This is a genomic window from Wenzhouxiangella sp. 15190 (assembly GCF_003417465.1).
GTDB lineage: Bacteria > Pseudomonadota > Gammaproteobacteria > Xanthomonadales > Wenzhouxiangellaceae > Wenzhouxiangella.
Map to the genome: position 1 here is coordinate 57,375 of NZ_QVMV01000027.1, position 111,476 is coordinate 168,850.

A 111,476-nucleotide genomic window follows, 5' to 3' on the forward strand; every position below is an offset into this window, starting at 1 on the left:
ATTCATAATGCTGGTGTCGGTGGTTCAAGTCCACCCGTAGCCACCATTCGTTTCCGGTTATTTTTCAAGCAATTACGCAACTCCCAGCGCTGCAAGCCCAGGTGGCATTTGGGCACCCGTGCCCATTCTGGGCCCAAATTGTGCCCACCCTGGACGCCCGGCTCTAAACCCAACCTTGAGAGTGACCCCAGCACGGGGTCATGCACCGCGCCCCTTCCAACGCTCGGGGTTTCGACTGACATGCATCACCGCAAACACCAGAATGCGATCTTGTATGATCCGGTAATGAACGCCGAACGGGAACCGGCGAACCAGCGAACGTCGGGTTCCACGATATACCGCGGAGAATGCTTCGGGATTGCTCTGAATGAGATCCAGAGTTCGCTCGACCTCCGAAAGAAACTCACCACCCAGCCCTGATCGCTGCCGTTCATACCAGCCTGCAGCGTCCTCGAGGTCGGCTTCGGCCTCAGCACGAAGGTAAACAGGCAGCCTCACAGGCGCTTGCGTATATCAGAAATGCCTTCAGCAACGGGTCGACCAACATCACCATCGAGCTCAAACTGGTCCAGGCGACGATCCAGCAGTGCCTTGTGATTCGGGCTGAGCTCAAGCTTTGCCTGATCTTCCGAAATGCTATCCCAGAGATCCTCGACCAGTTGGATCTTGTCCTCCACGCTCAATTCCGAGAGTCTCACATTCATGGTTTGCCGCTCCACCTTCTAATCACGACGATTTCCAGAATAAACGAACCGTCTCTGACTCAACAAGCCAGTAATCAATCGGTTTCTACCCCGATTCATACAAACGGTTTCGCCTTGCATTGGATTTTGGTCGTAAAATCCTACAATGCTCTCGCTCGATAGCTGCCCTCGTTTCCAGTCTGAACCAGAGCGTCGGCGCCCAGAATCTCTCGCCGCCAAAAGCCTGCCATGAATCCCCACTCGCTCTTCATTACGGCCCTACGGCCCTTCGAGGCGGCGCGGTATCTGCCCAGCACAGGCCCCGAGAAATCGCTTCACGGCCATGGATTCCGGGCACGCATCGTCGTGCCGCGCTCGGCCTGTCGGCCCCGATTCCCGGGAATCGAAACACAATGGCTGAATGACTGCCTCGGGAAAACCACGACCGTACTCGACTACAGTCTGCTCAACGACCGGATCCCGGAGCCCTGTGACGCAAGCGTTGCCGAGTGGCTGCTGGATCGATCCGGGCTGTCGGGCACGGCCGGACTGGCATTACAAAGCGCGCCGGATCGCGGCGCGATCGTACGGCCTGAAGGGTCGCGCCTTGCCTGGCAGCGCTTCCGGCTGGAAGCCGCCCACCGATTGCCCAACGTGCCCGCCGGCCACAAGTGCGGCCGCATGCACGGGCACGGTTTCGAGGTCGTCCTGTTCTCCGCCCTGGATCCAGAAGCCGACAGCCGGACTGCGCAGCGGGACATTGCAGATGCCTGGGATCCGCTGCACCGCCAACTGCACCTCACATGCCTCAACGACCTGCCCGGCCTGGAAAATCCGACCAGTGAAGTGCTGGCCCAATGGATCTGGCAAAGCATAACGGATGTGCTGCCCGGCCTTGCCGGCGTGACCGTCATGGAAACGGACTTGGCTGGCTGCCACTTCGACGGCCAGGGCTGGCGTATCTGGAAGTCGATGTCCTTTGACAGCGCGGTCCGGCTCACCCGGGCGCCGGAAGGCGATCCGCGGCGGATGATTCACGGCCACACGTTCACCACGCGCCTGCATCTTTCGGGCGGCCTCGACGAGGTCATGGGCTGGGTCTACGACTACGGCGACGTCAAACGCCGCTTCGACCCGGTCTTTCGCGCGCTCGACCACCGGCCGCTTTACGAAAATCCCCAACTGACCGATAACGATGCGGCATCGATTGCCGCCTATATCGATGCGGAGATGTCCGCTGACCTGCCGGGCCTGAGTCGGATCGACGTACTGTCCACGCCCGGCTGCGGTGCGCTACTGTGTCGCCAACCGGACGACCGCGGACTGCTCGTGCCATGACCTACACCGTGCGCGAAATCTTTCATACGCTACAGGGCGAGGGGCTCAACGCCGGCCACCCGGCGGTGTTCCTGCGCTTTGCCGGCTGCAACCTGTGGTCGGGCCGGGAGGCGCATCGTGCCTCGGCCATCTGCCAGTTCTGCGATACCGAGTTCGTCGGCACGGGCGGACCGGGCGGCGGCAAGTTCGCGGATGGCCAGTCGCTGGCGACGGCTGTCGCCCGAAGGTGGCCCCGTGAAGCGCAGGGGCCGAAGCTGGTGGTCTGCACCGGCGGTGAGCCGTTGCTTCAGCTCGACGAAGCTGCAATCGACGCCTTGCATGGTCAGGGCTTCGAAGTGGCGGTCGAAACCAACGGCACCCTGGCGGCACCGGCCGGAATCGACTGGCTTTGCGTCAGCCCCAAGGCGGGTGCCGATCTGGTGCTCAGGCAAGGGGATGAACTCAAGCTGGTCTTCCCGCAAGCCGGCATCGAACCCGCGAATCTGGAGGGACTCGGGTTCCGGCATTTCCTGCTACAGCCCATGGACGGCCCGGAGTTGAAAGAGAATACGCGCCGGGCCATCGACTACTGCATGCAACACCCGCGCTGGCGACTGAGCGTGCAGACCCACAAGCTCCTCGGGCTCCCCTGAGACGCAAGCGGTCCGACAGGCCTTTCACCCAGTCCACCTTGGCAGTACCGGAACAGCATTGAGCTCTGTCTAATTTAGCTGTATAGTAAGCAAGTAGTTACTCACTTATGACAGGTCCATGCGCAAAACCGGCGAACAGCGACGCGAGGAAATCGTACAGGCCGTGATCCACCTGGCCGCGGAGAACGACGGCGGCCAGATCACGGCCCAGGCCATTGCCGAACGTGTCGGCATTGCCCAGCCGACGGTCTTTCGACACTTCAAGACCCGCGATCGCATTCTCCAGGCGGTGATCGAATGGATCGCGCGCCACCTGCTGGGCGTGGTCGGTTCGGTTGCCGCCGGTTCGGGACCGGCCGACGAGCGCCTGCGCCAGTTGCTCGAGCAGCAGCTTCGCTTCATCTCCAAGCACCGGGGGCTGCCGCGGCTGCTGTTCTCCGAACGCCTGCATCAGGAAAACACCCAACTCAAGGGAGCCGTAAGCAGGATCATGGATGCCTACACCAACACCGTTGCCGGACTGCTTCGCGAAGGGATCGATGATGGCGTGTTTCGTGCCGATCTCGACGCCGACGATACCGCGCGCCTGATCCTGGCCATGATCCAGGGTTTGGTGATGCGCTGGTCCATCCACGAATTCCACTTCGAGCTCCCGAACGAGGCCGAGACCATGTGGCGGCTGCTGGAACCAGCACTGCTCAACCGGTAAAAATTTTTACGATCAAGCAAGTAAGTACTTACTTGTGGATATGAATACGATGCAACTGCATTCGCAATCGGCGCACAGCCCGCCCCAGTGCGAGGCCCGGAGACAGACATGAAACTTTCCGCCAGACCTTCGCCCAAAACGCTGATCGGCCTCACCGTGGGGCTCGCCCTTGTGGTCTGGATCGGCTGGGTCACCGTGGTCAAATATCGCGAGACGGTGGATCCGGAGCCGGCCCGAGCTGCCCCGCCGATTCCGGTGCAGGTAGCAAGCGTGACGCCACAATCGTTTTCCGTGCACCGAAGCTGGCGTGGCAGCATCGACGTGGACGAACGCGCCACGCTCTCGGCCCAGCTCACGGCCACGGTGCTGGCATTGCCTTACCGGGAAGGCCGGCGCGTCGCCGCCGGAGACACGGTCTTTCGTCTGGACGATGCCGAGCTGCAGGCCGAACGCGCACGCCTCGAGGCGGTGATCGAACGCGCAGGCGGCGAGCTCGAGAACGCACGCCGCAATCTCGAACGCCAGCGCGACCTGTTCGCCCGCGAACTCACCCCCGAGAAACTGCTCGACGACGCCGCCCAGCGCGTCGACTCCCTGGCCGCGCAAAAGCGCGAGGCCGAGGCCAATCTGACGCTGGTCGAGACCCGGCTGGAATACGCCACCGGCCGCGCGCCATTTGCAGGCACCGTGCAACGCCTGCACGTCCAGCGCGGAGAACTGGCGCGCGCGGGCAGCCCGGTGCTCGAGCTGGTCGCCGACGATACGCTCAAGGCAGTGGTGCGCGTGGCCCAGACCGATATCGGTCATGTCCGCGAGGGACTGCCGGTGACGGTGGCGATACCCGCACTCGAGCGGGAACTGCAGGGGCACGTCGACCGCATCTACCCTGCGCTGGACGATGCCACGCGCAATGCCACCATCGCCGTCATGCTGCCCGAACAAGCCGCCGGCATGAATGTGGGCATGGCCGCCGTGGTTCATGCCCGCCTCGGAGCCTGGGAAAACGCCCTGACGTTGCCGGCCCAGGCCATTCACAGCGAACACGGGGCCAACTGGGTCTATGTTCCCGACGGCGAAAAGGCGCGGCGACGCACGGTGCGGACCGGGCCCGGCGAAGACGGCCGCATTCTCATCGAAGAAGGGCTTGAAGCCGGTGAGCCTGTCATTCTGACCGCCGATCCGCGCCTGACCGACGGGGCGCGCATCCGCGTTGAAAACGGCGAGCGCAAATCATGAACCGCTGGCCGCAATGGGTGCTTGATCACCGTCACACGGTGATCGCACTGATCATTGCCGCCCTGGTGCTGGGGCTGCAGGCACGCTACGAACTGCCGGTGCGCCTGTTTCCCGACACCGATCCGCCGACGGTCACCGTCATCACGCAGTTTCCCGGCATGGCCGCGGCCGACGTGGACAATGACCTGACCCGGCTGCTGGAAGAAGAGTTCGCCAGCCTCGACGGAATCACCAGCATCAGTTCCAGCAGCCAGATCGGCCTGTCGGTAGTGCGTGCGGAGTTCGACTTCGAAACCACCTCGGCCCTGGCCGCCGTCGATGTACAAAACGCCATCGGACGCGTTCGCCAGGCGTTGCCAGGCGGCATCGAAGAACCGCAGGTGCTGGAATTCTCCACCGCCGACAAACCGATCGTGACCCTGGCGCTGGTCTCCGGGGCACTGCCCGTCGAGCAGGTACGCGAGCTGGCCGACAACGCGGTGCGCGATCGGCTCGAGCGCGTGGCGGGCGTGGCCGCGGTCGACATCTTCGGGGGGCACAAGCTCGAACTGCACGTGGCCATCGACCGCGATCGGCTCGATGCCGCCGGCCTCGACACCGACCGGGTGATGGCCGCCCTCGATGACTGGAACCTGAGCGCGCCCGGCGGGCGCATCAACGAGGGCCGGCGCGAGGCGGTGGTGCGCTTTGACGCGCCCCTGGCTTCGGCCGAGGACGCCGAGAACATCGTGCTCAAGGCCACCGACAGCCGTTTCGTGCGCCTGGGCGATGTTGCCGAAGTGGAACTCACGCCCGGCGAGCAACGCTCGGCGTATCGTCACAACGGACGCCAGGCCATCGCCGTGCAGATCCTCAGACGCGACGATGCCAATACCGTCGAGGTAGCCGCCGGCGTGCGCGAGGCGGTCGACGAACTCGCCAGGGAGCTGCCCGAGATCGAGCTCGTGATTGCCGACGACGATTCGGTCTTCACCGAAAAGGTCATCGACGACATGACCAGCACGGTGATGGTGGCCGTCGCCCTGACCATGATCGTCGTACTGTTGTTTCTGACCAATTGGCGCCAGGCGCTGATCATCGCGCTGTCGATACCCGCCGCTTTCCTGAGCACCTTCATGCTGATGCAGATGGCGGGCCTGGATCTCAACATGGTCAGCATGTCGGCACTGATCCTGGCCATCGGCCTGCTGGTCGACGACGGCATCGTCATCCTCGAGAACATTCACCGTCACTTGAGCGAGCGCGATGTCGGCAGCACCCGCGCGGCCATGGACGGCACCGGCGAGATTCTCGGCGCCAAGCTCGGCGGCTCGCTCACGACCCTGGGCGTACTCGTGCCGTTGATCTTCATGGGCGGGTTCATCGGTGAGCTGTTCCGGCCACTGGCGATGACGCTGGCCTTCGCCCTGGCTTCGTCGTTCGTCATGGCCGTCACCCTCATTCCGCTGCTGGCGGTGTGGTGGCTCAAGCCCGCCGACCCCGAGGCATCGCCGGGACGCATCGCCGGCGCCCTGGACCGGGCCATGCGGGCCACCCGTCATGGCTATCTGTCGGCCCTGTGGACCGCGCTGCGCCACCCCGTCATCACGCTGAGCCTGGCCGCCGTACTGCTGGTGGCGAGTTTCGGCATGCTGCGCCTGATCGGCAGCGAGATGCTGCCGCGCTTCGACTCGGGCAGCTTCCAGGTTCTTGTCGACACGGTGCCGGGCACCCCGGTCGAGGAGACGATGGCGACCCTCGGCGTGGTCGAGGACACGCTGGTCGGCCGCGAAGAGGTGCTCGACGTCGGCATCCGTGTCGGCCACGAACCGGGTGCCCGTTCGATGGGCCAGCGCGGGGCGATGAACCCCAACCAGGCCGAGGTGACCGTGAGCCTGGTGCCGCGCACCGAGCGCGAGCCCAGCCAGTGGGAAATCATGGACGAGGTCCGCCGTGTCCTCGAACAGACCCCGGGCGTGATGCTGGGCGTGCCCCAGGAAATGGGCGGCACGGCGCGCAGCAGCACCGCCGCGCCCGTGGTGGTGCGCATCTCCGGCTACGACCCGGCCAGGCTCGACGAAACCGGCACCCGAGTGCTCGATCACCTGGCCGGCATTCCGGGCATGACCGACCTGTACAAGGACTGGTCACTGGACACCCCGGAAGTACGGGTTCATCTCAACGAGGACCGCGTCAGCGAACTGGGACTGAGCGCGCGTCGCACGGCCGCGGCGGTGCATCGTGCCATCGACGGTCATGTCGCCACCCGCTACCGACAGCCGCCGCGACGTGACCTGGACGTGGTGGTGCGCTACCGCCCCGAGCAGCGGGAGCAGATCGACGATCTCGAAAACATCGTCATTCGAACACCGGCCGGCAGCGTGCCGCTGCGCGAGATCGCCTCGCTGGAAACGGCCAGGGGGCCGCGCATTCTCACCCGCGAGGACGGCCTGCGTACACTCGAGATTCTCGGCTACCACGCCGGGCGGCCGTTGTCGGCGGTCGTTGCCGACGTGGGTGAACGCCTGGCCACCTTCGACCCGCCGTCCGGTCTCGAAGTCGCGCTGGTCGGCGAGCAGGAAGACTTCGGCGAGGCTCGTGCGCGCATGATGAACGCGCTGATGCTTTCGGCGTTGGCCGTCTACCTGCTGCTGGTGGTGCAGTTCTCCAGCTTCGCCCACCCGATCACCATCATGGTGGCAGTCCCCCTGCAATTCATCGGCGCGGCATCGGCCCTGCTGATTGCCGGAAAGTATGTCTCCATGTCGGCGCTGCTGGGCATGATTCTGCTGGTCGGCATCGTGGTCAACAACTCGATCATCCTGCTCGACCTGGCACGGCAGCGAGTGGCATCCGGCGCAAGCCCGGCACGGGCCGTCGGCGTGGCCGTGGCCACCCGCCTGCGCCCGATCCTGATGACCGCGTTGTCGACCATCGCCGGCATGCTGCCGCTGGCACTGGAGATGGCCGTCGGGGCGGAGCGCTTCTCGCCGATTGCCACGGTGATCATCGGCGGCATCATTACCGCCACCGTGCTGACCATGGTGGTGGTGCCGACCCTGTTCGTGTTGGTGCAACGATTCACGTAGGTCCGAAGCCCCCGTACGGCCTTGTCGGGGCGCCTTTCCGGCGAATCTTGACACCGTCGTGATACCGGCTTCGTATGCTAAAGTGAATCCATTGCAACGACCGCGTTTCCGGGGACTCAATGCCAGTGACCAATACAGCCGTCGACCTGGAACAGGTTCGGCGTCAATGTGCCCGATGCGATCTTCGTGAACTCTGTCTCCCGGCAGGCCTGGAGAGTGCCGATGTCGACCGTGTCGATCAGATGGTGGCCGACCGTACCAACCTGGCCGCCGGCGACACGCTCTACCATGCCGGCTCACCGTTTCGGGCGCTGTACGTGATCAAGACGGGTGCCTTCAAGGCGCAGACTGTCTCCGAGGGCGGCGAGCTGCAGATACTCGGGTTTCATCTACCCGGCGAAATCATGGGCTTCGACGCGCTGGCCGGCGAACGCCACCAGTGCAGCGCGGAGGCGCTCGAGGTCTCCAGCGTCTGCCGCCTGCCTTATGCCGAGCTCGAGCGGATCTGTGCGACCGTCCCCGGCCTGCAGCGACAATTCATGCGCCTGGTCAGCCGCGAGATCGGTGACGACCACGACCATATGGCCATGATGGGTCGCAACCAGGCCATCAGCCGGCTGGCGCTTTTCCTGCACAACCTGAGCAAGCGCCAGAGTCGTCTGGGACGCAGTTCCGATCATTTGACGCTGAGCATGTCCCGCGCCGACCTCGCCAATTATCTCGGCCTCGTCCTCGAAACCGTCAGCCGCCTCTTCGGCCGGTTGCAGGAGATGGGACTTATCGAAGTGCGCAGGCGCGAGGTCAAGATTCTCGACATGGCCAGTCTCAAGGAGCTCGGCGACAACTGAACGCCACTTTGATGCGGGTCAAATACAACTTTTGGAACAGCGGACATACTGGCTCCAGTCTTGATGCACTCGGGAGCCAGCCATGCATTCGCCGATCCGCTACAGCCTTGTATTCGTCCTGGCGCTGTCCGGCGCCACGGCAGCCGCCGAAACCGATGATTGGCGACCCTCACTCGACCTCCGCTACAGGCTCGAACTGGTTGATGACGACCGCTTTGTCGAAGACGCCACCGCCTCGACGCTGCGCGCACGCATCGGGCTGATCAGCCCCGACTGGTCGGGCTGGCAATTCGGCATCACGGGCCACGCCAACCAGCATGTCGGCAGCGAGGACTTCAACTCCACCGCCAATGGCCGTACTGCTTATCCGGTCGTCGCCGACCCCGATGATGAAAACATCTCCGAGGCCTGGGTCGGTTATGCGCGGCCGGAAGGCTTTGCAATCAGGGCCGGCCGGCAGCGGCTGATCGAAGACAATGTGCGTTTTCTGGGCAACGTCGGTTTCCGCCAGCTCGAACAGACCTTCGATGCCGTGACCGTGGGCCTGGAACCCGGCGACTGGCGCGTGGATCTGCGCTGGATCGACAAGGCCCATCGCGTCTTCGGTCCCTCCAACCCCAACGACCTGCTGGCCGAGGCGGATCTCAACACCTGGATGGGCACCCTCGCCCGTCCGCTGGGTGAAAACACGCTCGCGCTCTACGCCCACCGTATCGCCTACGACGACCGCGCGGCTTCGCACCGCAACCTGGGCCTGCGCCTGACCGGCCCGCTACCCGGCACGCAGGATTTCAGCTATCGCCTCGAATTCGCCCGCCAGGACGGCATCCGCGAACTCGACGACGTCGACGGCCAGAACTACCTCCATGCTCGTTTGGGCCAGAAACTGGACGGCTGGCACTGGTTCGCCGGCCACGAACGCCTCGGCGGCGACGGCGAATACGCTTTCCAGACGCCACTGGCCACCCTGCACGCCCACAACGGCTGGACGGATCAGTTCCTTGCCACCCCGACCGATGGCCTGATCGACACCTACGTGGCGGCGGGAACGCAACTGGGGCAGTGGACCGGCCTGGTCAAGCTGCACGACTTCCGCAGCGATCGGCGCTCACGGCAGTACGGCCGCGAGTACGGCCTGATGATCAAACGCCCACTGGTCGACTGGCTCTCGTTCGAACTCAAGGCCGCAAAGTTCGACGGCGACGACAACCGCGCCGACGTGCAAAAGGTGTGGTTCACCCTCAACGGAAACTGGTAAGGAGCGTCCTTAGGCACCACACCCGTTTCGAACATTCAAATTTCGGTCATTAGAATTTGTTTGGTACTTGGTGCTTGGAATTTCGAATTTTTAAATCCGCCTATAGCCACCACTCCGAAACTACATCATTCGGACTGCCATGGTAGGCAACCTGCGCCTGGAACAACTCGGCGGTCGCCAGTGCATCGGTCAGCGCGTGATGCGGTGAATACGCCGGCAGCCGGTAGCGGTGCCGCGCATCGGCCAGCCTCAGCGACACCCGGCGGCCGCCGAACCAGGTCATCGGGTTGAGCGTCGGGCGCTGCGTGACGATCTTTTCGATCTGCAGCGTGTCGACGAGCGGGAACATGAGACCTTCCCCGAAGCGGCGCAGGAAGGCGTTATAGAGAAAGCGCCGCTCGATGGCGTGATAGTGCACCACGGCCACCCGGCCGGAAAGCGCCTCGAGCAGTTCGTCGGCGACGTCTTCCAGGTCCGGGGCATCGGTGATTTCGTGGTGCGTGATGTGGTGAATGGTGATCGAGTGCGCGTCGATCTCGCGACGCGGCCTGAGCACCCGGTAGTAGCCTTGGGCCGGGCGGATACGCCGGAGTGAAAACGGCACCATACCGATACTGACAATCCCGTGGCGCTTCGGGTCGAGTCCGGTCGTCTCGAGATCGAGCGCAACCATCGGCACGTCGGCAAGCGTTGTATCGGCTGCGAGCGCCCCGCGGCGATAATAATCGCGAATCAGCGCCACGCCACTCTGCCCGGCCAGCTCGCCGAAACGCGCCTGCCAGTCAACCGGAGACCGCGAGGCCTTCCTGCGCGGAAACATCACTAGCGCGTCCGCACCGGCCGGTAGCGGAAGCGGATGAACTTCTGGGCATTGGCCAGCACCTTGAAAGCATCCTTGAGGCTGCGCCGCTCGAAGGCCGACAGGGTTTCGGGATCGATGTTGTTGTTGGCCTCGCCGCCGCGTTCGGCATCCCAGGCCTGGTGGCGCGCCCGCACCATGGCGATGAACTCCAGCGAATCGCGCAGATCCGCGGCCATGCTCGCGGTCAGGTAACCGGCGGCCACCGTGTCTTCGAGCCGGCGGAACGAGTTCTGCGACTGTGAGCCGGCCGCCAGGGCATGCACCCGGATGACGTCGACCAGCGGTGCGGTGCCCCGACGCTTGAGGTTGATCGAGTTCTCGTGACGCCCGCCTTGTTCGAGCACAAAGTCGCGGAAAAACCCCAGCGGCGGCGTGCGATTGTTGGCGTTGATCGCCAGGCAACCCAGAAACGCCGGCTCGGCGCTGGCCTCCCTGGAAATCAATGCGTTGAGCTCGTCGGCCATGCTGGTCACGCCGGCCACACCGTCGAGGTCGAAAAAGATCGAGCTGTGCAGCAAGCGCTCGGCGTTGGGACGATGGATCCACTCCATGAACTGCTTCTTCCACACCGACAGTGGCTGCCGCCATTTCTTGTTGGTGGCCATGATGTCGCCCGTGCAGTAGACGTAACCGGCCCGATGCAGGCCGTCGCTGACGAACTGGGCCAACTCCTGGAAATATTCGTCATGGGCGCCGGGGTCGAAGTCGTCGTCCAGGACCATGGCATTGTCCTGGTCGGTGTAGAGAAACTGCTCGTCACGGGCCATCGATCCCAGCGCGAGAAAGCAGTAAGGCACCGGCGGCGGCCCGAGCTTTTCCTCGCCCAGCTCGAGCAGGCGCTGCTTGAAGGTTCTGCCGATGGTGGCCATGGCCGAGCCGATCATGTGGGAATTGGCATCCTCGTTGACCATGCGGATGAAGGTCGCCGCCACCGAAGGCTTCAGTTCCTCGAGTTCCTCGTGCGAGTTGCAGTGGAAGATGTTGCGAACCACGAACAGACTGTTCTGTGTTTCGTGGTGAATGATGTCGGCCAGATCGAGCACGCCGACGGGCCGGTGATGATCGAGCACGGGCAGGTGATGCACGTTCTCGCGCAGCATCACCAGCAAGGCATCGAACAGGAACTGGTCGCGCTGCACGCTGGCGACGTTGCCCGACATCGCCTCACCCACCGCCGTGGACGGCGGTAGCCCCTCGGCCACGATGCGCCTTCGCAGATCGCTGTCGGTGAGAATGCCGGCAAGCACCAGGTTGTCGTCTTCACCCTCGACAGTATCTTCGACCACGAGAACCGAGGTAACCCGCTCTTCGGTCATCAATCGCGCCGCGTCCTCGACGCTTGCCGAGACACTGACCGTCACGGGAGGGTGGCGGATCAGCTTGCCGGTGCGCAGGGTCAGCAGGGGGTTGTCGCCGGCCTGCTGCTGCGCGGCCTGCCTGAGCCGGGTGCGATCCTCCACTTCGACGTAGTCGGCGAAGGCGACGTTGCTGTCGAAAAGCCGGCGAAACAGATCGCCGGGAATGAAATAGATGAGCGTGTCCTCGAGCGCTCGCGCGGGAAACCGGGCGGGCTTGTCACTGAGCAGCCCGAGCTGGCCGAAGATGTCACCCTCGCCCAGGCGATTGTAGAGTTCGCCGCTGCGGCGGAACAACTCCACCGATCCGCTGCGAATGTAGTGCAGATCGTGGATTTCGTCGCCCAGGCTGACGATGTCGGTGCCGGCGCGGTAATAGTTCACCTCGATCGAGCAGGCCACCTCTTCGAGTTCTTCCTCCGTCAGGAAACTGAAGGGCTCGCGCCCTTTCAGATGCTCGCGAAACTCGACCTGCTCGATTTCCATCCCGTATTGCCCCGCGTCGATGAACGCTTTCATGGTACCGCGCTGCGTTGAGTGGTCGCGTTCACCCGGCGATAATGCTGGCATGAATGATTCGACAACTGATTTGTGGTCCCTTACGGGTTGTCGCGCTCTGGTTACGGGTGCGAGCCGCGGCATCGGCCTGGCGGTTGCCCGCTCGCTGTGCGAGCGCGGTGCGGAGGTGTGGATGACGGCGCGCGGCCGGGAACGGCTGAATGCGGCCGCGGATGCGTTGACGTCGGAAGGCTGGAAGGTCCACGCCCTGGCCGCCGACGTGACCGATGCCGGGGCGCGCGAGGCATTGCTGGACGACCTCGACGAACCGCTGCATATCCTCGTCAACAACGCCGGCTACAACATCCGCAAGCCGGCGCTGGACTACACCGAAGATGAACTGCGCGGCATTCTCGACACCAACCTGGTGGCCAGCTTCGAGCTCGCCCGCGCCGCCCATTCCAGGCTGAAGGCAGCCGGGTCGGCCAGCGTGGTGAATCTATCGTCGGTAGCCGGCCTGAAGCATCTTCGCACCGGCGCACCCTATGCCATGAGCAAGGCGGCCATGAACCAGATGACGCGCAATCTCGCCGCCGAATGGGCCGGCGACGGCATCCGCGTCAACGCCGTCGCGCCCTGGTACATCGACACACCGCTAGCGAAGCAGGTGCTCGACGATCCCGATTTCCTGGCCGACGTACTCTCGCGCACCCCGCTCAAGCGCATCGGCCGCCCCGAAGAGGTTGCGGCAACGGTCGCCTTCCTGTGCATGCCGGCGGCCGGCTACATCACCGGCCAGACACTGCCGGTCGACGGCGGCTTCAGCATCTACGGGTTCTGAGCGACGCAGCGCGAGCCCTCGGCCGGTGCACATGATCGGGTGAACGGTCCGCTACAATGCCAGGCCCATTCAATGATCGGGGCGGTATGGCCTTACTGGCGTTCTACCTGTTTCTTGCCGTCGGCGTCTCCTTCCTCTGCTCGATTCTGGAAGCGGCTCTATTGAGCATTACGCCGGCCCATATTGCCGTACTCAACGAACGCGGCAGCCGCGCGGGCAAGCGGCTCAGACGGCTCAAGCGCGACATCGACCAGCCACTGTCGGCCATCCTCAGCCTCAACACGGTGGCGCACACATTCGGGGCCGCCGGCGTCGGCGCCCAGGCGCAGGTGGTCTTCGGCCAGGCGTGGCTGAGCCTCGCCTCGGCCGTCGTCACCCTGCTGATCCTGGTCTTTTCCGAGATCATTCCCAAGACCCTGGGGGCGACCCATGCCAAGGCCCTCGCCGGCTTCACCGCGGCCACCTGCATCGTGCTGATCTACCTCACCTGGCCGCTGGTGCAGCTTTCGAAGCTGATCACCCGCTGGCTGGCGAAAGACAAGTCGGCCCCGACAGTCAGCCGCGAAGAATTCCGCGTACTAGCACAGACGGGTTCGCGCGAGGGCGTGTTCGAAGAAGAAGAGTCGAACATCTTCGCCAACCTGATCCGCTTCAGCGCCATCCGCGTCGAGGACATCATGACACCGCGCATGGCCGTGTTGATGCTGCGCTGCGACCAGACGGTCAGCGAGATCATGGATTCGTCGACGGCCATGAGCTTCTCGCGTTTTCCCGTCTACGGCGAATCCGACGAGGACATCCGCGGCTACGTGCTCAAGACCGATATCATGCTGACACAGGCTCAGGGGCACGGCGACACACCCCTGGAAGAACTCAAGCGCGAAGTTCTTTTCGTGCCCGAGTTCGTGTCGCTGCAGAACCTCTTCAGCCAACTGCTGGCCCGCCAGGAGCACTTTGCCGTGGTGGTCGACGAGTACGGTGGCCTGGCCGGCGTGGTTACCATGGAAGACGTCCTCGAAACCCTGCTGGGCATGGAGATCGTCGACGAGAGCGACACCGTCGAAGACCTGCGCCATGCCGCGCGGGAAAAATGGAAAGCCCGGGCCCGCAAGCTGGGCATGGACTGGCCGCCGCCGGAGGAAGACGGCGACCGGGAATCACCGAAACCCGGACAAGAGGAGCGAAGCGATGAAGACTAAGATTGTCAGCCTGTTGGGTGTGTTGTTACTGCTCGGCGCCTGCGCGACGACGCAGGAGACCGTGCGCTGGCCCGAAATCGACGGGGCACACACACCCGCTTCCAACCGCATGATCATCGGCCAGCCGACCCCCGCCGAATTGGTGGCGGCTGAAAGAGCCGGGGTACAGCACGTGGTCAACGCCCGTGATATCGGCGAATTCGAGGCCTGGGACGAAGGCGAACTGGTCGATTCCCTGGCCATGACCTACCACCGCGTACCGATCGGCAGCGCCGACGACCTCGACCGCGAAGCCGTGGCCGCTTTCGACCGCATCCTGGCCGAGATCGGCGACGCTCCGGCCCTGCTGCACTGCGCCTCGGGCAACCGCATCGGGGCTCTTTACGCCCTGCGCGCGGCCTGGATCCAGGGTGAAGACGCGGAATCGGCCATCGAGATCGGCAAAGCCCGCGGCCTGACCAGCCTGGAAGCGCCGGTGCGCGAAAAGCTCGCCGACGAGTGACTCAGTTCATGCCCGCTTTTCCCTGCCAGTAACCGCTGACCGAAGCAGGCTGGGGCTGGACCGGTTCGCCCGCCAGGGCTGCTCGAAAGCGTTCGATCACCGCGGACATTTCCAGTTGCTGCGGCGACAGGCGCAGGATATCGATACCGTCCGCTGCGAGGGCTTCGGCGTGCGGACTCAGATCCTGGACGGCGCCCGACTGCACCTGGATACCGTTCATGTTGAGGAAAGGCTGGTCCTCACGGGTTCTGACCATCTGCCCCTCGGGATGGTCGATGCAGACGAAGCCGCACTGGTCCTTGCCGCGGCCGACCGAGCGAGCGGTGAAGCAGCGCGCCGAATGAGACAGGGGAATCCGGCCGTAGGCAAGCAACTCGATTTCAGGACGATTGGTTGCATCGCCGCGAAGCGAGGCGAGGTGCGCACGATCCAGCTCCACCGGCGCAACCATGCGAAACAGCCCGGCTTCTTGCAGCAGGGCCAATGCTCGGTGGTTGTAGATGTTCACACCCTGACCGGCGACGAAGGGTACGCCGAGTTCGCGGCACAACTCGATCGCCGACAGATCGCCGGCCTCGACGGCAAACTCGCCGTTTTCCACGATGCGCTTGCACATCGACAGTTCGGAGGCCGCTTCGATCAGCGTCAGGGTCGACAGCACCACTTCGTGACCGGCTTCGGCGAGCTCCCGACCCAGCGCCATCCAGTCGTCGAGCCGCAGTTCACGACGTTTTGAACACACCGTCTCGCCCAGGTAGATAATGTCGACCGGCTCCCCGGCCATCGACTCGTAGAAAGCGAGCGTCTTATCCCGCGGCCAGAAGTACTGTAGTGGTCCCAGGGAAAGCTTCATCGATGTCGATTCACTCATGATCGGCTTGTCCATTCAAGATGCAACCACTGAAAGCACGGAAGCGCACGGAAGTTTTTGCTTGACCGTTTCGGTCGTCGCACTGCCTTACCCGTAATGGTGTTTCCGTGCCTTCAGTGTCTTCCGTGGTTCCAGGAATTTGGATTCTCACTGCCAGGCGCGCTGGTAAGGTCCCAGAGTGACCTGGCTGCCTTCGGACAGGCGCGTCAGTTCGCTCTGCCATTCGGGCTCGGTGGCAAAGGCTTCCGGATCGGCTTCGAGCCGGTCGATCGCTTCGCGCCAGATGCGCGCGACCGTACCGACGTAGGCCGGGCTGCGTTGGCGACCCTCGATCTTGACGGCCGATATGCCGGCCGCCTTCAACCGCGGCAGCAGTTCGAGGGTATTGAGGCTGGTCGGTTCCTCGAGCGCATGGACGATCTCGTCGCTGACCTGGTAGCGGCCCTTGCAAAGCACCGGATAGCCCGCGGGTTCGTCGTCGGAAAAACGGTCGATCAGCACGCCATTGAGCCGCGCGGTCTTGCCTTCGGGCGTGTCTTCCCAGGCGACGAACTCGGCCGGCGAGCAGACCCCCGCCAGGTTGGGCGACTTGCCCGTGACATAGCTGGAGAGCTGGCAGCGGCCCTCGACCATGATGCACAGGCTGCCGAAGGCGAAGACTTCGAGTTCAACCGGCGTTTTGCGCGCCAGCTGTTCGACCTGCTGGATGGCCAGAACACGCGGCAGCACGGCGCGGGAAATGCCGAATTGCTCGTGAAAGAACTTCAGCGCGGCCGCCGTCGTCGCCGAACCCTGCACGGACAGGTGCCGGCGGATACCGGGGTGTTTGCGCGCGGCGTAGTCCATCACCGCCATCTCGGCGATGATCAGCGCGTCCACCCCCAGATCGGCCGCCCGGTCAACGGCCGAGTACCACTGCGACAGCCGATCGGAAGTCGGATAGGTATTGAGTGCGACATAGACCTGGCAGCCGCGCGAGCGTGCATGCGTCAGCGCCTTGTCGATGTCGCGATCGGAGAAGTTCAGTCCCGGAAATGCGCGCGCATTGGTGGCGTCACGGAATCCCAGGTAGACGGCGTCGGTGCCGTTGTTCACCGCCTCGGTCAAGGCCGGCAGGGAACCGGCCGGGCAGACGAGCTTGATGGGCATTGCAATCAGGCCGTGCGAATGTTGAAGACGCAACAGGATGACTCGCAGGCCACCGATTGTCCTTGATGGCCGTCAACCCGGCCCACCGGCATCCCGGATGGCGTCGACCGCTTCCAGGATGCGCCCGGGTTCATCGAGGGAATTGGGCCAGTGCGGCGAGAAGCGGATCCAGCCGTCGGGACTGGCGCAGGCAATGCCGTGGTCAGCCAGCGCCTGTACCCAGGCGGGCGCCTGTGCGGCATCCTCGGGACGAACGCTCAGAATGCCGGAACGCCCGTCAGCCCGGTTCATTCGCGCCGACTCGAAACCGCGCTCGACCAGTCCCGGCTCGAGCGCGTCGTGCCAGGCCTGTACATGCTCGAAGATGCGCTCGATGCCGATCGTCTCGAGCACAGCGAGACCGGCTTCCAGGCCGGCGGCACCGAGCGTGTTGGGGGTACCGGCCTCGGCCATCAGGGCACCGGCGCGAAACGGCCGGTCGTAGCGAAGTTCGCCGGGCGCACGGGACAGGAAAGCGAAGGCGTCTTCGTGGCTGAGCCAGCCGGCCATGTTCGGCTCCAGCGCCGATGCACGCGCCGGCGCGACATGGAGAAAACCGACCCCCTCCGGCGCCATCAGCCACTTGTGACTGCCGCAGGCGAGGTAGTCGATGCCCAGCGTCTCGACATCCAGCGGCACGATGCCGGCCGCCTGGATCGCGTCGACGAACAATTCCGTCTGGTAACGCCTGCACAACTCGCCCATGGGCTCGAGCGGCATGCGCTGGCCGGTGGTGAACTGCACCGCGCTGACCGCTACCAGGCGCACACCACGCTTCAACTCGGCTTCGAAACGCTCGAGCGCCGCATCCCGGTCGACGCGGAAATCGTCGGCCTTGAGCCAGACCAGTTCGAGCCCGTAACGCCGAGCCGCCTGCTGCCAGGGCGTGATATTGGTGGGAAACTCGCCGTCGAAGACCAGCACCCGATCGCCCGCTTGCCAGGGCAACCCCTGCGCGATGGCGATGATCCCCGCCGAGGTATTGGCCGTCAGCGCCACGCTGTCGGCGGGCGCACCGATCAGCCGGGCGAGGGATTCGCGCAGGCGTTCGCGCCGCGCCACCTCCTCGACATACCAGGCCATGCCCTGCTCGGCATAACCGGCCAGCACGGCATCGACCGCTGCACGCACGAGCTCCGACGGCGGCGACAGCGAGGCGTGGTTGGCATAGACGTCCGTTCGCAGCGACGGGAAAAGCGCCCGACTGCCGGGTCTGGGCTTTGGGTTCACTTGTGATTGCCTCCACTCGTGTTCGGTAATCCTCCGGCGACCACCACTTTACCGGACGGACGTCACCTTTCGGGCCCCACCAGCTTCAGCGATCATCCGATCCCGGCAAGGCCCGGGATCGACTGCATCAGGGCTTCGACGCGCTTTTCCACCTCGGGGTCGGGCACGATCGCGTCCGGCCAGGCGCGCGTCGTCTCGGCCGGCCATTTGCGGGTGGCATCCAGACCCAGCTTCGAACCCAGGCCCGGTTCAGGGCCGGCGAAGTCAAGCGCATCGACCGGTGTACGCTCGACCAGCATCGAGTCGCGCCCCGGATCGACATGGTTGGCAATGGCCCAGAGCACCTCGTTGCCGTCGCGGATGTCGATATCGGCATCGAACACGATGACGAACTTGGTATAGGTGAACTGCCGCAGATACGACCAGACGCCCATCATCATCCGGCGCGCATGGCCTGGATAGCGCTTGTCGATCGAGACCAGGGCGATGCGATAGGAACAGGCGGCCGGCGGCAGGTAGAAATCCCGCACCTCGGGAAAGATGCCGCGCAGGATCGGCACGAAGAGGTCGTTGAGTGCCGAAGCAAGAATCGACGGCTCGTCGTGCGGCGACTGGCCCATGAAGCTGCCCTGGTAGATGGCGCCATCACGCAGCGAAACCCGCTCGACGGTAAAAACGGGATAGCGGCCCCGGGCGTTGTAGTGGCCGGTATGGTCGCCGAACGGGCCCTCGATCGCCGTGTCGCCGGGATGGATGTGCCCCTCGAGCAGTATTTCGGTACCGGCCGGTACCTCGAGTCCGCTCAGCGATGCACGCACGACCTCGCTTCGCGCACCTCGCAGCAGGCCGGCAAACTGCATCTCCGAGAGGGTATCCGGCACCGGCGAGACGGCCGCCAGGGTGGTGGCCGGGTCGGCGCCGATGGCGACTGCCAGCGGAAAGGGTTTGTCCGGGTGGTTTTGCTGCCACTCGGCGAAGTCCTGGGCGCCGCCGCGGTGGGCGAGCCAGCGCATGATCACCCGGTTGCGGCCGATCAGCTGTTGCCGGTAGATACCAATGTTCTGGCGCCCCAGGCGGGCGTTGTGCGTAATGACCAGACCGAGCGTGATCAGCCGCCCGGCGTCGCCCGGCCAGCACTGCTGGATGGGCAGCTGTTCCAGATCGATGTCGCCGTCCTTCAGCACGTTGTCCCGAAATACGCCATGCTCGACGCGCTTCGGCGCCATCAACGCGATCTGGCCCAGCTCGGGCCAGTCCGACAGCGCCGACTTCAGCGAACGCGGCAAGCGCGGCTGCTGCAGGCGGGCCAGCAATTCGCCGAGTTCCTCGAGCCGGCTGATCGGCCGTCCGCCCAGCACCGCCTCGATGCGGCGTCGGTGCCCGAACAGGTTGAGCAACAGGGGATGCCCGCTGCCGGCAGGATTGTTCATCAACAGCGCCGGCCCCTTCGCCGCCTGCACGCGCCGCGCCAGCGCCGTGACCTCGAGGATGGGATCGACCGGCTCGTCGACCTCGACCAGATCCTCCCGGGCAGTCAGATCGGACAGAAATCCACGCAGATCGCGATAGGGCATGTCACAGCTCCAGCCTGAACCGCACAAGCCTACTGCGCCCGGCCCCGGGCTTCCTTGTTGGCCGTCAAGTCGGCCGAATGCTCGCAGCAAGCCCGATAGAATCCCCCGCTCTTGCGCAGGGTCAAAGCGGGGTTCGACACGGGGTCTAAACTGACCGTGTATCGCAATCGTTCAAAAGGGGAATTCGCGATGGACTCGACCAGGTCGGCCGCCGAAAGCCTGCCGGAAACGCACAGTGAGCAGCGGAACATTGCGCACACCATGGCGCTGGCGGTAGCCGGCCTCGCGCTTTTGATCGTTCCCTCTTACCAGTTCGTGGAATGGCAGCTCGATCAGGCCAGTGCGGAACATCTGTGGCTGCACGCCCAATGGCGCTCACTGGTGGTCGTCGCGGCGCTCGCGACCCTTGCGTGGTGCTTCACACATCCGGACGGTCGCGGCGCGCCAGTCGTGCTCAGGCTGCTCAGCCTGAGCATCATGTGCATGATGTTCGGCATGTTCGCCAGTGACTACCTGCATGAAGCAGACTCACTCGGGCGAATGGTGCAAGGGCTGATCATGACCACGTTCGCGGTCTCCCTGGTCTCACTGCGCGGCGGGCGCGAGCTGCTCGTGCTGTTCGGCCTGCCGTTTGCGGGCACGATGATCGGACTCTACGCACTGGGCGCTTCGCTGCACGACGTTGTCGTGACCCTGTTCGACCCGCTGATGATGGCCGTGATCGCCCTGACCATTTCGGAAATCTTCTATCGGACGAGGATTCGCATACTGGTTCTCGATGAGCAACTGAGACAACTGGCAACGACCGACGCCCTGACCGGACTGGGCAACCGACGGCAAGTCGAGAACCAGATCGCCGTGGAGATGGCCCGAGCCAGGCGTCACGACTCGACGTTCGCTTTGATCCTGGGCGACCTCGACCACTTCAAGAACGTCAACGACCGCTTCGGTCACAGCACGGGGGACGCCGTACTGTCCGAGATCGGCCGAATCCTGCGTTCGAATATCCGTGTGGAGGACCGTGCGGTGCGCTGGGGCGGCGAGGAATTCCTGATCCTGCTGCCTGCCACCGGGCGCGACGAAGCGATGGCGGTCGCCGAGAAGATTCGCTCGATCATTGCCGAATCGCCGCTGCACTGCGACGGCCATGAAGTCCCGGTGACCATCAGCTTCGGTGTGGCTGCCTTCAACGGCGAAAGCGATGTCGCCGACCTGATCAAGCGCGCCGACGCGGCCATGTATCGCGCCAAGCGCAAAGGCCGAAACCGCGTGTGCGCGGCCAATGGCGACACCAATGCCGATGCGGACCGGCCGCTGATCGCATAGCAGGCAGCCGCGTATCAATATCGACAGCCGGCCAGGGTCTCGCTGTTGGCCTGCCTTGTGCTGGGGGGTGCGCTAGACTGGTCATTCGTTTGGCATGTAGCAGGCATCCCCATGAAACACCTCGTCTCCGCATTGATCCTCGCAACCGCCCTGTCGCTGGCATCGACCGCCCAGGCGGCCCTGCCCGGCGGCATCAGCGGCCACTGGTACAACCCCGACCAATCCGGACACGGCCTTTCGGTCACCCTTGCCAATCCGGAACTCGCCATCGTCGTCTGGCATGTTTTCGACACAGACGGCAATCCGATGACGCTCTACATCGAGGGCGAAGTCTCCGGCCGTACGATCGAGGGAACGGCCTACGCGCCAAAGGGCATGCGTTTCGGCATGTTCGATCCCGCGGATTTCGAAGCGCCGCAATGGGGCGAAGTCGATCTCGAGTTCGACAATTGCGTGGAGGCGACCCTGCGCTGGGACTCATCGGATCCTGCCTTCGGCAGCGGCTCGATGCCAGTGGAGCGGCTGGCCTTTACCCACGGCCTGGACTGCAAGCCGCCATCAACCGGTGATGTACCGGCCGGCCTGTACAACGGAAGAACCCAAGCCGAAGACCGCATCGACGAGGACTTCCAGGCCGTGGTCGATCTCGAGGGTCGGCTCTGGGGCATGGACCGCGGCAGGAATCCCATCCCCAGCCCGATGTGGGTCGGCGGCCGCCTGCCCTGGGTGGTGCTGGGCCGGCCGGTCGATGCGAACTCGTCATTCGAATACGAAGGCCGGGCCAGCAAGATGTACTGGACCTTTCCCTGGTCCGAAGTCCGCGACCACTTCGCCGCAAGCGGAGAGTGGTTCGGCCCGACTGGTGGTGGCGAGCTGCGGTGGCTGGACGGCGACAGCCGTGAATGGACGCTGACCTGGTCGCCGGCCACCGAAACCGACAAGTCGCTGGTCGCGCCGCTGACGCTTTCGGCACTGGCCGGTCGCTACGAGGTGCCGATGAGCGACCAGACCCCGGGCGGCGCCACGGGCTGGCTTGAAATCGGCGCCGACGGCAGTCTGTGCATCGAAATGCCGGCCTCCTACGGCAACACGGACAAGGCGTGTCACTTCACCGGCCAAGTTCGCCTGCCCGACGGCGATGCGGGCCTGGTGGATTTCGAGACGGGCACTTACCACGGCCGCGGATACATGGCTGACGGTCCCGATGGCCTTGAACTTGTGCTTGTCGGCGATGATCACCTCGGCAACAAAGGCGGCTTCGGCCTGGTGGCTTATCCGGAATCCTGACCCCGCTCAGGGTCAACAACCCTCAAACATCAGCGGGAAGGATCGTAGGGCAACAAATCGATTTCCGGCGTGCGCCCTGCGATGCGGTCAGCCAGGGCACAAGCACTGCCGCAGGCCATGGTCCAGCCCATCGGGCCGTGCCCGGCATTGAGGTACAGGCCCTCGATGCGCGTGGCCCCCAGCAGCGGGCGACCATCGGGGGTGACCGGGCGCAACCCGGCCCATAACCGACCCGCGGCCGGCGTGAAGTGATCGGCCAGCGCCGGCAGCAAGTTGCGCGCATTGTCCAGCAGGACGTCCATTCTCGCCGGCGGAATGGCGCGGTGATGACCGGCGAAATCAGCCAGCCCGGCGATTCTCAGGCCGCGCTCGCCCAGGCGCAGCGTCACGAAACGACGCGCGGTATCGAGCAGGGGCAGCGCCGGCAAGGACTCGGCATCTTCCAGTTCGAAGGTCGCCGAGTAGCCGCGCACGGGCTGGATGGGTACCCGGATGCCGAGCGGGCGGAGCAATTCCGTCGTTTCCGGGCCGGCGGCGATCACACAGGCGTCCGCCGGAATCGTCTCGTGATCGGTTTCGACCGCCGTCAATTGTTGCTTGTCACAGACGATCCGGCGAATGGATTCGCCAAGCCGCATTTGCGCGCCCTGCCGCTCGGCCTCTTCGGCGACACCTTGCGCGAAGAACGCCGCGTCACCCGACTCGTGTGTTGGGTAAAACAGCCCGCCCGCCAGCTGATCGGCCACGGGTGCCAGTGCCGGTTCGCGCGCGACGACGGCTTCGGCATCGAGCGGCTCGACCTCGCCCAGGCCGGCAATCAGTTCACGGCGCATCGCCAGGGCCCGATCGAAGGCCGGACGGGAGAAGTAGAGCTGCATGGACCCGGCCGTGGTTTGCGCGTAGTCGATGGCATAGCGTTCCCGCCAGTCGCGCAACCGATCCAGCGAGTACAGGCCCAGGCGGATGTTGGCGCGCGCGTTGGCCACGAAGCGCGCGCGGCGCGACTGCGCCAGAAAACGAATACCCCAGCGGCCGAGCCCCGGCAGCCGCTGCGGTGGTAGCTGCCACGGCGCATCGGCCCGCCCCATGTATTTCAGCAGGCTGCCCGCCAGGCCGGGGCCATTCCACGGCTCGGAATGCAGCGGCGTGATACCGCCGCCGTTGGCGTGGCTGCTCGCCTCGGCCACCCGTTCGCGCTGATCGATCAGCGTCACCTCGAATCCGCGCTCGACCAGCGCCAGCGCCGTGCAGGCCCCGACCACGCCGGCACCGATGACCGTTACCCGCATGACGAGTTGCCGTGGCCGCCTTTGGTGAGGATCTTGCCGGGATTGAGCAACCCCTCGGGGTCGAAGGCGGATTTGAGCCGCCGCATCAAGCCGAGCCGCACGGTGTCTCCGCGCAAGGCCAGTTCTTCGGCACGCAGCTGGCCGATACCGTGCTCGGCGGCAATCGAACCACGGTGGCGCATCACGGCATCGAACACGATGCGGTTGCAGTCGGCTTCCAGGGCCCTGAACACCTCGGGATCCATGCCTTCGGGCTGGCTGAGATTGAAGTGCAGGTTGCCGTCGCCGACGTGTCCGAACACGCAGGCTCGGATGCCGGGAACGCGCTCGGCCAGGGCGCTACAAGTCTCGTCGACAAACTCGGGGATGGCGGCCACCGGCACCGAGATGTCGTGCTTGAGGCTGACCCCGCCGATCTTCTGCGCCGGCGAAACGGACTCGCGCAGACGCCACAGGCTGTCTGCCTGGATGTCGTTGCCGGCGACCACGGTGTCGGCCGCAACGCCTTCGTCGGCGGCGCGTTCGAGTGAACGGGCACAGGCGTCGCGCAACCAATCACCGGCGACGGCCGTGTCGGCCTGCAGTAGCAGGTACCAGGGATGCTCACGCACAAGCGGGTCGTGCGCGTCGGGCAGGTAGTCGAGCACGAAGTCCATCGCCAGGCGCGGCATCAGTTCCAGCGCCGAGATGGTTTCGCCAAGGTGTCGCCGCAACAGGCGCAACAGGGTCAATGTGGATGGTAGATCGGCAACACCCATCAGCGCGGTCATGCTCTGCCTTGGGGCGGAAACCAGGTTGAGCGAGGCGGCGGTGATGATGCCCAGGGTCCCCTCCGAGCCGATGAAAAGCTGGTTGAGATCATAGCCGCTGTTGTCCTTTCTCAAACCCTTGAGCCCGTCGAGTATCCGGCCGTCGGCGAGCACGACCTCGAGGCCCAGAACCTGCTGGCGCATGTTGCCGTAGCGAATGGTGAGGTGACCGCCGGCATTGGTGGCGATATTGCCGCCAATGGTCGCCGTGCCCTCCGAGGCGAGGCTCATGGGGAAAAGCAGTCCGGCCGCGGCGGCGGCCTCCTGGACCCGGGCGAGCGGACAGCCGGCCTCGGCGATCAGGCTGGCGCCGTCGGCGTCGACGCGGCGGATTTCGCGCATGCGTTCGAGGCTGATGACCACCTCTTCGTGCGGACTGCGCACGCACTGACCGCCCACCAACCCCGTATTGCCACCACGCGGCACGATGACCAGACCGGCTTCGTGACACAGCGTCAGCGCAGCCGACACCTGCTGGGTGGTTGCCGGACGCAGGTAGGCCAGCGGCAGGTCGCGATAGCGCCCACGGGGCTCACCCACCCGTTCGGCCAGGTCGGCCGGATCGCTGATGACGGCCTCGTCGCCCAGAAGACGACGCAAACGCCCGATTACCGCCGCCGAGTCCTGACCATTCATGTCGCTATTATCCCAGATCGACAAAACATGTATTTTGCATGCATGATATGCTGCACGCCAACACCGGAACGATTGGAGGTGCAACCGTGACCTTCGTTGTCACCGAAAACTGCATCAAATGCAAGTACACCGACTGCGTGGAAGTCTGTCCCGTGGACTGTTTTCACGAGGGGCCGAACTTTCTTGTGATCGATCCGGAAGAATGCATCGACTGTACCCTGTGCGAACCCGAGTGTCCGGTCGATGCAATCTACCCCGAAGACGACGTTCCGGCCGATCAGCGGCAGTTTCTCGAGATCAACGCCGAGCTCTCGCGCGAGTGGCCGGTCATCACGGAGATGAAGCCCGCGCCGGACGACGCCGAAGAATGGGAGGATGTACCGGGCAAGCTGAAGCACCTCGAACGCTGAGGGGCCAGTACCGTGCGAACCCCCGACCGAATCGGTAGTCTGTAACACTCAGGCCCCGCAAGGAAACACCATAGATGATGCGAGCGATACTGGGCGCCGCAACGGTGCTGTGGCTGGCCGGATGTACCTGGACGGTCGACATGCGATCGAACGAGGAAGACGCTGAAGATGACGCGCCCGATTCCTTTTTCGTCGAGGCCGAGCTATTCCATCCCGAACGTCTCGCCCTGCCGGCTGATGCCGAAATGCTCGTCGCCGTCGATGCCGTCGGTCGCGAAGGCCGCACTACCCTGACGCGTTTCAGCACGCACCTGGAGGGCCATCAGGTTCCGATCCCACTCGGGTTTTCGGTCGAACCCGAAAGTGACTCTCCCGTGCTCTACGAATTGAGCGCGGCCATCCTTTCCGATGAGCGGCTGTTGCGACTGACCGGACCGACACTCGTCCTGCCGCGGGAAGGCACGGCGCGGATGGGAAGGATTCACCTGCACCATCCGATCGAGATGGGCTTCGGACAGGGCTGGCAGTGCGACTCGGCGACGCTGATGTTCGGCGCGGTCGGCGAGCGGATCTTTCTGGCGGTCGACCACCAGCTCCATCCCCTCGAACCGGTACCGGCCGCTTCCGGCGTGCGCTACGAGTCGCAGGACGACGATGAAATCGGTATTCACGAAAAGGGCGGCGAGGTCGTGTTCATTCGCGGCGAAGAAACCCTGTCCGACTGCCACCGTGTCACGGCCCTCGAGCCGCCGCTGTCCGGCGGAGGCAACGAGCCCGGCTGGCGGATCGAGCTCGACGAAGAGCGCATCGAACTGACCAGCGACTACGGCGAAACCTTTACGACGGCGAGCATGATCCAGACCGGTTCGAGCGCGATGACGACACGCTTTCGGGGCATGGGCGAGCACGGCCCGATACTGGCGGCTTTCCGCCGCGCCGTCTGCCGCGACTCGGCGACCGGGATGCCGCACCCCTATTCAGTCGAGGTGCAATTCGAGGGCGGCCGGCTGGACGGCTGCGGGGGGCGGCCGCGGGACTTGCTGGTTGACACGGACTGGCGCGTCACCCGACTCGGTGAACAAGCAGTTCCCGAAACAGGGGAAGACGAAGAGGAAATCGCAATGACGATCGAGTTCGACGCCGAGGGTCGTGTCAGCGGCCATGCGGCCTGCAATCAGTACACGGCGGGATATGAACTGAGTGGGGAGGGTCTTTCGATCGACACGGTGGCGGCGACCAGGATGGCCTGCGCCGAGCCGCGCATGTCCCTGGAGCATCGTTTCCTGAACATGCTGGCCCAGGTGCAACGCTTCGATATCGGCCAGCAAGGCGAGCTCGTACTGATCGGCCCGGACGGGCAAATGACGGCAGTGCAACGAGACCCGTAGTTCGCCCTGGCCGCCACTGCCCGGCCGGCTCTTCGCCTTCAGGCGCCCTTTCGGCCCAGCGATTCGAGCCGCTTCAGCCAGCGTTTGCGGCCGCGATCGTTCTTGCCCGCCACGCCGCCGACGAAGCAACGACGAACCGGCCTGATACCGCAGAAATGCAGGATGTTGCGCTTGAGGTTGCGGTAGCCATGGGCGCCGAAAAACCAGCGATAGACCGGACCGGGCATGCCCATGGTGATCACCACGCGTGCCGACTTGCCCTTGAGATAGCGCTCGCCGATCCCTTCGCGTGCCTCCGCGGCAAACGCGAAGCCGGGACGCATTACCTGCTCCAGGAAGGCCTTGACCCGTGCCGGCAAGGTACCCAGCCAGAGCGGGAAGAAGAACACCAGGTGGTCGGCGTCCCGGATCTTCGCCTGGGCCGGTTGCAACGACTCGGGGATCTCGCCGTCGGTCCACTCTTTCTCGCTGGAGAGCATGGGGTAATCGAGATCGGCCAGGCGCACTTCCTCGACGCGATGGCCTGCGGACTCGGCCCCCTTTCGGTAGGCATCGGCCAGGGCATGGCCGAAATGCCCGCCGGCCGGGTCGGGGTGACCCTGGATGATCAGGATGCGCCGGCTCATTGCCCGCTGCCCCGCACTAAAGCCAGCGGCCCTGGAAAACCGCCTTTTCCGGTCAGTTGACGAGCCACGGCCTGGCGGAAGGGGGCGACGCGGTTGGCAACCCGCAACGCCGACCGGCGCAGGATCCGGGCCGGCAGTCGATCGTCGGTGTAGAGACCAACGACCGAAGCGGTCGCCAGGTACAGCGGCAGGCTGGCCAATCGGTGACGGCGTTGGTAGGCCTTCAATACCGCGAGTTGCGAAACCGGCTGCCCGCGGCCGGCCGCACGTTGCATCTCACCCGAGAGAATGTCGATTCCGGTCAGGCCGAGATTGAATCCGTGTGCGGTCACCGGGTGCATGCCCACGGCGGCGTCGCCAACGGCCGCCAGGCGCTCGGCCACCAGCCGGTCGGGCCACACGCCCACCAGCGGATAGAGGTGGCGCTGGCCTTCGAGGCGCATCGCACCGAGGCGATCCCGGTACATGCCCGTTACTTCACGATTGAAGTCGGCCTCGTCGACTTGGGACAGCCTTCGCGCCTGTTCGTGGGGCAGCGTGATCACCGCCGATGCACGCCGGCCGTTGAGCGGCAGAAGGGCGAGGGTGCGGTCGTAGCCGAACCACTCCCAGGCAACGTGCTCGTGATCCTGTTCCAGCGCGACCCGCGCCAGCAGCATGCTACGGCCGAAGTCGCGCATGCGCGCGCCGATGCCGGCCGCCCGCCGCAGACCCGAGAAACGCGAATCGGCGGCGATGACCAGGCCGGCCTCGACCGACCGTCCATCCGAAAGGCCCAGCCGCCGCCCCGCTGCCGAGAGCTCGGTGGTGTCCACGGTCACGCCCGTGTCGACTTCGACGCCTTTCTGGTCGGCGACCGCCTCCCAGGCGGCTCGGCGAATGTGGTGATTGGACACCAGGGTGCCGAGTCGCTCATGCCCGCCGTCGGCATGGGTGATGCGCATGGGACGGGCCGATTCGCCGTCGAAGACCGCCGCGTCGCGCAACTCGCTGAGCGATTCCGGATCCAGCCGTTGCCAGACTCCAATTCGCTCGAGTACCGCCTGCGAGGCGTGGGTCAGGGCGATTTCGCGTCCGTCCTCGGCCGGGCAGGCCAGTGATTCCTGCGGGCTGGCGTCAAACAGGCGGATATCCAGGCCCATTCCATCGAGGGCACGGGCAAGACACAGGCCGGCGGGTCCGGCGCCGACAATCGCCACATCACACTTCATTGTCGAGAGTCTCAGGGCTGGGTTGGCAAATGAGACTAGCACGCCGCAAGGGGCGTGAAATTGACATCAATCAGGCAAGCCGATGGGCCCTGAAAAGACGCACGAAGCACCACCAGGGAGCGCAAACGGGTACCATATCGCCTTTGAACCGTATCGATTTCGGAGAGCACTCGATGGTCGCCAAGCGCAAGGAAGGTGAACTCGAACCGGCCTGCCGGCAGGAAGAGTACGAGGTTGGCTGGGAAGATCTGCCGCTTTCGTGCCCGACCCCGGCAATGAAGGTCTGGAACGCCCACCCACGTGTCTACGTACCGGTCCACCGCTCCGGACGCGAGATGTGCGAGTACTGCGGCGCGGTCTTCGTGCTGCACGACCCCGAGCCCGATCAGCCCATGCCGATGTTCGACAACGTGGAAATCGAGGACGCTTTCCGGCACGCCCAGCAGCGCGTTCGCGACGAGCGCGGTCAATCCGACTAAGAGATCACACGCCAACGAGCACCGGCTAAAGCCGATGGCTTGCTGTTACTGCTCAAAGCCGGATCGATCGGCCATACGGCCGACTGGTTGAAGCACCAAATCACAAGCACCAATTTTCAAACAATTCTCAATGAACGAAATTCCAATGACCCAAACCGCGAGGGGGGCAGATCACGCCACTTGCCGCAATCTAGGGCCGGCTCGGCTCTTACCGACCTTGCAATTGGGTGCCTGCACCTGCCCATGCACACAAGCCTGGCACTTCGGCTCCATGCCCGTTTCGGTCATTAAAAATTCGGTCCTTCGAGATTTGTTTGGCAATTGCTGATTGGGATTTGGAATTTTTTAAGCTCGATCCATCGCCTAAAAGCGAGGGGGTTTTAGGATCCCCTATCGGGGACTTTAAAGCATCTCTTCCAGTATTTCGCGGAGTACGACTGCCTGGTTGTGCTCCGGATCCTTCGCACCGAACAGCAGCGTGACGGGACCTGACGCGGCCAGCTCGGCCAGCTCCTTGAGCTTGTCACGCTGGTCGTCTCCCTCGAGCTCCTTGCGGTATTTCTGCTTGAACGCGGCCCACAGTTTCGGGTCGTGGCCGAACCACTTTCTCAGTTCGGTCGAGGGCGCCAGCTCCTTGAACCAGTAGTCGAGACCGGCCTGGTCCTTCGAAATCCCACGCGGCCAGATGCGGTCGACGAGCACGCGCGTACCTTCGGTTTCGCCCGGTTCATCATAAATCCGACGCAAGCGGATCTCCGGATGGGTCACGGGACACCTCCTGTTGGCGTATTCACTCATGCAGCCAGGACACGTGCGCTCAGGCCCTGTTCCCGCAAACGTTCAAGCAACTGCTGCTGATGTTGCGAATCGCGGGTTTCCAACTCGAGTGTAATTTCCGTCAAGCCGACCGGCACATGCGTTTCACCGCGGCGGTGGCGCACCTCGCGCACGTTCATGCCCAGTTCGGCCACCTGCGCGATCAGGCCAGAGAGGCTGCCCGGACGATCCGGGAGGGTCACGGCGATACTCAGCAGCCGGCCACTGGCGCTGAGACCGAAATCGATCGAGCGCCCGACCAGGGACATGTCGATATTGCCGCCTGAGATAACGCAGGCGACCCGTTCGTCGACACCCAGTTCGATGCGGCCGTCGAGCAGCGCGGCCAGGCCGACCACGCCGGCGCCTTCGCCGATGGTGCGGGTCGTCTCCAGCAGGGTGACGATGGCCCGTGCGATGGCGTTGTCGTCGACGGTCACGATTTCATCGACGTACTCGCCGATCACCTGGCGGGTGAGCTTGCCCGGCGCCTTGACGCTGATGCCGTCGGCGATGGTGCGCGAGCCCGGCTGGACCGCTTCGAACTCGCCGTCGTCGAGAAAGTGCCGCCAGGGGGCAACGGCCTCAGCCTGTACACCGACGAGACGAATGTCCGGGCGCTGCAGCTTGAGCGCCAGGGCGATGCCCGACAGCAGGCCACCGCCGCCGAGGCACACGACCGCCGTCGTCATCTCCGGCATGGACTCGAGCATTTCCAGGCCGCAACTCGCCTGGCCGGCGATGATGTCCCAGTCGTCGTAGGGCGATATGAAGGCCAGTCCCTGCGCTTCGGCCAGTTCGTGTGCGCGCTCGGTGGCTTCTTCCAGCGTGGTGCCGATCTGCTCGATGCGCGCACCCAGCGAGCGGCAGGCCGCCACCTTGGTCATCGGCGCAGTCTCGGGCATGACCACGGTGGCCGGAATTTCGCGGCTGCGCGCGGCCCGCGCGACGGCCTGGGCATGGTTGCCCGCCGAAGCCGCCACCACGCCAGCGGGGCGTTGACCGCCTGTGTCGAGTCGGGCCAGCTTGTGGCTGGCGCCGCGAAACTTGAACGATCCGGTGAGCTGCAGGTTTTCGTGCTTGAGTCGCAACTCGGCGCCCAGGCGCGAGGACAGGGCTTCGCTGTGTTCCAGCGGTGTGTGTGTGACCTGGTCGCGAATGCGATCGCGCGCCGCGATCAGGTCTTCAAGGTCGAGTTCGACGGCCATGGGCGGATTGCTGCGTAAGGAACTTCGCCTATTCTGACACCGACCCAGGAGGTTCATGGCGGTCGAGGCGCTCCAGCAACTCGGCGGCGCGCGCCTGCAAAGCCCGGTAGCCGCTCTCCCACGCGCCTTCGCGCGGGCTGGTACGCGCCAGGCGCAGGATCAGATCGCGCATTTTCGCGTTGTCGGCCTGAAGTTGCCGATAGGCTTCGGCATGGACCAGCTCGACGGCACGGTCCTGGCAGATGCCCAGACACGGCTGCGGCGCCTCGATGCGGCCGCAGCCCGTGCATTCCCAAGCCTTGAACGGGGCTTCGATCGGGTTCGACATGGCTTGCTGCTCCCGGCGCCGCTTGTGACGCCCGCGCTTGGAGGTGACTAGATGTATGTAGAATACATATTATGCCAGATTCCTCGCATGTCCAGTCCGGGCCGGCCGCCGGGTCGACCCGGGTCGTTACCGAGACCCGGCTCTTTCCGCTGGCGGCGCTCTACGGGGCGCTCAGCGTACCGGCGTTCGTGCTCGGCTGGACCGGCTTGTTGCCGACGCTGCCCGGCTTGCGCACGCCGGCCGGCCATGCCCACGAGTTGCTCTTCGGCTATGCGCTGGCGGTGGTGGCGGGATTTCTGATCAACCGGGTATCCGCACCGCGTCTCGCCCTGATGATGGTCCTGTGGCTGGGCGCGCGCCTGGCTTTCCTGTTCATGCCGGGCAGTCTGCCGGCCATTGCGCTCAACCTCGGCTTCGCCGCGCTGGTCGCGGCGACCGCCGCGCCACGCTTCATGAAGGCGGCCAAGAAGTGGCGCAACCGCCTCACCGGTCCACTGGTTCTGGCAATCTGCGCGGCGGCGGCCGGCTTTCAGCTGCTGTCGTTCCACGGCGGGGGCCTTCTCAGCTACCTGCTGCTGGGCGAAGCGGTGGTGCTGTTCGCGATGCTGATGCTGTTCTTCGGGGGCCGACTGATCGCCCCGGCCGCGGCGGGTGTTATCGAAGGTGCGGGGGGAACGCTGACCGCGCGTGTGCAGCCGAATATCGAAGGCGCCATCCTGCTGGCGATGATTGCCGCGGCCGGGACCGCGTTCATTCCCGCTGCGGGGCCGGTCCACGGCCTTTTACTCGTTGTCACCGGCACGCTGGCCCTGGTGCGCCTGGGCCGCTGGCAATTGTGGCTGTGCCGGCGGCGGGCCGACCTGCTCTGCCTCGGCGTCGGCTATGCCTGGCTTGGTATCGGGCTGTTGCTGCTGGGCGCGGAGCGGGGTTTCGGCATCGGCCTGCCCGCCAATGCCGCCACCCATGCCATCACCGTCGGCGCGCTGGGTACCCTGACGACCAGCGTGATGTTGCGCACACGCTTGCTGCGCCTGCGTATTCCGCTCGACCAGGTCGGCGGATACTTTGCCGTTATGACCGTGCTGGTCTCGCTGGCCGCGCTGGCGCGCCTGCTCGGGGGTGCGAGCCACGCCGGCCTGCTGCTGGCAGCGGTCGCCTGGTCGTCAGCGCTGCTGGTGCTGTTCGCCCTGCTGCAGCGCTTTCGTCAGCGAGTCCAGCCCGGCTGATCGAAGAACTCGGGGTAGGCCTGCAAAACCCGGTGCAATTCCTCGTGGCGGCCATCGGGCTGGCCAGGGCCAGGCTGACGCTCGCGATCGGGGTGCCCGGTTTGTACATGATGATTCGTCCTTTTCGGCGAATGATTCATCCCGGCTGATCACGCATGGCCTGCCGCACCAGTTCGGCCAGGTGGCGGCAATAGCGGTCGAGATAGTTCATCCCTTCATCGTGGCCGGACAGCCAGGGATTCATCAGCGTGTGGCGCAGCAGGAAAATGCTGTCGGCCTGCTCGCCGGAGTCGTCCGGTTCGTCGACGAAGGTGGACGGGTCCAGGTCGAGTTCGGCCATGAGTCGTTCGGCGGCGCGCTCGCCCAGCTTGTGACGATGAACCACGGTGCGCGAGCCGAAGAACTCGCGTGAGTGGATATCGACTTCCTCGCCCACGCTCAGGTGCTCGTATAACCGCCGGCCGAAGGCATTCATGCGCGCCAGCGAGCGGTTTCCGCTCGGGTTGATGGCCAGGCAGACCAGGTTGGTGTCGGGCTCGAAGGGCAGAACGACACGGGCGACGCCGGCAAGCTCGTCGCGCAACTGGTCGATGTGCTCGAAAAAGTACTCGCAGTTGCGAATAGTCTCGGCGCACAGCCGACCGAAGTTATCCGCATCGAGCGGCAGCACCCGATGGCTCAACCAGGCCCCGGCGGCGGCCGCGCCGGGCTTGGAGCCTTCGAGAATGTACTGGCCGAGGTTGCGGAAGCGGCGCTCGTACTCGGAATCGGGGACCGTCTCGGCATCATCGAAGACATAGGCCGCCTTCTGGCTGATGAAGTCGGTCATGCCGCGGTTGCGCGCGACATAGGCGCCGCAACCGAAGGGCACGTAGCCGAGCTTGTGCGGGTCGACGGTGACCGAGTCGACATGCCTGAGCGCGGCGAACGCCTTGTAAACCGGCTCGGAAGGAAACAGGTGGAAGCGTCGCCGCATCTCGGCGTGGTCAAGCAGGGTCCCGTCCGGGCGATGGAACATGCTGGCCAGGTAGCCGCCCCAGGCGGCGTCGACGTGGATGGCGAACTCCATTCCCTCGCGGCGCCAGCGCTGGCGGGCGGCGACGATCTCGTGGACGGGGTCGATGGAACCGAACTCGGTGGTGCCGAGAATGCCGACGACGGCCAGGACCGGGCGGCGCTCGTCGGCCAGGCGCGCCAGCGCATCGTCGAGCGCCTTCGAATCCAGTCGCATGCGCTCGTTGACGGCCACGGGCTCGAGGTTGGCCGCGCCCAGGCCCAGCAGCTTGAGCGCCTTCTCCCAGGAGTAGTGCGCGGTATCGGCGACCAGCACGACGGGCGTTCCCAGCTCCGGGTGGCGAAGATGGAACTCGGCCATGCCCAGATACTCGACCCGCTCGGACTCGATCCGGCGCGCCAGGTCCCGCGCCTGGCGTCGATCAAGCTGGTGATCGATGCTCGCCAGCACTTCGCGCCGCAATCGAATGACGTGGTCGACCGAAAGATTGAAGAGCACGTGATCGGGGGCGTGAACGAAATCCTCGGGCCCATGCTTGAGCGCACCGGGGTCGAACCCGGCCTCGCGCAGGGCGATCGCGGCCGCCAGGGGCCAATAGCGCACGGCCCGGAAGTACCACAGCGATTCGTCGTTGGCGATGGTGCCGCCGGAGGTGGCATGGCCCCAGGCGCAGGGCTCCTGCTCGGGATCGGTGTTGAAACCGAACATCGCGGCCAGTTGCCGGCCCAGCTCCAGCTCCAGCGGTAGCGTCACCGGCGAGGCCTCGTCGGTGACGTGATTGGGGTTGTAGAGCGTGGTCACCAGCTGCGCGATCAGGCCCGGCAGCAGCAGGTCGGAGGCCATGTGCCCGATATAGCGCGGGTTGAAAAAGGGCGCGGAATTTTTCAGCCGGGCGGTCAATCCATGAAGCTCGGTCTTCATGCGGCCGACGAAGCGCCGGTATTCCGGGCCGGTATCGGCCAGCACCGGGATCTGCGGCCGGTCTTCGGGATGGATATTGCGGCGCCAATAGACATGGTCGCGCAACAACTCGACGAGCACCTTCTCCAGCAACTCGTTGTTCTCGGCGTAGGAACCGAGAAACAGCGGGCTGAGCCAGTCGACCAGCTCGTCTTCTTCCTGCCTTCTCATGTTCATCGATGATCCGGTTTATTGATTTTGATCAAAAAGAAGTATCCTAGATACTGTTTTACTGGCTATACGTCAATTTCGGCTCGCCGGGCGGGCCGTTCAAGGAAATCCTGCCATGAACAACATCCGCCATCCCACCCGGGATGAATTGCACCAGTTTCCGCTGCTGTCGGGGCTCGACGAGACCGAATCGCAACGTGTATTGACCAAGGCACGTGTGGTCACCGTAGCCCGCGGTGAGCACTTGTTCCACCACGGCGACCCCGCCCGGCGCATCTGGTTGTGTCGTACGGGGCAACTCAAGCTCTTCCGACTGTCCGATGCGGGGCAGGAGAAGATCATCGCCATTATCAACCCGGGGCGCAGCTTTGCCGAGGCCACGCTTTTCATGCCCCAGCGAGTGTATCCGGTGCACTGCGCCGCAATTAAACCCAGCGAACTGGTCGGATTCGACGCCGACGACCTGGTCAAGACCTTCCACAACGACGCGGAAGCCTGCTTCCGCCTGCTCGGCACGCTGAGCCGACGCATGCACGAGAAGATCAACCAGATCGAATCGCTGGCACTGCAGAACGCTCATTTGCGCGTGGCTCATTACCTACTCGATGAGTACCGGCGCCGGGACGAACCGAAGACCTTCCGCCTGGAGTCGAGCAAGAAGCATATCGCCGGGCTGCTGGCCGTCCAGCCGGAGACGCTGTCACGCAGCCTTACCGCGCTGCAGCGCGAGGGCGTGCTCGACATGGACACGCGCTACATCACCATCAACGACCCCGAAAGACTCGAAAGTATCGCTCGCGGTGCTCTCGCAACGCCGCACTGACTGAAAGCAGGAATCAGTCGGCAGCCGCCAGGCGCCCGGAGTGGGCGGCATCGTGAACGCGCGGGTGACTGACGCGGTAGTCGACGGCGATCACCGCCCCCAGCACCAGCACGGCCACGCCCTGGTGCAATGTACCCAGCACCACCGGCACATAGAGCATCAGGGTGGCAATGCCCAGCAGCACCTGAATGCCGACAATGCCCACCAGGATGTGAAAGGCGCGCCGAGCGCCGGCATCGAGGGCATACCTGCGCTGTTGCCACCAGGCGGCAAATGCCACGGTCATGGTGGACAGGGCCAGCACACGGTGCATGAACTGCACCATCGCCGGGTTCTCGAAGAAATTGCGCCACAGCGGTTCCAGCCCGAGAATCCCGTCGGGAATCCACTGACCGGCCATGAGCGGGAAGTCGTTGTAGACAAAGCCGGCGCGCAGGCCGGCGACGAAGGCGCCGACGAATACCGTCAACGCGGTCATCACCAACAGCACGATGGTCCAACGCCGCATGGAGTGCGGCCGATGCGCGGCCGGCATCAGCAGGCCCAGGGCCAGGCGGAACATGAAGGCGAAGATGATCAGGGCCAGGCTCAGATGCGCGGCCAGACGGTAGGGACTGACCCGGGGAATGTCGATTAGGCCGCTTTGGACCATGTACCAGCCCATCCAGCCCTGCAGGGCGCCCAGACCGAGGATGCCGAGTAGCGGCCAGCGAAGCCGCCGCGGAATCCACCCGCGCCACCAGAACCAGGCCAGCGGCAGGGCGAAAACCAGGCCGAGTGAGCGCGCCAGCAGGCGATGACCGAATTCGAACCAGTAGATCACCTTGAAGTCGTCGAGCGACATGCCACGGTTGACCTTCTGGTATTCGGGGCTGGCGCGGTAGGCGTCGAACTCGCGCATCCAGCGCTCTTCGGTGGTCGGCGGAATCACGCCGGTGACCGGCTGCCATTCGACCATGGAAAGGCCCGAGCCGGTCAGTCGCGTGGCCCCGCCGAGCATGACCAGGGAAAACAGCACCAGGCAGCAGACCAGAAGCCAGATGCCGATGCGACGCTGATGATGTCGTTCGATGAGGTTCATGATCTAGTTCGTTTCAGTGGCCTGTGCATGGTTTCTGACCAGGCGAACCGCCTTGGCCTCGGACTTGAGGTCGGCCCGATCCAGGCCGTTGCCGAAGTCCACTGCCCAGGCGCTTTGCGGGTAAAGGCGGAAAGTCTCGCCGGTCCAGTATTCTCCCGCATTCGCTCCGGGGAAGTATGCCGGATCCACGATCAGGCCGGTCTCGCGCCGTTCGGCTTCACCCAGCGACATCAGTTCCTCACGACTCGGCAGCCGCCAGTCGGTGAAACCGCACAGGCTTTGCTCGTTGACGGCCGCGACCAGCGACTGCGTGTCGCAGCTCGATCTCCGGCACTCCCCGCCGTCTGCCAGTCCCGGTTCGCTCATGTGCCGCTGACGGTCGGTGCTGTACCAGGTGTAGCGATTGTCCCGATCGTGCAAACCATTGTCGTCGTGAACCTGCCACATCAGGCCAACGGCTGGATCGAGCACGCAGCGATGCGGACCCGGATCATCGGGCGAGAGTATATTTCCGGACGCATCAATACGTTGCCAGTTTTCGGACGGCAACGGCTGCTCGACGCGCTCGTCGCAACCGGCGATCAACCCCAACAGGAGCGCCAGCGCGGCGGGCGGGTAAACGTATCGTGACATGCCAATTTCTCCTTGATCAGGCTGGGACCGGCGAGATTAGCCGCCGGCTGGACAACGCGGGCTGACCTGGATCAATTGCCGTCGGTGACACGAAAAGCTTGACGGTCATCAATGAACCTGTCTGCAGCCCGGCTCTAAACTTTGCGGCCAGGACATCATCCGCGCTAAAACATGCATTTAATATACCTTATTTGTGGCTTGCAAGAGGAGGGCGCGCCATGAGCGATTCACAAAACGACCGGGACACCGAAGCTCGTGAACCGGAAGAAGAGCAGGAACGGCTGCCGACCATGCAGCGCATTCTCGACAACCCGTTTCTGCTGCTGTTTCTCGGCGTCACGATTCCGACCGTGACTTACATCATCTGGGGCGTGATGAACATCGTCACCGTCCCCATCGGCTGATCGAGGGAGCAAGCCATGAGTGCCATTCAACCGCCTGCCAAACGCGTGTGGTGGAAGCAGCCGGTCGATCGTGTCGAGATCGTCTGGATCGCCATCGCGCTCGTCTGGTGCCTGATCATGTTCCTGTTCATGCCCTACTGGCATGTCTACGGCGAGCAGAACTACTCCGGCGAAGCCTACCGCGTCAATCCGCAGGATTACGTCGCAAAGGTCAACGAGTTCGTCGAGGAGTACACGGTCCGGCGCGAGACCGACCAGCAGATTCCGGTGGTTCGCCCGCCGGCCGGCGGCGATGTCTACCTGCTCGCCCGACTCTGGCAGTGGTACCCGATCCTCGAACTCGAGGCCGGTGAAACCTATCGCTTCCACGTCTCCTCGGCCGACTGGCAACACGGCCTGTCGATCCAGCCGATCAACATCAACTTCCAGGTCCTGCCCGGCTACGACATGGTGCTCAACGTCACCCCGACCGAGCCCGGCGAGTACGCGGTGGTGTGCAACGAGTACTGCGGCGTGATGCATCACACGATGATGAGCCGCATCTACGTCGTCGACAACTGATTCAAGCGAGGGATCCCGTCATGCAACCCCAATTCCGTACCTGTCCCGATACCGGGCTCGTGTTTCACCGGCCGGCCGAGAACCTGATCAAGGCCAATGCCGTCGCCGCGGTGGTCTTCCTGGCCGTCGGCGGCCTGCTCGGCCTGCTGGTCGCGCTGACACGCTGGCCAGCGGTGCAGATCCTCAACGCCGAAGACTTCTATACCGTGCTCACCGGCCACGGTGTGGTCATGCTGTTGGTCTGGATCCTGTTCTTCGAGGTGGCGCTGCTGTATTTCTGCTCCTCGGTGCTGCTCAGATGCCGCATCGCAACGCCGAGGCTGGGCTGGGTGGCCTTCGCGCTCATGATCATCGGCGCGGCCATTACCTCCTGGGCCATCATCGACGGCTCCTCGAGCGTGATGATGACCTCCTACGTCCCCATGCCGGCCGCACCGAGCTTCTACTTCGGGCTGATCCTGTTCGCCGTCGGCGCCCTGATCGGGGTGTTCATGTTCTTCGGGACGCTCGCCATCGCCCGCGACGAGAAGACCTACGAAGGCTCGATCCCGCTGGTGACATTCGGCGCGCTGACCGCGGCCATCCTGGCGGTGTTCACCATCGCCTGCGGCGCCATCATCCTGATTCCGACCTGGCTGTGGTCGATCGGCTACATCAGCGAGATCGATCCACTCATGTACCGCCTGGTCTGGTGGGGGCTGGGCCATACCTCTCAGCAGATCAACGTCGCCGCGCACGTGTCCGTCTGGTATGCCGTGGCCGCCATCGTCTTCAACGCCAAGCCGATGTCGGAGAAGGTCAGCCGCGGCGCCTTCTTCCTCTACATCCTGTTCATCTCGGTCGCCTCGGCCCACCATTTGCTCGGCGACCCGGGCCTGAGCACGGAATGGAAGATCTTCAACACCAGCTACGTGATGTACCTGGCGGTGCTCGCCAGCCTGGTTCACGGCCTGACCGTGCCCGGCTCGATCGAGGTCGCCCAGCGTGAGAAGGGCCACAACAAGGGCCTGTTCGAATGGCTCAGAAAGGCGCCCTGGGGCAACCCGGTGTTCTCCGGCATGTTCCTGTCGCTGGTGGGTTTCGGCTTCATCGGCGGCATTTCCGGTGTGGTGATGGGCAGCGAGCAGGTCAACTTCCTGATCCACAACACCATCTACGTGCCCGGTCACTTCCACGCCACGGTCGTGCTCGGCACCACGCTCGCCTTCATGGCCATGAGCCTGTGGCTGGTGCCGGTGCTGTTCCGGCGCAAGCTGTTCATGCCCGGCCTGGCCAAATGGCAGCCCTGGCTGTTCGGCATCGGAACCGCACTGCAGACCTTCTTCATGATGGGCGCGGGCACCCTGGGCGTGTCGCGCCGCCACTGGGACATGGCCTTTACCGGTTCGGCCTTCGAATGGACCTACCCGGGCATGGCCTACACCATGATGGCACTCAACGGCATCAGCGCGATCATCGCCGTGCTCGGCGGCATCGCCTTCGTGGTCGTCATCGTCGGTACAGTACTGTTCGGCCAGAAGACCAGCCCGGCCGAATACTCGGCCACTCGCCCGGGCATCCTGCTTGGACCGGCCGAGTCGCTTTCCGGTCACAGCCACGTCGGCCTGGGCGTGAAGGGCTTCCCGGCACCGGGCACTTTCGTGCTGGCGATGTTCCTGCTGCTCATCTTCGTCGTCTACTTCTTCGTCAACTACGGCTACCTGGCCTCGGTCTGGCGGTTCAGCTAAACCATGGCGCGCCAGCACGCACAAACGCAGACCCTGCCGGCGGTCGCCCCCGACGTGGCGCGACCCCGGCCGGGCCTGCTGTCCATCGCGCTGACCCTGTTCAAGGTCCGCATCGGGTCGGCGATCACGCTCTCGGCCCTTGGCGGCGCCGTGCTGGCCGGCGGCGGCTGGCCAGCGGCGGCCGATACCATCATCCTCGCCCTGTCGGTCCTGCTGGCGGCTTCGGGGGCCGGCGCCTTCAACCATTACTGGGATCGGGACATCGACGCAGTCATGGGCCGAACGCGCAAGCGCCCCTTCGTCAACGGCACGCTCGAGGCACACACCGGCTGGCCGGTGGCCTTCCTGGCGATGATCGCGGCCGGCTCGATCCTCGGCGGTTGGTGGTTCAACCCGGCCTCCGGCCTGTTCGTGGCCGCCGGTGCGCTCACCTACGCGCTGGTCTATACCGTATGGCTCAAGCGCCGCAACGATTGGAACATCGTCATTGGCGGCGCGGCCGGAAGCTGGGCGGTACTCGCCGGCGCGGCCGCCACCGGCCGGATCGCCGATCCGGACGTGATGCTGCTCGCCGCCGTCCTGTTTCTCTGGACGCCCTCGCATTTCTGGTCGCTGGCGATCGTCATCGCCGAAGACTACCGGCGTGCCGGCGTGCCGATGCTGCCGGTCACTCGCGGCATCAACACGGCGGTGCGCTGGAACCTGATCAACACCGCGATGCTGGTTACCGCCACACTATGGCTGACCGCACGCAGCGGCTCGATGCTGGTCTGGCTGCTGGCCGGAACCGGCGCGGCCTGGCTGGCCTGGACCACCCTGCTGATGGCGCGCGAGCCGTCCGCACCTCGTGCGATGACAGCATTCAAGGCCTCCCTCATCCAGCTCGGCCTGCTGCTGGCCGGCTTGTTTGCCATGCACGCGGTGCCATGAATGAACTGGGCTGCCCCCGGAAGACTCGCCCCGGCGCTGCTGGCGTTCGGGCTCCTGCTGCCGACCGCCGGCGTCTTCGCCGCCCGCGGTGATGCGCTCGAGATCAGCCAGGAAGCCATCGGCAACCGCGTTTCCGACCTGACCCTGATCGACAGCAACGGCGAGCGGCTGAAGCTGCACGATCTGCTCGAGCGGCCGCTGGGCATCAGCCTGATCTACACCGGCTGCGCGCATTCGTGCAGCGTCACCACGCGCTATCTCGACCGGGTTGTCCAGACCGCACGCGAGGCGATGGGCGAGGACAGCTTCGGCATGCTCACCATCGGCTTCGATCACGGCGTCGACACGCCCGAGTCGATGGCCAATCACGCCCGGCGTCACGGCGTTAACGATCCCGACTGGCAGTTCGTCGTCGCCGAACGAAGCGATGAACTCGAGCGGCTGATCGAACAACTGGGTTTCGTGTACACGCCGAGCCCACGCGGCTTCGACCACACCGTGCAGGTCAGCCTCCTCGATCGCGACGGCACGCTCTACCGGCAGATCTACGGCGAGACCTTCGAGGCACCGAAGCTGGTCGAGCCACTCAAGGACCTGGTCTGGCGCCGGCCGAAAAGCGAACAGGGACTGCTGGCCGGCATCGGCGAACGGATTCGCCTGTTCTGTACCGTCTACGATGCGCGCGGCGACCGCTACTACTTCGACTACTCGATGTTCATCGGCCTGGGCCTGGGTGGCCTCTTCCTGCTGCTCGTCGGCGGCTGGACCGGCCGGGAAGTGCTCAAGCGCCGGGGGTCAGAATGAGTTCCGCGCAAGCCCGACCGAGACCCGTCTGGCCGGCGCGCGCTCTGGCCCGTGGCGAATCGGTGCTGTCGAATGCCTTTGGAGGCGCCGCCAATCCTTTCCACCATCTCGGCGCACTGGCCATCTATTGCCTGTACATCGCGCTGGTCACCGGCATCTACCTGTTCGTTTTCTACAGCACCAACCTCGAAGGCGCCTGGCGCTCGGTCGAAGCCATCACCCACGAGCAGTGGATCATCGGCGGCGTCATGCGCAGCCTGCACCGCTACAGCTCGGATGCTGCCGTGCTGCTGCTGGCGCTGCACATGCTGCGCGAGTTAGTGCGATTGCGCCACACCGGGGCGCGCTGGTTCTCCTGGCTGACGGGCATGCCGCTGATCTGGATCGTGCTCATCTTCGGCATTTCCGGCTACTGGATGGTCTGGGACCAGCTTGCCGCCTGGGTCGCCACGGCCAGCGCGCGACTGCTCGACTGGCTGCCGATCTTCAGCGATCCGATGGGCAGCAGTTTCGTCAGCAACAAAACCGTCAGCGGCCGGCTTTTCACCCTGATCGGCTTCATTCATCTGGTCGGTCTACCGATCATCCTGGTTCTGGGCATCTGGTTTCACTTGCTGCGCGTGCGCTACCCCCGCATTCACCCGACGCGCAAGCTCATGCTCGGCAGCCTCGCCGGCCTGCTGGTGCTGTCGCTGGTCGTGCCGGTGACCAGCCATGCCCCGGCCGACCTGGAGGCCGTGCCCGGCGTACTGGCCATCGACTGGTTCTACCTGGCCGTTTTTCCATTGCAGTCGCTGTCCTCACCCGGCACGATCTGGCTGGCCGGCACCGGGGGCACCCTGCTGCTGGCCGCGCTGCCGTGGATCCTGCCGCGCCGGCGCCAGCCGGTTGCCGAGGTTCACCTTCCGGACTGCACGGGCTGTGGCTTCTGCGCCGAGGACTGCCCCTACGGCGCGATCGACATGGTGCCGCGCACGGACGGTCGCAACTTCGAACTCGAGGCCAGGGTCAACGCCTCGCTGTGCGTGTCATGCGGTATCTGCACCGGTTCCTGCCCCTCATCGTCGCCGTTTCGCCAGCGCACACCGCTGACGACCGGCATCGAGATGCCGCACTTCACCATGGACGACTTCCGGAACGAGCTCGACCGTGCCCGCGACTCGGAACTCACCGGTGACCGGATCCTGGTCTTCGGCTGCGACCACGGCGTGGACGTGGAAAAGGCCGAGATCGGGACCGCCCACAGCATGGTGCTGCCTTGTGTCGGCCTGCTGCCGCCGCCCGGCATCGATTACGCGCTGCGCAACAGCGGCTACGCCGGCGTGGCCGTGGCCGGCTGCGCCGACTGCGACTGTCATCACCGACTGGGTGAGCGCTGGACGCAGGAGCGCATCGAGCGGGAACGCCAGCCCGGCCTGCGCAAGCGCGTGCCGCGGGAACGCCTGTTCACGTTCTGGGCCAAACCCGGGCAGGAGAAGGATCTGAGCCTGCGTCTTGAGGCGTTTTCGGCGGGCCTGGACAAGGCCTCGGCACCGGAAGCACCGCGGCTGGCCATTCGGAGGACCGGCACATGAAAGCGCTCGCACTCAGCGGACAGGGTCTGACCTGGGCGGTGCTGGCCGCGCTCGTCGGCCTGTTCGGACAGGGGCCGTCGTTTACGCCATACGAGCCCGGACAGGCACTGATCAAGCTGTCGATGGCGCATTTGCCCGAGCGGCTCGAGCCCTGCCGGCAACTGAGCGAAGCCGAGCGCGAGGCGCTGCCCCCGACACGGCGCGTCGAGGAAGTGTGCGGACGCGAGCGGGCGCCGACCCGCTTCGAACTGCGTCTCGACGGCGAGCTGTTGGTCGCCGAGACGGTTGAACCGGCCGGGTTGTCCAGCGGTGGCCGCTCCTACTACCTCGAGTATCTGCCGGTCGATCCGGGTCGCTACACGGTCACGGTCCGGCTGGCCGATACCCCTCGCACGACGGGCTTCGACCTCGAGCGTGAAATGAATCTGGACCTGAATGCCGGCGAGTCGGCGCTGATCGAGATCGGCGACGACGGCGTGTCGCTCGGCGGTGTTGAAACGGAGGAATCGTCATGAACTCATCGAACTGGAACCTGGCCGTCCCCTCGGATTTCCGCGGCCGGCTGGCGCGCGCCTGGCTGCTGACGGCCGTCGGCGCGCTGCTGATTTCCGGGCTGTTCGTCATCCTGATCGTTGCTTCGCGCACGCCCGGAGTAGAGCAGCTGTTTCCGCTCAAGAACTTCTTTCACCTGGCCATCGTCGTGCACGTGGACTTCTCCGTGCTGGTGTGGTTCGCCGCCTTCGGGGCGGTGATGTGGACCCTGGTCAGTACACCAGCGGCTCGCCGCAGTGCCTGGCTCGGCCTGGGCCTGGTCATCGCCGGCTCGGTCTTGCTGGCCGCCTCGCCGTTCAGGCCGGGCGAGGCGATCATGAGCAACTACGTGCCGGTACTCGACAACACCCTGTTCCTTTCGGGTCTCTCGGTACTCGGCATCGGCGTGCTGGTGAGCAGTCTGCGCACGCTGTTCAACCCCCTGCCGGGCAGCATCCAGCCGGCCGAAGCCGGCGTCATGCGCTTCGGCGTGCAAACCGGCGTGATCGCCCTGGTACTGGCCGGCGGACTGCTGCTGTGGTCGCTGTTCGCGCTGCCGCCCTGGCTTGACGGTGCCCAGTACTACGAGGTGCTGTTCTGGGGCGGCGGGCACGTGCTGCAGTTCGCGTGGGTACAGTTCATGCTGGTCGCCTGGTTGTGGCTGGCGGCCGCCGCCGGCCTGCGCTTTCTCGTCGGACCGCGCCTGGTGCTGGGCCTGCTGCTGGCCGGGGTGTTGCCGGCGTTTCTGGCCGTCTGGGGCTATCTGTACTTCGAGGTCGGCGGTCCCGGCCATCGCACGTTCTTCATCTGGCTGATGGCCGCCGGCGGCGGCCTGGCGGCGGGCCCACTGGGCCTGGCGCTGGTGCTCGGCTGGATGCGCAGCCAATCCACGGCCGACTCGCGCCAGCGTGGCCTGCGCACGGCTCTGCTGTTCTCCATCGGCCTGTTCGGCCTCGGCGGCGCGCTGGGTTTCCTGATCGACGAGTCCAACACCATCGTGCCGGCCCACTACCACGGCTGCATCGTCGCCATCACCCTGACTTTCATGGCGCTTTCGCTGCATCTGCTGCCTCGTTTCGGCTTTGCCCCGGCAGGCGAACGCCTGACCCGGCTGATGCCCTGGGTCTACGGCGGCGGCCAGGTGCTGCACGTCTTCGGCCTGGCATTGGCCGGGGGCCACGGCGTGCAGCGCAAGACCGCGGGTGCCGCCCAGGGCCTCGAGGGCCTGGCGCAAGTGGGCGGCATGGCGGTGATGGGCGCCGGCGGGCTGATCGCCATCATCGGCGGCATCCTGTTCCTGATCGCCTTCGCTCGCGCGCTGATTTCGCGTGCTCCCGGTATTGACGTCCACATCGACAAGGCGCCGCACCATGCTTGAGGTCCTGCTCTTCGGCGTGTTCGTCCTGCTCGCCTATTTCGTGGCTCACCATGCCGTCATGGCCCTGGAGCGGCGCCACGGCCGGCCGCTGGGATTGTGGCGGACGCTGTGGTTTTTCCTGATCTTTCTTGCGCTGCTGCTGGCAGCCCAATGGCTCACCCCGTATCTGCTGAACCTGGGAGGCACGAACCCGTGATCGACGACCTGGAACGATTCCTGCGCCTGGCGGCGAAGCTCGAAGCCGACGCCGCCGACGGCTATGCCCGGCTGGCCGAAATCATGCGACCCGACGGGCACCATGAAGTGGCCGACATGTTCGCCAAGTTCGGCGAGTTCTCACGGCTGCACCTGGCCGAAGTCCGCGAACTGCAAAAGGACGAGCTCGACCGCGAGTTCGACCCGCGCGTCGACGAGCCGGAGTGGCCGGACGCCCACAGCCCCGAAAACCCCTTGGCACTGGCGCCGCTGACCGACATCACGCCGAAAGGCGCCATCGACATGGCGCTCGAGACCGAGCGGCGGGCCTGCGACTTCTATTCGGCCGTGGCCGGCCAGACCCGCTCGGATCGCGTCCAGGAGCTGGCTCAGATGTTCGCTGAGGAAGAAGGTGAGCACGTCGAGCACCTGCAGCGCTGGCTCGGGCGCCTGGACAGCCCGCAATAGGTGTATAATGGATTCATGTTTATCGGCGGGTTCAGGATGCGTTCATGGTAACCGTCCCGTCGAGCATTAGAATGTAGCAACGCACAACCTAATGACCTGACTTAAGGAGAGTCGAAATGCGTGTTCTGATTACCGCCCTGGTTCTTTCCGCCGGCAGCCTGCTGGCCCATTCCGCCCTGGCGGCCGATGCCGCCGCGGGCGAGGCCAAGTTCAAGCAGCTCTGCTCCACCTGCCACGGCCAGTCCGGCCAGGGCGACGGCCCGGCTTCTGCCAGCCTCAACCCGCAACCGCGCGACATGAGCGACAGCGAGTGGCAGGAATCGGTGGACGATGACCACATTCGCACCGTCATCAAGGACGGCGGAGCGGCTGTCGGCCTGGCAGCGACCATGGCCCCGTTCGGCCATTCTCTGAACGATGAGGACCTGGACAACCTGGTCGCCTACATCCGCAGTCTCGACGACTGAAACCTTAGACGGTCTCCGTGTTTGGCAAGGGCATGAAGATCCGACGCATCCGACTGATCGTCGCGCTCGTCCTGCTTATGGCCGTGACCCTGGCGACCGGGCTGCTGGTCGGGCGGACGCCGCCCGCCGGCACGGGCTGGGGTTCGGCCGAGCCGGACGTCCGTGCCGTGATGTGGCCCGAACCACTGCCCCTGGCCGACGTCGAGCTCGAAACCCAGCACGGCGCGCCCTTCACCCGGTCCGACCTGGAAGGGCAGTGGAGCCTGATGTTCTTCGGCTATCTGCAGTGTCCGGACGTTTGCCCCACCAGCCTGTCGGCGATGCGCGAAATGCGCCAGCTGCTCGCCCAGCGCGACGGCAACGATGACTTGCAGTATTACTTCGTCTCGGTCGATCCGATCAACGACGATCCGGCCGAAATGGTCGACTACCTTGCAGGCTTCGACCCGGGCTTCATCGGGCTGCATGGCCCGAAGCAGCAGATCCGCAGCCTGGCCGACAGCATGGCCGTCAAGTTCGAGCGTTTCGAGAACGACAGCGGCTATGTCAGCATCGATCACACCAGTTCGGTGATGATGATCGACCCCAGTGGCCGGATGGTCGGCGCTCTGCCGCCACCGCTGGTGCCCGAACAGATGGTCCGGCGCTACCTGGACCTTAGAAATTACCTGGAGAACGCGCCATGAACCCTGCCGGCTCGCTTCCCCATCCGCTCGATGGCATCGCCCGCCGCATGCCGCCGCCGGGTTTGGTCGCCCTGCCGCTGAGGATTTGCCCGCCGCCGATCCAGCGACATATGCTCGAGCGGATTCTCAACCGGGTTCTGGCCGCAATGATCGCCGACGGCGAATTCGACTTCCTGGCCGGGCGGCGACTGGCCATCGAGGTCAGCGACATGCGATTGCGCTGGGTCGTCACCGCCGGCGAAGATCGGCTCGAGACGGTCGGCGGCCAGGAAGCGGCGGACAGCACGATCCGCGGACGGGCGCTGGAATTCGTGTTGCTGGCCTCCAGGCTGGAAGACCCCGACACCTTGTTCTTCCAGCGCCGTCTGGAAGTGACCGGGGATACCAGCATCGGCCTGACCACCCGCAACCTGCTGGACCGAATGCCGATCGAGGACATGCCCCTGCCGCTGCGCATCGTACTCAACCGTGCCGGTCGGTTCGCGCAGCGAATCCGTCGCCAGAAGGCCGAACGCACAGCCTGACGCCTCCGGACGTTCCTCAAGCCTCCGTCAACCGACCCTCCCTGTATTCCTCCACCGCGCGCTCGATCTCCTCGCGCGTGTTCATCACGAAGGGTCCGTACTGGGCCACCGGCTCGCCGAGGGGCCGGGCCGCCAGAAGAAGCAGGCGCGCACCTTTGTCTCCCGCAGCAATCCGTACGCGCTCGCCGTCGCCCAGAATGCCGGCGGCCCGATGCGGCAGTGATCGGCCGGCGATCTCGGCCGCTCCGTCGTACAGATAGGCAAAGGCGCTGTGACCCGGTGTCACCGGCAGCTCGATCTCGGTCGAGGGCTCGAGGTGCACGTCGAGATAGAGCGGATCGGTTGCCATGCGGCCGTCCTCGCCGTTGACCGGCCCCGCGATGGTTCGTCCGTCCAGCGCCAGGCGCCCGGCGATGACGCGAACCGCCCCGGCGGGCAACTCGATCGTCGGAATCGCATCGGACGGAATGTCGCGATAGTCTGCCGGCTTCATTTTCTCGGCCGCCGGCAGGTTGATCCACAGCTGAAAACCGCGCATGCGTCCCTCCGACTGTTGCGGCATCTCGGAGTGAATCACGCCGCGGCCGGCCGTCATCCACTGCACGCCGCCGGGCCCGAGATCGCCGGTGTTGCCCAGGTGATCGCGGTGCTGCATACGCCCTTCGAGCATGTAGGTGACCGTCTCGAAGCCGCGGTGCGGGTGCGGTGGGAAGCCGGCGAGATAGTCGTCCGGATTGTCGGAATAGAATTCGTCGAGCATCAGAAACGGATCGAGCCGGACATCGTCATTGGCCTGCTGGCCGAGGCTTCGCCGCAGTTTGACGCCGGCGCCGTCGGAAGTGGGCAGCGATTCGATGATGCGTTCGAGTGTTCGGGTGGTGGTCATGATGGCTTCTCCTCGACGGCCTTTCAGGCCGTCAGTTGTTCAATGGCTTCGGCCGCTTGCATTCGGGACTGTTCGGCCTGCTCGGGGCCCATCGCCAGGCCCTCGGCATAGGTGAAGCGGATATCGCGAATGCCCAGCATGTTGAAGAACATGCGTACCAGCGGTGTCTGGGTATCCTTTTCCGTACCCTGGTAATGGCCGCCCCGGGCGGCGAGGACATATAGCGGCTTGTCGTCGATCAGACCCTTGGGCCCGTTCTCGGAATAGCGGAAAGTCACCCCGGCACGGGCGACATGATCCATCCAGGCCTTGAGCGTCGACGGCACCGAGAAGTTGTACATGGGCAGGCCTAGCACGACTTCGTCGGCCGATTTCAACTCGGCAATCAGGGAATCCGAGACTGCCGTGGCGCCGTGCTGTTCGGGCGTGCGCTCGGCCGAGTCGACCTGGAAGCCCTTGAAGGCCTCCGCGCTCAGGTGCGCAATGGGCTCAAGCGCCAGGTCGCGGCACAAGACCTGGCCATCGGGATTGTTCTTGCGCCAGCGCGCGGTGAAGGCGTCAGCGAGTTGGCTGGACTGACCCTGACCGTTGAACAGGCTCGACTTGATGACGAGTAGTGTTTTCATGTGTTCTATCTCCCGTTGAGTGAGGGACAAGAAGTCAGGCATCAGGGTCGGCCTGACTTCTCTGATTAACTGGCCTCAGGTTACATTTGATGGAGTCGACTAAAAAGCGCAAAATATTGGCTATATCATTCGAGTTATTCGAACATGGAGCATACGAAGATCTCGCTGGAGCAGTGGCGCGCACTGGTGGCGGTGGTCGAGGCCGGCAGCTATGCGGCGGCGGCCGAGGCCGTCAACAAGTCGGCGTCAACGCTCAACTATGCCATCGACCGGATCGAGACCCTGCTGGGCCTGGAACTGTTTCACATCGAGGGGCGACGGGCCGTGCTTACGGCGTCCGGCCGGACCCTGTATCGGCGCGCAAAAGCGCTGCTGGACGAATCCGGCCAACTCGAACGACTGGCCGGACGGCTGGCCGCCGGCGAAGAGGCCGAACTGCGACTGGCCGCCGAGATCATTTTTCCCACCTGGCTGCTGCTGGAATGCCTGGATGCGCTGTCGGCGGATTTCCCGAACATGCGCATTCAGCTCCACGAGTCGGTGCTCGGCGGCACCAGCGAGTTGCTCACCCGCGGCGCGGTGGACCTGGCCATCGCTTCGTCGGTTCCGCCGGGCTTCGTCGGCGATCCCCTGATGCGCCTGCGTTTCATCGCCGCAGCCGCGCCGCATCACCCACTTCACCAGCTCGATCGAAGCCTCACCCTGGATGACCTCCGACAGCATCGGCACCTGGTGATTCGCGACAGCGGTAGCCAGCCGGCTTCGAGCGCGGCCTGGGAAGTGAGCGAAAAACGCTGGACAGTGACCAGCAAGGCGACCTCCATCCGGGCCGCCTGCATGGGCCTGGGATTCGCGTGGTATGCCGAGGACATCATCCGGCAAGAACTCGACAGCGGCCAGCTCCAGCCGTTGCCGCTGGAGAAGGGCCGAGAGCGTGACGCCACGCTCTATCTGGTGTTCGCCGACGCCGACGGCGCCGGACCGGGTACCCGCCGCCTGGCCGAACTGCTCCAGCAGCAGCCGAGGAGCCGGAAAATGTAAACTGTGCAACGGATTGAGTACGCCTTCACCTTCATAGCCCGTAAAGCGAGAACACCATGGCAAGAACCGAATCCTCCATGCTGCCGCTGGGTACGCCGGCACCCGACTTCAAACTCCCCGACACCATCAGCGGCGAAACGCTGAGCTTCGAGGAGATCGCCGGGTCGCACGCCACGCTGGTGATGTTCATCTGCAACCACTGCCCGTTCGTCAAGCACGTGCTCGACGAACTGGTTCGCCTGGGCAACGACTACGATCGGGACCGGGTGGGCATGGTCGCCATCAGCAGCAACGACGTCACGGGTTATCCGCAGGACCGTCCCGAACGGATGACGGAGCTGGCTCGCTCGAAGCACTTCCCGTTTCCGTATCTATTCGACCAGTCCCAGAACGTCGCGCGCGCCTTCAACGCCGCCTGCACACCGGACTTCTACATCTTCGACGCCGATCGCCGCCTGGTCTATCGCGGCCAGCTCGACGACTCCCGACCCGGCAACGACAAGCCCGTCACGGGCAAGGACGTGCGCACGGCGCTCGACGCACTGCTGGCCGGTCAGCCGGTAGCGGAAGAGCAGAAGCCCTCGATCGGGTGCAATATCAAGTGGCGCGAATGAAGGGTTTCCGGTTTAGGGTTTACGGTTTCCGGGTCATCGTTGCGTCAAGGGTGGATCCCCTCCGTTAACCGTAACCCGTAAACCGTAAACCCAATCCCACTCATGCTCCCCATCGACGCCGTCCTTCCGGAACTGCTCGACACTCTGGAGCAAGGCAACACGGCGCTCCTGCAAGCGCCGACCGGCAGTGGCAAGACCACCCGGGTGCCGCTGGCATTGCTGGAGGCGGTCTGGCGGAAAGACCGGCGCATTCTCCTGCTCGAGCCTCGACGGCTGGCCGCCCGATCAGCGGCGCGCTTCATGGCCGGCCGGCTGGGCGAATCCGCCGGCGACACCGTCGGCTACCGCACTCGGCTGGATACCCGCGTGTCGGCCGCAACCCGCATCGAGGTCGTGACCGAAGGCATCCTCACGCGCATGATCCAGTCCGACCCGGCCCTGTCGGACTACGCCGCCGTGATCTTCGACGAATTTCACGAGCGCTCACTCCATGCCGACCTTGGGCTGGCCCTGGTGCGCGAATCGCAACAAGCGCTTCGCGACGACCTGCGCCTTCTCGTGATGTCGGCCACCCTGGCCAGTGAGCGGCTCTCCACGCTGCTGGGCGACTGTCCGGCCGTCGTCGCCGAAGGGCGCAGCTTTCCGGTCGAGCTGAGCTACCGGCCGCCACTTAGGCGCCAGGCCAGCATGGAGGCGCACGCCGCTGCCGTCGTGCGCGAAGCCCTCGACAACGAGACCGGATCGATCCTCGTATTCCTGCCGGGGATGCGCGAGATTCGTCGGGTGGCCGAGCGCCTGGAGGACGGCCTGCCCGAGAATGCACAACTCCACCTGCTGCACGGGCAACTGAGCCCGGGTGAACAGGACGAGGCCATTCGACCGGCGGCACCCGGCGCACGCAAGATCGTTCTGGCCAGCGCCATCGCCGAATCCAGCCTGACCATCGAGGGCATCCGTGTCGTGATCGACGCCGGCTGGCAACGCCGGGCGCGCTTCGATCCCAACAGCGGCATGACGCGGTTGGTCACCGAACGGGTCTCGAAGGCTTCGGCCGAGCAGCGACGCGGGCGCGCCGGGCGTCTGGAACCCGGTCACTGCTACCGGCTCTGGAGTGAATCGGAGCAGGACCGGCTGCAGCCGCAGGCATCCCCGGAGATCGTCTCCGCCGACCTGGCACCGCTGGTGCTCGAGCTGGCGCAGTGGGGCGTGAGCGATCCGGCCGGCATGGACTGGCTGGACCCGCCGCCAGCGGCATCGTGGAACCAGGCCGTGGAACTGCTGCAGGCCCTCGACGCGCTTGACGAAGAAGCCCGCATCACCGCAGAAGGGCGCGCCATGCTCGAGCTGGGTCTGCACCCGCGGCTGGCGCACATGGTTCTGTCGGGGCGCCGACTCGGCCTGGCGCGTACCGCAGCCGAATTGGCGGCCCTGCTCAGCGAGCGCGACATCGGGGGATTCGACGAGGTGGACATCGCCCTGCGCCTGACCCGCCTGCGCAAGGCCGGCAGACGGGCCCGCGGCATGCTGGCGCGAATCCGGCAGGCAGCCGATCGGCTGGCCGGCAAGCACCGCGACGAAGCTGCAGCGGACTACGGCATCGGCACCCTGCTGGCCTGCGCCTGGCCGGACCGCATCGGGCAGGCGCGCGAAGGACAACGCGGGCGCTTTCTGCTCAGTAACGGCCGCGGCGCCTTCGTCGATGCCGCCGACCCGCTGGCCGGCAGCGAATTCCTGGTTGCCTGTGATCTCGACGGACAGGCGCGCGAGGCGCGCGTTTACCTCGCCGCCGGAGTCACACGCGATGAAATCGAAGCAGTCCTCGGAGACCATGTCCGGACCCTCGAGTCGGCCGACTGGGACGAGCGGCGGGGAACCGTGGTGGCGAGACGCGAGCGCCGATTGGGCGCCCTGGTACTCGAGTCGACCGAGCTGCAACGACCTGACCCCGAAACCCTCCAGCTCGGCCTGCTGGCCGCGGTTCGAACAAAGGGGCTGGCGGCACTGCCCTGGACCGATTCAGCAAGGCAACTCCAGGCCCGGGTGAGCTTGCTGCGCTCATTGTGGCCCGGTGACTGGCCGGATTTGGGCGACGAAGCCCTGGCCGACACGCTCGAGCAGTGGCTTGCACCCTGGCTGGCCGGAATGAGCCGCTGGCAGGATATCCAGGCCCTCGACCTTGTTGCCGTTCTATCCAGCCTGATCGGACACGATCGGCTACGGCAACTCGACGAACTGGCACCGAAGCGCCTGACACTGCCCGACGGCCGCCAGGCGAAGCTGGATTACCGCTCGGACAACCCGCCGTCGCTGCGGGTCAAGCTGCAGGCGATGCTCGGCTGCCGGGACACACCGACCGTGGCCCGGGGCCGCGTTCCGGTGCAACTGCACCTGCTCTCCCCGGCGGACCGACCGCTGGCGGTCACCGCGGACCTGGCAAGCTTCTGGGACAATGTCTACCCCGACGTCCGCAAGGACATGCGCGGTCGCTATCCCAAGCACCACTGGCCGGAGAAACCCTGAACCCGATGCCGGCATCGCCCCGGCCCGGCACCCCATCACGAACCCCGGAGCGGCGAAACCGCCGAGTTGCGCCGCGCGTGAGTCGAGACGAGCTCTTCGAGGGGTAGCGGCCGGCCGTGCACGTAGCCCTGTGCGAAATCGACTCCGATTTCACGCAGCAGTTTGAGCGTTTCAGTGTCCTCCACGAACTCCGCCACGGTCTTCATGTCCAGCTCGTGAGCGATGTCGTTGATGGCGCTTACCATCGCGAGGTCGGCCGAATCCCGGGCCATGTCGCGCACGAAGATACCGTCGATCTTGACCAGGTCGACGGGCAGTCGTTTGAGGTAGCCGAAGGATGAAAGCCCCGTGCCGAAATCATCCAGTGCAAAGCGGCACCCCATCGCCCGGAGTCGATTGATGAAGACACGAGCCTGCGCGAGATTCTGCACGGCCGCGGTCTCGGTCACTTCAAAGCACAGGGCAGAAGCAGGAATGGAGTGTCCCCGGTCCAGCCAGTTGGAAACCTGCGCGATCAATTCCTCGTCGCCGAGGCTCAGCCCCGACAGGTTGATCGCACACGACGAAACGATATCGGCCAGGCCCGCATCGGCCTCGAGCCAGTCAAGCGTGTGTTTCACCACCCAGCGATCAATGCGATGCACCAGGTTGTATCTTTCGGCCGCCTCCAGGAATTCTCCCGGCGGCAGGATGCGGCCTCGCTCATCGAGCATGCGAACGAGAATCTCGAAATGAAGGCCCTCTTTTTCACCGGCGCCCAAAGGCACGATCGGCTGGGCGTACAGTTGCAGTCGATCCTGATCGAGCGCGGCCTGGATGCGGCTCACCCACTGCATGTCGCCGCGAACTTGCTCGCTTGCGAAGCGATCCACGCTGCCAATGTAGTAGCTGCCCCTGCCCTTGTCCTTCGCCCGATAGCAGGCAGCATCGGCGATTCCGAGGGCATCCGAGGCGCTCTGCAATTCCGCGGAAAGCTCGACCAGCCCCATACTGACCTGAACCCCGAAGCGTTCGCCACCGGAATCGAAACGCACCGTCGTCATTTCGTCCTGCAGTCGGGCGGCGATCGACTCAAGCGTCTCGTCGCCGGCCAATTCGAACAGCACGGCGAACTCGTCACCACCGACGCGGGCTGCGCAGACGATCTCCGGCAAGGCATCGCCTACCCGGTCGGCAACAATGCCCAGCAGTTCATCCCCGGCAAGATGGCCCTGCGTGTCGTTGATCACGCGCAGGCTGTCGACGTCGAGCAGCGCGACGGCGTACCTTCCGCCGCGCCGGCGAATGGCACGCAACGCCCTTTTCAACTCCACTTCGAAGCCGTGGCGGTTCAACAGGCCGGTCAATGCGTCATGGTCGGACAGGAAGGCGAGACGTTCGGAGTGTTCACGCAGTCGATGGGTCATCGCCTCCATTTCCCGACCCAGCTCGGCCAGTTCGTCCCGGCCGCGGATGTGCAGGGGCTGTTCGAAGTTCCCCTTGGCGACCTCCCGGACCGCACCGATCAGCGCATCGATTCTCCGAAGCAACAGCGAACGCAAGAGGGCCCAGAAAGCGAGGGCGATCATCGACACGATGGCAGCCCAGCCCAGCATCCTCGAGGCCAGGTTGCTGCGCCCGCGTGCCAGTTCGTGAGACAGGTCGGTCACGACGAAAAGGCTTCCGACGCGATTGGGTATGAGCTCCCCGGCCGACATGCGCATGTGCAATGGAAAGCGTCCGGTCAAGCGGCTACTGCCGACCAGGCGGATCAGAATCTCGCCCGGTCGATCCGCCTCCGGCAGGATATCGCGGAGATCCTGCGTTCGATCCCAGTCGCCAAAGGCTTGCCCAACGGCCCTCGCGTCGGAGGCATAGCGGATGGTTCCGTCAGGCGCCACGACGTAGACGGCGGCGACAACCGGGCTGGACGCGGATCGCTCGATGGCGGCCCGGACCTCGGCGGTATTGCGGTCCCTCAACGCCGCCTCGATTCCGGCAGCCGCGAAATTGGCCGTCGATCGCAGCTGGATTTCGGCAAGACGCAGGACATTGCTCTGCAGTTGCCGGTACTCGAAAAACCAACCGGTGGCGACGATCAGCAGACCTGCTGCCAGAATCAACAGGGGAACCACGTATCTCAGCGGCCAGCGCGAATTCATTGCCGGGCCGCCTGCTCCACGATCGACGATTCGATCATTGGTGTCAGGTCCGGAGCGCTGACCAGCATGCCCGCTTCCGTCATGATTCGGCACTGTTTCTCGAGTGCATCGAGCAGCTTGCGGGTGTCACCGGTCATCATGTCGAGGTTGGCCGTCAGATCGAATACTTCGACGCCGGCCATCGCCAGGCTGAAGTGCTCCGCTGAAATGGCCTGGCGCCGCGCCATGGTCCGGATGGTAGCCGCAGGATCGCTGCGGTACATCGAGATGGCTCGGTCGAGTCCGCGAACCAGTTTCACGAGGGCGGTGCGGTGCGCATCGATCGTGCGCTCATTGACCACGACCACGTCCAGGATTTCGTAGGGAATGGACTTGCTGTTGAACAACTCGATTGCCCCCTGATCCAACAGTTGGCTGCGGGTGGGTTCGTAGGTCACGACCGCATCGATCTCCCGGTCGCTCCAGGCGTTGAATTGACCCGCCGTATCGATATTGACGATTTCGACTTCGTCGCGCTCGAGACCGAGTTCATCGAGCGCCCTGACCAGCGTGTACATGCCGAGCGGGGCGACTTCGACGCCGATGCGAGCGCCCTTCAGGTCTTCGGCGTCGACACCCGGCCGGGCGAGCAAGGCATCCCCGCCAAGGCTTACATCGATGAAATAGATGATCCGGGTGTCGCCAACTTCGTTCAGTGTGCTCACGGCGAAGTGGCTGGTGATGAACATGACATCGACCAGGCCGTAACGGAAGCTGCGAACCAGCTCCGACGGCGTCTGGAAACCGACCAGACGGAAATCCTCGGGATCGAGCAGGTCTTCCTCGAGGGCCAGGTAGGCCAGGTCGTAGGGCGGCCACGCCAGAACCCCCACCCGAAGCGGCTCCTCGGGCGCCTTGCACGCCGTCGCCGCCAGGCCGCAGGCGGCGATCAGGCCTGCAATCAGCAAGCGGGCTACGGCGGTGCATAGCACGGGAAGTGCGTAAGTGGTGATGGCGTCTCACCTCGGTCGGACGATCCAATCAGTCTAGCGCAAGCAGCTCATGCTCGACGAATATGCCCCATCCCTCGAGGCCCGGCAAGACAGTCGATCTGCGCAGTCATTCCGGCTGCGGCGCCTGCGCCGCATGGCCGACTTCGCAGCTGCAGCGGTGCCCCGGCGGCCACCGTCAGCCGCGCACTCGCTACGTTTTGTAGAGGTTCCTTCATCCGATCACTGAAGGACCGGGTTGATTGTGACTCCGGCCCACGACCGGATGGGTGTCCTGGGCCAGGGTTACAATAGGCGTGAGTACCACGCAGGTTGGCACAATTGCGTGGCTGATCACGTTAAGTGCTGACAGATTCGTCAGTTGAGACATATCGATTGAATGCACCGGGCGCGGCCCGGCTTCCCCAAACCCGAGGAGTTACACATGATTGCACGCACGCTTGCCGCGGCCCTGGCACTTGGCCTGGCCACCATCGCCATGGCCGAGACGCCCAACATCGAGCCCGGCCTGTGGAAATATGAAAACAACATGACTTTCTCCGGCGATGTACCGATCCCGGATCAAAACCAGACCAGCGAAGAATGCGTCACCACCGAGGACATCGCCGAGGGCGATGCCTTTCTCGACGACGTCGACGAGTGCGAGATCACGCACAAGGATCTTCGCCGCGACGGCATGGACTACTCGATGGTCTGCACCCAGCCCGATGGCACGCAGATGACCATGGACGCCGAAATGCAGTTCAACGGCGATTCCGCCAGCGGCACCATCGACGGCAACATGGAAACGCCGATGGGCGCCATGCAGATGACCATCAATGTCTCCGGACAACGCATCGGGGATTGTCCGGCCAACTAAACCGGCACAGTCCACTCATTGACGAAAGAGCCGGGCACTGCCCGGCTCTTTGCTTTTTGGATTGTCCACAGATGAACACAGATACACACAGATGGAGAAAATTAAGTAACAGGCCATCGGTGGATCCGCCAGGCACAACGGCATCCCGAAACGCTGCTGCTCAGTGATCAACAGGCGATACCGGTTCCACGGAATATTTATCGTTGCCTGTTTGCAGAATTTCGCAATCTGCGGACCTGAGAACAACCAATCTGGGAATGGCTATCCGGCCGACTATCGCCCCCGACCGCCTACCGATGACCCTTGTTTTTATCTGTGTGTATCTGTGTTCATCTGTGGACAATTCAGGGTTTTAAAGCTCAAGGCAACTGCGTCGCCAGTGCCCCCACGTGCACGCCGGGGTTGAAATAGCGCGTGGCGATGCCGGCCGCTTCGAAGCGCTCGGGGCTGACCGGTTCGATCTCGCCACCCTTGCGCGCCTGGGTGACCGACCACCAGCCCGAGGGGTAGCAGGGCTGCGGAAAGCCCAGGGTGCGGATGGTGGTGAAGCCGGCCTTTTCCATGTTGTCGCGGATGCCGCCGATGAGCTTCTGGTGCAGCAAGGGCGATTCGCTCTGCTGCAGGAACAGGCCGCCGTCGGCCAGGGCTGAATAACAGTCGGCAACGAACTCCGGGCCGAACAGGCCCTCGGCCGGCCCGATGGGATCGGTGGAGTCGACGATGATGACGTCCACGCTGCCGGGTTCGAGATGCTTGACGTGCGCCAGGCCGTCATCGAAGCGCAGCTCGGCGCGCGGGTCACCATTGCGCTCGCACAATTCGGGAAAATGCTTTTCGGACAGGCGCGTGACCTGCTCATCGATTTCCACCTGGGTGCAGCGCTCGACATTGTCATGGGCCAGCACTTCCCTGAGCGTGCCGCAGTCGCCGCCGCCGATAATCAGCACGCGCTTCGGGTCGGGGTGCGAGAACAGGGCGGGATGACTCATCATCTCGTGGTAGAGGAAATTGTCGCGCGTGGTCAGCATGACGAAACCGTCGATGACCATCAGGTTGCCCCAGTGCGTCGTGCGATAGACATCGATGGTCTGATAGTCGGTGATTTCACGCGCCAGGTGCGCCTCGATGGACCAGGACTCGGCACTGCCGGCCTCGGAGTTCGTCTCGGTAAACCACTTGCGGTCGGTCGGAAGCGTCATGTTTCGGTCGCGGTGATTGGATCAGCCCAGATGTTAACCCGTATGCCGCCCACGTTCGCCCGTTACAATCGCCCTCATGAATAATGACGCGAATGCCCGCGCCCGCCGCCGCTACGCCGTCGATCGCTGGTCGGAGGGCTACTTCGATCTCGACGATCAAGGTCGGCTGCTCGCCCTTCCCGACCGGGAACATCGGCTCGTCCTGACCGAGATTGTCGAGCGCGCCCGCCGTGATGGCCTGCGCCTGCCCATGCTGCTGCGCTTTCCCGACATCCTGCGCGCCCGCGCCGGGCAACTGCGCACGGCTTTCGATACAGCCATCGCCGAACACGACTACGAAGGCGGTTACTCGCCGGTCTACCCGATCAAGGTCAACCAGCAGGCCAGCGTGGTCCGTACGCTCGCCGAAATCGAAGGCCTGGGCCTGGAAGTCGGCAGCAAACCCGAACTGATCACGGCCCTGGCCGTCAGTCGCCCGGGGACGCTTATCATCTGCAACGGCTACAAGGACGCCGCCTACATCCGCCTGGCCCTGAGCGGGGTCAAGATCGGTCTAAAGCCGCTGATCGTCATCGAAAAGCCCGGCGAGTGGCCGGTGATCCAGCGCGAGGCAAAACGCCTGGGCGTCACGCCGGAAGTCGGTGTGCGGCTTCGCCTGTCCTCGCTGGGCACCGGCAACTGGCAGAACACCGGCGGCGAACGCGCCAAGTTCGGCCTGGCCGCCAGTCAGCTCCTGGGGCTGGCCGAATCGATGCGCGAAACCGGCTGCCTGGACTGGCTGACGCTGCTGCATTTCCACATGGGCTCACAGATTTCCAACCTGCGCGATATCCAGCGCGGGGTGCGGGAAGCCGGACGTTACTTCACCGAACTGGTGGCAGCCGGCGTCGACATCCGGCGGCTCGATATCGGGGGCGGACTCGGCGTGGATTACGAGGGGGGCGGGACGCGCAGCTTCTGCTCGATGAACTACTCCGTGGGCCAGTACGCCCAGGCCATCGTCGGCGGCATCGCGGAGCTGTGTCGCGAACACGAACTGGCGATGCCCGACCTGGTGTCCGAATCCGGCCGGGCGCTGACCGCCCACCATGCCGTGCTGGTGACCAATGTCACCGCCACCGAAACCCTGCCACGGGACGCCGACGCCGGCAGCGACGACGAGTCGGCCGTCATCCGCGGCCTGGCCGAGGTACTGTCCCAGGTCGACGAGCGCGAGCCCGAAGAGAGCTTCCTGGAAGCCGAGCACCTGCTCGAGGAAGGCCGCAACCTGTTTCTCTACGGTGACCTGCCGCTGGCCGAGCGCGCACGACTCGAGCCGATGTACAACGCCATTCTCGATCGCGTGGTCGCCCACCTCGACCCCGAGCATCGCCGCCACCGAGAGCTGGGCGAACGCATCGGTTACCAGCTCTCGGCCAAGTATTTCATCAACCTGTCGATCTTCCAGTCGTTGCCCGATATCTGGGCCATCGACCAGGTCTTTCCCATCCTGCCGCTGAACCGGCTCGACAAGGAACCGACCGAGCGCGCTGTGCTGGAAGACCTGACCTGCGATTCCGACGGCCGCATCGATCGCTACGTCGAACGCGGCCTGCTCGAGCCGACGTTGCCGGTTCACCGCATCGAGCCTGACGAAACCTACCTGCTGGGCATCTTCATGGCCGGCGCCTATCAGGAAACCCTGGGCGACATTCACAACCTCTTCGGCGACACCGACAGCATCGACGTCCATATAGAGAACGGCGGCTTCCGCCTCGAGAACGCCCGTGCCGGCGACAGTGCCGACAGGCTCCTGGAGATGGTCGGCTACAATCCGCAAGAATTGGTTAAGGCCTGCAATGCCCGTGTGGCCGCCGCCGGCCTGCCGCGCGAGGAGGCTGACGCGCTCGAACGTCTGCTGGCCGACGGCCTGTCGGCCTATACCTATCTGGACGTTTGAAGTGTGAAGTGTGAAGTCAGATCACGTATCACGGACCACGGACCAGGAAGCATTAAACAAGGGATCACAACGGAATGAAAACGGGCTGGATTGGACTCGGTGCCATGGGCGAGCCCATGGCGGGGCATCTCCTCGACCACGGCCATCTTGCGGCCGTGTGGAATCGCTCGGGCGAGAAAGCAAAGAAATTCGCCTCTGAGCGCCAAGGAGTAACGGCGGCGGATTCACCCGCGGCGCTGGCAGCTGAGGTGGACGTGATCTGCCTGTGCGTATCGGCCGACGACGACCTGCGCGAAGTCGTGTCGGCCATGCGCGATTCACTGCGCGCCGGCCAGGTCGTGATCGACCATTCCACCGTGGCCCCGGCAACCGCCCGGCAGCTTGCCGCCGACCTGGCCGAGCTCGGCGTGGCCTTCATCGATGCGCCCGTCACCGGCGGCGTGGAGGGCGCGAAGAACGGGCAACTGGCCATCATGGCCGGCGGTGAAAAGGAGGATGTCGAACGGGTACGCACGGTCATGGACAGCTATGCCCGGGTGATGCACCACCTCGGCCCCTCCGGCGCCGGCCAGTCGGCCAAGGCCGTCAACCAGCTGATGGTCGCCGGCATCGCCGAAGCCGTGTGCGAGTCGCTGGCGCTGATGGAACGCCTGGACCTGCCGCGGGAGCCGATGCTGGAACTGCTCGGCGGCGGTGCGGCCGGCAACTGGTTCCTGGACAAGCGCGGCCGGACCATGCTGGAAGACTCTTATCAAACCGGTTTCGACCCCAGGCTGCTGCTCAAGGATCTCAAGATCTGCGATCACCTGTGCCGGGAGGCCGGTTTCGACTCGGCCGTGCTGGCCCAGGCCCTGGACGATTACCAGCGGCTCATCGACGGCGGCGAAACCGGCCGCGATATTTCGGCCCTGTATCGGATCAAGAGCCGGCAAGCATAGAGTCGCAGGCTTCGTTGGGCTTATACTCGGTCCAGGTGACAAGGGGTTAACCGATCGTCCGGGTGAACCCATGCCAAATCAACGCTACCTGCTTCTCGGCCTCGCCTTTCTCGCCGCCGGGGCCACCGCCCAGATTCCTACCGACGTAACCCTGGACCCGGCTTTCAACGGCGAATCCTTTGCAACACCCGTCGCGTTGCGGCATGCCGGCGACGGAAGCGGGCGCAAGTTCGTGGTCGAACGCGCCGGCACGATTCACGTTGTCGATGACACCGGAACCAAGCTGGCCACACCCTTCCTGGACCGTTTCGAACACGCCGTGGACCTGTCCGGCGAAGGCGGCCTGCTGGGTCTGGCATTCCATCCGGACTACCTGAGCAATGGCCGGTTCTACGTCTACTACACCTGGAACAACGGCACCGGCATGATCAGCCGCGTCGCGGAGTTCACCGTCAGCACCGATCCCGACGTGGCGGACCCGGGCAGCGAGCGCGTCATCCTGGAAGTGCCCCAGCCCTACACCAACCACAACGGCGGCGACCTCCACTTCGGTCCCGACGGCTATCTCTGGATCGGCCTGGGCGACGGCGGCAGCGGCAACGATCCCTGCAACCGGGCGCAGACCCTGAATCCGGACAATCTCGAGAGCGGATGCGGCAATCATCCCCTGACAGCGGAACAAGCGCTGCTGGGCAAGATGCTGCGCATCGACGTGGACACCGCCACGGGCGCCGGCGAAAACAACCTGTGCGGGGCCAACGCCGACGGCTCGGCCGCCTACTCGATTCCCGCCGACAACCCCTGGGTGACAGCGGTATTCCGGGACCGCTTCGGACTGCCCCCGCAGTCCCTGGGTGTGACCGGCGGCGAGTGCGCCGAAACCTGGGCCTACGGTCTGCGCAACCCCTACCGGTTCAGCTTCGATCGCGATAACGGCGATCTATGGATCGGCGACGTCGGCCAGAGCACCTGGGAAGAGATCGACCTTGAACGGGCCAGCGACCCCGGCGGCGACAACTACGGCTGGAGAATCTGCGAAGCCAGCTACGAGCGCGGCTCGACCACGCAGGAATGCACGCTGACACCCCATCACGCCCCGGTCCACGAATATCTCAATGCCGACGACAATTGCTCCGTCACCGGCGGCTTCCGCTATCGCGGACCGGTCACCTCGTTGCAGGGGCGCTATGTGTTCGGCGATTTCTGCAGCGGCCGGATCTGGTTTATGCAGGACAGCGGGGGAGGCTCGTTCTCGGTCGAGGAATTCGGCCTCGCCGACGGACGCATCTACGGCTTCGGCGAGGACGAAGCCGGCGAACTCTACGTACTGCTGGGCAACTCGATCCAAGTTTTCAACGGTACTCGGTAGCCGAAGCCTCGGATCATTCGTCACCCAGCAGCGTGCGAATCTGCTTTTCCTCGGCCAGGCCGTCGCGGTAGCCCAGGTCGATGAGTTCGCGGCAGTACTCCGCCTCGAACAGCAGATAGCTCGGCAGCCGGCCGCCGCCCCAGGCACCCACGCCCTTGAGCAGGGTGCGCACGCTGGCCGGAATGCGGTGACGGTGACGCATCGCGATTTCCCGGACATCTCTTGAGGGCTGGATCAGCAACGTCTCGATGGGCCGCAAACCGGTCAGGTCACGACGCTCCTCGGGCACCTGTTCGAGGGTGCGGTTTATGCGCTCGAGCCGGGCCAGGTCGTTGTTGAGATAGTCCATGAAGATGACGTCGAGCAGGTAGGCGCCGATATCGCCGAGCGAGGGATAATGTACATCCTCGGCGGGTTCCGGGTCGGGGCGCTCATCGCGTGTGCCGATGATCAGCATGCGTTCGGCACCCATCCGGATCGGCGGGCTCAACGGGGTGGTATGGCGCATGCCGCCATCGCCGAAGTATTCGTGGCCGATACGCCTGGCCGGAAACAGCAGTGGCAGGGCCGAACTGGCCAGCAGATGGTCGGGGTGAATGGCCGCACGGCGACCGATGCGCTTGCCCTTGTGCCATCCCTTGATCGATTCATCCGCCTGGAAAAACGTCACCGCGCGCCCGGACGTGTAGCCGGAGGCGGTCACCATCAATGCCTTTAGCAAGCCGCTTTCCACGGCCCGCTCGATGCCTTCCACGTCCAGTTCGCGCGCAAGCAGCTGCCCCAGCGGTTGATTGTCGAGCAGCGATCTCGGATTGCCCACACCGAGGCCGCCGAGGGTCATCGAGGCAAGCCAGTGCAGGCCGCAGCCCAGGTTGTGCAGCCAGCCCGTGCGGTAGATGTGGTGGCAGCGGAAATTGCCCCAGAAATGCTCCAGGCGCATCGCACCGTCGGCAAAGTCCTCGGCGTGGCTGGCCATGACCGCGGCGTTGATTGCACCCGCGGACGTACCGGTAATGATGGGAAACGGCGTTCTGCGGTTTGGAAGCAGTTCGGCGACGGCCTTGAGCACGCCCACCTGGTAGGCGCCGCGCGCCCCGCCGCCGGGCAGGACCAGGGCCGCGTGCGACTCGGCCGTCATCCGCCCTTGAGCACCATGGCCTCGAAGCCGTTGTCGACGAGCCGCCGCCGCGCGCCGTCAGCCTCGCGGGCACTGTCGAAAGGCCCCACGCGCACGCGGTGCCAGGTCACGTCGTCGACGGTGACCGACTGAACCTTCGCTTCGAGACCCAGCAGGGTCACCTTGGCGCGCTGGCTTTCGGCGTCCTCGCCGGAGCGGAAGGAGCCGACCTGGAGCACGTAGGGCCCCTGGCTGGCCGCCTCGTTGTCTCGTTCACGGGCACGCTCGGCGATTTCTTCCTGGGGCACGACCACTTCGCGCTCGGGTAGCACGGTAAAGAAATCGTACTGGCGGCTGCGTTCACCGGCCACTTCCTCCTCGGCGATCGGCGGCTCGTCGCGGCCGGATGGCTGCGCCGTTTCCTGCGCATCGTCGCGGCCGGGCAAGTAACCGCCCAGCCATGCCAGGGTGGCCAGTACCAGGCCGCAGACCAGGCCGGCTCCGAAGGTGAGCAGCCCGCCGGTGGCCGGAGAACTGCCTCGTTTTGCCTGGCGCCTGGCCACGCTACATTTCCTCCGGCGCGGACACGCCGATCAGGTCGAGCCCGTTGCGCAGAACCTGGCCGACGGCCGTGACCAGGTTGAGGCGCGCATTGCGCACGTCCTCGTCGTCAACGAGGAAAGGCGTTGCGTTGTACCAGGAGTGGAAACCGGCAGCGAGCTCGTGCAGGTAGTGGGCGATCACGTGGGCCGCCCGCTGGCGTGCCGCGGACTCGATCAGTTCCGGGAAACGGCCGACCATGCGCAGCAGTTCCTGCTCCTGGTCGGTCTCCAGTCGCTCGACCGCCACCTCGCCGATCGCCTGGTTGTGGCGCAGGCCGCGGCTGTCGAGTTCGCGGAACACGCTCTTGATACGCGCATGCGCGTACTGGATGTAATAGACGGGATTCTCGTTGGCGCGCGACTTGGCCAGGTCGAGATCGAAGTCCAGATGCTGTTCGTGCGAACGCATGACGTAGAAATAGCGCGCGGCATCGTTGCCGACTTCCTCGCGCAGCTCGCGCAGGGTCACGAAACTGCCTGAGCGCGTCGACATCTGCACCTTCTTGCCGCTGCGATAGAGCACGGCGAACTGCACGAGCTGGAATTCCAGGCGGTCGGGATCCTCGTCAAGTCCGCGGGCGGCCGCCTTCAGGCGCGGCACGTAGCCGTGATGGTCGGCACCGAATACGTAAAGCGAGGTGCCGCTGCAACGGTCCAGCTTGTCGAGCAGGTAAGCCACGTCGGAGGCGAAATAGGTGGTGCGGCCGTTTTCGCGCACGACCACGCGATCCTTGTCGTCTCCGAGCTCGGTGGCCTTGAACCAGGTCGCACCATCCTGCTGGTAGAGCCAGCCCTGTTTATCGAGTTTTTCCAATGCACGCGCCAACGCCCCGCTCGATTCGAGTTCACGCTCGGAAAACCAGCGCTCAAAATCGACGCCGAAGGCGGCCAGGTCCTCGCGGATGTCGTCGACCATGGATTCGAGGGCGGCCTTGAAGCAGGCCTCGTAACCGCGCTCGCCGAGCATTTCGCGGGCGCGGGCAATGAGGGCGTCGACGTGCTTTTCCGAATCGCCCTCCGGGGCGTCCTCGGGAAGGCCCTCGGCCACCTTCATGCCGGGGTGGCGCAGGTCGTCACCATGGCGCTCGCGTACTTCGCGCGCGATTTCGTAGATGTAGTCGCCGCGATAGCCATTGGCCGGAAAGCCGACCTTTTCGCCGCTGAGTTCGAGATAGCGCAACCAGACCGAGACGGCCAGGATGTCCATCTGGCGGCCGTGGTCGTTGACGTAGTACTCGCGATGAACGCGATGGCCGGCGGCCCGGAGAATGTTGGCCAGGCTGGCGCCGTAAGCGGCCCCTCGTCCATGACCCACGTGCAGCGGACCGGTCGGGTTGGCACTGACGAATTCGATCAGGATGTCCTCGCGACTGCCTTCGGGCGCATGGCCATAGCGATCACCCTGGGCCAGGATGTCGCGCAGGACGACCTTGAGATAGTGGCTACTGGCGAAAAAGTTCAGAAACCCGGGTCCGGCCACTTCCACACGCGCCACACGCTTGGATGTGGGCAGACGCTGCCGCAACTTTTCGGCCAGTTCACGTGGTGGCATCGAGGCCGGCTTGGCCAGTACCATTGCGATATTGCTGGCATAGTCGCCGTGGCTGCGATCGCGGGTATGCTCGATCTCGATGGCGGGGTCGATGTCCGCGGGCAGCTGGCCCTCGCGTTTGAGATAGCCCAGGGCCTGGCTGATCAATTCCTCGATGTGGGCGCGCATGTTTTGCCAAACTGCGGAAACAGCAGGTATTGTAACGAGGCGCACGGGGCTTGTGATCGCAAGTGATCGCAAGGTTATCCACAGCACCTGTGGAAAAGTGTGTGAACAAGTCCGGGAAGAAGGCGCCGAAAGCCCGTCGGCACCGCATCCGGAGCAGATTGAGCAGTTTTTCGGCATTCCTGAAACCCGATTAAAAACAGGTATTTAGATAAAACAAATAGATTGACGGGCAACTGAAACGCGTTAAGCCCCTGTTTCTTTTACAGCGGGATGACGATGTGTATAAGATCAAGAGGGAATCATGCCGTGAAGCGCAATCTGAGGCCCTGGCAGGGCTCGCAACCCACGCTGGGAGACCGGATCTGGGTCGACCCCGATGCGAGTGTCATCGGCCGGGTCGAGTTGGCCGATGATGTATCGATCTGGCCCGGCGCGGTCCTGCGCGGCGACGTGAACGTCATTCGGGTGGGTGCGCGCACCAATATCCAGGACGGCACGATCTGTCACGTCACCCACGACGGCCCCTACACACCCGGCGGCCTGCCGCTGGAATTGGGCGCGGACATCACGGTCGGTCACGGCGCCATCCTGCACGCCTGCAGTATCGGCGACCGCTGCCTGATCGGCATGGGTGCGCTGGTGCTCGACGGCGCCGAAATCGCCGAGGACGTCATGCTCGCCGCCGGCAGCCTGGTCAGCCCGGGCAAGCAGTTGTCCGCGGGCTGGCTGTATCGGGGTCGCCCGGCCGAGCCCGTACGCGAGCTTTCCGAGCGGGAACTGGAAATGCTGCGCTATTCGGCCGAGCATTACGTGCACCTGAAAGACCGCTATCTGAAAGAAGGGGAAAACGCATGAACGATGTGCCGACAATCGCGGCAAACGGCGTCAATATGCCGGCCCTGGGCTTCGGCACATTCGAGCTCGACGAGGCCACAGTGGAAGAAATCCTGCCGCACGCCCTCGAACTCGGCTACCGCCACATCGACACGGCCCAGATCTACCGCAACGAATCCGCCGTCGGGCGCGCCATCAAGCGCGTGGGTGTTCAGCGCGAAGACCTTTTCATCACCACCAAGGTCTGGGTCGACCAGTACGAACCGGCCGCATTCATCCGGTCGGTGCAAGGCAGCCTCGAGCGTCTTCAGACCGACTACGTGGATCTGCTGCTGCTGCACTGGCCGGTGTTCGGCGGTCACGGCATGAACCCCACGCTGGAGGCGCTGATGCGCGCGCGGCGTGACGGCCTGACCCGCCATATCGGCATCAGCAACTTCACCATCGACCAGACCGAACAGGCCGTAGCGTTCTGCGGCGAGGGTCAGCTGGCGACCAACCAGGTCGAGTACCACGTCTATCTGGGCCAGGACCGGTTGCGGCGGGTCCTGGCGCGCCACAACCTGATCCTGACCGCCTACATGCCTCTGGCCAAGGCGCGCACGGTCAACGATCCGGTGCTTTGGGAAATCGGGGAACAGTACGGCAAGACGGCCGCCCAGGTGGCGCTACGCTGGCTGGTCGAGCAGGACCGCGTGGCGGCGATTCCCGCCACCTCGAACCCGCATCACGCCGCGACCAACTTCGACATTTTCGATTTCCAGCTCAGCGAGGCCGACCAGGAGCGCATCGCCGGCCTGGAGAAGAAGCGCCGAATCTGCAAGCCGGAAGCGCTGTCACCAGAGTGGGATGACTAGCGTCTGCCAACGACTATCCGCTGAAGCCGCTGGCTTGCCGTTGACGCTCGAAGCCGGATCGATTGGCCATGAGGAAGCACCAAATCACAAGTACCAATTTACAAACAAATCTCGAAGGACCGAATTTTCAATGACCGAAACGAATCGGGGCGCTTCGAATGCCTGAGGTCATGTTTCGATCATTCGGACATTGAAACATTGGTCCTTGTTTGAGAATTGGTGCTTGGAAATTGAGAATTTCCAGGCCGGGCCATTGCCGAAGCGTTAACGGGCCCCTAGATCGGGAATCCCGGACAACCCGGCGGGAATCGCCTTTTCAGTCCTTCTTCTTCTCACCGCCGAGGGCATCCATTACGCCCAGGAAGGGCTTCACGAAATCGAGCGGCATCGGGAAGATGATGGTCGAGTTCTGCTCGCCGCCGATCTCGGTCAGGGTCTGCATGTAGCGTAGTTGCAGGGCACCCGGCGCCTCGGCCAGCTTGGTGGCCGCCTCGACCAGCTTGACGGAGGCCTGCTGCTCGCCGTCGGCGTGGATGACCTTGGCGCGCCGCTGACGTTCCGCCTCGGCCTGCTTGGCGATGGCGCGGATCATCGATTCGTCGAGATCGACGTGCTTGATCTCGACGTTGCTCACCTTCACGCCCCAGCCGTCGGTCTGGCGGTCGAGGATCTCCTGGATGTCGGCGTTGAGCTTGTCGCGCTCGGCCAGCATTTCGTCGAGTTCGTGCTTGCCCAGCACGGAGCGAAGGGTCGTCTGGGCCAGTTGGCTGGTCGCGTCCATGAATCGCTCGACGTTGATGACCGCCTTTTCCGGATCGATCACGCGGTAGTAAACCACCGCATTGACCTTGACCGAGACGTTGTCCTGAGAAATCACGTCCTGGGTCGGCACATCCATGACGACGGTTCGCAGGTCGACGCGCACCATCTGCTGGATGATGGGAATGACGATGATCAGGCCCGGCCCCTTGACCATGTAGAAGCGACCGAGCGTGAAAATGACGCCGCGTTCGTACTCACGCAGGATCTTGATCGTGTTGGCGACCAGCAGGACCAGCAGGACCAGGCCGGTGCCAAGAAAGGAAATATAGTCGAGACTCATCACATCGCTCCTTTTAGGATGATTCAATCGGTCGCACTTTCAGGACCAGGCCTTCGATGGCCGTGACCTCCACGACCTGGCCGCGCTCGATCGGTGCGTCGGATTCAGCACTCCAGTCCTCGCCCTCGAGGTGCACGCGTCCCTGACCCTCGTGAAAATCGCTGATCGCCTCGGCCTGGCGACCGGCCAGCGCCTCGCGGCCGGCAGTCTGCGGCCGCCGGAAAGCCTTCGCGGCGAAATAGACGATGGCCAAAAACACCAGCGCCGAGGCCAGCCCCATGGCGGCAATGATCCCGGTGTTGATGCCCATGCCGGGTACGTCGCTGTCCATCAGAATGATCGAGCCGACAACTACGGCGATCACGCCCCCGATCCCGAGTATGCCCAGCGAGGGCACGAAAAGCTCCACGGCGATCAGGGCGAAACCCAGCAACATCAGGGCCAGCCCCACATAGTTGACCGGCAGGATCTGGAAGGCATAGAGCGCCAACAGCAGGCAGATGCCGCCGATCACGCCCGGAACGAGCGCACCGGGGTTGTAGCCTTCCAGGATCAGGCCGTAGATGCCGATCATCAGCAGAAGGTAGGCCAGCGTGGGATTGGTCAGCACGCTCAAAAAGCGGTTGCGCCAGTCCGGCTCCTTCTCGACGATCCGCGCTCCGGCGGTGTTCAATGTCAGGGTGCCGGAAGCCATCCGGACCTCGCGGCCGTCGATGGTCTCGAGCAGGGACGGAATATCCGGGCTGACCAGGTCGATGACGTTCATTTCCTCGGCCTGGGAGGAAGTCAGGCTGACGGCTTCGCGCACGGCGCGCTCGGCCCAGTCGGCATTGCGGCCGTGACGTTCGGCGAGGCCGCGGATGTAGGCCACAGCATCCTCCACGGCTTTCCGGCTCATGGCATCGCCCGGTTGTGATCCACCGGACGCTTCCCCGGAGTCGGTCTGTTCGTCGGCTTCGGACGAATCCTCTGCCGAGTCTTCTCCATTCTCGTCGGAAGACTGCTCTTCCTCTTCGAGCGCATCACGCGCCCGCTCCATGGGCGAGGCTGGCTCTTCCTGGTCGCCTCCGCCGCCACCGCCGCCGATTTGCACGGGCGTGGCCGCCCCCAGGTTGGTCGACGGCGCCATCGCCGCGATGTGACTGGCATAGAGCATGTAGGTTCCGGCACTGGCCGCGCGCGCGCCCGGTGGCCCGACCCAGGTGGCCACCGGCACCTGCGAGTTGAGCATCTTCTTGATCATGTCGCGCATCGAGGCGTCCAGGCCACCGGGTGTGTCCATGCGCAGGACCACAAGGGCCGCGCCGGCGGACTCGGCTTCCTCGATGCCGCGAATGACGTAATCCCGCGTTGCCGGTCCGATGCCCCCTTCGACCTCCAGGACATGAACCACGGACGAGTCCGGATCATCGGTCGACGGCGCCTGTGCCCACGCTGCCAGGGCGAGCATGAGTGCCGCGAACATCATCAACCAACGACCGGATCGTGCTGGGCGAATAGGTTTGCATTTTTTGTTGTCCATCACGGATTACATTAGACCTTTGAAGGCGTGATCGCAACGTGCGCGCTTTGAATCGGCGCGTCTACGCCCCAACCATCGACAACGAGCGAAACGCAGTCAATCGATCAATCCGATCAGGAGAACAGCATGAACGAAAACAGCATGCGAGAGCAGCTGAGCATGAATGGCGAAGCGCTTTATCGGGAAGAGACCTTCACTGACCGCAGTGTGGGAACGATCCAGCGACTAACCCCGGTGACCGCGAACGGCGATGACGATTCGTCGCGCTCGGTGCGCTACATCGGCCAAACGCAGGTGATGAGCCCGGCCGGCGCGCTGCCGATCACTTTCGAACTGGAAGTCGACTCATTGTCCGATGCCGTAGCCGGCTTCCCAGAAGCGGCCGAGAAAGCCGTGGAGGAAACCGTCGAGGAACTCAAGCGCCTGCAGCGCGAGGCACAGTCGTCGATCACGGTGCCCGGCCAGGAAGGCGGCGGTCAGTTCGGCGGCATGGGCGGCCAGGGCGGACCCGGCGGGATGGGTCCCGGCGGCGGGATCCAGATTTGAGGACTGGTTCCTAGGTACGGAGCCCCGTACCCCTGGACAGCAGCAGCAGGCTGACCGAACCGAGGATCGCGCCAAAGAGAAGAATCATGAAGTAGGCCAGTCCCAGGGATACGTCACTGATGCCGAGCATGCCGTAACGAAGTGCGTTGACCATGTAGAGGATGGGATTGCCCAGGGCCACCTGCTCCCAGATGCCGGGCAACAGGCCGACGGAGAAGAACACGCCCCCGAGATAGGTCATCGGCTGCAGCACGAAGGTGGGAATGATGGCGATGTCGTCGAACTTCTGTGCGTAGATGGCGTTGATGAAGCCGCCGAGCGCGAACACCACGGCCGTCAGGAACAGGATCGACAGCGTAACCAGCACGTTGTTCATGAAAAAGCCGGAGAAGAAGCCGGCCACCAGCCAGACCAGGAAACCGACGGTGAGGGCACGAAACATCGCGCCCGAGACATAACCGGCCAGAATGATCCAGGGTGGCAGCGGGCTGATCAGCAGTTCCTCGATGTGCTTGCCGAACTTGGCACCGAAGAACGAGCTGGTGATGTTGCCGTAGCTGTTGGTGATCACCGACAGCATGATCAGCCCCGGCACGATGAACTCCATGTAGTCGATGCCGCCCATCTCGCCCACGCGCCGGCCGATGATCGAACCGAAGATGACGAAATACAGCGTCATCGTGATCACCGGCGGGATCAGGGTTTGCGGCCAGATGCGCAGGATGCGCGTGACCTCCTTGATCAGGATGGTCTTGTAGCCGGTCCAGTAAGTGCGTGCGGAAACGTCGACGCTCATGCCACCTCCTCGCCGATACCCACCAGGCGCATGAACAGTTCCTCGAGGCGGTTGGCCTTGTTCCGCATGGAGATGACCTCCACGCCCTGCTCCTCGAGTACCCGAAAGAGCCGGTTGAGGCTGCGTGATTTCGGAATACTCGCCTCCAGTGTAGTGGGGTCACGCTGCACGATCTCGATGCCGTCGACCTCGGGCAGCGTCCTGTTCGGCGCGCGCAGATCGAGTACGAAGGTCTCGACCTGCAGCTTGCCCAGCAGGGTCTTGACCGAGGTGTTTTCGATGATGCCGCCGTGATCGATGATGGCGACGTTGTGACAGAGGTTCTCGGCCTCCTCGAGATAGTGCGTGGTGAGAATCACGGTCGTGCCGGCAGCGTTGATCTCGGAGATGAATTTCCACATCGAGCGGCGGATCTCGATGTCGACACCGGCCGTGGGCTCGTCGAGGATCAGCAGCTTGGGCTCGTGCACCATCGCCCGGGCGATCATCAAACGCCGCTTCATGCCGCCGGAGAGCTGGCGTGACGGGCCGAAGGCCTTGTCCCAGAGGCTCAGCTTCTTCAAATAGTACTCGGCACGCTCGCGCGCGAGGCGACGTGGCACCCCGTAGTAACCACCCTGGTTGACGACGATGTCGAAGGGCTTCTCGAACTGGTTGAAGTTGACCTCCTGCGGAACGAGGCCGATCTGCGCCATGGCGCGTGAGCGGTTCTTGCGGACACTGATCCCGAACACCTCCGCCTCGCCGGAGGTGGCATTGACGAGCGAACTGACGATACCGATCAGCGTCGACTTGCCGGCCCCGTTGGGCCCGAGCAGGGCGAAGAAGTCGCCTTCGGCGACCGAGAGGTTCACGCCCCGCAGGGCGACGACGTCGTTGCGGTAGACCTTTCTGAGGTCGCGAACTTCCAGCGCATTCATGACAATCGACCTATTGGTTTCGAACGAGCGGCAAGGCAGAATAGCAGGCTGTTTCCGGCCTGCTGTGCCGGGCGACTCACATTACAGGGAATCTTCGGACGATTATACGCGGCTGCTCCGCCTGGAATCGATCACGACTTCCTTCAAGGTCCAATCAAGTGGGATTCAAATCCAGATTTCGAGCCATCTTCTGCGGCGTCCTCATCGGTCTGACCAGCGCGCCGGCTCTTGCCCAGGAAGACCGCGTCGAGGACCGCTGGGCCGGGTTGAACAAGTGCGAACTCTCGGCCGCAGGCGGACGCCTGACCGCCGACGCGCTCTGCGGCACGCTCACCGTAGCTGAAAACCCGGAACAACCCGAAGGGCGGCAACTGGAACTGGCGTTTGCCGTCAAGGAGGCCCGCGCCAGCGCGGTGCTCGAAGATCCGGTGGTCTTCCTGGCCGGCGGGCCGGGTCAGTCGGCACGCGACGCATTGCCGATCATGCAGCGCGCGCTGCGCGAGCTCAACCGCGAGCGCGACCTGATCTTCCTCGATCAGCGCGGCACCGGTGGTTCCAACGCGCTGGAGTGCGGTTTCGACGACCAGGGAGAGCTCTGGCTGGAACCGGACTGGGACGAGGTCAACCGACAATTGCGGGGCTGCCTCGACGACTGGGAGGCGGATGTCCGCCTCTATACCACCACGCAAGGCGCGTCCGACCTCGAGGCCTTTCGCGAAGCCTTTGGATTCGAATCGCTGAATCTCATCGGCGGTTCTTACGGCACCCGCATGGCCCAGGTCTACCTGCGCAACTATCCGGAGCGGGTGCGCAGCGTGGTGCTCGACGGCGTGGTGCCGACGCGCCTGGCCCTGGGCGCCGAACACGCCATGATGCTCGACCGTGCACTCGGCAAGGTGTTTACCGCCTGCAGCGAAGACGCCACCTGCGGCGGTGCCTTTCCCGGCCTCCAGTCAGCCTTCGAAGAACTCAAGACCCGCTATCGCAACGAGAACCCGCAACTGGTGGTGACCCACCCCCGCACCGGCGAGGGCATCGACTTGCACTTCACCCGGGACGTATTGGCCAGCGCGCTGCGCTTTCTCGCCTACAACCCCGAAACACAGATGATGATTCCCTACCTGGTGCACGAGGCAGCCAGCACGGGCAGCCCGGCACGCCTGGCAAGCCAGGCCATGATCGTCTCCGACCGGATGAACGACATGATAGCCATCGGACTCAATTTCGCCGTCGGCTGCAGTGAGGACTGGCCGGTCTGGCCGGACGACATCGATCAATCCGAAACCCTGCTGGGCGACAGCATGACCGAAATCTACGAGCAGGTCTGCTCCTGGTGGCCGGCCGGCGACACACCGGCGGATTTTCACGAGCCCTTCGACGCCGACGTGCCCGTGTTGCTGATGTCGGGTGAGCTCGACCCCGTAACGCCGCCGGACTACGGCGAGGAGGCGGCCGCACAATTTTCCGACAGTCGCCACCTGGTCGCCGACGGCCGCGGCCATATCGTGCTCACCAACCCCTGCATGAGCTCGATTGCCACGCAGTTCGTGCGTGATGCCGGCGTGTCCGACCTCGACGTCGACTGCATGGACCGCATCGGCCACGAACCCTTCTTCATCGACCTGCTCGGACCGGCGCCATGATCGAAGCGAACAATCTCCGCAAGACCTTCAACTCCGGCAAGGTCGTCGCCGTCGACAACGTCAGCTTCGCCGCTCGCGACGGCGAGATCACCGGTCTGCTCGGCCCCAACGGCGCCGGCAAGACCACCACCCTGCGCATGCTCTACACCCTGCTGAGCCCGGATTCGGGCCACATGCGCATCGACGGAATCGACCCGCAGGAGCAGCCGCTATCGATCAAGCGCGCGCTCGGCGTGGTGCCGGATTCTCGCGGTCTCTACGACCGCCTCACGGCGCGCGAGAACATCCGCTACTACGGCAAGCTGCACGGCCTCGGCAAGGCCGATATCGCGCGCCGCATCGACGAGATGGTCGAGATTCTCGACATGAGCGAGTTCATCGACCGGCGCACCACCGGGTTCTCCCAGGGCCAGCGCGTCAAGGTCGCCATCGCCCGGGCGCTGATTCACGACCCGCGCACCGTGCTGCTCGATGAACCGTCCAACGGCCTCGACGTCATGACCACCCGCGCGCTGCGCGAATTCCTGCGCCAGTTGAAGGCGAAGGGCTGCTGCGTGGTGCTGTCGACGCACATCATGCAGGAGGTCGCCGCCTTGTGCGATCGCATCGTCATCATCGCCGACGGCAAGGTCGCCGCCGAGGGCACCGCCGACCAGCTGCTGGCCCGCTCGGGTGAGCCCAATCTGGAAGACGCCTTCGTCAAACTCATCGGATCGGCCGAGGGATTGCTCGCATGAACGCCGTTTTCCTCAAGGAACTGCTCGACAATTTCCGCGACCGGCGGGTCATCCTCAACACCCTGGTGATCGGCCCGCTGATGGGGCCGGTGATCTTCGCGGTCATGATTTCCTTCATGGCCAGCCAGGCGGCCGAGCGCGCGGAGTCGCAGCTCGAACTGCCCGTCATCGGAGCCGAGAACGCCCCCAACCTGATCGGCTTTCTGGAGCGTCAGGGCGTGCTGATCGAGGAACCGCCGGAAGAGCCCGAGGCCGCCGTACGCGCCGAGGACGAGGAAGTCATCCTGCGCGTCGGCCCGGACTTCGCCGAGGACTGGGAAGCGGGTCGACCGGCCACCGTGGAGATCATTGCCGACCAGTCGCGGCGCTACACCGGCACCACGATCAGCCGGGTGCGTTCCTACCTCAACGGCTACAGCCAGCAGATCAGCCAGTTGCGGCTGCAGTTGCGGGGCGTGCATCCGGAAATCACGCGTCCGATCAACGCCACGGTGACCGACCTGTCCACGCCCGAGTCGCGCGGCGGCGCCGTGCTGGCCTTCCTGCCTTACTTCATCCTGATCACGGTGTTCATGGGGTCCATGCACATGGCCATTGATACCACCGCCGGCGAGCGCGAACGCAAGTCGCTCGAGCCGCTGTTGATCAACCCGTTGCCACGTTGGCAGATCATGACCGGAAAGCTTTGCGCGACGACCTTCTTCGCCCTGGCCACGCTGGGCCTGGGACTGGTTGCCTTCGTCTACGCCATGGGCTTCCTGCCCGTGGCCGCCATGGACGTGGCGCTCAACCTCGATTTCCGGGTTGCGGGTCTCGCCTTCCTGCTGGTCGCACCCGCCGCGCTGCTGGCAGCGGCGCTGCTGACCATCCTGGCCTCGTTCGCCAAGAGCTTCCGCGAGGCGCAGAGCTACATGGGCATGGTCGTCCTCATTCCCATGATCCCGAGCTTCTGGATCCTGATCGATCCCAGCCGCGCCGAGACCTGGATGACGCTGATCCCGCTTCTGAGCCAGAACGTGCTGATTCTCGAGCTGGTCCGTGGCGAAGCGGTCAATTGGGCCTGGTTCGGGCTGAGCATCGGCACCACCGCTGCGGTGGCCGGCATCCTGGCCGCCGTAGCGGGCACGCTCTACAACCGGCCGAAGCTGATCTTCACCTCGGGTTGAGCAACAGAAAAAACCAGGTAACCACGGAAAACACCGAAAACACGGAATGGCGATGTCGGGGTCAAACTCGGGGCAATCCGGTGGGCTCCAGGCTGGCCCGTCATGATGTTCCAGTAGAACGCGCTAGAATCGGGGGCACGATCACCATCGGAGATATGACATGCGCAACTTTCTGATCCCCCTGTCGATTGCCCTCACCAGCACCGTCGCGGCAGCACAGGACGAGGGCGCCGTCGCTGAAATCGAAATTCGCGAATGGCAGGTTCCGTGGGAATCCAGCCGCCCGCGGGATCCCGACGTCGCGGCCGACGACCGCATCTGGTTCGTTGGCCAGGGCGACGACTACGTCGCCGTTTTCGATCCGGAAAGCGAGGAATTCAAGCGCTACGACCTGCCCGAGGGCGCCGGGCCCCACAACGTGATCGTGACCGACGACCAGGAGATCTGGTACGCCGGCAATCGTGCGGCTCACCTGGGCCGGCTCGATCCCGAATCCGGCGATATCGAGCAGGTGGCAACCCCCGAAGAGCGTGCTGCCGACCCACACACCCTGATCGAGGACTCGAAAGGCCGGATCTGGTTCACTTCACAGTGGAGCAATCACATCGGCCGCTACGACCGCGACAGCGGGGAGATCGAACTGGTGGGCGTCACGGAGAAGAACTCGCGGCCCTACGGCATCGTGCTCGACGACGAAGGCAACGCCTGGGTCGCCCTGTTCGGCACCAACAAGCTGGGCCGCGTCGATTCTGAAACCTTCGAACTGACCGAAATCGAGCTACCGCGCGAGGACGCGCGTCCGCGGCGCCTGGCACTGACGGACACGGGGCTTTTTTACGGCGACTACAACAAGGGTTATCTGGGCCACCTTGATCCCGAAAGCGGGGAAATCACCGAATGGCGCATGCCCGGAGAGGACAAGTCGGGCGCCTACGCCATGGCCGCCGACGACGAGGGCCGGATCTGGTTCGTGGAAACCTGGCAGGATCCCAATCGCTTCGTCGGCTTCGATCCGGAAACGGAGTCCTTCTTCGCCATGGGCGACGTCCCCAGCGGCGGCGGCACCGTGCGCCACATGGTGTTCGACCCGGAAACGGACAGCATCTGGTTCGGGACGGACACGAATTATCTCGGTCGGGCCGAGGTGCCGTGACGCGGGAGCTGGTTTGCCGTCCGGATCGTGTGCGGGGCTGCTGGGTCTTTCGTGAATAGAAAGAAGAAAATAGAAAATAGAGAAAAGAGCCAAGCGACAGTGGCTGGGGGGCTGTCTTTTTCTATTTACTATTCACTATTTACTATTTACGAAAGGGCAGATCACCGCCCCGCCGCGCAAGGCGCCCCCAAGCGCTCAAACCTAACCTAATTCTTCGGCGGCCACGGAACAAACGGCGACGTCGTGCGCTGGTACTCCCGGTAGGCGTCGCCGCGCGATTTCAGGGACTGTTTCTCGGTGTAGGGAATCCCCGAAACTCGGTACAGGAACAACAGCATCACCACAGGACCCAACCAGGCCAGCCACTGGTGTGGCGCGCCCATGGCCACCAGCGGGTAGCTGAACCAGTGCAGCCACTCGAAGAAATAATTGGGATGGCGGGAATAGCGCCACAGTCCGGCACGGCAGACCTTGCCCTGGTTCGCGGCCTCGGCCTTGAAGGCGGCCAGTTGCCGGTCGGCCAGCGATTCCCCGGCCAGACTGACAAACCATATCGCGACCCCGGCGATCACCCAGCCATCCAGGGCGGGGGACGGGTCATTGACCACCACCCAGGCGGGCAGGGCGAACAGCCAGGCAACGAATGCCTGTACCAGGAAGAAGAAGAAAAAGAACAGATTTGCGCGCTGGCCGAAATGCGCTCGCATCGCCTGGTAGCGCCCGTCTTCCTCGTCCTGGGCGGCCAGCCGCCGGATCAGGTGAACGGCAAGCCGCTGGGACCAGATGGCGGCCAGCAACACACCCACCAATCGCTTTTCAATTGCGCCATCGCCAACCACCGCAAAGGCAATCGCCTGCAGGCCGATCAACAGTGCCCACGCGGCATCCACCCAGTCGGCGCGTTTGGAGCGAATCTGCCACAGCCAGAGCGCGAGCATGACCGTGCCACAACCCGCGAGAGCGAGCCATAATTCCATGTTTCATTAACCCGGCAGCAATGCAGATTGCATTCAGGTTGATAAGATTAGCAGACAAGCAAACGCCCGCCGTGAAGGCGGGCGTCGGCATCCGACCGATGGTGCTGGCCGGTCAGGCAGGTGCATCGAAGTGCACCGCGGGTTCCCCTTCCCGAATTCTGGTCGGGTGCCGGCTTTGTCAGCCGGCGACAGCGTGCAGGCTCTGTTCCTGCTCCAGCTGCATCAGCCACTCGACAACGACTTCGTCGGCGAGCAGGTTGTCGAATCCGTTTTCGTCACCGTGGTCGGCCAGTTCCACGTCTTGTTCCTTTTCAGCGGCTCGGATGTTTTCTGCCATGGGTGGCACCTTGTGTCAGTTTTTGCGGTCACTGACATACATGCAGGTGCCGTGCCAAACCGCCACAAACCCCATTTTCGGTGTCGGGCAAGTGCTTTTTGGGCAATTTCTACCCGATAAGTGACAGTTTTCGTCCACTGCCTGACATCCAGCGTCATTCACGGGCACAATAGTCCGCCGCCGAGCCGCATTTCCTGCCATGCCCGCCCGTCATTTCGCCTTTCTGCTGTTCATTTGCCTGCTGTGGGCGGGAAATTTCCTCGCCGCTGCCTGGGCGGTCCGCATTCTCGAGCCGGTAACGTTCACGGTCGTGCGCTTCGCCCTGGTTCTGGTGTTGCTCATCCCGTTCCTGCGGGTGCCCCAGCGCGACCAGTGGACAACCCTGCTGGCCTGCTGCTGGTGCATGGGGGCCATTCACTTCGGCCTGGTGTTTCTGGCGCTCGGACGCTCGGAAGACGTTTCGTCCATTGCCTTGCTGATGCAGATCTACGTGCCCCTTTCCACCCTGATGGCCGTACTTTTGCTCGGCGAGCGCATCGGCTGGCGCACCACCAGCGGTATTCTGGTCGCCTTCGGCGGGGTACTCGTCATCGGATTGGACCCCCTCGTCCTGGCGCAACTCGATGTCATGGCACTGGTCCTGTGCTCTGCCCTGTCGCTGGCCACCGGTACCATCCTCATGCGGCGGCTCAAGGGGATCGGGGTATTCAGCTTCCAGGCATGGAATGCCCTGCTTTCACTTCCGCCCCTGGCATTGCTCGCCGTATGGCTGGAAACCCCGTCGGATGTCGTCCGCCTCACCACGGCAAGGCCGGACGTCTGGTTCGCGGTCGCCTATTCGGCCATCGCCGCCTCGATCATCGGCCACGGTGGTTTTTACTGGCTGATCCAGCGACACGAGGTCAACCGGATCACCCCCTATCTTCTGCTCGTGCCCATTCTCGCCGTCGTGCTCGGCATACTGTTCTGGGGCGACCGGCCCGGGCCGCGCCTGCTCATCGGCGGCGCGCTGGTGCTTGGCGGCGTACTCTGGATCACCCTGCGTGCACGTTGGCGCCGGCCCCGACCCCGCAGGGTCGAGCCCGCACCGCCGGCAAGCTAGTTGTGATCTCTCAGTAGGTTGTCCCAAGTTCAGAATGGGTTCAGTGGACAAGCGGATAATGTCGGCATGAATCTCGCGCGCTCCATTTTCGGTTTCGGCCCCTTCCTGCTGGTGACCGTCCTGGTCGCGCTGCTGGCGGCCACCGACAGCCGGGCGCGTCCGCCCCACGGCCAGCATGCCTGGCCGCCACCGACCGAATACCATCGCCTGGAGCACCCGCAGCATCGCCTGGCCTACTGGTATGCCAACGAGTCCATGCGCCAAGCCCAGGAAGCACGCGAGATGGTGTGTGGCTTTGCCGGCCAGCGCTGGACCCTGGACTGGGAAGTCCACTACCGCTGGGCGTTGCGCGCCGCACCGCGACGCGTTTACCAGCGCGTCGAGGAACGTGACCGGCACCTGACCACCTGCCGAAGCCGCAAGCTGCGCGACTACCAGCGACAGCCCTATCGCCGCGATCCGGACGGCTACGGTCGCGGCTGACGCATTTCGTCACCCTTCCCCGGCGCAGCCGATAACCACCGTCGTACCGCTCGAACCGTCACAGGTATTGGCTTCTTCACACAACCATGTTAGTGTACTAACGCGTTATTACATTAGATCGCCATGAAACAGCACGAGCCACAACACATGCAGGCCAACCGCGCCGCCCGCTCCAGCCTGGCCGAGGCACTGATGGCCATGCGCACGCCCGCGGAAATGCGCGCCCTTCTCAAGGACCTGACCACGCCGGCCGAACTGGAAGCACTGGTCGACCGCTGGCGCGTGGTGCGTTATCTCGACCAGGGCAAGCCCTACCGCGAGATCCACGACCTGACCGGCGTGAGTGTGACGACGATCGGGCGCGTTGCGCGCTACCTGGAAAATGGCAACGGGGGTTACCGGCTTGCGCTGGAGCGTATCAAACAGGGCGAATCCTGATGAAAAAGCGTGCCACGCAAATTCGAAATCCGAAACACGAAATCCGAAACAAACTCGAAGCACGAAATATGAAAACGAGCGCTGCTGAAGGTTGTTTCGAATTTTGAATTTTGGATTTCCTTCGAATTTGGTGCTTCGGATTTCGTGCTTTGGTCAAAGACGAAACCACCGAAATTGAATCGATAACGAAGAGTTTCTAATGAACCGCATACAGATCGCCATCCAGAAGTCCGGCCGACTGGCCGACAAGTCGCTCAACCTGCTCGAGCGCTCCGGGCTGCATTTCGCACGCAGTAAGGACAAGCTGTTCTGGTACGGCCGCAACCTGCCCGTCGACCTGCTGCTGGTCCGCGATGACGACATTCCGCGCCTGCTGATCGAGGGCGTGTGCCAACTCGGCATCGTCGGCGAAAACGTGGCAGAGGAAAAACTGCTCGAAGCACGCCAGGGCAGGCCCGGTCTGAAACTCGAGAGTCTGCGGTCACTCGATTTCGGCCACTGCCAGCTCAAGCTGGCCGTGCCCGAAGACTCGACGGCGGCTTCCATCGCCGACCTGGCCGGCAAACGCCTGGCCACCAGCTACCCGCAGCTCACCCGCCGTTTTCTCGAGGACAACGGCGTCGAGGCCGACATCGTGATGCTCAACGGCGCGGTCGAGATCGCACCCAGCCTGGGCACGGCTGACGCCATCGTCGACCTGGTCTCCACCGGCACCACGCTCAGGGCAAATCACCTGAAAGCCATCGAGCCGGTCATGACCAGCCAGGCCGCGCTTTACCGCTGCCCGCAGCGAATCGATGCCGACGGCGAGACCCTGCTGGCCAAGCTGCTGACCCGTATCCAGGGTGTGCAGCAGGCGGCCGAGACCAAGTACGTGATGCTGCACGCCCCGCGATCGCGCCTGGCCGAGATCTCGTCGATCCTGCCCGGTGCCGAGTCGCCCACCATCCTGCCGCTGGAAGGCCAGGAAGACCGCGTCGCCGTACACGCGGTATGCACCGAACAGGTGTTCTGGGAGCACCTCGAGGAACTCAAGGACGCCGGCGCCTCGGCCGTGCTGGTGTTACCCGTGGAGAAGATGCTGGCATGAGGATTGTCATGACAATCGTCGCCTGGAACACGCTGGAACGAGAAGAGCGCAAGCGCCTGCTCGCTCGCCCGGCCATGGAAACCACCGAGGACTTGCGCAGCTCCGTTGCCGCGATCATCGATGCGGTTCGGCGCGGCGGTGATGCGGCCGTGGTCGATTACGGCAAGCGTTTCGATGGCCGTGCACCTGAATCGCTCCTGGCGACGCCCGACGAGCTTGCCATGGCGCAGGACGAACTCGATCCGGCCATCGTGCGCGCCATCGACACCGCCATCGGCACCGTCACGCGCTTCCACGAAGCCGCCCGGCCGCAAGACCTGATGGTCGAGACCGCGAAGGGCGTGACCTGCGAGGCGCGCTGGCGCGCACTCGACCCGGTCGGTCTGTACGTGCCCGCCGGTACCGCGCCGCTGCCCTCGACGGCGGTCATGCTGGGCGTGCCCGCGCGACTGGCCGGTTGCCGAAACATTGTTCTGGCCACACCACCGGGCGCGGACGGGCGCGCCGACGCCGCGGTTCGCCATATCGCCCATCGGCTCGAGATCGATACCGTCCTGGTCGCCGGCGGAGCACAGGCCGTCGCGGCCATGGCCTACGGCACGGAATCGGTCCCGAAGGTCGTGCGCGTGTTCGGCCCGGGCAACCGATTCGTGACCGAGGCCAAGCGCCAGGCCGCGCAGGATCCCGCCGGCGCGGCCATGGACCTGCCGGCCGGCCCGTCGGAGGTGATGGTGATCGCCGACGAGTCGGCCGAGGCCGACTTCGTCGCCATGGACCTGCTCAGCCAGGCCGAACACGGCCCGGACTCGCAGGTCTTTCTGGTCACCGATTCCGATGCGCTCGCCCGCGACGTCTTCTCTTCCCTGGAACGTCTCACCGCCGAACTGCCGCGCGCCGAAACCGCCGGCCGGGCGCTCGAACACGGCGCGATCATCGTCGTCGATCGGCTCGACGAGGCGGTCGGGGTCGCCAACGATTACGCGCCGGAACACCTGATCATCGCCACGGACAATGCACGCGAACTGTGCAACGACATCACCAGCGCCGGTTCGGTCTTCCTCGGCCACTACACGCCCGAGGCCCTGGGCGACTATATCTCCGGCACCAATCACGTGCTGCCCACCGGCGGCTGGGCGCGCTCGTACGCCGGCCTGGCGCTGACCGACTTCATGCGCCGCATGACCGTGCAGGAAGCCACGCCCGAGGGCCTGCGCACGCTCGGCCCGGACGGCGCGCGGCTGGCCGCGCACGAGGGCCTCGACGCTCACCGCCTGGCCATCCAGATGCGCCTCGACCGGATCGGGGAGTCGCCGAAATGAGCGTCGCCGACCTTGCGCGGGAGGAGATCCGGGCCCTGAAGCCGTATGCCTCGGCGCGGGCCCTGGCCGACAGCGCCGGCATCCTGCTCAACGCCAACGAAAACCCCTGGCCGCCGGAAGGCGACGCCGGCCTGGCGCTCAACCGCTATCCCGAACCGCAGCCGGCCGCGCTCAGGCACAAGCTGGCCGAATACTACGGTATCGACGAACAGAACCTGCTGTTGACCCGCGGCAGCGACGAGGGCATCGACCTGCTCAACCGCGTTTTCGTCCGCCCCGGCGAAGACGGCGTGATCACCTGCCCGCCGTGCTTCGGCATGTATGCGCTATCGGCGCGCATCCAGGGCGCGAGATTGCAGGAAGTCCCGCTGATCGAGACCGCTGAAGACTTCGAGCTCGATCTCGACGGCCTGTCCGCGGCAGCGCCGGCGAAGCTGCTGTTCCTGTGCTCGCCCAACAACCCCACCGGCAACGGCCTGGCGGGCGAAACCGTGCTGGCGCTGGCACGCGAGCGGGCCGAGCAGGGGCTGGTCGTCCTCGACGAGGCCTACATCGAATTCTCCGAGCGGCAGTCACTGGCAAAGCGGATTGCGCAGCAGCCCAACCTGGTCGTGCTGCGCACCTTGTCCAAGGCCTTCGGCCTGGCCGGCTGCCGCCTCGGCGCGCTGATTGCATCAGTTGAAGTGGTCGAGCTCCTGCGGCGCATCATCCCGCCCTACCCGCTGCCCACACCCGCGGTGGCGGCCGCCGAGACCGTACTCGAACCGGAGGCCGTCGCGTACCGGCGTGAACAGCTCGACTTGTTGATGGACGACAAGCGCCGCCTGGTCCAGGCGCTCGAGACACACGCGTCGATCCGGCGCGTGTGGCCCGGCGAGGCCAATTTCGTGCTCGTTCGCGCCGACGACGGCCCCGGCCTGGTGCGCGACGCCGCAGCCGCCGGCATTCGCCTGCGCGATCAATCAAGCCAGCCGGGGCTTTCCGACTGCGTGCGCATTACCCTGGGCACGCCCGAGGAAAACACGACTTTTATCGAATTTTTGCAGGCCTGGGACCCATGAAGAAGATTCTTTTCATCGACCGCGACGGCTGCCTGATCGCCGAGCCCGAAGACGAGCAGGTCGATTCCCTCGACAAGTTCCGCCTGATGCCGGGCGTGATTCCGGCGCTGCTGAAGCTCAGGGACGCCGGTTTCCGTTTTGTCATGGTCAGCAACCAGGACGGCCTGGGCACCGAGGCCTTTCCCGAAGCCGACTTTCGCGGCCCGCAGGAGTTGCTGCTGCAGATCCTGGAAAGCCAGGGCATCGCCTTCGACGCCATACACATCGATCCGACCCTGTCCGAGGACAACGCACCGACCCGCAAGCCGGGTGTCGGCATGCTGCTCGACTACCTGCGCGACCCCGAGCTCGACCGGAAACAATCGGCCGTCATCGGCGACCGGGAAACCGACCTGGAACTGGCCGACAACATGGGCCTGCGCGGTTTTCGCATCGGTACCGACGGCCTGGACTGGCCGGGCGTCGCCCGCGCCCTGCTCCAAACCGCGCGCGTCGGCGAGGTGCGGCGGAAAACACGGGAAACCGATATCTCCGTTCGCGTGGATCTGGACGCGACGGGGCCGACCTCGATCGGGACCGGTATCGGCTTCTTCGACCACATGCTCGAGCAGGTTGCCGCCCACGGCGGCTTCGCGCTGTCACTGCAATGCAAGGGGGATCTCGAAGTCGACGAACACCACACCGTCGAGGACTGCGCCCTGGCCCTGGGTGCCGCGCTCGACAAGGCGCTCGGCGATCGCAGCGGCATCGGCCGCTACGGCTTCCTGCTGCCGATGGACGAATCGCTGGCACAGGTCGCCGTCGACCTGTCCGGCCGCCCCGCCATCGTCTTCGACGCCGATTTCCCGCGCGAGTCGGTCGGCGGCCTGCACACCGAGATGGTCGAACATTTCTTCGCCTCCCTGGCCCAGGCCTTGCGCTGTGCCATTCACGTCAAGGTCGAGGGCGAAAACACCCACCATATGGTCGAGGCCTGTTTCAAGGGAGTGGGGAGAGCCTTGCGGCCGGCTCTGGCGAGAACCGGGTCCGGAATGCCTTCGACGAAGGGAATGCTTTGATGAAAGCAAATTCGAAACTCGAAGCACCAAAAAGGAAAATCAAATTCGAAATTCGAATATCGAAATCCGAAACAAACACGAAGCACGAAATTCGAAACGGCGGGTGTCCCGCCCGCCGCGTTTCGTGTTTGGGTTTTCGAACTTGTTTCGGATTTGGTGCTTCGAATTTCGAATTTCCGAGCCGTCTCGAAGGCAACCACGTTCAGGGACCATCCACATCATGACCGTAGCCATCATCAACTCCGGTGGCGCAAACCTCGGCTCGGTCCAACACGCCTTGAACCGCCTCGGTGTCGAATCGGTGCTCACGCGCGATGCGGATACCATCCGCTCGGCCGAGCGGGTGATCCTGCCCGGCGTGGGCGCGGCGGCCTGGTCGATGAATGCCCTGCGCGAGGCCGAACTGGTCGAGGTGATCCGCGCGCTCACCCAGCCGGTGCTGGGCATCTGCCTGGGCCTGCAGTTGATGTTCGACTCGTCCGAGGAGGGCGATGTGGACTGCCTCGGCCTGATTCCCGGGCGCGTACGGAAGCTCGAGGTCGATGACAGCCTGAGACTGCCGCACATGGGCTGGAATCAGGTCGAGTGGGTGGCCGACGACCCGCTGGCCGCAGGCCTCGACGGCAGCGAGTGGTATTACTTCGTGCACGGCTATGCCGCGCCGGTCGATCATGCCGTTGCGGTCAGCGAACACGGCCAGCGCTTCGCGGCGGTGGTGCGCCACAAGAACTTCGCCGCCTGCCAGTTCCATCCGGAGAAGTCCGCAAGCGCCGGCGCGCGTATCCTGCAGAACTTCCTTGAAATCTAAAAAAGATAATGGTCCACAGATGAACACAGATAAACACAGATACTGCAAACAAGAGAATCCCCCGGGCTCGTGCCGGACAGTTGGCTCTCATGCCGAACGGCGCGATAAAGGAATTGATTGTCTTTATCTGTGTTCATCCGTGTTCATCTGTGGACAATTCTTTTCATGAACTTGATACCAGCCATCGATCTCAGGGGCGGGCGCGTGGTGCGCCTGCAGCAGGGCGACTACGAGCGCGAGACGCGTTATGACGACGATCCGCTGGCGCTGGCGAAGCGTTATGCCGATGCCGGTGCGACACTGATCCACATCGTCGATCTCGACAGCGCCCGCTCCGGCGGTGAAACGAACCTGGCCACCATCGAGCACCTGTGCCGCGAACTGGACGTCGCCGTGCAGACCGGCGGCGGCGTGCGCTCGCGCGAGGATTTCCAGCGCCGGCTCGACGCCGGCGCCGATCGCGTGGTCATCGGCAGCCTGTGCGTACGTGAGCCCGAAACCGTGGCCGAATGGCTGGACACATCCGGGAGTGAACACATTGTCGCCGGCCTGGATGTAAGCCGGGGAATGGACGGCGGCTGGATGCCGCGCGCCGCCGGATGGACCGAGGCGGGCGATATCGACCTGTTCGCCCTGCTCGATCGACTGATCGATGCCGGACTGAAACACCTGCTGTGCACCGATATCGAACGCGACGGCATGTTCGCCGGGCCTTCGCTGGCGCTCTACGAGTCGGTCTGTGACCGATCCCCGTCGCTGGCCGTTCAGGCGTCCGGTGGTATCGGATCGGCCGCGGACCTGGTCGAAGTCGCACAGACCGGGGTGGCCGGCTGCATCGTCGGCCGCGCCCTGCTCGAGGGCCGCGTCCACTTGAGCGAGATCGTCAAATGGTCGCGGTAAGGCTCATCCCCTGCCTGGACGTACGCGACGGGCGGGTCGTCAAGGGCGTGCGCTTCCGCAACCACCGCGACATGGGCGATATCGTGGCGCTGGCCGAGCGCTACCGCGACGCCGGCGCCGACGAGCTTGTCTTCTACGACATCAGCGCCAGCCCCGAAAAGCGCAGCGTCGACACCGCCTGGGTCGAACGCGTGGCCGAGGCCATCGACATTCCTTTCTGCGTGGCTGGCGGCATTCGCGGTGTCGACACCGCCCGCGCCGTGCTGCATGCCGGCGCCGACAAGATCTCCGTCAACTCGCCGGCCCTCGAGCGCCCGGCGCTGATCGACGAACTGGCCGACGCGTTCGGCTCGCAGTGCGTCGTCGCGGGTATCGATTCGATCCGCGAGGACGGCCGCTGGCGCGTACGCCAGTACACCGGCGACCCCGACAACATGGTCGACCCCCGGCGCGACACGCTCAGTTGGGTAACCGAAGTCCAGCGCCTGGGCGCCGGCGAGATCGTGCTCAACTGCATGGATGCCGACGGCGTGCGCGAAGGCTACGACATCGAACAACTCTCGTCTGTGCGAAGTATCTGCCGGGTACCACTGATCGCCTCTGGCGGCGCCGGTGCGCCCGAGCACTTCCTCCAGGCGTTTGCCGAAGCCGACGTCGACGGCGCACTGGCCGCAACCGTGTTCCACTCCGGCCAGATCGCCATCCCCGACCTCAAGGCCTGGCTCCACCAGCATCAAGTGGTGGTACGAAGTTGACGCATGAATCAACCAACCCGATTTCCAGGAACCACCAATGAATGACCGACTGGACAAAGACATCGAACTGGACTGGAGCAAAGGCGACGGACTGCTGCCGGCCATCGTGCAGGACGCCGACAGCGGGCGGGTGTTGATGCTGGGCTACATGAACGCCGAGGCACTGGAGAAAACGCGCCAATCCGGCCGTGTCACGTTCTACTCGCGCAGCAAGCAGCGCTTGTGGACCAAGGGCGAGACCTCCGGCAATCACCTGGAATTCGTCGACGCGCTCGTCGACTGCGATCGCGACACGTTGTTGGTGCTGGCCCGGCCGCTGGGCCCGACCTGTCATCTGGGAAGCGATACCTGCTTCGGCAACACTCCTGTGCCGACGGCGGGTTTTCTGACCAGCCTGGAACGAACCATCCAGTCACGTGCCGGCAGCGACCCGGAAGAAAGCTACACCGCGCGGCTACTGGCCGAGGGCACGAAGCGCTGTGCCCAGAAAGTCGGGGAAGAAGGTGTGGAAGTCGCACTCGCCGCTGTGGCCGGCGGGCGCGAAGAGCTTGAATCAGAAGCGGCCGACCTGCTCTATCATCTGCTGGTATGCCTGCAGTCCGCCGGCAGCGACCTGGATTCGGTCGTCGAGATCCTGATCAAGCGGCACAGGCGCTGAGTTCCAGGGCCGGCTCCCCGGCCCGCAGGAAGTCGTTTTCCGCTTCGTCCATTTCGACCAGCTCGGGGCGACCGAAATAGTAGCCCTGGAACTGACCCACGCCGGCGCGGCGCAGCCATGCCAGTTCCGCTTCGTTCTCGATGCCGGCGGCAATTGCCTGAATGCCCAATACCTTGCAGCTCGCCAGTACGCCCAGAACCATCGCCTGGCGGCGCAGGCTGCCGTGAATGCCGGCGATCAATTCCCGATCGAGCTTGACGTACTCCGGGCGCAGAACGGCCAGGCGCTTCAGGCCGGCTTCGCCCGTGCCGAAGTTGTCAGCAGCCACGCGGAAGCCGAAATCGTTGGCCCGAGCCCGAACTCGTGCGAGCTGACGCGGGCTGCCCAGCCGCTCGAGCGAGTTGAACTCCAGCACGATTTGCTGCGGTTCGAAGCGGCTGGCCCGGACGGCCTCTGCCGTGGATGTCAGCGCAGACTCCAGGTTCTCCGGATCGACTTCCGTGCAATTGATGTGGAGGTCGCCAGTCAGGCCAAGGCGGCTGGCCTCGTGAATGGCACCCAGCCGGCAGGCCTGATCGAAGTAGAAGAGATTCTCCGGCCGAACCGAGGCGAGGATCTGCGCCGGCGACTCGCCCCTGCAGCCACGCACCAGGGCTTCATGACCGACAACCCCGCCGGAGGCTTCATCAACAAGCGGCTGGAAGGCGAAACGAATACCGACATCCAGAACGCCCAGGTAGTCGTCGAGACGCGTGTTGATATCGCTGTTGTCGAATCCCGGCATCGTTACTCTCCTTCCTCGGTTTGGTGTTCGAAATGTTGCCTGGGAAGGTAAATGCAATCGGCGTGCCAATGATCGAAATCAGCTATCTCGACAAGGGCAACCCTGACCGGAACAGTGAATGTGTTCACGCTTTGGGCCGGTCCGCGGGCCCTTTCCCGCAGGGCGTCCTGTCGCTATACGGCGCGGGTTTACCCAAAAACGTCAGCGAAGGCGCTCGAGAAGGTGCTCGCGCTGCGCCAGGCGCGCCCAGAACCGGCCGCAGAGGAACCAGCACAGGAAGGCCGCCTCGCGGATACTGGCGGCCAGGTTGCCGAACGTAAAGCGCCATCGCGGTTCGGCCGGCACCGGCACGGCGTCGAGGCCGAGCTGACGGGCATAGGCCAGTACACGGGCGAGATGAAAGCGGCTCGTGACCACACCGAACCGAGCTCCGGGCGGCAGCAGGCCGCGAGCGTGACGAAGATTGGCGAAGGTATCGGTCGAAAATTCCTCGAGCACGATGCGCTCGGCGTCAACTTCGGCTTGTTCGACCAGCCAGTCGCGGCCTGCGGCCGCCTCGGACGGCTCGCCGCCGCCGGCCAGCAGCAAGCGCAGGTCCGGATCCTTCGCCGCCAGCCGCCCGGCGCGACTCAGGCGCTGACGATACACGGGCGAGGGCCGCCCCGCCTCCAGCACGTATCCGCAAACGATCAGCCAGTCGACATCGGGCCGCCCACTCACCGACCGGGCCCGGCGCAGCACCCACAACCAGGTGATCACGAGCGTCAGGCCACCACTCATGATCAGCATCAACGTGCTGGCCAACAGGGATTCACGCAGGGCCGAATCCGACAGTGCATCGCGGATAGTCAGGCTGGACACGGTACTCATTGCCACTTCAGAGACGATCTGGACAGGCATCATCATAGACCTTGCCGTATCGTGATTGCGACCGGTCGCCACCCTGCCTATACTGGCGCACCGCTCGCAATGGCCCGCACAGCAGCCGGATACACGCCGAACCGCATGAACGACCTGCACATCGCCGCCATGACCCTGACCTGTGCCGCCGGTACCGGCCTCGACGCGGTGCGTCCAGCGCTGCTCAAGGGCCGTAGCGGTCTGCGGGCCAACGACTACCCAAACTGCTCTCTCGAGACCTGGATCGGTCGCGTCGACGGCGTCGAGGACGTGACGCTCGAAGGCGACCTGGCGCGCTTTCAGTGCCGCAACAACCAGCTGGCCACGCTGGCCCTGGATCAGGACGGATTCCGCGAAAGCGCCGCCGCCCTCCTCGAACGCCACCGCCCCGAACGCATCGCCTGCGTGATCGGCACCTCGACGGCGGGCATCAGCAGCACCGAAGTCGCCTACCGCAACCTCGACGATGCCGGTCACTTCCGCCCCGAGCACGTTATGCCCTGGGTGCACACACCGCATACATCGGCGGCCTTCGTCGCCGCGGCACTGGGCCTGAACGGGCCGGTGCAGACCGTCTCCACGGCCTGCTCGTCCTCGGCCAAGGTCTTCGCCACCGCCGCGCGGCTGATCGAGTCCGGCTGGGCCGACGCGGCCGTGGTCGGCGGCGTCGACAGCCTGTGCCTGTCGGTACTCTACGGCTTCCATTCCCTGGAACTGGTCTCGCCCGAGCCCTGTCGGCCGTTCGACCGTGACCGCAACGGGCTGAACCTGGGCGAGGCCGCCGGATTCGCCATCGTCGAGCGCGACCCCGGCGAGTCCCTGGGCCGCCTGCTGGGATGGGGCGAAACCTCCGACGCGCACCATATGGCCTCGCCGCACCCCGAGGGCGCCGGAGCAATCGCGGCCATTCGCCGGTCCCTGGAGCGGGCCGGGCTGGCGCCGGAGGCCGTCGGCTACGTCAACTGTCACGGCACCGCCACGCCCATGAACGACCGCATCGAAACCATGGCGCTGAGGACCGTATTCGATACACCCCCGCCGGCGAGCTCGACCAAGGCCTGGACCGGCCACACCCTGGGCGCGGCCGGCATTACCGAAACGGTGTTCAGCCTGCTGGCGTTGAACGACGGCTACCTGCCGGCCAGTCTCAACTGCAACGAACCCGAACCCGAAGCCGCCGACTTCATCCTGCGCGAGGGAAGGCAGGAGAAGGTCGAAGCGGTGATGTCCAACTCCTTCGGCTTCGGCGGTTCCAACTGCACGCTGATCATGGGGGCGGCATGAACGTCCATATCCTCGGCTGCGGAGTCAGCGCACCCGGCCTGCCCGATATCGAGGCCCTGTCGCAGGTGCTCGCCGGCGGCGAACTGGGCGAAGACAAGCCGGGCAGCGGCAACATTTCCCTGCTCTCGCCGCGCGAGCGCCGTCGCTGCCCGGAGACCGTGCGCCTGTCCATGGCTGCCGCCGAGCAAGCCTGCCAGACGGCCGGCCTCGATCCGTCCGAGCCCGATGCCGTTTTCGCCTCCGGAATGGGTGACCTGGCGATCAGCGATTACATGTGCCGCACACTGGCGGAAACGCCGGACCTGCTCTCGCCGATGCGCTTTCACAACTCGGTACACAACGCCGCGGCCGGCTACTGGTCGATCGGCGCGGGTGGTCGCGGCGACGTCACCGCGCTCAGCGGCGCGACCGACAGCCTGGTGACGGGCCTGATGGAAGCGGCCAGCCACATTCTGACCGACCATCGGCCGGTACTGCTGGTGGTCTACGACTCCGCTGCCGACGGCCCGATGCGCGCCGTGTGGCCGGCAAATCACCCCTTCGCCAGTGCCTTTGTAATGGGGGTGGCCGAAGGAAACCAAGGCAGCGCCATCAAGCTCGGACCCGAGCCCGCTCGCGTCGATGACGACTGCCCGTCGCTGCCGGCCGGTCTGGCCGAGCGCGCCGCCGACAATCCGGCCGCGCGCGCACTGCACCTGCTCGCTTTGCTGCAGGGCTATCATCGCGGACCTGTTCATCTGGCCGCCCGCCAAGGCCCCGGACTGCGCATCGAGCCGGTGACATGACCACCGCCGCGGTCATTCCCGCCCACAACGAAGTCCGCACGATCCGCCCCCTGGTGGCGGCCGTACGCGATCGGGTAGAAACGGTCATCGTCGTCGATGACGGCTCGACCGATGGCACCGGCGAGGCCGTGGCCGGCCTCGACATCCACCTGCTCCGCAACGAAAGCGCCGGCGGCAAGGCGGCCGCCCTGGCCGCCGGCTTCGCCGCCGCGCTCGAGACGCAAGCAACCCGGATCGCCACGCTCGACGGCGACGGGCAACACGACCCCGCCGAACTGGACCGCCTTCTGGAAGCCGCGCGCCGGCATCCCGAGCACCTGGTGGTGGGCGCCCGCGTTCGCCAGCGCCATCGCCAGCCCGGCATCCGCCGTTTCGCCAATCGCTTCGCCGATTTCTGGATTTCCTGGGCCAGCGGCCAGCGCCTGCCCGACAGCCAGAGCGGCTACCGCGTCTATCCCCGCGGCCTGCTCGAACGCGTCAAGCCCTCGACCGCAAGGCGCCACGGCTTCGTCTTCGAAACCGCCATGCTCATCGACGGCGCACGCGCCGGATACCCGGCGTTGGCCGTCGAAATCGACAGCATCTATCGTGACAACGCCCGCCCCAGCTACTTCCGTCCCGGCAAGGACGTGTGGGAGATCTTCTGGTTCGTATGCCGGCGAATCGTGCTCGCCGGCTTCTATCCCCAGGGCCTGTGGCGGATGATCACGCGTCCGGCCCGCTTCGGCTGAAGCACCCGGTTTTGCCGGGTATCACCGGCGAAAGATCGGATGGTCTTCGTACACTTCCCGGTTGTGGAAGGGCATGTCGGCCACATCCCCGGAATCGATGCCGAGCTTTTCGTCGACCTCGCGCAATTCGCCGATCATCGTCTTGCGTCGTTCCGGCTCGAGGTGTCTGCGCTTGAGCCCCGACAGCAATTTCTTTCGCTTGCGCTCCAGCGACAGTCGTTCATTGCGAGACAGCGCTCGGCCACCCCGGGCATTCCCGGAGCCGGACCGGTTCGGGCTTGAACCGTCATCAGACCCCGCAGACATTCGGTAAGCGGGGGCGCCCGTCTGCGACGATCGCCGGTGTCCCTGGTGCGGCGTGGCATCGACGCGGTCGGCCTCGCCGATGTCGGATCGGCAGGGCAGGTCCGAAAAGATGGTGGAACCATCGGCAAGCTGGCAACGGTAGACCTGCTGGGCATCCACATCGGCGGCCAGGCAGGTCGTCAGCAGCAATATCAAGGTCATTGGCTTGTTCATACGTCCCCCGTATGTGCTTGAGCGAACGGGGCACAAGCTAGCAAGCGCGACCGGCCGGGCACCATGGGAATTTTGCTCGGATACGGGTGCGAACACGGCGATGGATGCGTGGCGCCTTATAATCGGTGCATGACAAGCGCTCACGATGCCATTCCCGTCGAAACTGACGTCGCCATCCTCGGCGGCGGGCTCGCCGGACTCACCCTGGCCCTGCAGCTGAAGCAGTCGGATGCCGACGTCCGGGTCACGGTCGTCGAACGCAACCGCCACCCGGTGCCCAAAGCCGCGCACAAGGTCGGCGAGTCGACCGTGGAAATCGCCGCCGACTACTTCTCCAACGTGCTGGGACTGGCCGATCACATCGAACGCGATCAGCTGCGCAAGTACGGCTTGCGCTTTTTCTTCCACGCCGGCCGCCACGACGACCTGGCGCAAGCCGCCGAACTGGGCGCGGCCCACCTGCTGACCGTGCCCAGTTACCAACTCGACCGCGGCATCTTTGAAAACCATCTGGGCGAGCGTGCGCGCGAGCTCGGCATCGAGTTCATTGACGGCGCCCGCGTGGCCGGCACCGAACTCGCCGACGACGGCGACGCACCGCAGCATGTGCAGGTCCAACGCGACGGCGAGACGCGCATCATCGAATCCCGCTGGGTCGTCGACGCCATGAGCCGGGCCTCGCAGCTGCGTCGCAAGCTCGAGCTCGTCGAGGACAACGGCCATCACTGCTCGAGCGTCTGGTTCCGTATCGACCGGCGAATCGACATCGACGACTGGAGCGAAGACGCTGACTGGCAAGCGCGCTGCAGCGACCTGCCGCGCTGGCTGTCGACCAATCACCTGATGGGCAGCGGCTACTGGGTCTGGCTGATTCCACTGGCCTCGGGCTCGACCAGCGTGGGCATCGTCTTCGACAACGCCCTGCACGACTTCGACTCGCTCAAGACCTTCGACGGCGCCATGGCCTGGCTGGCCGAACATCAGCCGCGCTGCCACCGGGCGATCCGCGAGGCCGGCGGCGAGCTGCAGGACTTCCGCTTCCTGCGCCACTTCTCGCACGGCTCCCGAGCCGTCTTTTCGGGGCAGCGATGGGCCATGACCGGGGAGGCGGGCGTCTTTCTCGACCCCTTCTATTCACCCGGCAGCGATTTCATCGCGATCTCGAACACCTACGTCACCGACCTGATACTGCGCGAGATGGCCGGCGAGAACATCGCGCGGCGCGCCCGGCTTTATGAACGCTGTTATTTTTCTTTCTACGAGTCCTCGCTGGCACTCTACCGCGGCCAGTACCCCCTGTTCGGCCACTTCCGGGCGATGAGCGCCAAGACCGTCTGGGACTATGCCTACTACTGGGGCGTGCTGGCGCTGCTGTTCTTCGCCCGCCGCCTGACCGACATGACCTTTTTCGCGCATCATGGCGACGAGCTCGACCGGCTCAGGCGCATCAACGTCGAGATCCAGGCCATGTTCCGACAGTGGGCCGAGGTGGAAACCGATCGCGAAGCAGCCGGCGTGCTGGTCGACCAGTCGGCCTCGCCGCTTCTGGTGCGCCTCAACCGCGAGCTCACCGAAGTGGCCGGAGAATCCGACGAAGCGCTGACAAGGCGGCTGCGCCGCAACGCCGACATGCTGCACGCCCTGGCCCTTCAGTTGCAGGCGATTGCCCCAGCCGGTGCGCGTGCCGAACTGGGTGCAGTTGAAGCCGCTCGCGGGACCGAAGAAAACCTGCTCGCCGGCCTGCCCCGGGCCCTGACCGAATGTCGTGAAGGCGCCGAGACCGCCGTCAGTTCCGGCTGACCGCCTCGATTTCAACCAGCAGATCCGAACGACAGATATCGCCGCGCAGTCCGGCCAGATGAATGCCGGGCCAGCGCTCGCGCAGGCGCCGCTCGATCATCGGCCAATCCCGGGCGTGGCGAACGTACACACGCAGCAAGCTGGCGTGATCGAACTCCGCCAACCCGGGACGACCCAGCTGTTGTGCCGATTCCGACAATAGAGTCTCGAGATTGCGGATCACTTCTTCGAGCTGCCCATTGACGTCGTCTACATGCAGGCTGCGGTGGCCCACCACGCTGGCGGTGCCGGAGATCATCAGCAGCATCGAATCGTTTGCACCTGCCACGGCTGTCGCGCGGGCGAAAGAGGGACTGCGCGGTCCGTACCGTCGCGGATACCGGTAGGCGCTGACCTGGCGCGGATTCTCGATATTGATGCCCGGCAATGGGGCACAGAGCAGGTAGATCCTCAGAAGCGGCTCATCGCTGCCGATGGCGGTGCCGGCGCACAGTTCGCCGTCGCCGTAGCCGAGCTTTTCCAGTGCGGCGGCGCGCCCCAGGCAGAAACGGCGATAGCGTTCGGCGTCCCCGTCGCCGGCGTTGATCGCCGGCAGATAATTCCATGCGCGCAGCAAATGACGACAGCCCGCTTCATCGGCAACCGATAGCAGCCGCTCGTAAGCGCCCTCGACCGCCTCTCGCGGGTCTGCGACTGGGTCGTCGGGCCACTCGAGCGCCAGAAAGAGCAGGTCGCCGGCGCGCCGCCAGACAATATCGCCCGAGCGCCCGGATTGCACCACCGCCTCCATGCGCCAGTCTTCCGTCTCGAGGTTGCCACCCAGCCATTCCAGGCCACAACCGACGGCGCCGGTCCGGGGCGTGGCCAGGGCGAAATGCAGCAGGGTGGCTTCGTCCGGCGCCCGACCGGGCTCGACCGTCAAACCACCGGGCAGGTCGACGCGCCGGGCCTCATGCTGCATTATCCAACTCCATTCGGGCATTGCGCAGGCGCCTTCGACGGGCCCGGATGGCATCCGGCATGAATCGCAGACTGGTCAACGCATAGATCAGGCGGAACAACCTCAGGCGGCGTCGCACGCGGGGGTTGTCGTGCAGATCACCGGCCAACACGGAAATGACCGACTGGCGGAGTCCGAAGAGGTTACTCGGGTTGAGAAACAGGTGGCGCATGGCCGGTGCCGGGAAACGGTAAATGAACCAGCACAACTCACGCACGCCACGGCGCACCTTGCGGCGATAGGTCTTGCGGGCCCGAACCGCCGCACGCACGTCGCCCGCGAGTTCGGCGCGCACGATGTCCGCGCCCAGCCGGGCGCTGTACATGGCAAAGAACACGCCGGAGGAAAACACCGGATCGACGAACATGCCGGCATCGCCGACCAGCAACCACTTGCCGCCCATCATCTGGCGCGAGAAATAGGAATAGTTGCCGGTGGCGGTGATCGGTGAGACCGGTTCGGCGGTCTTCATGCGCTCGGCGGCATGCGGATTGAGCGCCAGGGTACCGAAGAGAAAGCCCTCGACGTCGCGTCCGCGGCCACGCAGATAGGCCGGATCGCATACGGCACCGACACTCATCACGCCGTCGGCCAGGGGGATCATCCAGATCCAGCCGTGCTCGAACCAGTAGATGCTGATATTGCCGCCCGCCTCGCCGCGCCGGCGCGGCACGTTGCGGAAATGCCCGTAGAGCGCGGCCGTGCCATGTTCCCGATTGCGCTGCTGCAGGCCGAACCGCTTCGACAGCAGCGCGCCGCGTCCGCTGGCATCGACCACGAAGCGCGACTTCAAACGTTGCTCGGCGCCGGCATGCCTGACCGTCAGCTCGGGCTCACCGCCCTCGAAGTCGACGCCGGTCACGCGCGCCTTCTGGAAAGACCGCGCGCCGCAGTCGGCGGCATGATCGAACAGCATCCGGTCGAACTCGGAGCGGCGAACCTGCCAGGCGTGGCCGCAGCCATCCGGTACATCCAAGGCCTCGTCGAAGCGGATCTCGTGGCGTTTCTCCCTGGCCGCGTCACTGGTGAAGTCCGCACCGGGCTTGAATACGCCGAGACCGGCCAGTCGATCCTCAAGCCCCAGCTCGCGAAGGATCTTCATGTTGTGCGGCAACAGGGACTCACCGATATGAAAACGCGGGTGCTCGTCCTTTTCGAGCAGCACCACCCGGTGGCCATCACGGGCCAGCAGGCTGGCCATCGTCGCGCCGGCCGGACCTCCACCGATCACCGCCACGTCAGTGCGTTCCGGCATCGGAACCGGCGGAGATGCGTGAGAGGGAAGTTCGGTTGGCGCGAGCTTGTATGGCATCTTCCGTATTATAATGTCGTTAACAAGGCTGACTGTCGCCGTCGACGGTCAGCGCCCCGATTCGTAACATCATATTCATGTAAGGACATTGACCCGGGCGGTTCGGCGCATGAGGCGTCGCCGCAACCGGGAGGAGCAGAAATGAGCACACAGCAGTCTCCGCAGGAGCACGAACTGGCCCAGCTGATCGTCAGCTCGCTCAACCTCGAGGATCTCTCGCCCGAGGAAATCGAGCCGGAAAAGCAGTTGTTCGGGGGTGAGTACGGACTCGACTCCATCGACGCGCTCGAACTGGCCGTCGCCATTTCCAAGCAATACGGCGTGCAGCTCAAGGCCGACGACGAGCGCAATCGTCACGCCTTCGCCAACCTGCGCGCGCTCAACGAGCACGTGCAGTCCCTGCGCGAACAGGGATGACCGACGGGCCGACCCGCCAGGCACCCCTCATGCCTCGCTGGCGACTGATCGCCCTGGCCCTCTATCCGGTGCTGGTCTATGTCTCGCTGTACCTGGGCCGGCCCGAGCTTCGTTCACTGTGCCTGCCGCTGCTGGCGCTGCTGTTCCTGCCGCTTCTGCCGGGCATGGTCGGGCGGACGATCCTGATGGGCGCCGCGCTTGCGCTGGCAGGCCTGGCCCTGTTCGCACCCTCACTGGCGCTGTGGCCACCGGGCGTGATCTTCGTCGGTCTCGGCATCTGGTTCGCCTGCACCCTCAGGGCCGGCACCACACCGGTTATCGAACGCTTTGCCAACCTGGTCCATGCGAACAACGGCACCGCGGCGCCCGACCATGCAGGCCGCTGGCTGAGGGGCTGGACCCTGGCCTGGGCGATCGTGCTCGCGGCGATCGGCGGCGTGGCGCTGTGGCTGGCCGCCGATGATCGCGCCCAGGCCTGGTTGCTCTGGGTCGTGATCGCCGCGCCCCTGCTCATGCTGGCCACGCTCTGGCTGGAACTGCTGCTGCGACGGCGTGTTTTCCCCGAGGACGACCATCCCGGCCTGATCCGCTTCCTGCTGGACGTGGTACGCATTCAACCGCATCATTTCGCCCGATGACGACGCTTCCCCTGACCAATCGCTCGCCCGACGAGCTCGTCATGCTGCACGACGACGAACCGGTGAGCATCGGCCGCTTCATCGCGCGTGCCGGCATGCTGACCCGACAGCTTCCCGAAGGCAGTCCGGTCATCAATCTCTGCCAGGACCGCCACGCCTTCAGTGTGACCTTTGCGGCGGCCATCATGGGCGGCGGCTGCAACCTGCTGCCGGCCAATCGTCTCAAGGCCACCGTCGACGAACTCGTGAGCAGCTTTGATGGCGCAGTGGTCGTCGCCGACCGGCCGCTGGAGGGTTTTACCGGAGCGTACGTCGACCCGACCGAAGCACTCGAAAGCCAGGATATGGACCGGGGCATTCCGAAGATTCCGGCCGATCAGCTGGCCGCCGTGGTCTTCACCTCCGGCAGCACCGGGCGTTCATCGCGCATCGAGAAGCCCTGGCAAACGCTCCACGACAGCAGCTTGATCAATCTGGCCCAACTCGATCCTCCGCCCGGCGCCCGCGTACTGGCAACCGTGCCGCCGCAGCACATGTGGGGCCTGGAGACGTCCGTGCTCATGCCCTGGTTCGGACCGGTGACCGTCGCCTCGGCCCATCCATTTTTTGTCGCCGATATCTGTCGGCAACTCGATCGGATCGAGCATCCCCGCGTTCTGGTCTCCACACCAGTTCACCTGCGGGCCCTGGTGGAATCGGACGCCGAACTGCCGGCCATCGAACGGGTCTACTCGGCGACCGCGCCCCTGAGCCGTTCCCTGGCACGGGATATCGAGCGGCTCAGCGGCGCGAAGGTCGTCGAAATCTACGGCTGCTCCGAAACCGGCTGTCTGGCCAGGCGCCAGACCGCCCGGGTCGAGGACTGGCAGTTGTTCGAAGCCTTCGAACTGACATCCGACGGAGACGGCACCGTGGCCCGCGCTGCGCACCTGCCCGGGCCGGTCCGCCTGATGGATCACCTGGCGCTTCGCACCGATGCCCGCTTCCGCTTGCTGGGCCGCCAAAGCGACCTGGTCAATATCGCCGGCAAGCGCGCCTCCCTGGCGGAACTGACCGGCATCCTGCTCGACATTCCGGGAGTCCTCGACGGCGTCATTTTCCAGCCGCCGGAAACCGACGACGCACCCGCCACCCGTCTGGCCGCCCTGGTCGTGGCGCCCAATCTCGAAGCGGCCGACATCCGCCGCGCCCTCGGTCGCCGAGTCGATGCGGCTTTCATGCCGCGGCCGCTGCGGCTGGTTGAGCGCCTGCCGCGGGCCGAGACCGGCAAGCTGCCCCGGCAGTCCTTGCTGCAGCTCTTCGCGCAAACCTGCAGGCAGGCAGGATGAATCCGATCGACGTCATCTGCCGTATTCCGGCCGATCATCCGGCGCTGCCGGGGCATTTCCCCGACAACCCCATCGTGCCGGGCGTCGTGCTGCTCGAACTGGTTCAGCGCCAGGCGCGCGTGCTGGCCGGCTTCCGCGACGGTCCGACGCACTGGCAGCGCATCAAGTTCCTGCATCCGGTTCGGCCCGAAGAATCGATTCGCCTGCATATCGAGGGCACCGCCGACCAGTTTTCCTTCGTCATCAAATCCGAGGACGGCCAGGCCGTCGCGCGTGGACAGTGCCGTCATGGCGCATTGGCGTGAACGCCCGGAGGGCGGTAACCGCTTCTGGCTCGTCCTGATCCGCTGGTGCATCCTCCACGTCGGACGCGGCTTCGCCCAGTTCTGCATGTTCCCGACGACGCTGTACTTCTTCCTGGTGCGCGGGTCCGAACGGCGCGCTTCCAGGGAATGGCTCCGGCGTGTCGGCGCACCGCACCAGGGCTGGTGGGGCGTGATGATCCACATCTATACCTTTGCCATCACCATCGTCGACCGCGTGCTGCTGCTGGCCGGCCGGGGCGACGAACTCGACGTTCATCCCGAGGGCGTCGAACACCTGCACGACATGCTCGACCGGGGGCACGGCTGCATGCTGCTGGGGTCGCACCTGGGCAGCTTCGAGGCGATTCGCGTCTTCAACCGACAGGCCCCGTCGCAATACCGCAAGCTCAAGGTTGTGATGGACCGCAACCAGAACTCACTGATGACGCAGATGATGGAGGAAATCTCCCCGGATATTCGCGACACCGTCATCGACGCAAGTCAGCCCGGGCCCGCTATCGTGCTTGAAGCCGGCGGCGTCATGGAAGACGGCGGCATGGTTGCCATGCTGGCCGACCGCACCTGGGGCAGCGAGGCTGCCGTGGCGGTTTCCTTTCTGGACCGCCCGACCCGCCTGCCGGCTTCACCGTTGGCGATTGCCGATATACTCGACGCGCCGGTCGTCATGGTGTTCGGCCTCTACGAGGGCCGGCGGCGCTATCGGCTGGTGTTCGAACCGCTGCCGGCAACGGCCGCACGGTCGAAGTCGCGTAGTGAGCGGCGGCGCTTGCTGAACGAACGGATTCAACACTACGCCGACCGCCTGGCGCACTATGCGCGTCAATACCCCTACAATTGGTTCAACTTCTATGATTTCTGGACTGCTGACACTGATCCTGATCGCCGCGGCGACGACGACTGACGCCGGCGCACCCGAGAATCTCGACGAACTGCTCTCGTCCCTGGCTCCGGAAGACGATCGCACCGAGTTGCATTTCGTCGAGCGGCGCAGTTCGCCTTTGCTGTCCGAGCCGCTTGTCGTGACCGGCCGGATCTGGCGCAACCTTCACGGCCATCTCGTGCGCCAGACGCTTGAACCCCGTGAAACAAAACATACGCTGAGCTCGAACATGGTCATCATCGAGCGCCCCGGGCACTCGTCCCGCAATTACAGCCTCGGTCACATCCCGGAATTGGCGGTGCTCTACCACGGCCTGTCCGCGCTGCTGACCGGCGACGCCGATGCCCTGCGCGAACGCTTCAAACACGAGCTGACGGGTAAAGAATGCGGAGAAGAATGCTGCTGGCGACTCACCCTGAAGCCGCGCGACGAAGCGCTGGCCGCACAGGTCGAGTCGCTCTCGCTCAGCGGCAAGGACGATAGGCTTGAGCGCTTCGTACTCGCCCTGTCCGACGGCGAGAAAATCGAAACCGAACTGAGCCGCCAGCCGTGAGACACATCTGGCGCCCACTGCTGGCCCTGTTGCTATTGGCTGGCGCCGGCGCCCTTGCCGTTTCCGCCCTGGAACTCGACTACCGCCTGGACGCCTTCCTGCCCGCCCCCGAAACGGCCCGCCAACAGATCGTCGTCGACCAGGTCTCCGGCGGCAGCACCGCCCGCCTGATTCTTGCCGCCGTCGACGGGGAAGATCCCCTGGCGATGGCCGAAACCAGCCGCGCGCTGGCCGAACGCTGGCGCGGCCTCAAGGGCGTCGAACGCGTCGACAACGGCGATTGGTCGCGGCAGGAAGCCCTCCTCGACAAACTCATGCAGGCCCGCTTTGTCCTGGCAGGCGACGTCGCGGAACGCGTGACACCCGAAGCCGTGGCCGAAGCACTGAACAACCGCCTGGCCGACCTGACCGTCGCCGGCCGGCGGGCCGAATCGCTGATCGCCCGCGACCCGCTTGGCATGGTCGAGGAACTCGCCGCCGGCCTGGCCGAGGGTCGGCAGACCCAGCGGATCGACGGCGCATGGTTCGATGCCGCCGGCGAGCGCGCCTTGCTGATCGTCCATTCGTCGCATGCTCCCTATGCCATCGACCAGCAGGAACGGTTGCTCGAGGCTCTGCGTTCGAGCTTTACCGACATCGCCCCCGATCGGCAGCGCCTTGAACTCGCCGGTGCCCCCGTCATCGGTGTGGCCAGCGCCACGGCTTCCAGGTCCGACGCGCTCCGTTTGAGTCTCTGGGGCAGCGCGCTATTGCTGGTGGTGCTGGCGTTTGCCTGGCGCTCGGTCAGTGCCATCATCGCCGGCGCCGTACCGCTGGCTTTCGGCGTGGTCTGCGGACTGACCGTAACCGTTCTGGCTTTCGGCCAGGTGCACGGCCTGACCCTGGCCTTCGGCTTCACGCTTCTCGGCGTCGCGCTCGACTACCCCGTCCACCTGTTCGGCCACGCCGACCGGCGCGCCCTGTCGGCAACCGCCCGCAACATCCGCGCGCCCCTGCTGCTGGGCGTGACCAGCACCCTGATCGCCTATGTCGCAATCTGGCTGTCCGACAGCCCGGGCCTGGCGCAGCTTGGCGCGTTTTCGGCCGCCGGCCTGGCCGGCGCGGCCCTGGCCACGCAGTTCCTGCCCGCGCTCAACCCGGCCCTGCCCCGGCGGGTGGAGCCAACCCGGGTCAGTCCGTTCAACTGGCCGGCCGTACCCCTGCTGCTCGGTCTGGCCGCACTGGGTTTCCTGGTCTGGCAGGGCGAGGCGCGCTGGTCCCACGACCTCTCGCGCCTGAGCCCGATCGATCGCAGCCAGATCGCCGCCGACCGCGAACTTCGGGCTGCAGTCGGCGGCGGTGAAGTCCGCCATCTCATCGCGACCAGCGGTGAAACCCTGGAAGCCGCACTCGAGGCGAGCGAGCAAACAGTGGAGCTGCTGGAGAGCGCCCGCGAGCAGGGCCTGATCGAGGGCTGGCAGGCCGCTACTGAGTTATTGCCGACCGAGGAGACCCAGCGGCACCGCCTGTCCGCATGGCCGACGGCCGAAGCGATGCGCAAGCGCCTGGAGTCCGCCGACTCGGGTTTTCGCTCCGGCGCGTTCGAGCCCTTCCTGGCCGACCTCGACCGGGCCCGATCCCGGGGGCCGATTTCACGCAACTTCTGGGACGGCACCCCGCTGGCCGCCCGGCTCGATTCACAGCTGACGAAGACGGCGACAGGCTGGAATACGCTGATCCAGCCCGTCGGCCTGTCCGACGCCGAGACACTTGCCGCATTCCTGGCGCGCAACGATGCGCCGGCCCAGCTGATCGATCTCGCCGAAGGGTCGCAAGCCATGGTGGCCGCATGGCGGCAGGAGGCTTCGCTGAGCCTGGGCCTGGCCGCCGCGCTGATCGTGCTGCTGCTCTGGCTTCGACTGCGTCATCCCGTCGAAACCCTGGCAGTCCTTCTGCCCCCGGCCTCGGCGGTCCTGGTCGCCGCCGCGACGATGAGCCACCTCGACGGCGGGCTGACCATCGTCCACCTCATCGGCCTATTGCTGACCGCCGGCATCGGCCTGGACTTCGCGCTGTTTTCTCGCAACTTCCGCACCGATCCGCCGGCAGCGGCGCGCAGCCGCCGGGCGATCAACACCTGCGCGGCATCGACCGGCGGGGTCTTCCTGGTCCTCGGCCAGTCGACCATCGGCATGCTGCAGATGCTCGGCTTGACCGTGGCGCTGGGCATTTTGCTATCTTGGCTGTTTTCACGAATTGGGCTTCCCCGGTGACCGAACGGATCACGGACATCGAAACCCGCGTGCCGCACGCCGGCGCCATGGTGCTGATCGAAGAGGTCGTCAGCCATGACGACTCGCGCATTACCTGCCGCGCCGAAACCGGCCGGCTCGAGGACCACCCGCTGGGGCGCAAGGGCCGGCTGCCGGCCAGCGCCCTGGCCGAGTACGGCGCGCAGGCCATGGCCGTGCACGGCAGTCTGCTGGCGGCCGAAGACGCACCGGCGCGGGAGGGCCGGCTGGTGGCCCTGCCCGAACTCGAACTCGGCATCGCCGCCCTGGAGGCGCCGGCTGAACTGATCATCCATGCCGACCGCATCGGCGGCAGCGCCATGGGCGAGGTCTACGAATTCCGCGTGCTCAGTGACGACGCCATGCTGGCGCGCGGCCGCGCCACCATCATGTTCCCGTCTTCGGGGACGGCGGCATGAGCCGCGCAACAAGCGGCCGCCGACCCGATCCCTGCCGGGCGCTGGTGACCGGCGGCTCGGGTGAGATCGGCGAGGCCATCTGCCGGTCACTGGCGGCCGACGGTCATGACGTCCTGGTTCACGCCGGCCGCGGTCTCGAGCGCGCCGAGTCCGTGGCTCAAGCCATCCGCAACGACGGCGGCCGGGCCGATGCGGTGCAGTTCGATCTGGCCGACGGCGCGGCGACCCGCGCGGCAGTGGCGGAACTGGTCGAGACATCACCGCTGGGCGTAGTGATACACAACGCCGGCATCCATGACGACGCCCCGATGGCCGGCATGTCGCCGCAACAATGGCAGCGCGTCATCGAGATCAATCTCAACGGCTTCTACAACGTGGTCCAGCCGGCGCTCCTGGGCATGGCACGCTTGCGCTGGGGCCGGGTCGTCGCCGTCTCGAGCGTGGCCGCACGCCTCGGCAACCGGGGGCAGGTCAACTATTCGGCGGCCAAGGCCGGCCTGCACGGCGCGGTCGCCTCGCTGGCGCGCGAAATGGCCAGCCGGGGCGTCAGCGCCAACGCCATCGCGCCGGGCGTGATCGACACCGGCATGCTGGGCGAGCTCGATCGCGACAGCCTGCTGGCGGCCATCCCGGCCGGCCGCTTCGGCCGGCCCGACGACGTGGGTGCGCTGGCGGCCTTCCTGTGCTCGGACGCCGCCGGTTACATCAACGGGCAGGTAATTGGGGTCGACGGCGGCATGGCACCGGGTTGAGGAATACCCGCTTGCTACGTTTTTGGAGTCCCCGATAGGGGATCCGTAAATCCCTCACCTTTGTGCGATTGATGGAGCTTAAAAAATTCCAAATTTCAAGCACCAAATCTCAAACAAATTCGAATGACCAAATTTTTAATGACCGAAACGGACATGGCGCCAAAGTGACAGGCTTGTGCCGATTGCAGATGTAAGTGCCCAATTGCAAGATCGGTAAGGGCTAAGCCGGCCCGGGATTTCTGCAAGTCGCATAATGCGGCCGCCGTCACCGTTTAGGTCATTGGGATTTCGTTCATTGGGATTTGTTTGAAAATTAGTGCTTGTGATTTGGTGCTTCGACCAATCGACCGATGGTCGTTAACAGGCTTCTTAAACTCCTCCTGCCGGAGGTGGGTCGCTTTCAGTTTCTTCTTGTGACTCGTCGACCTCGGGGTCTTCCTCGGGTTCTTCGTCTTTTTCCTGCTTTTCGAGCAGGCCGCGCAGGAGGTTGCGGCCGGCTTCCCGGCGGCGCTCGCCCTCGTCAGGTTCGGCGCCCTCCTGAGCCGGCTCGCCTTCTTCCTGCGTTTCGGCTGACTCTTCTTCCGATTCACCTTCGTCGTCGTCATCCAGCGCCTCGAGCAGGCGTCGGCCGAGCTCCTCGCGCACGGCGCCCTCGGCCAGCGCGGCCAGGTCGACGCTGACCGTTGGTGCGGTCAGTTCACCGGAAATGCCCAGCGGGATCCGGCCGTTGGTGGCACGACGAAGGGCACGGGGAAGCTGCTGCGTGAGTTCCTCGCCCAGATCCAGCGCCAGCACATAGTCGACCCGGTTGGCACCCAGGTCGATGCGACCCTGGCCGGTCGCCGCATAGCCGGCCGCGGCCAGGTTCAGGTCGGGCAGCTCGACGACGCCGTCTTCGATCGTCAGACCCCCGTCGAGCGTTCGGAAGCGGGTCTCGCCACCGAAAGTCCGGGCGATGTTCCCCAGATTGTCGGTGGTCAATTCCTGCTCGATAAGGGCCCGCAGGTCCACGCCCTGAAGAACGCCATCGGCAATGGCGAAATTGCCGTTGCCGGCGAGCGAGGCCAGCATCTGCTCTGGACTGAAGCCGCTGAAGCGCACATCCATGGTGAACTCGCCCTGGCCGTCAACCGGCGACTGGCTGGTGAACAACGAAGCCAGCTCGGCAACCCGAACTCCCGACAGGTTGGGGCTAAGCACGACCTCGGGAGGCTGCTGAGTAAAGTCCACCCGCGCGCTGCCCTCGAACTGTCCACCGAAAAGCCGGGCCGATAGCGGATCAAGCGTCAATTCACCGCCGCTGAGGCGGCTGCGGGCCGTGACATCCGTAAGGCGTGCGCCCTCGGCCATCACCAGTTCACCGAGCTCCAGTGAGAAGTCCAGGTCGAACATGTCGAGCGCGCTGAAGTCCTGGGCGGGCCCGCCGTCGGCGTCATCCCCGGCATCGCCGCTGCCCTGACCGCCTTCGGGAACGAGGGTGGTCAGATCCAGCCGTTCACCCGTGACGTTCAATCGGCCGCCGATGCGCTCGCCGACAGTGGCTTCACCGTCGAGGTTCAGGGCTTGGCCATTCAGTGTCAGGCGGGCCGCCGGCAGGCTGGCGCGCACAACTTCTCCGATGGTGGCCGTAATGGCCTGCTCGGCCGATAACTCAGCGTTCAGCTCGCCCATTTCGACGCGATTGGCGAAGGATGTCAGCTCGATACGAAGCGGATCGGCCAAGGGCTCGACCACCAGGCTGCCCTCCGCTTCGCCTTCGGCACCCGCTGCAAGGAGGGTATAGCGCAGCGACCAGTCCGAAAGGGCCACTTGCGCGAGATCCGCCGCCACACGCACGGTTCCGTCAAGCGCCAGGGTCACCACGGCCTCGCCGCCCTCGACCAGGCGGCCATCGAGCGAAAGTGGCAAATCCGCTCCGGCCGCGAAGGAATCGAGAGAGAGGCTGTCGAGATGCAGCTCCGTGCGGGAGTCGGCTGCGAGGTCGATCAGGTTCAACACCACGTTGCGGAACTGCACCCCGCCGGTACGGATCTGCGAAAGATCCGTCGGCTCATTGGAATCGGGCGCCGTTTCCGAACCGGCGAACAGGCCGTCCAGATTGCTCGATCCGTCACGGCCGGTCACCACGTTGAGGTCGGCCTGCCCGATGGTCACGGTTCCGATCTCGATTTCGCCGCGCAGCAGCGGCAGAACACGCACGGACGCCGAGGCACGCTCGATACTCGCCAGGGACGGAGCCTGCTCGAACTCGGATTGATTGTCGACGGTCACGTCCCGTATATCGAGCGCCAGCCAGGGGAAGAACGTCAGTTCCATCGGGCCTTCCAGCCTGACTTCGCGGCCGAGTTGCTCGCTGGCCCGAGCGGCCAGTTGCTCGCGATAATCGTCCGGATCGATCAACAAGGCGGCGGTCACGACCGCCACGATCAGCAGGGCGATGAGGATGAAGACAAGGAGAATGATCTTGCGCAGCATCTTCTGGCTCCTCCGGGAGCGAAGTCATGAGAAAGCTTATCAGATTCCCGCGGCCCGACTGCCCGGCGCCGGGCAGTCCGCAATCGGCGCTACAGATTCAGTACTTGCGCATGCACGCCTGCGGTTGTTTCATGGGAGGAAACCTGAAGCGGAGGATCGACCATGGATAACGGCGAACCGGACTTTCGGGAACTCAAGGAGCGACTGCACGCCACCTGGACGGCGGGCGACTACGGCAAGGTCGCCGAAGGCCTCGAAGAGGGTGCCCGGAGATTCTTCCGGCGACTCGACCTCAATCCCGGCGAGCGTGTCCTGGATGTGGCCTGCGGCAGCGGCCAGGTGGCTCTGCTGGCCGCCGCGTCCGGCGCCAAAGTCACCGGCGTCGACCTCGCACCGGTCTGGATCGAGCAGGCTCGGGCGCGGGCGGCTTCGGCCGGCCTGGAGGCACAATTCGACGTGGGTGACGCGGAAGACCTGCCCTACGAGGACGAGGGCTTCGACCTCACCATCAGCTTGATCGGCGCCATGTTCGCCCCGAGGCCCGAGCGGGTCACTGCCGAACTGCTGCGCGTCACCCGGCCCGGGGGCCGCATCGTGCTGGGCAACTGGACGCCCGAGAGTTTCGTAGGCGACTTCTTCCGGACCGTCGGCCGGCATGTTCCCCCGCCCGACATGCCTTCGCCCTTGCTATGGGGCGACGAAGCAACCGTCGAGCAGCGCCTGGGCGCGCAGGTGGCCGAATTGTGGATGACGCGCCTGCCCTACGAACTGGTGCATGCCGAAGCACCGGAGGAAGTCGTCGGCTTCTACCGGGAACACTTCGGACCCCTCAAACAGGCATTCGCCGCGCTCGATGCCGACGCACAATCCGCCCTCCAGGCCGACCTGATGGCGTTGTGGACCGGCGACCGCGTCGACACCAGCGAGGGCACCCGCGCCCAGAGCGAAATCCTGGAGGTCGTCGCGATCAAGCCGACCGGCTGAATAATGTCCAAGTACCAAGCACCAATTCTCAAACAAGAACCAATGTTTCAATCACCGAATGTTCAAAACGTGGCCTCAGGCATTCGAAGCGCCCCGGCTCGTTTCGGTCATTGGAGAATTCGGTCATTGAGATTTGTTTGTAAATTGGTGCTTGGAATTTGAAAATTTCAAAACTCCTCCGTCGCCCAAAGACGAGGGATTAATGGCTTCCTTGACCGGAGACTCTAAATTCCAAACCAGGCAAACGCGTACCCCTCCATCAACTCCTCTCGGTGCGACGAGACCATTTCGACCACTTCGTCGGGGACCTGGTAGTCGCGCATCTGCGGTGCCTGGTCGCCGAACGAGGCCACGGCGACTTCCTGTCCCAGGGCGCGATAGATCTGGTTGCGCACGTAGAGATATTCCTGCAGCGAAAAGTTATAGCGGTTGAGCGCTTCGACCTGGACGCGCTTGGCCTCGATCAGCAGTTCGCCGAGACCCTGGTAGGCGGTAAACAGTTCGCCGATGTTGGCATCACGCTGCTCTTCGTCGATTTGCTCCTGCATCGATTCGAAACGTTGCTCGAGATCACCGAGCTCGCCCTCCATGGCCTGGCGCATGTCGCGCTGGGCAACGAGGAAGCGCTGGAACTGCTCGTTGGTAATGCTACCGTCCTCGGGCGGTGAAAACCCGTCCTGACGCTCGACCTGCTCGTTGAGCTCGGCATACTCCTGCACGAACTCTTGCACGCCCCCGGCAAACTCCCAGGCCGGCTTGATAAAGAAGAAATAGCCGGCCGTGCCTCCGACACCGACCAGTACGACGACAACGATCAGGCAGCCAACAAGAAATTTCTGCATTTTTCGCTCTTCCTGTTTTTCCGAGTGCCCAGAAGAACGGTTTTTCGTCCCGGATTCGGTCACGATCACCCAAAATTCAACAATTCGAGGCCGACGAACGATTAGACTTCGAGTGTCTCTTCACGGCTTTGTTATCGATGCTCGATCGTTTCTTCACCGCTTTTTACCTGCCCGCCGTACTGATTTTCGCCGCGCTCCTGTCGGGCTGCCAGGCGGACCCTGCAGGTCCCGCGGGCGACAAGCCCGCACCGCTGTTGCTGATTTCGATCGATGGTTTCCGCCACGACTACATCGAGCGGTTCGACAGCCCGGCGATCGACCGCATGATTCGCGAGGGTTTCTACGCCGACAGTCTGCACCAGGCCTTCCCCACCAAGACTTTCGCCACGCACTACACCCTGGTGACCGGCCGCCATCCGGGCACGCACGGCGTGGTGGCAAACAATATGTGGGATCCGAAACGCGAGGCCAGTTTTTCACTCGGCGACCGCGAGGCGGTCAATGACGGTTTCTGGTACCAGGGCGGCGAGCCGATCTGGGTAACCGCCGAGCAACAGGGGCTGACCGCAGCCACCTTTTTCTGGCCCGGCTCGGAGGCCATGATCCAGCGCACCCGCCCAACGCATTACCGAGCCTACGACGGCCGAGTGCCGCACGCCGAGCGCATCGACCAGGTGCTGGAGTGGCTGGCAATGCCCGAAGAAGAGCGTCCGGACTTCCTCACCCTCTACTTCAGTCGGGTCGACTCGCGCGGCCACAGCGACGGGCCCGCCTCGACGGCCACCCTCGACGCCGCAGCCCGGATCGACGACGAACTGGGTCGCTTGTTCTCGGAACTGGAAGCCAGGGGTCAACTCGACGCAATCAACATCATTCTCGTATCCGACCATGGCATGTCGGAGGTCAGTCGCGAGCGAACCGTGGCGCTGGACGAGCACCTGGATCTGTCGAAGGTCCGTGTCTCCGACTGGGGTCCGGCCGCGCAGCTCTGGGCCGGGGAAATGAGTGCCGACGAGATCGTCGCCGCCCTCGAGGACGCCGATCACCTGAGTGCCTGGCAACGCAAGGACATCCCGGAGCGCTATCACTTCGGCAGCCACTACCGCGTGCCCGACGTGCTGGTCGAAGCCGATCCGGGCTGGCTGATTTCCAGCAAGCCCTACATGGCCAATCCGAATCCGCCCAAGGGCATGCACGGCTGGGATCCGGCGCTGGCCGAGATGCACGGCGTTTTCGTCGCGAGAGGACCTGATTTCACGCCCGGGAGTCGCGCGCCAACCGTTCGCAGCGTCAGCGTTTATCCGCTGATGGCCCACCTGCTCGATCTGGAGCCGGCCGAAAACGAAGGTCGACTGGCCACCTTCCTGCCCTACCTCGACGCCGAAGACACGCCCGACTACCGCATCGAGCGCTTCACATGCGAGACTGGCACGATCGAAACCCGTATCGGCCCGGAGCACATGGCCCTGCACATGGGTGAATTCATCCACGTGCTCAAGCGCCAGGGTCCGGGGCGCTTCGAACAGGTCGACCTGCAGTTCGAGATTGAAGGCGATCGGGCAACCGGCCGGGTCGACGGAAATGCTTTGGGGGAGTGCCAACGCCTATAGGGCTGCCGGTAGGGCCGCGTCGACCCCCGAGCGACGATTCCCCGGACCGGCTGGAGCGTAAACCTGCTCAGCTGACGTCAGATCCAGCGCTTTTCAGCGCCCCTGACCATCTTCATCGCGCACATCACCGGCCTCCGGGTCGATGTTTTCGCGTTCGACATCATGCTCCTCGAGCAGGCGCT

111 protein-coding genes and 1 tRNA gene (2 of these 112 cut by a window edge) are annotated in these 111,476 nt (G+C 64.7%); 72 read left to right on the forward strand and 40 right to left on the reverse strand.

The features are described from left to right. Nucleotides 1–46 (forward strand) — tRNA-Met (locus DZK26_RS06440) (it extends 31 nt beyond the left edge of the window). Between the two features lie 152 nt (nt 47–198). Here the strand turns inward: DZK26_RS06440 and DZK26_RS14725 are convergent. Then, nucleotides 199–498, reverse strand: coding sequence for a type II toxin-antitoxin system RelE/ParE family toxin (locus tag DZK26_RS14725; protein ID WP_116898230.1), 300 nt, complete (start codon nt 496–498; stop codon nt 199–201). Beyond that, nucleotides 495–704 carry an addiction module protein gene (locus DZK26_RS06450; protein WP_116898231.1) on the reverse strand — a complete coding sequence of 70 codons (210 nt, stop codon included), beginning with the start codon at nt 702–704 and terminating at the stop codon, nt 495–497. Before DZK26_RS06450 ends, DZK26_RS14725 begins: the two co-directional genes overlap by 4 nt. A 228-nt stretch (nt 705–932) precedes the next feature. Between DZK26_RS06450 and DZK26_RS06455 the strand changes: the two genes are divergently transcribed. The 7 genes from DZK26_RS06455 to DZK26_RS06485 all read left to right on the forward strand — a co-directional run bounded on the left by DZK26_RS06455 (nt 933) and on the right by DZK26_RS06485 (nt 9,772). Beyond that, nucleotides 933–2,021, forward strand: a complete 1,089-nt coding sequence (locus DZK26_RS06455; RefSeq protein ID WP_116898232.1) for a 6-carboxytetrahydropterin synthase — start codon at nt 933–935, stop codon at nt 2,019–2,021. Beyond that, nucleotides 2,018–2,653 (forward strand): 7-carboxy-7-deazaguanine synthase, encoded by a 636-nt coding sequence (queE, locus tag DZK26_RS06460; RefSeq protein WP_116898233.1) that lies wholly within the window; start codon nt 2,018–2,020, stop codon nt 2,651–2,653. Before DZK26_RS06455 ends, queE begins: the two co-directional genes overlap by 4 nt. Before the next feature lie 118 nt (nt 2,654–2,771). Continuing rightward, nucleotides 2,772–3,362 (forward strand): TetR/AcrR family transcriptional regulator, encoded by a 591-nt coding sequence (locus tag DZK26_RS06465; RefSeq protein WP_116898234.1) that lies wholly within the window; start codon nt 2,772–2,774, stop codon nt 3,360–3,362. Between the two features lie 108 nt (nt 3,363–3,470). Continuing rightward, nucleotides 3,471–4,598, forward strand: a complete 1,128-nt coding sequence (locus DZK26_RS06470) for an efflux RND transporter periplasmic adaptor subunit (protein ID WP_116898356.1) — start codon at nt 3,471–3,473, stop codon at nt 4,596–4,598. Continuing rightward, a complete protein-coding gene (locus DZK26_RS06475; RefSeq protein ID WP_116898235.1) occupies nt 4,595–7,666 on the forward strand; it encodes an efflux RND transporter permease subunit in 3,072 nt (1,023 codons plus the stop codon). The genes DZK26_RS06470 and DZK26_RS06475 overlap by 4 nt, the downstream gene beginning before the upstream one ends. A 125-nt stretch (nt 7,667–7,791) precedes the next feature. Further along, nucleotides 7,792–8,514: a helix-turn-helix domain-containing protein gene (locus DZK26_RS06480; RefSeq protein ID WP_181918385.1), complete on the forward strand. Its 723-nt coding sequence runs from the start codon at nt 7,792–7,794 to the stop codon at nt 8,512–8,514. Nucleotides 8,515–8,596: 82 nt separating this feature from the next. Further along, a complete protein-coding gene (locus tag DZK26_RS06485; protein ID WP_116898237.1) occupies nt 8,597–9,772 on the forward strand; it encodes an alginate export family protein in 1,176 nt (391 codons plus the stop codon). Nucleotides 9,773–9,872: 100 nt separating this feature from the next. Here DZK26_RS06485 and DZK26_RS06490 read toward each other — a convergent pair whose 3' ends face one another. Continuing rightward, the gene (locus DZK26_RS06490; protein WP_116898238.1) at nt 9,873–10,592 is read right to left on the reverse strand and encodes a 3'-5' exonuclease; all 720 of its coding nucleotides are present in this window, start codon (nt 10,590–10,592) and stop codon (nt 9,873–9,875) included. 2 nt (nt 10,593–10,594) lie between these two features. Continuing rightward, a complete protein-coding gene (locus tag DZK26_RS06495) occupies nt 10,595–12,508 on the reverse strand; it encodes a DUF294 nucleotidyltransferase-like domain-containing protein (RefSeq protein ID WP_258870859.1) in 1,914 nt (637 codons plus the stop codon). A 49-nt stretch (nt 12,509–12,557) separates the two neighbouring features. Between DZK26_RS06495 and DZK26_RS06500 the strand changes: the two genes are divergently transcribed. The 3 genes from DZK26_RS06500 (at nt 12,558) to DZK26_RS06510 (ending at nt 15,029) form a co-directional block, all read left to right on the forward strand. After that, the gene (locus DZK26_RS06500; protein WP_116898240.1) at nt 12,558–13,328 is read left to right on the forward strand and encodes an SDR family oxidoreductase; all 771 of its coding nucleotides are present in this window, start codon (nt 12,558–12,560) and stop codon (nt 13,326–13,328) included. Nucleotides 13,329–13,414: 86 nt separating this feature from the next. After that, on the forward strand, nt 13,415–14,527 hold the full coding sequence (locus DZK26_RS06505) for a hemolysin family protein (RefSeq protein WP_116898241.1): 1,113 nt from the start codon (nt 13,415–13,417) through the stop codon (nt 14,525–14,527). After that, nucleotides 14,517–15,029: a beta-lactamase hydrolase domain-containing protein gene (locus DZK26_RS06510; protein ID WP_181918386.1), complete on the forward strand. Its 513-nt coding sequence runs from the start codon at nt 14,517–14,519 to the stop codon at nt 15,027–15,029. Before DZK26_RS06505 ends, DZK26_RS06510 begins: the two co-directional genes overlap by 11 nt. A 1-nt stretch (nt 15,030) precedes the next feature. Here DZK26_RS06510 and DZK26_RS06515 read toward each other — a convergent pair whose 3' ends face one another. From DZK26_RS06515 to DZK26_RS06530, 4 genes are all read right to left on the reverse strand, one after another. Further along, nucleotides 15,031–15,900: a U32 family peptidase gene (locus DZK26_RS06515; protein WP_258870860.1), complete on the reverse strand. Its 870-nt coding sequence runs from the start codon at nt 15,898–15,900 to the stop codon at nt 15,031–15,033. Nucleotides 15,901–16,047: 147 nt separating this feature from the next. Next, complete coding sequence (locus DZK26_RS06520; protein WP_116898358.1) at nt 16,048–17,043, reverse strand: peptidase U32 family protein; 996 nt, start codon at nt 17,041–17,043, stop codon at nt 16,048–16,050. A gap of 78 nt (nt 17,044–17,121) precedes the next feature. Next, nucleotides 17,122–18,318 (reverse strand): aminotransferase class V-fold PLP-dependent enzyme, encoded by a 1,197-nt coding sequence (locus tag DZK26_RS06525; RefSeq protein WP_220337142.1) that lies wholly within the window; start codon nt 18,316–18,318, stop codon nt 17,122–17,124. 92 nt (nt 18,319–18,410) lie between these two features. Continuing rightward, nucleotides 18,411–19,892 (reverse strand): UbiD family decarboxylase, encoded by a 1,482-nt coding sequence (locus tag DZK26_RS06530; RefSeq protein WP_116898244.1) that lies wholly within the window; start codon nt 19,890–19,892, stop codon nt 18,411–18,413. Between the two features lie 189 nt (nt 19,893–20,081). Between DZK26_RS06530 and DZK26_RS06535 the strand changes: the two genes are divergently transcribed. Further along, nucleotides 20,082–21,218 carry a GGDEF domain-containing protein gene (locus DZK26_RS06535; protein ID WP_116898245.1) on the forward strand — a complete coding sequence of 379 codons (1,137 nt, stop codon included), beginning with the start codon at nt 20,082–20,084 and terminating at the stop codon, nt 21,216–21,218. Between the two features lie 111 nt (nt 21,219–21,329). After that, nucleotides 21,330–22,505, forward strand: coding sequence for a hypothetical protein (locus tag DZK26_RS06540; RefSeq protein ID WP_116898246.1), 1,176 nt, complete (start codon nt 21,330–21,332; stop codon nt 22,503–22,505). 29 nt (nt 22,506–22,534) lie between these two features. Here the strand turns inward: DZK26_RS06540 and DZK26_RS06545 are convergent, their stop codons facing one another. Then, the gene (locus tag DZK26_RS06545) at nt 22,535–23,794 is read right to left on the reverse strand and encodes an FAD-dependent oxidoreductase (protein ID WP_116898247.1); all 1,260 of its coding nucleotides are present in this window, start codon (nt 23,792–23,794) and stop codon (nt 22,535–22,537) included. Further along, nucleotides 23,785–25,239: an FAD-binding oxidoreductase gene (locus tag DZK26_RS06550; protein ID WP_116898359.1), complete on the reverse strand. Its 1,455-nt coding sequence runs from the start codon at nt 25,237–25,239 to the stop codon at nt 23,785–23,787. Before DZK26_RS06550 ends, DZK26_RS06545 begins: the two co-directional genes overlap by 10 nt. Nucleotides 25,240–25,325: 86 nt before the next feature. Here DZK26_RS06550 and fdxA point away from each other — a divergent pair, with 86 nt between their 5' ends. Together fdxA and DZK26_RS06560 are read left to right on the forward strand one after the other, a co-directional pair. After that, nucleotides 25,326–25,649 carry a ferredoxin FdxA gene (fdxA, locus tag DZK26_RS06555; protein ID WP_116898360.1) on the forward strand — a complete coding sequence of 108 codons (324 nt, stop codon included), beginning with the start codon at nt 25,326–25,328 and terminating at the stop codon, nt 25,647–25,649. A 74-nt stretch (nt 25,650–25,723) separates the two neighbouring features. Further along, a complete protein-coding gene (locus DZK26_RS06560) occupies nt 25,724–27,037 on the forward strand; it encodes an META domain-containing protein (protein ID WP_116898248.1) in 1,314 nt (437 codons plus the stop codon). A gap of 38 nt (nt 27,038–27,075) precedes the next feature. On the opposite strand, the gene DZK26_RS06565 is transcribed toward DZK26_RS06560, so the two are convergent. Both DZK26_RS06565 and ubiM read right to left on the reverse strand, forming a co-directional pair. Continuing rightward, on the reverse strand, nt 27,076–27,663 hold the full coding sequence (locus tag DZK26_RS06565) for an NAD(P)H-dependent oxidoreductase (protein WP_116898249.1): 588 nt from the start codon (nt 27,661–27,663) through the stop codon (nt 27,076–27,078). Further along, the gene (gene ubiM / locus DZK26_RS06570; RefSeq protein ID WP_116898250.1) at nt 27,660–28,874 is read right to left on the reverse strand and encodes a 5-demethoxyubiquinol-8 5-hydroxylase UbiM; all 1,215 of its coding nucleotides are present in this window, start codon (nt 28,872–28,874) and stop codon (nt 27,660–27,662) included. The genes DZK26_RS06565 and ubiM overlap by 4 nt, the downstream gene beginning before the upstream one ends. 143 nt (nt 28,875–29,017) lie before the next feature. Here ubiM and DZK26_RS06575 point away from each other — a divergent pair, with 143 nt between their 5' ends. Next, nucleotides 29,018–29,353 (forward strand): zinc-finger domain-containing protein, encoded by a 336-nt coding sequence (locus DZK26_RS06575; RefSeq protein WP_258870861.1) that lies wholly within the window; start codon nt 29,018–29,020, stop codon nt 29,351–29,353. A 402-nt stretch (nt 29,354–29,755) separates the two neighbouring features. Here DZK26_RS06575 and DZK26_RS06580 read toward each other — a convergent pair whose 3' ends face one another. The 3 genes from DZK26_RS06580 to DZK26_RS06590 are packed head-to-tail and all read right to left on the reverse strand — an operon-like array spanning nt 29,756 to nt 31,705. Next, entirely contained in the window at nt 29,756–30,121 is a 366-nt protein-coding gene (locus DZK26_RS06580) for a DUF488 domain-containing protein (RefSeq protein WP_258870862.1), read from the reverse strand. A gap of 26 nt (nt 30,122–30,147) precedes the next feature. Then, the gene (gene ilvA / locus DZK26_RS06585) at nt 30,148–31,377 is read right to left on the reverse strand and encodes a threonine ammonia-lyase (protein ID WP_220337145.1); all 1,230 of its coding nucleotides are present in this window, start codon (nt 31,375–31,377) and stop codon (nt 30,148–30,150) included. A 28-nt stretch (nt 31,378–31,405) separates the two neighbouring features. After that, a complete protein-coding gene (locus DZK26_RS06590; RefSeq protein ID WP_116898253.1) occupies nt 31,406–31,705 on the reverse strand; it encodes a hypothetical protein in 300 nt (99 codons plus the stop codon). A 71-nt stretch (nt 31,706–31,776) separates the two neighbouring features. On the opposite strand from DZK26_RS06590, the gene DZK26_RS06595 reads away from it, so the two are divergent. Beyond that, nucleotides 31,777–32,931 (forward strand): NnrS family protein, encoded by a 1,155-nt coding sequence (locus tag DZK26_RS06595; RefSeq protein ID WP_116898254.1) that lies wholly within the window; start codon nt 31,777–31,779, stop codon nt 32,929–32,931. 136 nt (nt 32,932–33,067) lie between these two features. Here the strand turns inward: DZK26_RS06595 and DZK26_RS06600 are convergent, their stop codons facing one another. After that, nucleotides 33,068–35,083 carry a pyridoxal-dependent decarboxylase gene (locus DZK26_RS06600; RefSeq protein ID WP_116898255.1) on the reverse strand — a complete coding sequence of 672 codons (2,016 nt, stop codon included), beginning with the start codon at nt 35,081–35,083 and terminating at the stop codon, nt 33,068–33,070. Nucleotides 35,084–35,192: 109 nt separating this feature from the next. Here DZK26_RS06600 and DZK26_RS06605 point away from each other — a divergent pair, with 109 nt between their 5' ends. Continuing rightward, nucleotides 35,193–35,900, forward strand: a complete 708-nt coding sequence (locus DZK26_RS06605) for a Crp/Fnr family transcriptional regulator (protein ID WP_116898256.1) — start codon at nt 35,193–35,195, stop codon at nt 35,898–35,900. A 13-nt stretch (nt 35,901–35,913) separates the two neighbouring features. Here DZK26_RS06605 and DZK26_RS06610 read toward each other — a convergent pair whose 3' ends face one another. Further along, nucleotides 35,914–36,981, reverse strand: a complete 1,068-nt coding sequence (locus DZK26_RS06610) for a COX15/CtaA family protein (protein WP_116898257.1) — start codon at nt 36,979–36,981, stop codon at nt 35,914–35,916. A gap of 3 nt (nt 36,982–36,984) precedes the next feature. Continuing rightward, on the reverse strand, nt 36,985–37,614 hold the full coding sequence (locus DZK26_RS06615) for a DUF1566 domain-containing protein (RefSeq protein ID WP_116898258.1): 630 nt from the start codon (nt 37,612–37,614) through the stop codon (nt 36,985–36,987). Between the two features lie 218 nt (nt 37,615–37,832). On the opposite strand from DZK26_RS06615, the gene DZK26_RS06620 reads away from it, so the two are divergent. From DZK26_RS06620 to DZK26_RS06680, 13 genes are all read left to right on the forward strand, one after another. Next, on the forward strand, nt 37,833–38,018 hold the full coding sequence (locus DZK26_RS06620; protein WP_116898259.1) for a hypothetical protein: 186 nt from the start codon (nt 37,833–37,835) through the stop codon (nt 38,016–38,018). Between the two features lie 15 nt (nt 38,019–38,033). Further along, nucleotides 38,034–38,579: a cytochrome C oxidase subunit II gene (locus DZK26_RS06625; protein WP_116898260.1), complete on the forward strand. Its 546-nt coding sequence runs from the start codon at nt 38,034–38,036 to the stop codon at nt 38,577–38,579. Between the two features lie 20 nt (nt 38,580–38,599). Continuing rightward, nucleotides 38,600–40,306 (forward strand): cbb3-type cytochrome c oxidase subunit I, encoded by a 1,707-nt coding sequence (locus DZK26_RS06630; protein ID WP_116898261.1) that lies wholly within the window; start codon nt 38,600–38,602, stop codon nt 40,304–40,306. 3 nt (nt 40,307–40,309) lie between these two features. Continuing rightward, nucleotides 40,310–41,236, forward strand: coding sequence for a heme o synthase (gene cyoE / locus DZK26_RS06635; RefSeq protein ID WP_116898262.1), 927 nt, complete (start codon nt 40,310–40,312; stop codon nt 41,234–41,236). Further along, nucleotides 41,237–42,040 carry an SCO family protein gene (locus tag DZK26_RS06640; RefSeq protein WP_116898263.1) on the forward strand — a complete coding sequence of 268 codons (804 nt, stop codon included), beginning with the start codon at nt 41,237–41,239 and terminating at the stop codon, nt 42,038–42,040. Continuing rightward, entirely contained in the window at nt 42,037–43,614 is a 1,578-nt protein-coding gene (locus tag DZK26_RS06645; protein ID WP_116898264.1) for a cytochrome b N-terminal domain-containing protein, read from the forward strand. Before DZK26_RS06640 ends, DZK26_RS06645 begins: the two co-directional genes overlap by 4 nt. Further along, on the forward strand, nt 43,611–44,129 hold the full coding sequence (locus tag DZK26_RS06650) for a hypothetical protein (protein ID WP_116898265.1): 519 nt from the start codon (nt 43,611–43,613) through the stop codon (nt 44,127–44,129). Before DZK26_RS06645 ends, DZK26_RS06650 begins: the two co-directional genes overlap by 4 nt. Then, nucleotides 44,126–45,523, forward strand: coding sequence for a cbb3-type cytochrome c oxidase subunit I (locus DZK26_RS06655; RefSeq protein WP_116898266.1), 1,398 nt, complete (start codon nt 44,126–44,128; stop codon nt 45,521–45,523). The genes DZK26_RS06650 and DZK26_RS06655 overlap by 4 nt, the downstream gene beginning before the upstream one ends. After that, on the forward strand, nt 45,516–45,719 hold the full coding sequence (locus tag DZK26_RS06660) for a hypothetical protein (protein WP_116898267.1): 204 nt from the start codon (nt 45,516–45,518) through the stop codon (nt 45,717–45,719). The genes DZK26_RS06655 and DZK26_RS06660 overlap by 8 nt, the downstream gene beginning before the upstream one ends. After that, complete coding sequence (locus DZK26_RS06665) at nt 45,716–46,186, forward strand: ferritin family protein (RefSeq protein WP_116898268.1); 471 nt, start codon at nt 45,716–45,718, stop codon at nt 46,184–46,186. The genes DZK26_RS06660 and DZK26_RS06665 overlap by 4 nt, the downstream gene beginning before the upstream one ends. A gap of 116 nt (nt 46,187–46,302) precedes the next feature. Then, the gene (locus tag DZK26_RS06670; protein ID WP_116898269.1) at nt 46,303–46,653 is read left to right on the forward strand and encodes a cytochrome c; all 351 of its coding nucleotides are present in this window, start codon (nt 46,303–46,305) and stop codon (nt 46,651–46,653) included. Between the two features lie 32 nt (nt 46,654–46,685). Next, on the forward strand, nt 46,686–47,339 hold the full coding sequence (locus DZK26_RS06675; protein WP_116898270.1) for an SCO family protein: 654 nt from the start codon (nt 46,686–46,688) through the stop codon (nt 47,337–47,339). After that, nucleotides 47,336–47,863, forward strand: coding sequence for an SCP2 domain-containing protein (locus tag DZK26_RS06680; protein ID WP_116898271.1), 528 nt, complete (start codon nt 47,336–47,338; stop codon nt 47,861–47,863). The genes DZK26_RS06675 and DZK26_RS06680 overlap by 4 nt, the downstream gene beginning before the upstream one ends. Before the next feature lie 16 nt (nt 47,864–47,879). Here the strand turns inward: DZK26_RS06680 and DZK26_RS06685 are convergent, their stop codons facing one another. After that, entirely contained in the window at nt 47,880–48,749 is an 870-nt protein-coding gene (locus DZK26_RS06685) for a pirin family protein (RefSeq protein WP_116898272.1), read from the reverse strand. 23 nt (nt 48,750–48,772) lie between these two features. After that, on the reverse strand, nt 48,773–49,375 hold the full coding sequence (locus tag DZK26_RS06690) for an FMN-dependent NADH-azoreductase (protein WP_116898273.1): 603 nt from the start codon (nt 49,373–49,375) through the stop codon (nt 48,773–48,775). Between the two features lie 144 nt (nt 49,376–49,519). On the opposite strand from DZK26_RS06690, the gene DZK26_RS06695 reads away from it, so the two are divergent. From DZK26_RS06695 to hrpB, 3 genes are all read left to right on the forward strand, one after another. Further along, the gene (locus DZK26_RS06695; RefSeq protein ID WP_116898274.1) at nt 49,520–50,416 is read left to right on the forward strand and encodes a LysR family transcriptional regulator; all 897 of its coding nucleotides are present in this window, start codon (nt 49,520–49,522) and stop codon (nt 50,414–50,416) included. Nucleotides 50,417–50,472: 56 nt separating this feature from the next. Beyond that, on the forward strand, nt 50,473–51,030 hold the full coding sequence (locus DZK26_RS06700; protein ID WP_116898275.1) for a thioredoxin family protein: 558 nt from the start codon (nt 50,473–50,475) through the stop codon (nt 51,028–51,030). Between the two features lie 102 nt (nt 51,031–51,132). Continuing rightward, complete coding sequence (gene hrpB, locus DZK26_RS06705) at nt 51,133–53,550, forward strand: ATP-dependent helicase HrpB (protein ID WP_116898276.1); 2,418 nt, start codon at nt 51,133–51,135, stop codon at nt 53,548–53,550. A gap of 35 nt (nt 53,551–53,585) precedes the next feature. Here hrpB and DZK26_RS06710 read toward each other — a convergent pair whose 3' ends face one another. Together DZK26_RS06710 and DZK26_RS06715 are read right to left on the reverse strand one after the other, a co-directional pair. After that, nucleotides 53,586–55,691, reverse strand: coding sequence for a bifunctional diguanylate cyclase/phosphodiesterase (locus DZK26_RS06710; RefSeq protein WP_116898277.1), 2,106 nt, complete (start codon nt 55,689–55,691; stop codon nt 53,586–53,588). Next, nucleotides 55,688–56,662 carry an ABC transporter substrate-binding protein gene (locus tag DZK26_RS06715; RefSeq protein WP_181935617.1) on the reverse strand — a complete coding sequence of 325 codons (975 nt, stop codon included), beginning with the start codon at nt 56,660–56,662 and terminating at the stop codon, nt 55,688–55,690. The genes DZK26_RS06710 and DZK26_RS06715 overlap by 4 nt, the downstream gene beginning before the upstream one ends. Nucleotides 56,663–57,104: 442 nt before the next feature. Between DZK26_RS06715 and DZK26_RS06720 the strand changes: the two genes are divergently transcribed. Continuing rightward, nucleotides 57,105–57,539 (forward strand): DUF3617 family protein, encoded by a 435-nt coding sequence (locus DZK26_RS06720; protein WP_116898279.1) that lies wholly within the window; start codon nt 57,105–57,107, stop codon nt 57,537–57,539. 359 nt (nt 57,540–57,898) lie between these two features. On the opposite strand, the gene speE is transcribed toward DZK26_RS06720, so the two are convergent. Then, the gene (speE, locus tag DZK26_RS06725; protein ID WP_116898280.1) at nt 57,899–58,738 is read right to left on the reverse strand and encodes a polyamine aminopropyltransferase; all 840 of its coding nucleotides are present in this window, start codon (nt 58,736–58,738) and stop codon (nt 57,899–57,901) included. 76 nt (nt 58,739–58,814) lie between these two features. On the opposite strand from speE, the gene speA reads away from it, so the two are divergent. The 3 genes from speA to DZK26_RS06740 all read left to right on the forward strand — a co-directional run bounded on the left by speA (nt 58,815) and on the right by DZK26_RS06740 (nt 62,984). Then, nucleotides 58,815–60,677, forward strand: a complete 1,863-nt coding sequence (gene speA, locus DZK26_RS06730; protein WP_116898281.1) for a biosynthetic arginine decarboxylase — start codon at nt 58,815–58,817, stop codon at nt 60,675–60,677. A 74-nt stretch (nt 60,678–60,751) separates the two neighbouring features. Beyond that, complete coding sequence (locus DZK26_RS06735; RefSeq protein WP_116898282.1) at nt 60,752–61,615, forward strand: NAD(P)-dependent oxidoreductase; 864 nt, start codon at nt 60,752–60,754, stop codon at nt 61,613–61,615. 70 nt (nt 61,616–61,685) lie between these two features. After that, nucleotides 61,686–62,984, forward strand: coding sequence for a sorbosone dehydrogenase family protein (locus tag DZK26_RS06740; protein ID WP_116898283.1), 1,299 nt, complete (start codon nt 61,686–61,688; stop codon nt 62,982–62,984). A 13-nt stretch (nt 62,985–62,997) separates the two neighbouring features. Here DZK26_RS06740 and DZK26_RS06745 read toward each other — a convergent pair whose 3' ends face one another. The 3 genes from DZK26_RS06745 to argS are packed head-to-tail and all read right to left on the reverse strand — an operon-like array spanning nt 62,998 to nt 66,423. Next, nucleotides 62,998–64,122: a patatin-like phospholipase family protein gene (locus DZK26_RS06745; protein ID WP_116898284.1), complete on the reverse strand. Its 1,125-nt coding sequence runs from the start codon at nt 64,120–64,122 to the stop codon at nt 62,998–63,000. Further along, on the reverse strand, nt 64,119–64,664 hold the full coding sequence (locus DZK26_RS06750; RefSeq protein WP_116898285.1) for an SPOR domain-containing protein: 546 nt from the start codon (nt 64,662–64,664) through the stop codon (nt 64,119–64,121). Before DZK26_RS06750 ends, DZK26_RS06745 begins: the two co-directional genes overlap by 4 nt. Nucleotide 64,665: 1 nt before the next feature. After that, nucleotides 64,666–66,423 carry an arginine--tRNA ligase gene (gene argS / locus DZK26_RS06755; RefSeq protein WP_116898286.1) on the reverse strand — a complete coding sequence of 586 codons (1,758 nt, stop codon included), beginning with the start codon at nt 66,421–66,423 and terminating at the stop codon, nt 64,666–64,668. Between argS and DZK26_RS14170 the strand changes: the two genes are divergently transcribed. The 3 genes from DZK26_RS14170 (at nt 66,410) to DZK26_RS06765 (ending at nt 68,114) form a co-directional block, all read left to right on the forward strand. Next, nucleotides 66,410–66,631: a hypothetical protein gene (locus tag DZK26_RS14170; RefSeq protein WP_147306658.1), complete on the forward strand. Its 222-nt coding sequence runs from the start codon at nt 66,410–66,412 to the stop codon at nt 66,629–66,631. The two genes, argS and DZK26_RS14170, sit on opposite strands and share 14 nt — an antisense overlap. Before the next feature lie 98 nt (nt 66,632–66,729). Then, the gene (locus tag DZK26_RS06760) at nt 66,730–67,278 is read left to right on the forward strand and encodes a gamma carbonic anhydrase family protein (protein ID WP_116898287.1); all 549 of its coding nucleotides are present in this window, start codon (nt 66,730–66,732) and stop codon (nt 67,276–67,278) included. Then, complete coding sequence (locus DZK26_RS06765) at nt 67,275–68,114, forward strand: aldo/keto reductase (RefSeq protein ID WP_220337149.1); 840 nt, start codon at nt 67,275–67,277, stop codon at nt 68,112–68,114. The genes DZK26_RS06760 and DZK26_RS06765 overlap by 4 nt, the downstream gene beginning before the upstream one ends. Before the next feature lie 316 nt (nt 68,115–68,430). On the opposite strand, the gene DZK26_RS06770 is transcribed toward DZK26_RS06765, so the two are convergent. After that, entirely contained in the window at nt 68,431–69,216 is a 786-nt protein-coding gene (locus DZK26_RS06770) for a slipin family protein (RefSeq protein WP_116898288.1), read from the reverse strand. Between the two features lie 13 nt (nt 69,217–69,229). After that, nucleotides 69,230–70,684, reverse strand: a complete 1,455-nt coding sequence (locus tag DZK26_RS06775; protein ID WP_220337151.1) for a nodulation protein NfeD — start codon at nt 70,682–70,684, stop codon at nt 69,230–69,232. Between the two features lie 180 nt (nt 70,685–70,864). On the opposite strand from DZK26_RS06775, the gene DZK26_RS06780 reads away from it, so the two are divergent. After that, nucleotides 70,865–71,284, forward strand: coding sequence for a hypothetical protein (locus DZK26_RS06780; protein ID WP_116898290.1), 420 nt, complete (start codon nt 70,865–70,867; stop codon nt 71,282–71,284). 10 nt (nt 71,285–71,294) lie between these two features. Here the strand turns inward: DZK26_RS06780 and DZK26_RS06785 are convergent, their stop codons facing one another. Both DZK26_RS06785 and DZK26_RS06790 read right to left on the reverse strand, forming a co-directional pair. Next, nucleotides 71,295–72,080, reverse strand: coding sequence for an ABC transporter permease (locus DZK26_RS06785; RefSeq protein WP_116898291.1), 786 nt, complete (start codon nt 72,078–72,080; stop codon nt 71,295–71,297). Continuing rightward, entirely contained in the window at nt 72,077–73,000 is a 924-nt protein-coding gene (locus DZK26_RS06790; RefSeq protein WP_116898292.1) for an ABC transporter ATP-binding protein, read from the reverse strand. Before DZK26_RS06790 ends, DZK26_RS06785 begins: the two co-directional genes overlap by 4 nt. Before the next feature lie 158 nt (nt 73,001–73,158). Between DZK26_RS06790 and DZK26_RS06795 the strand changes: the two genes are divergently transcribed. From DZK26_RS06795 to DZK26_RS06810, 4 genes are all read left to right on the forward strand, one after another. Next, nucleotides 73,159–74,643: an alpha/beta hydrolase gene (locus DZK26_RS06795; protein WP_116898293.1), complete on the forward strand. Its 1,485-nt coding sequence runs from the start codon at nt 73,159–73,161 to the stop codon at nt 74,641–74,643. Beyond that, a complete protein-coding gene (locus tag DZK26_RS06800; RefSeq protein ID WP_116898294.1) occupies nt 74,640–75,380 on the forward strand; it encodes an ATP-binding cassette domain-containing protein in 741 nt (246 codons plus the stop codon). The genes DZK26_RS06795 and DZK26_RS06800 overlap by 4 nt, the downstream gene beginning before the upstream one ends. Next, nucleotides 75,377–76,546 carry an ABC transporter permease gene (locus DZK26_RS06805; protein WP_116898295.1) on the forward strand — a complete coding sequence of 390 codons (1,170 nt, stop codon included), beginning with the start codon at nt 75,377–75,379 and terminating at the stop codon, nt 76,544–76,546. The genes DZK26_RS06800 and DZK26_RS06805 overlap by 4 nt, the downstream gene beginning before the upstream one ends. Before the next feature lie 160 nt (nt 76,547–76,706). Next, on the forward strand, nt 76,707–77,699 hold the full coding sequence (locus tag DZK26_RS06810; RefSeq protein WP_116898296.1) for a lyase: 993 nt from the start codon (nt 76,707–76,709) through the stop codon (nt 77,697–77,699). Nucleotides 77,700–77,905: 206 nt separating this feature from the next. Here DZK26_RS06810 and DZK26_RS06815 read toward each other — a convergent pair whose 3' ends face one another. Both DZK26_RS06815 and DZK26_RS14310 read right to left on the reverse strand, forming a co-directional pair. Further along, on the reverse strand, nt 77,906–78,676 hold the full coding sequence (locus tag DZK26_RS06815) for a DUF1295 domain-containing protein (RefSeq protein ID WP_116898297.1): 771 nt from the start codon (nt 78,674–78,676) through the stop codon (nt 77,906–77,908). 178 nt (nt 78,677–78,854) lie between these two features. Then, entirely contained in the window at nt 78,855–79,013 is a 159-nt protein-coding gene (locus tag DZK26_RS14310; RefSeq protein WP_181918388.1) for a hypothetical protein, read from the reverse strand. A 199-nt stretch (nt 79,014–79,212) separates the two neighbouring features. Here DZK26_RS14310 and DZK26_RS06820 point away from each other — a divergent pair, with 199 nt between their 5' ends. The 11 genes from DZK26_RS06820 (at nt 79,213) to hisIE (ending at nt 88,685) form a co-directional block, all read left to right on the forward strand. After that, nucleotides 79,213–80,115 (forward strand): DMT family transporter, encoded by a 903-nt coding sequence (locus DZK26_RS06820; protein ID WP_116898298.1) that lies wholly within the window; start codon nt 79,213–79,215, stop codon nt 80,113–80,115. Nucleotides 80,116–80,181: 66 nt separating this feature from the next. Next, nucleotides 80,182–80,598, forward strand: a complete 417-nt coding sequence (locus tag DZK26_RS06825) for a hypothetical protein (RefSeq protein ID WP_116898299.1) — start codon at nt 80,182–80,184, stop codon at nt 80,596–80,598. A 123-nt stretch (nt 80,599–80,721) separates the two neighbouring features. Next, nucleotides 80,722–81,036, forward strand: coding sequence for a YerC/YecD family TrpR-related protein (locus DZK26_RS06830; RefSeq protein ID WP_116898300.1), 315 nt, complete (start codon nt 80,722–80,724; stop codon nt 81,034–81,036). A gap of 199 nt (nt 81,037–81,235) precedes the next feature. Next, nucleotides 81,236–82,126: an ATP phosphoribosyltransferase gene (hisG, locus tag DZK26_RS06835; protein ID WP_116898301.1), complete on the forward strand. Its 891-nt coding sequence runs from the start codon at nt 81,236–81,238 to the stop codon at nt 82,124–82,126. Between the two features lie 8 nt (nt 82,127–82,134). Continuing rightward, the gene (gene hisD, locus DZK26_RS06840; RefSeq protein WP_116898302.1) at nt 82,135–83,445 is read left to right on the forward strand and encodes a histidinol dehydrogenase; all 1,311 of its coding nucleotides are present in this window, start codon (nt 82,135–82,137) and stop codon (nt 83,443–83,445) included. Next, nucleotides 83,442–84,506 (forward strand): histidinol-phosphate transaminase, encoded by a 1,065-nt coding sequence (hisC, locus tag DZK26_RS06845; RefSeq protein ID WP_116898303.1) that lies wholly within the window; start codon nt 83,442–83,444, stop codon nt 84,504–84,506. The genes hisD and hisC overlap by 4 nt, the downstream gene beginning before the upstream one ends. Next, nucleotides 84,503–85,564 carry a bifunctional histidinol-phosphatase/imidazoleglycerol-phosphate dehydratase HisB gene (gene hisB / locus DZK26_RS06850; RefSeq protein ID WP_116898304.1) on the forward strand — a complete coding sequence of 354 codons (1,062 nt, stop codon included), beginning with the start codon at nt 84,503–84,505 and terminating at the stop codon, nt 85,562–85,564. Before hisC ends, hisB begins: the two co-directional genes overlap by 4 nt. Before the next feature lie 220 nt (nt 85,565–85,784). Further along, on the forward strand, nt 85,785–86,372 hold the full coding sequence (hisH, locus tag DZK26_RS06855) for an imidazole glycerol phosphate synthase subunit HisH (protein WP_116898305.1): 588 nt from the start codon (nt 85,785–85,787) through the stop codon (nt 86,370–86,372). Nucleotides 86,373–86,537: 165 nt separating this feature from the next. Continuing rightward, the gene (hisA, locus tag DZK26_RS06860; protein ID WP_116898306.1) at nt 86,538–87,272 is read left to right on the forward strand and encodes a 1-(5-phosphoribosyl)-5-[(5-phosphoribosylamino)methylideneamino]imidazole-4-carboxamide isomerase; all 735 of its coding nucleotides are present in this window, start codon (nt 86,538–86,540) and stop codon (nt 87,270–87,272) included. Next, a complete protein-coding gene (gene hisF / locus DZK26_RS06865; protein WP_116898307.1) occupies nt 87,260–88,027 on the forward strand; it encodes an imidazole glycerol phosphate synthase subunit HisF in 768 nt (255 codons plus the stop codon). Before hisA ends, hisF begins: the two co-directional genes overlap by 13 nt. A 37-nt stretch (nt 88,028–88,064) precedes the next feature. Next, on the forward strand, nt 88,065–88,685 hold the full coding sequence (gene hisIE, locus DZK26_RS06870) for a bifunctional phosphoribosyl-AMP cyclohydrolase/phosphoribosyl-ATP diphosphatase HisIE (protein ID WP_116898308.1): 621 nt from the start codon (nt 88,065–88,067) through the stop codon (nt 88,683–88,685). Here the strand turns inward: hisIE and DZK26_RS06875 are convergent. Together DZK26_RS06875 and DZK26_RS06880 are read right to left on the reverse strand one after the other, a co-directional pair. Further along, nucleotides 88,666–89,469, reverse strand: a complete 804-nt coding sequence (locus DZK26_RS06875; RefSeq protein WP_116898309.1) for an EAL domain-containing protein — start codon at nt 89,467–89,469, stop codon at nt 88,666–88,668. The two genes, hisIE and DZK26_RS06875, sit on opposite strands and share 20 nt — an antisense overlap. 201 nt (nt 89,470–89,670) lie before the next feature. Then, nucleotides 89,671–90,339, reverse strand: coding sequence for a YdcF family protein (locus tag DZK26_RS06880; protein ID WP_181935618.1), 669 nt, complete (start codon nt 90,337–90,339; stop codon nt 89,671–89,673). 135 nt (nt 90,340–90,474) lie between these two features. On the opposite strand from DZK26_RS06880, the gene DZK26_RS06885 reads away from it, so the two are divergent. The 3 genes from DZK26_RS06885 to DZK26_RS06895 are packed head-to-tail and all read left to right on the forward strand — an operon-like array spanning nt 90,475 to nt 93,169. After that, nucleotides 90,475–91,653: a beta-ketoacyl-[acyl-carrier-protein] synthase family protein gene (locus tag DZK26_RS06885; protein WP_116898311.1), complete on the forward strand. Its 1,179-nt coding sequence runs from the start codon at nt 90,475–90,477 to the stop codon at nt 91,651–91,653. Then, nucleotides 91,650–92,438, forward strand: a complete 789-nt coding sequence (locus tag DZK26_RS06890; protein WP_116898312.1) for a beta-ketoacyl synthase chain length factor — start codon at nt 91,650–91,652, stop codon at nt 92,436–92,438. Before DZK26_RS06885 ends, DZK26_RS06890 begins: the two co-directional genes overlap by 4 nt. Beyond that, nucleotides 92,435–93,169, forward strand: coding sequence for a glycosyltransferase family 2 protein (locus DZK26_RS06895; protein ID WP_181918389.1), 735 nt, complete (start codon nt 92,435–92,437; stop codon nt 93,167–93,169). The genes DZK26_RS06890 and DZK26_RS06895 overlap by 4 nt, the downstream gene beginning before the upstream one ends. Before the next feature lie 21 nt (nt 93,170–93,190). Here DZK26_RS06895 and DZK26_RS06900 read toward each other — a convergent pair whose 3' ends face one another. Then, nucleotides 93,191–93,676 (reverse strand): DUF4124 domain-containing protein, encoded by a 486-nt coding sequence (locus DZK26_RS06900; protein ID WP_181918390.1) that lies wholly within the window; start codon nt 93,674–93,676, stop codon nt 93,191–93,193. 141 nt (nt 93,677–93,817) lie between these two features. On the opposite strand from DZK26_RS06900, the gene DZK26_RS06905 reads away from it, so the two are divergent. Beyond that, nucleotides 93,818–95,488: an NAD(P)/FAD-dependent oxidoreductase gene (locus DZK26_RS06905; protein ID WP_181918391.1), complete on the forward strand. Its 1,671-nt coding sequence runs from the start codon at nt 93,818–93,820 to the stop codon at nt 95,486–95,488. On the opposite strand, the gene DZK26_RS06910 is transcribed toward DZK26_RS06905, so the two are convergent. Next, nucleotides 95,475–96,449 carry a pteridine-dependent deoxygenase gene (locus DZK26_RS06910; RefSeq protein WP_116898316.1) on the reverse strand — a complete coding sequence of 325 codons (975 nt, stop codon included), beginning with the start codon at nt 96,447–96,449 and terminating at the stop codon, nt 95,475–95,477. The two genes, DZK26_RS06905 and DZK26_RS06910, sit on opposite strands and share 14 nt — an antisense overlap. Next, complete coding sequence (locus DZK26_RS06915) at nt 96,439–97,743, reverse strand: NAD(P)/FAD-dependent oxidoreductase (protein WP_258870863.1); 1,305 nt, start codon at nt 97,741–97,743, stop codon at nt 96,439–96,441. The genes DZK26_RS06910 and DZK26_RS06915 overlap by 11 nt, the downstream gene beginning before the upstream one ends. Before the next feature lie 198 nt (nt 97,744–97,941). On the opposite strand from DZK26_RS06915, the gene DZK26_RS06920 reads away from it, so the two are divergent. From DZK26_RS06920 to fabG, 9 genes are read left to right on the forward strand one after another with little or no spacing between them, the layout of a single operon-like run. Next, the gene (locus DZK26_RS06920; protein WP_116898318.1) at nt 97,942–98,217 is read left to right on the forward strand and encodes a phosphopantetheine-binding protein; all 276 of its coding nucleotides are present in this window, start codon (nt 97,942–97,944) and stop codon (nt 98,215–98,217) included. 29 nt (nt 98,218–98,246) lie between these two features. Then, nucleotides 98,247–98,855 (forward strand): hypothetical protein, encoded by a 609-nt coding sequence (locus tag DZK26_RS06925; protein WP_116898319.1) that lies wholly within the window; start codon nt 98,247–98,249, stop codon nt 98,853–98,855. After that, the gene (locus tag DZK26_RS06930) at nt 98,852–100,183 is read left to right on the forward strand and encodes an AMP-binding protein (protein WP_116898320.1); all 1,332 of its coding nucleotides are present in this window, start codon (nt 98,852–98,854) and stop codon (nt 100,181–100,183) included. Before DZK26_RS06925 ends, DZK26_RS06930 begins: the two co-directional genes overlap by 4 nt. Next, complete coding sequence (locus DZK26_RS06935) at nt 100,180–100,488, forward strand: hypothetical protein (protein ID WP_116898321.1); 309 nt, start codon at nt 100,180–100,182, stop codon at nt 100,486–100,488. The genes DZK26_RS06930 and DZK26_RS06935 overlap by 4 nt, the downstream gene beginning before the upstream one ends. Next, nucleotides 100,472–101,410 carry an acyltransferase gene (locus tag DZK26_RS06940; protein ID WP_147306659.1) on the forward strand — a complete coding sequence of 313 codons (939 nt, stop codon included), beginning with the start codon at nt 100,472–100,474 and terminating at the stop codon, nt 101,408–101,410. The genes DZK26_RS06935 and DZK26_RS06940 overlap by 17 nt, the downstream gene beginning before the upstream one ends. Further along, the gene (locus DZK26_RS06945; protein ID WP_116898323.1) at nt 101,358–101,942 is read left to right on the forward strand and encodes a LolA-related protein; all 585 of its coding nucleotides are present in this window, start codon (nt 101,358–101,360) and stop codon (nt 101,940–101,942) included. The genes DZK26_RS06940 and DZK26_RS06945 overlap by 53 nt, the downstream gene beginning before the upstream one ends. Next, a complete protein-coding gene (locus DZK26_RS06950; protein WP_116898324.1) occupies nt 101,939–104,194 on the forward strand; it encodes an MMPL family transporter in 2,256 nt (751 codons plus the stop codon). Before DZK26_RS06945 ends, DZK26_RS06950 begins: the two co-directional genes overlap by 4 nt. Beyond that, complete coding sequence (locus DZK26_RS06955; RefSeq protein WP_116898325.1) at nt 104,191–104,631, forward strand: hypothetical protein; 441 nt, start codon at nt 104,191–104,193, stop codon at nt 104,629–104,631. Before DZK26_RS06950 ends, DZK26_RS06955 begins: the two co-directional genes overlap by 4 nt. Continuing rightward, nucleotides 104,628–105,383 (forward strand): 3-oxoacyl-ACP reductase FabG, encoded by a 756-nt coding sequence (fabG, locus tag DZK26_RS06960; RefSeq protein WP_116898326.1) that lies wholly within the window; start codon nt 104,628–104,630, stop codon nt 105,381–105,383. The genes DZK26_RS06955 and fabG overlap by 4 nt, the downstream gene beginning before the upstream one ends. Nucleotides 105,384–105,752: 369 nt before the next feature. Here fabG and DZK26_RS06965 read toward each other — a convergent pair whose 3' ends face one another. Continuing rightward, on the reverse strand, nt 105,753–107,858 hold the full coding sequence (locus tag DZK26_RS06965) for an AsmA family protein (RefSeq protein WP_116898327.1): 2,106 nt from the start codon (nt 107,856–107,858) through the stop codon (nt 105,753–105,755). Nucleotides 107,859–108,020: 162 nt separating this feature from the next. On the opposite strand from DZK26_RS06965, the gene DZK26_RS06970 reads away from it, so the two are divergent. Further along, complete coding sequence (locus tag DZK26_RS06970) at nt 108,021–108,842, forward strand: class I SAM-dependent methyltransferase (RefSeq protein ID WP_116898328.1); 822 nt, start codon at nt 108,021–108,023, stop codon at nt 108,840–108,842. Nucleotides 108,843–109,066: 224 nt separating this feature from the next. On the opposite strand, the gene DZK26_RS06975 is transcribed toward DZK26_RS06970, so the two are convergent. Beyond that, nucleotides 109,067–109,684: a hypothetical protein gene (locus DZK26_RS06975; protein WP_116898329.1), complete on the reverse strand. Its 618-nt coding sequence runs from the start codon at nt 109,682–109,684 to the stop codon at nt 109,067–109,069. Nucleotides 109,685–109,821: 137 nt separating this feature from the next. Between DZK26_RS06975 and DZK26_RS06980 the strand changes: the two genes are divergently transcribed. After that, nucleotides 109,822–111,294, forward strand: a complete 1,473-nt coding sequence (locus DZK26_RS06980) for an ectonucleotide pyrophosphatase/phosphodiesterase (RefSeq protein ID WP_116898330.1) — start codon at nt 109,822–109,824, stop codon at nt 111,292–111,294. A gap of 93 nt (nt 111,295–111,387) precedes the next feature. Here DZK26_RS06980 and DZK26_RS06985 read toward each other — a convergent pair whose 3' ends face one another. Next, on the reverse strand, nt 111,388–111,476 hold the end of the coding sequence (locus DZK26_RS06985; protein ID WP_116898331.1) for a BCCT family transporter. Its footprint extends 1,546 nt past the window's final position; 89 of the gene's 1,635 nt are visible here — the last part of the coding sequence; the start codon falls outside the window, past its right edge; the stop codon is at nt 111,388–111,390.

What these genes read in the sequence shown, in the direction of transcription:
- DZK26_RS06450 (WP_116898231.1), bottom strand. Translation starts at nt 704, where the DNA reads ATGAATGTGAGACTCTCGGAATTGAGCGTGGAGGACAAGATCCAACTG.
- DZK26_RS06455 (WP_116898232.1), top strand. Translation starts at nt 933, where the DNA reads ATGAATCCCCACTCGCTCTTCATTACGGCCCTACGGCCCTTCGAGGCG.
- queE (WP_116898233.1), top strand. Translation starts at nt 2,018, where the DNA reads ATGACCTACACCGTGCGCGAAATCTTTCATACGCTACAGGGCGAGGGG.
- DZK26_RS06465 (WP_116898234.1), top strand. Translation starts at nt 2,772, where the DNA reads ATGCGCAAAACCGGCGAACAGCGACGCGAGGAAATCGTACAGGCCGTG.
- DZK26_RS06470 (WP_116898356.1), top strand. Translation starts at nt 3,471, where the DNA reads ATGAAACTTTCCGCCAGACCTTCGCCCAAAACGCTGATCGGCCTCACC.
- DZK26_RS06475 (WP_116898235.1), top strand. Translation starts at nt 4,595, where the DNA reads ATGAACCGCTGGCCGCAATGGGTGCTTGATCACCGTCACACGGTGATC.
- DZK26_RS06485 (WP_116898237.1), top strand. Translation starts at nt 8,597, where the DNA reads ATGCATTCGCCGATCCGCTACAGCCTTGTATTCGTCCTGGCGCTGTCC.
- DZK26_RS06490 (WP_116898238.1), bottom strand. Translation starts at nt 10,592, where the DNA reads ATGTTTCCGCGCAGGAAGGCCTCGCGGTCTCCGGTTGACTGGCAGGCG.
- DZK26_RS06495 (WP_258870859.1), bottom strand. Translation starts at nt 12,508, where the DNA reads ATGAAAGCGTTCATCGACGCGGGGCAATACGGGATGGAAATCGAGCAG.
- DZK26_RS06500 (WP_116898240.1), top strand. Translation starts at nt 12,558, where the DNA reads ATGAATGATTCGACAACTGATTTGTGGTCCCTTACGGGTTGTCGCGCT.
- DZK26_RS06505 (WP_116898241.1), top strand. Translation starts at nt 13,415, where the DNA reads ATGGCCTTACTGGCGTTCTACCTGTTTCTTGCCGTCGGCGTCTCCTTC.
- DZK26_RS06510 (WP_181918386.1), top strand. Translation starts at nt 14,517, where the DNA reads ATGAAGACTAAGATTGTCAGCCTGTTGGGTGTGTTGTTACTGCTCGGC.
- DZK26_RS06515 (WP_258870860.1), bottom strand. Translation starts at nt 15,900, where the DNA reads ATGAGTGAATCGACATCGATGAAGCTTTCCCTGGGACCACTACAGTAC.
- DZK26_RS06530 (WP_116898244.1), bottom strand. Translation starts at nt 19,892, where the DNA reads ATGCCCTATCGCGATCTGCGTGGATTTCTGTCCGATCTGACTGCCCGG.
- DZK26_RS06535 (WP_116898245.1), top strand. Translation starts at nt 20,082, where the DNA reads ATGGACTCGACCAGGTCGGCCGCCGAAAGCCTGCCGGAAACGCACAGT.
- DZK26_RS06540 (WP_116898246.1), top strand. Translation starts at nt 21,330, where the DNA reads ATGAAACACCTCGTCTCCGCATTGATCCTCGCAACCGCCCTGTCGCTG.
- DZK26_RS06545 (WP_116898247.1), bottom strand. Translation starts at nt 23,794, where the DNA reads ATGCGGGTAACGGTCATCGGTGCCGGCGTGGTCGGGGCCTGCACGGCG.
- DZK26_RS06550 (WP_116898359.1), bottom strand. Translation starts at nt 25,239, where the DNA reads ATGAATGGTCAGGACTCGGCGGCGGTAATCGGGCGTTTGCGTCGTCTT.
- DZK26_RS06560 (WP_116898248.1), top strand. Translation starts at nt 25,724, where the DNA reads ATGATGCGAGCGATACTGGGCGCCGCAACGGTGCTGTGGCTGGCCGGA.
- DZK26_RS06565 (WP_116898249.1), bottom strand. Translation starts at nt 27,663, where the DNA reads ATGAGCCGGCGCATCCTGATCATCCAGGGTCACCCCGACCCGGCCGGC.
- ubiM (WP_116898250.1), bottom strand. Translation starts at nt 28,874, where the DNA reads ATGAAGTGTGATGTGGCGATTGTCGGCGCCGGACCCGCCGGCCTGTGT.
- ilvA (WP_220337145.1), bottom strand. Translation starts at nt 31,377, where the DNA reads ATGGCCGTCGAACTCGACCTTGAAGACCTGATCGCGGCGCGCGATCGC.
- DZK26_RS06590 (WP_116898253.1), bottom strand. Translation starts at nt 31,705, where the DNA reads ATGTCGAACCCGATCGAAGCCCCGTTCAAGGCTTGGGAATGCACGGGC.
- DZK26_RS06595 (WP_116898254.1), top strand. Translation starts at nt 31,777, where the DNA reads ATGCCAGATTCCTCGCATGTCCAGTCCGGGCCGGCCGCCGGGTCGACC.
- DZK26_RS06600 (WP_116898255.1), bottom strand. Translation starts at nt 35,083, where the DNA reads ATGAACATGAGAAGGCAGGAAGAAGACGAGCTGGTCGACTGGCTCAGC.
- DZK26_RS06605 (WP_116898256.1), top strand. Translation starts at nt 35,193, where the DNA reads ATGAACAACATCCGCCATCCCACCCGGGATGAATTGCACCAGTTTCCG.
- DZK26_RS06610 (WP_116898257.1), bottom strand. Translation starts at nt 36,981, where the DNA reads ATGAACCTCATCGAACGACATCATCAGCGTCGCATCGGCATCTGGCTT.
- DZK26_RS06615 (WP_116898258.1), bottom strand. Translation starts at nt 37,614, where the DNA reads ATGTCACGATACGTTTACCCGCCCGCCGCGCTGGCGCTCCTGTTGGGG.
- DZK26_RS06620 (WP_116898259.1), top strand. Translation starts at nt 37,833, where the DNA reads ATGAGCGATTCACAAAACGACCGGGACACCGAAGCTCGTGAACCGGAA.
- DZK26_RS06625 (WP_116898260.1), top strand. Translation starts at nt 38,034, where the DNA reads ATGAGTGCCATTCAACCGCCTGCCAAACGCGTGTGGTGGAAGCAGCCG.
- DZK26_RS06630 (WP_116898261.1), top strand. Translation starts at nt 38,600, where the DNA reads ATGCAACCCCAATTCCGTACCTGTCCCGATACCGGGCTCGTGTTTCAC.
- cyoE (WP_116898262.1), top strand. Translation starts at nt 40,310, where the DNA reads ATGGCGCGCCAGCACGCACAAACGCAGACCCTGCCGGCGGTCGCCCCC.
- DZK26_RS06640 (WP_116898263.1), top strand. Translation starts at nt 41,237, where the DNA reads ATGAACTGGGCTGCCCCCGGAAGACTCGCCCCGGCGCTGCTGGCGTTC.
- DZK26_RS06645 (WP_116898264.1), top strand. Translation starts at nt 42,037, where the DNA reads ATGAGTTCCGCGCAAGCCCGACCGAGACCCGTCTGGCCGGCGCGCGCT.
- DZK26_RS06650 (WP_116898265.1), top strand. Translation starts at nt 43,611, where the DNA reads ATGAAAGCGCTCGCACTCAGCGGACAGGGTCTGACCTGGGCGGTGCTG.
- DZK26_RS06655 (WP_116898266.1), top strand. Translation starts at nt 44,126, where the DNA reads ATGAACTCATCGAACTGGAACCTGGCCGTCCCCTCGGATTTCCGCGGC.
- DZK26_RS06660 (WP_116898267.1), top strand. Translation starts at nt 45,516, where the DNA reads ATGCTTGAGGTCCTGCTCTTCGGCGTGTTCGTCCTGCTCGCCTATTTC.
- DZK26_RS06670 (WP_116898269.1), top strand. Translation starts at nt 46,303, where the DNA reads ATGCGTGTTCTGATTACCGCCCTGGTTCTTTCCGCCGGCAGCCTGCTG.
- DZK26_RS06675 (WP_116898270.1), top strand. Translation starts at nt 46,686, where the DNA reads ATGAAGATCCGACGCATCCGACTGATCGTCGCGCTCGTCCTGCTTATG.
- DZK26_RS06680 (WP_116898271.1), top strand. Translation starts at nt 47,336, where the DNA reads ATGAACCCTGCCGGCTCGCTTCCCCATCCGCTCGATGGCATCGCCCGC.
- DZK26_RS06685 (WP_116898272.1), bottom strand. Translation starts at nt 48,749, where the DNA reads ATGACCACCACCCGAACACTCGAACGCATCATCGAATCGCTGCCCACT.
- DZK26_RS06690 (WP_116898273.1), bottom strand. Translation starts at nt 49,375, where the DNA reads ATGAAAACACTACTCGTCATCAAGTCGAGCCTGTTCAACGGTCAGGGT.
- DZK26_RS06695 (WP_116898274.1), top strand. Translation starts at nt 49,520, where the DNA reads ATGGAGCATACGAAGATCTCGCTGGAGCAGTGGCGCGCACTGGTGGCG.
- DZK26_RS06700 (WP_116898275.1), top strand. Translation starts at nt 50,473, where the DNA reads ATGGCAAGAACCGAATCCTCCATGCTGCCGCTGGGTACGCCGGCACCC.
- hrpB (WP_116898276.1), top strand. Translation starts at nt 51,133, where the DNA reads ATGCTCCCCATCGACGCCGTCCTTCCGGAACTGCTCGACACTCTGGAG.
- DZK26_RS06710 (WP_116898277.1), bottom strand. Translation starts at nt 55,691, where the DNA reads ATGAATTCGCGCTGGCCGCTGAGATACGTGGTTCCCCTGTTGATTCTG.
- DZK26_RS06720 (WP_116898279.1), top strand. Translation starts at nt 57,105, where the DNA reads ATGATTGCACGCACGCTTGCCGCGGCCCTGGCACTTGGCCTGGCCACC.
- speE (WP_116898280.1), bottom strand. Translation starts at nt 58,738, where the DNA reads ATGACGCTTCCGACCGACCGCAAGTGGTTTACCGAGACGAACTCCGAG.
- speA (WP_116898281.1), top strand. Translation starts at nt 58,815, where the DNA reads ATGAATAATGACGCGAATGCCCGCGCCCGCCGCCGCTACGCCGTCGAT.
- DZK26_RS06735 (WP_116898282.1), top strand. Translation starts at nt 60,752, where the DNA reads ATGAAAACGGGCTGGATTGGACTCGGTGCCATGGGCGAGCCCATGGCG.
- DZK26_RS06740 (WP_116898283.1), top strand. Translation starts at nt 61,686, where the DNA reads ATGCCAAATCAACGCTACCTGCTTCTCGGCCTCGCCTTTCTCGCCGCC.
- DZK26_RS06745 (WP_116898284.1), bottom strand. Translation starts at nt 64,122, where the DNA reads ATGACGGCCGAGTCGCACGCGGCCCTGGTCCTGCCCGGCGGCGGGGCG.
- DZK26_RS14170 (WP_147306658.1), top strand. Translation starts at nt 66,410, where the DNA reads ATGTGGGCGCGCATGTTTTGCCAAACTGCGGAAACAGCAGGTATTGTA.
- argS (WP_116898286.1), bottom strand. Translation starts at nt 66,423, where the DNA reads ATGCGCGCCCACATCGAGGAATTGATCAGCCAGGCCCTGGGCTATCTC.
- DZK26_RS06765 (WP_220337149.1), top strand. Translation starts at nt 67,275, where the DNA reads ATGAACGATGTGCCGACAATCGCGGCAAACGGCGTCAATATGCCGGCC.
- DZK26_RS06770 (WP_116898288.1), bottom strand. Translation starts at nt 69,216, where the DNA reads ATGAGTCTCGACTATATTTCCTTTCTTGGCACCGGCCTGGTCCTGCTG.
- DZK26_RS06775 (WP_220337151.1), bottom strand. Translation starts at nt 70,684, where the DNA reads ATGATGTTCGCGGCACTCATGCTCGCCCTGGCAGCGTGGGCACAGGCG.
- DZK26_RS06780 (WP_116898290.1), top strand. Translation starts at nt 70,865, where the DNA reads ATGAACGAAAACAGCATGCGAGAGCAGCTGAGCATGAATGGCGAAGCG.
- DZK26_RS06785 (WP_116898291.1), bottom strand. Translation starts at nt 72,080, where the DNA reads ATGAGCGTCGACGTTTCCGCACGCACTTACTGGACCGGCTACAAGACC.
- DZK26_RS06790 (WP_116898292.1), bottom strand. Translation starts at nt 73,000, where the DNA reads ATGAATGCGCTGGAAGTTCGCGACCTCAGAAAGGTCTACCGCAACGAC.
- DZK26_RS06800 (WP_116898294.1), top strand. Translation starts at nt 74,640, where the DNA reads ATGATCGAAGCGAACAATCTCCGCAAGACCTTCAACTCCGGCAAGGTC.
- DZK26_RS06805 (WP_116898295.1), top strand. Translation starts at nt 75,377, where the DNA reads ATGAACGCCGTTTTCCTCAAGGAACTGCTCGACAATTTCCGCGACCGG.
- DZK26_RS06810 (WP_116898296.1), top strand. Translation starts at nt 76,707, where the DNA reads ATGCGCAACTTTCTGATCCCCCTGTCGATTGCCCTCACCAGCACCGTC.
- DZK26_RS06815 (WP_116898297.1), bottom strand. Translation starts at nt 78,676, where the DNA reads ATGGAATTATGGCTCGCTCTCGCGGGTTGTGGCACGGTCATGCTCGCG.
- DZK26_RS14310 (WP_181918388.1), bottom strand. Translation starts at nt 79,013, where the DNA reads ATGGCAGAAAACATCCGAGCCGCTGAAAAGGAACAAGACGTGGAACTG.
- DZK26_RS06820 (WP_116898298.1), top strand. Translation starts at nt 79,213, where the DNA reads ATGCCCGCCCGTCATTTCGCCTTTCTGCTGTTCATTTGCCTGCTGTGG.
- DZK26_RS06825 (WP_116898299.1), top strand. Translation starts at nt 80,182, where the DNA reads ATGAATCTCGCGCGCTCCATTTTCGGTTTCGGCCCCTTCCTGCTGGTG.
- DZK26_RS06830 (WP_116898300.1), top strand. Translation starts at nt 80,722, where the DNA reads ATGAAACAGCACGAGCCACAACACATGCAGGCCAACCGCGCCGCCCGC.
- hisG (WP_116898301.1), top strand. Translation starts at nt 81,236, where the DNA reads ATGAACCGCATACAGATCGCCATCCAGAAGTCCGGCCGACTGGCCGAC.
- hisD (WP_116898302.1), top strand. Translation starts at nt 82,135, where the DNA reads ATGACAATCGTCGCCTGGAACACGCTGGAACGAGAAGAGCGCAAGCGC.
- hisC (WP_116898303.1), top strand. Translation starts at nt 83,442, where the DNA reads ATGAGCGTCGCCGACCTTGCGCGGGAGGAGATCCGGGCCCTGAAGCCG.
- hisB (WP_116898304.1), top strand. Translation starts at nt 84,503, where the DNA reads ATGAAGAAGATTCTTTTCATCGACCGCGACGGCTGCCTGATCGCCGAG.
- hisH (WP_116898305.1), top strand. Translation starts at nt 85,785, where the DNA reads ATGACCGTAGCCATCATCAACTCCGGTGGCGCAAACCTCGGCTCGGTC.
- hisA (WP_116898306.1), top strand. Translation starts at nt 86,538, where the DNA reads ATGAACTTGATACCAGCCATCGATCTCAGGGGCGGGCGCGTGGTGCGC.
- hisF (WP_116898307.1), top strand. Translation starts at nt 87,260, where the DNA reads ATGGTCGCGGTAAGGCTCATCCCCTGCCTGGACGTACGCGACGGGCGG.
- hisIE (WP_116898308.1), top strand. Translation starts at nt 88,065, where the DNA reads ATGAATGACCGACTGGACAAAGACATCGAACTGGACTGGAGCAAAGGC.
- DZK26_RS06875 (WP_116898309.1), bottom strand. Translation starts at nt 89,469, where the DNA reads ATGCCGGGATTCGACAACAGCGATATCAACACGCGTCTCGACGACTAC.
- DZK26_RS06880 (WP_181935618.1), bottom strand. Translation starts at nt 90,339, where the DNA reads ATGAGTACCGTGTCCAGCCTGACTATCCGCGATGCACTGTCGGATTCG.
- DZK26_RS06885 (WP_116898311.1), top strand. Translation starts at nt 90,475, where the DNA reads ATGAACGACCTGCACATCGCCGCCATGACCCTGACCTGTGCCGCCGGT.
- DZK26_RS06890 (WP_116898312.1), top strand. Translation starts at nt 91,650, where the DNA reads ATGAACGTCCATATCCTCGGCTGCGGAGTCAGCGCACCCGGCCTGCCC.
- DZK26_RS06895 (WP_181918389.1), top strand. Translation starts at nt 92,435, where the DNA reads ATGACCACCGCCGCGGTCATTCCCGCCCACAACGAAGTCCGCACGATC.
- DZK26_RS06900 (WP_181918390.1), bottom strand. Translation starts at nt 93,676, where the DNA reads ATGACCTTGATATTGCTGCTGACGACCTGCCTGGCCGCCGATGTGGAT.
- DZK26_RS06905 (WP_181918391.1), top strand. Translation starts at nt 93,818, where the DNA reads ATGACAAGCGCTCACGATGCCATTCCCGTCGAAACTGACGTCGCCATC.
- DZK26_RS06910 (WP_116898316.1), bottom strand. Translation starts at nt 96,449, where the DNA reads ATGCAGCATGAGGCCCGGCGCGTCGACCTGCCCGGTGGTTTGACGGTC.
- DZK26_RS06915 (WP_258870863.1), bottom strand. Translation starts at nt 97,743, where the DNA reads ATGCCGGAACGCACTGACGTGGCGGTGATCGGTGGAGGTCCGGCCGGC.
- DZK26_RS06920 (WP_116898318.1), top strand. Translation starts at nt 97,942, where the DNA reads ATGAGCACACAGCAGTCTCCGCAGGAGCACGAACTGGCCCAGCTGATC.
- DZK26_RS06925 (WP_116898319.1), top strand. Translation starts at nt 98,247, where the DNA reads ATGCCTCGCTGGCGACTGATCGCCCTGGCCCTCTATCCGGTGCTGGTC.
- DZK26_RS06930 (WP_116898320.1), top strand. Translation starts at nt 98,852, where the DNA reads ATGACGACGCTTCCCCTGACCAATCGCTCGCCCGACGAGCTCGTCATG.
- DZK26_RS06935 (WP_116898321.1), top strand. Translation starts at nt 100,180, where the DNA reads ATGAATCCGATCGACGTCATCTGCCGTATTCCGGCCGATCATCCGGCG.
- DZK26_RS06940 (WP_147306659.1), top strand. Translation starts at nt 100,472, where the DNA reads ATGGCGCATTGGCGTGAACGCCCGGAGGGCGGTAACCGCTTCTGGCTC.
- DZK26_RS06945 (WP_116898323.1), top strand. Translation starts at nt 101,358, where the DNA reads ATGATTTCTGGACTGCTGACACTGATCCTGATCGCCGCGGCGACGACG.
- fabG (WP_116898326.1), top strand. Translation starts at nt 104,628, where the DNA reads ATGAGCCGCGCAACAAGCGGCCGCCGACCCGATCCCTGCCGGGCGCTG.
- DZK26_RS06965 (WP_116898327.1), bottom strand. Translation starts at nt 107,858, where the DNA reads ATGCTGCGCAAGATCATTCTCCTTGTCTTCATCCTCATCGCCCTGCTG.
- DZK26_RS06970 (WP_116898328.1), top strand. Translation starts at nt 108,021, where the DNA reads ATGGATAACGGCGAACCGGACTTTCGGGAACTCAAGGAGCGACTGCAC.
- DZK26_RS06975 (WP_116898329.1), bottom strand. Translation starts at nt 109,684, where the DNA reads ATGCAGAAATTTCTTGTTGGCTGCCTGATCGTTGTCGTCGTACTGGTC.
- DZK26_RS06980 (WP_116898330.1), top strand. Translation starts at nt 109,822, where the DNA reads ATGCTCGATCGTTTCTTCACCGCTTTTTACCTGCCCGCCGTACTGATT.